Raw genomic sequence first — 112379 nt, 5'->3', positions numbered from 1 at the left:
CGATGGGCGACGACGCGGCGGAGCAGGGCGAGGCCTGGCAGCTGCCCGACGGCGAGTTGTGGCCGGTCGAAGGCGTGCACGGCCCGCAGGCGCAGGTGCTCGGCGCGCTCGACCGCCTGCTGCTGGAACTGGCCGCGCTGCAGCGCGATGCGGGCGAGCCGCGCACCGCCTCGGCCTGGTCCGCGCGGCTGGAGCAACTGCTCGACACGCTGTTCCGCATCGACCCGCGCGATGGCCAGGCGGTCGAAGCCCTGTCGCTGCTGCGCCGCTTCATCCAGGCCACTGCCGCCGAAACCGCTGACTGCGGGCTTGATCCGCTGCTCGACTTCGCGGTGGTGCGCGACGTGCTGCGCGAGCGCCTGGCCGCCGCGCCGGAGCGCCAGCGCTTCCTGCTCGGCGGCGTCACCTTCTGCGGCATGGTCCCGCAGCGCGCGATCCCGTTCCAGGTGGTCGCCGTGCTGGGCTTGAACGACGGCGAGTTCCCACGCAACGCCAGCGACGCCGGGCTCGACCTGATGGCGCGCCACCGTCGCCTGGGCGACCGCGACGTGCGCAGCGACGACCGCTACCTGTTTCTGGAAACGGTGATGGCCGCGCGCGAGGTATTGCACCTGTCCTACCTCGCCGAGGGCGTGCGCGACGGCAAGCCGCGCAACCCGGCCGCGCCGCTGGCCGAGCTGATGCAGTTCCTCGACGAACAGGCGCAGCTGCGCACGGTCGAGCCGGACATCGACGAGCAGCCGCTCGCGCCGGGCGCGACGCGCACGTTCCGCCGGCCGTGGCGGGTGCGCCATCCGCTGCAGCCGTTCGACGCGCGCTACTTCGACGGCAGCGATCCGCGGCTGTGCTGCTACGACGCGGGCTTCGCCGCGATGCGCGCAGGCGGCGAGGCGCCGCGGCCGTTCCTCGACGGGGCGCCCGCGCAGATTGCCGCGACCGAGGCCGCGCCGGTCCCGTTGCATGAAGTGAAGGCCTGGTTCCGCGACCCCGCGCGCCAGGTCCTGGCCGGCCAGCTGCACGTGCGGCTGGATGCGCTCGAGGACGATCGCCTGCAGGCCCGCGAGGCGCTGAGTGACAACGTTCCTGCCTTGGAGCGGGTGTCGCAGCAGCTTTTCTTCGAAGCGGTAGGCAACGACTTCGAGCTGCCGGAGCAAGCGCCCGCATGGTTGCGACTGAGTGGTCTGCTACCGCCGGGGCGCTTGGGCATCGACGCATGGGCGAAGGAACGCGCCAGGGTGCAGACCCTGCTCGCGTGCGCCGCCGACCATCCCCTGTTCGCCGGCGCGCTGCCGACGCGCACGCCGGTGGCGTTGCAGGAGCCTGTGGAGGGGGTGTCGCTTGAAGGGACGCTCGATCGCGTGTGGAGCACCGGCGATGCGCGCTGGCAGTTCGAGGTCTATCCGGGCAAGGCCGAGGACAAGCTCGGCTTCCGCGAGCGGGTGCCGTTCTTCATCGAGTGGGCGCTGCTGCGCCTGGCCACCGAGCCGTCCGTGCCGGTGCGTGCCTGCCTGCTCACCGACGGCGCCGAGCATGCCTGGGAAGCGATGTTCAATGGCTGGGACGAGGCCTGTCGCGCCGCCGACGCGGGTACCGCACAGGCAATGCGCGTCGACCTGGCCGCCCGCGTCGGCGCCCTGCTCGAACTGTGGCGGCAGGCGCAACGCTACCCGGTGCCTTACTTCCCCAGGACGAGCTGGGCCGCGCTGGACGAGCGGCTCGACATGGCCCAGCAGGCCTGGGCCGGCAGCCACGGCCACCCCGGTGAGCGCGACTACGCACCGGGCTATGCCTGGCTGCTCGCCGGTGACGCGGATTTCTCGCCGGACCAGCCCGCGTTCGCCGAGCTGCGGGCCTTCGCCCAGCGGCTGCTGCGCCTGATCAACCTCAACGTCGCGGTGGCCGCATGAACGCCACCGTCATCGAAACCTGGACCGCGCTGGACCTGGCCAGCCCGGGCCGCACGCTGATCGAGGCCAGCGCCGGCACCGGCAAGACCTGGACGATCTCGGTGCTGTACCTGCGACTGCTGCTGGAGCAGGGGCTTTCGCCCGCGCAGATCGTGGTCACCACCTTTACCGACGCCGCCGCGCAGGAACTGCGCGAGCGCCTGCGCGGCCGGCTGGCCTGGGCCGAAGACCAGGCGCTGGCGTGGCCGGTCGAAACACCCGCCGACGCGCCAGCCGACCTCGCCTGGCTGCACGCGCGCTGGCATGCCGATCCGGCACAGGCCGGTCGTGACCGCCTGCGCCTGCGGCTGGCCCTGGCCGATCTGGATCGCGCGCCGGTCACCACGCTGCATGGCCTGTGCAAGCGCATCCTGGACGACTACCCATTCGAAAGCGGCGCCAGCCTGCAGGCCGGCGAACTGGTCTCGGCCGAGGCCTTGCTCGACGAATGGGCCGAGGACCTGTGGCGCCAGCTGCAGCAGGGCGCTGCGCCGCCGCCACCGACGGCGCCCGCCTCGCTGGGCGAGCTGCGTCGGTTGCTCCGGGCCTACCTGCAACCGGGCGTGGCGCTGTGGACGCCGAATGCGGAGGAGCTGGCGCGGCTGCTGCCGGCCGAACGCGCGGACGCGCTCGAGGCGCTGGCCGATCGCACCGACGTGTTCCAGCCGCGCAAGTCGGCACTGCGCAACGCGCTGCGCGCCTTCGCCGGCTGGCTGCGCGAGCGTGGCCAGGAGCTCAAGGACTCCACCCTCAAGAACCTGGCCGCCACGCCGTGGGAAGACCAGCTACAACCGCAGGTATGGGACAACCCCGACCATGCGGGACTGCTTCGCTTCGTCGGCGGCGCCTGCCGCGCGCTCGGCTACGCCCTGCACGCCGACCACGTGCGCGCGTGGCAGGGCTGGTTGGCCCAGGTCGACGCCTGGCGCGCCGAACGCCTGGCCGCACGCGGTCAGCTCACCTTCGATGAACTCATCGCGCGCGTCGGCGATGCGCTGGCGCGCCCGGATGGCGCGCTCGCCGCACGCCTGTTCGCCGAATGGCCGGTCGCGCTGGTGGACGAATTCCAGGACACCGACGCGCAGCAGTACGCCATCCTCGATGCCATCTACCGCGAGCGCGACGGTGCCGCGCGCGGCCGGCTGGTGATGATCGGTGATCCCAAGCAGGCGATCTACCGCTTCCGGGGCGGCGACATCCGCGCCTACCTGGCCGCCGCCGAGACGGCTGACGAAGTGCTGCGGCTGGACGTGAACCAACGTTCCGCCAGCGGGCTGGTCGAGGCGACCAACCAGTTCTACGCGCTGGTCGGCCAGGCACTGGGCCGTGCGGCCGATACGCCGATCCGCTACGAGCCGGTCCACGCCGCCGGTCGCCGCGACCGTGCGCCGCTGACGGTCGATGGCGCGCCCCTTGCGCAGCCGCTGCAACTGCACTTCAACACCGAGCTGCCCGACAGCGCGCCGGCCCGCCGCCGCGCCGCGCTGGAAGCCTGCGCCGCGCAGATCGCCGCGATGCTTGGCGAGGGCCGCCACCGCATCGGCGAGGCGCCGCTGGCACCCGGCGACATCGCCGTGCTGCTGCCTGGCAACGCCGATATCGCCACGCTGCGCACGCTGCTGCAGCGCTACCGCGTGCCTTGCGTCGGCGCCGGCCGCAGCAGCGTGTTCGAGCTGCCGGTGGCGCGCGAGCTGCACCTGCTGCTGCATGCCGTCGAACACGCCAGCGACGAGGGCGCGGTACGCGCGGCGCTGGCGACGCGGCTGTACGGCCTGGATTACACCACGCTCAAGGCGCTGCGCGACGAGCCCGATGCGTGGCTGGTCTACGAGCAGCAGTTCGCCGCCTGGCGCACTCGCTGGCAGCGCGAGGGCGTGCTCGCCGTGGTGCGTGCGCTGATCGAGCGCGCCGCGCCGCGGCTGCTGGCCGGGGACGATGGCGAGCGCGCGCTCACCGACCTGCGTCACCTGGGTGAACTCCTGCAGGCGCAGGCCGAGGCCATGCCCGGTCCGGCACAGTTGCTGGATTGGCTGGCGCGCCAGCGCGACGGCGAGGAGGCCGGCGGTGACGCGGCCGAGGAGCGCCAGCTGCGCATCGAATCCGATGCGCGCCGGGTGCGCCTGATGACCCTGCACGCGAGCAAAGGACTGGAGTTCCCGGTGGTGTTCCTGCCGCTGATGTGGAACCACTGCCGTAACGACAAGGACACCGACGTGGTCATCCATGAGCCGCTTTGCGACCGGCGCGTGGTCGGCTTCGGCAAGGCGGCCAAGGCGCAGTACGACGCCGAGGGCCAGGACGAGCGCTTCCGCGTGCTGTACGTGGCACTGACCCGCGCGATCCACGCCTGCCACGTCTACGCCCTGCCGCCGGACCGCCCCGCCGACGGCAAGCGGCACAAGGACGGCACGGCCAGCGCAGCGCGCAAGGACCCCGAGCGCGCGCCGCTGGACGCGGCGATCGAGCGCCTGCTGCAACGGCAGCAGGCGGGCGAGGACCTCGCCGCACTCGCACCACGACTGGCCTGGTCGACCACCGGCTGGCCGTGGCAGGCCGCGCCGCTGCCGCAGGCACAGGACGACGCGCCCGCGCGCCGCGCCCGCCCGCTGCCGCCGGCCCGGCCGATGGCGCAGGTCTACAGCTTCTCCAACCTCACCCGCGGCGCGCACGCCGGCACGCTGGAAGACCAGGCCGCCAGCGACGAGGCGGCCCTGCCGTCCTCGGACGACGCACTGGCGGACGACGCGCCGCGCGCGGCAGCGCATCCGGAGCTGCTCGCGCTGGCCGGCGTGCGCGGCGCGGACATCGGCAATGCCCTGCACGCGATGTTCGAGCTGCGCACGATCGGCCAGCCGATGGAAACGCAGCATCCGCTGATCGACCGCTGCCTGCGCGAGTTCGGCGTGCGGCTGGACGAGGGCGGGCGCGAGGCCTTCATCGCACGCCTCGCGCGCCGGCTGCAGGCCAACCTCGACACGCCGCTGCTGCCGGGCCTGCGCCTGGGCGCGCTGCCGGCCCACCGGCAACTGGCCGAGATGGAATTCCACTACGCGCTGGACGATGCCTCGATGGCCGCCCTGCGCGAGGCCTGCGCGGCGCTGGGCGAGCCGACGCTGGTGCCCATCGCCGGCAGCGGCCACCTGCGCGGGCGCATGACCGGCAAGATCGACCTGATCCTCGAACACGACGGCCGCTACCTGGTGCTCGACTACAAGAGCAACTACCTGGGCGAGCACGTCGAGGACTACCTGCCCGGTGCGCTGGCTGCGGCGATGGATGCGCATCACTACCGCTTCCAGGCACTGCTCTACACCGTGGCGCTCGACCGCATGCTGCGCCAGCGCCTGCCCGGCTATACGCGCGAGCGGCACCTGGGCGAGGCAATCTACCTGTTCGTGCGCGCGGTGGGCCTGGCGCCTGACGCAGGCGTGTGGCGCCACCGCTTCGACGATGCGCTGATCGAAGCGGTCGACAATGCGCTGGCCGGGCGCGAGCTGGAGGTCGTGGCATGAGCGCCTACCGTTTCCAGCGCGCGCCCGCGGAAATGGCCGATACGCCCTGGCGACCGCTCGATCGTGCGCTGCTGCGCTGGACGCTGGCGCACGGCGGCTCGCCTCAGGTGGCGAGGCTGGCGGCCTGGACCAGCTTCGCCGACGGCGAGGGGGACACCGCGCTGCCACTGGCCGGCGAACAGGCCGGGCGCCACGGCGCGCCGATGCTTTCGCCCGAGGAACGGGCTGCCGTGCGCAGCGACCCGCTGGTGAGCGACGGCGACGCACCCGCGCCGTTCGTGCTCGACGCGCACGACCGCTTCTACCTGTGGCGCAACCACGCCGACGAAGTCGCGGTGGCCCGGCAATTGCGCACGCGCCGCGACGCGGGCAGCCGGGTCGCCGTGGATGAGGCCACGGTGGACGAGCTGTTCGGCGGCGTGCGCAGCGAAGCGGTCGGGCGCCAGCGCGCGGCGGTGGCGCAGGTCGGCGGGCGCAAGCTGTTCGTGCTCACTGGCGGCCCGGGCACCGGCAAGACCACCACGGTGCTGCGCATGCTGCTGATGCTGCAGCATCTCGAGCACGGCAAGGCGCCGACCATCCAGGTCGGGGCGCCCACCGGCAAGGCGGCGCAACGGCTGGTGCAATCGCTGCGGCAGGGCAAGCAGGCGCTGCAGGTCTCGCTGTCCGAAGCGTGGAGGCCACGGCTGGAACGCATCCCGGACAGCGAGGCGCTCACCCTGCACCGCATGCTCGCCTACGATCCGCGCCGCAACCGGTTCGGGCGCGACGCCGCGCGCCCGCTGGCAGCGGACATCGTGGTGGTCGACGAAGCCTCGATGATCGACCTGGCGCTGCTGCGCGCGCTGCTGGAAGCGGTGCGCCCGGATGCGACGCTGGTGCTGGTGGGCGATGCCGACCAGCTCACCTCGGTCGCGGCCGGCTCGGTACTGATGGACGTGGTGGCGGTCATGGAGGCCGAAGGCGCGCCCGATATCGTTCGACTCGAACACAGCTTCCGCGCCGGGCAGCAGCTGGTGCCGGTCAACCGCGCCGTGCGCGCCGGCGATCCGGCTGCGCTACGGGGGACCGTGACGCAGGCTGGCGAGCATGCGCAGTGGGCCCGGGTCGATGACACGACGCAGCTGCGGCGCGAACTGCTCCGCTGGACCGGGGAGCTGGGGCGCCTGCCGATCCGTCCCGTCCTTCCTCCTCACCACGCCGGGCGGGAGGAAGCCGGCGCCGAGCGCAGCACCCTCGCGCTGCAGGCGCTGCACGCCCTGGCGCGGCGCCAGTTGCTGTGCGCGCTGCGCGAGGACGGCTTCGGCGCACTGGCACTCAACGGCTGGATCGAACAGCAGCTCAAGCAGGCCTGGGGTGTGCCGGAGGATCGTGTGTGGTACCCGGGCCGCGCCGTGCTGGTGACGCGCAACGACTACGCCACGCGGCTGTACAACGGCGACGTGGGCCTGTGCCTGGCCGACGCCGACGGCGCGCTGCGGGTGTGGTTCGAAACCACCACGGCCGACGGGCAGCCGGGCGCACGCAGCTTCGCGCCCGGCATGCTGCCGGCGCACGAAGGCGCCTTCGCGATCACCATCCACAAGAGCCAAGGCTCGGAGTACGACCAGGTCGCCGTGCTGCTGCCGCCGGACCCCGAGAGCCGCATCCTTTCGCGGCAGTTGCTCTACACCGGGTTATCCCGGGCGAAGAAGACGGCCTTGCTGTGGTCGTCCGAGGCCGCGCTGGACGCGGCGCTGGCGCGCCCGGTGCGGCGCGCCGGCGGACTGGCCGATCGGCTGGCGGGCGCGGCTCCCGTCGAGGCGCCGCAGCAACTCGCGCTGCTGTAGGAGCGCCCTCGGGCGCGAGCGCCATTCTTGTCGCGCCCAAGGGCGCTCTACTGGGCGGGCTGACGCGCGTGACGAACCCTGTAGGAGCGCACCTGTGCGCGACCGCGGACATCACGGTCGCGCACAGGTGCCTACAGGAGGCCTGCATGGGTCATTCCCGCAGGAACGGCTGCGCGATCTCGCCACCGTCCAGCGCGCTCGCGCTCGTTGCTGTGCTTGGCAGGCACGATCAGGTTCGGTTTCGGCCAGCGCACGATAAACCGCAGCAGCTCGCGCTGCTGTAGGAGCGCCCTCGGGCGCGACCGCCATTCTTGTCGCGCCCAAGGGCGCTCCTACTGGGCGGGCTGACGCACGTGACGAACCCTGTAGGAGCGCACCTGTGCGCGACCGCGGACATCACGGTCGCGCACAGGTGCGCTCCTACAGGAGGCCTGCATGGGTCATTCCTGCAGGAACGTCTGCGCGATCTTGAGCACGGTCTGGTACGGCTCCGGCTCGTTGCGGTTGCTGAGCAGGATCACGGTCAGGTGCTGCTTCGGCCAGCGCACGATCACGTTGCGGAAGCCGATGCTTTCGCCGGAGTGCCACAGCGTGTCGCCGGTGATGCGCCAGCCGTAGCCGTAGTCCGCTTCGTAGGGCTCGCCGGTGACCTTGGCGTACGGGCTGAAGGCGGCCTTGCGCGAGGCGTCGCCGAGCAGGCGGTCGTCGTAGAGCGCGGCGTCCCACCTGGCGAGGTCGTCGATGCTGGAGTAGATCCCGCCATCGCCGCGCGTGGCCGAGGTGACGCTCTGGTCGGTGCGCTGCCAGTGGCCGTCGATCTGGCTGTAGCCATAGGCGCGGTTGGGCACCCTGCTCTTGTCGGGTGTGGGGTCGTCGTGCACGTAGAGCAGGGTGTGATCCATGTGCAGCGGGGTGAAGATGCGCTGCTTCAGGAAGTCCTGCAGCGTCCTGCCTGAGGCTTTCTCCACTACCAGTCCCAGCAGCACATAACCGGAATTGCTGTAGCGGTAGGCGCTGCCCGGCGCGAAGTAACCGCGCGGCGTCGCCGAGAGCAGGCGCAGCACGTCCTGGTCGCTCACCTGGCTGGTCTGCGCCGGCGGGATCAGGTCCTCGTAGTCGATCAGGCCGCCGGTGTGGTCGAGCAGCTGGCGCAGGGTCACCTTGTCGGTCGTGGCCGGCAGCGAGGGCAGCCAGTGGCGGATGGAATCGTCGAGCTTGAGCTTGCCGTCCTCGGCCAGCAGCAGGATGGCCGCCGCGGTGAATTGCTTGGTGACCGAGGCGAGGCGGAAGTTGGTGTCCGGCGTGACTTGCGCGTGCTGCTCGAGGTTGGCCAGGCCGTACCCCTTGCGCACTAGCGGCTTGCCGTCCTTGAGCACGAGCAGGGCGGCGCCGGGGACGTCCCCCTGGTACTTCTGCATCAGGCGGTCGGCGTTCTGCACGGCGTCGGCGGCATGCACCGGGCCGGCGAGGAAGATCGAGGCGAAAAGCAGGGCAAGGCGCATGGTCTTACTCCGTCGTGGAACTCAAGCCCCCTCCTGCGGGAGAGGGGCCGGGCAGGGGGTTCGGCCAGCGAGTGCTCGCTGCGCCTGAACGCTCAGCCGCCCATCGGCACCCTCTTCCGACGGGAGAGGGGTTCGGTCGTATGCCGTGCGGCAGGCATCACTTCACCGGCACGTCGTAGATCGTGTGCGGCGTGGGCTCGTCGGCCCAGGTGTAGTGCCACCACTCCAGCGGATAGTTCTTGAATCCTTCGCGCTCCATCGCCGCGCGCAGGCGCAGCCGGTTGGCGTGTTCCTGTGGCGTGACGTCCGGGGCGTCGGTATGTGCCCGCACGTCGAAGAAGTCGAAGTGCGTGCCCATGTCCAGTTCCTTGCAGCGGTCGCCGCGGGTATCGCACTGCTCCATCGTGAGGTCGGCCGTGCCGCCGCGACTGTGCCCGGAGACCGGCGCGATGTAGTCGCCCAGCAGCACGCGCTTGTCCAGCCGCGGGTAGTGCACGGCCTTGGTGCGCTGGTCGGACAGGTCGTGCGCCCAGCGCACGAAGTGCGCCACGGCGCGCGCCGGGCGGTAGCAATCCCACAGTTTCAGGCGCTGGTGCGTCGCGCGCAGGTCGTGCTCGACCCGGGCCAGCGCTTCGGCGACCGGGCGCTTGAGCAGGCACTTGGGTGCGAGGTAGCCGTCCACCGGCGCGCCGACGAAGTTGTCGTGGCCGGCGTACCTGATGTCCTCGGCGATATCGGGGACGAGTGTGCGGATGTCGACCAGGTCGGCTGCGGCGGCGGTTTGGGCAGGGGAGAGCGTGACGGCGTCCTTGGCGAGCGCGGGTATCGCCAGCGCCAGTGCGCACGCCATGGCGAGCGGGGTTTTCCGGCTCATGGGCAGTCTCCGGTGCGCTGGAAGTGCAGGTCTTCGTAGTCCGAGCTGAAGTCGCCCAGCGGGTCGAGTTTGGCCATGGTGAGGGTGGGCGGCGAGCCGGCGTGCGGGTCGAGCCAGGCGTCGAGGTCCACCGCCGGGTCGTCCCAGTGCACCAGGTAGCGCTGGCCCAGTTGCTTGACGGTGCCGTGCATGTTCGGCGACTTGCGCGAGACCCATTCCACGCGGTCCCCGCGCGGGCACAGCGTGATCTCGCCGAACCATGGATCGCGGTAGCGGCCACGCCAGACGAAGGCGCCCGGCGCCACCGTGGTGGCCGCGGCGGTATCCGGTGGGCGCGCTGCGGCCGGGCGTTCCGCCGCCTCGTGATCGAGCGCGTCGGCGTACCAGTCCACGCCATGGCCGTCATCCGGCGCGGTGAAGTGCTTGGTCAGCACCTCGCCCAGCACGGTGCGTGCGTCCTCGGCCTCGCCATTGATCATGAAGACGAAGCCGCTCCGGCGATCCGGCAATAGCGCCAGCATCGAGTACATGCCGCCGAGCGTGCCGGTGTGCCAGACCACCCACTCCCCGTCGACGTCGGCCATGCGCCAGCCGTAGCCGTAGGCCATCACGTGGGTGTGGTCCCAGGCGCGGCGCTGGTTGGATACGGGGATCAGCATGTGCGGCGACTGCAGCTCCTGGCGCTGGGTGGAGGAGAGCCACTTCAGTTGCGCCGGCGTGGGCACGAGCCAGTTCTTCGCCCAGCTCAGCATGTCGGTGAGGTCGCAGCGGATGCCGCCGGCCGGATCGGAGGTGATCGCCGGGATGGTCGGCCCGTCCTGGCGCATCGGCAGGTTGTGGCCGTCCTTCGGGTAGTGCGGCTGGGCGACGTTGCCTACGGCGTCGCGGCTCCAGCGGCCGACCTGGCAGCGCGACAGGCCCAGCGGCGCGAACACCTCGCGATGCATCAGCGTTTCGTAGGGTGCGCCGCCGGCGGCCGCGGCGACTTCGCCGGCGACCACATAGAGCAGGTTGTCGTACTGGTACTGCGAGCGGAAGCTGTAGCCCGGCTCGATGTAGCGTAGGCCGTGGATGATGTCCGCCCGCGTGAAGGCATTGGGCTCGGGCCACAGCATCAGGTCGCCGCCGCCTTCGGGCAGGCCGCTGGAGTGGGTGAGCAGGTCGGCCACGCGCATGTGTTTGGTGACCCACGGGTCGGCCATGCGGAAGTCGGGCAGGTATTTCGTGACCGGGTCGTCCCAGGCGAGCTTGCCCTGGTCGACCAGGCGGCCGAGCAGCGCGGTGGTCATCGCCTTGCTGTTGGAGGCGATCTTGAACAGCGTTTGCGGGGTGATCGGCTGGCCGGAGCCCGCCACCGTCTCGCCGCGGGTGGCGGTGTAGACGATCCGGCCGTTCTCGATCACGCCCACGGCGATGCCAGGCAGGTGGTAGCGGGCGACGACGGCATCGACGATGGGGTCGTAGGCAGGGTTGGCCGGCCGGGCGGTCGCATGGGCAGCGACGAGCCAGAGCGCGAGGCAGAAGCCGAGGCGCATCCGGCTCCTGCCGCTGCTCGCAGGGAGAGATCGGGAGGGGGTCGCTTGCCCGGAGCGAAAAGCACCCCTCCCCAGCCTTCCCCCGGGTTGCAGGGGAGGGAGAAGGTCAGCGCTGCGCATCGCGCTCCACCTCGCGCCACACGCGCAGCAGGTTGCCGCCCCAGATCTTGGCGATGTCCGCGTCGCTGAAGCCGGCGCGACGCAGCGCAGCGGTGACGTTGCGCGTCTCGCTGGCGTCCTTCCACCCGGTGATGCCGCCGCCGCCGTCGAAGTCGGAGGCAATGCCGACGTGGTCGATGCCGGCGACGTCGGCGATGTGGCGGATCTGCCTGACGTAGTCTTCGACCGTGGGCAGCGGGAACTGCTGCTGGATCTTCGCCATGCCCGCGGCCATCGCCGGCAGGTAGTCGTGCTTGTCGCTGTCGTATTCCTTGTCGCCGGCCTGGTGCGCCACTTCGGCCTGCAGCTTCTTCTCCGCCGCCTCGCGGCCCGGGTCGTGCTTGAGGAATTCCTTGTAGGCCACCGCCTGGATCACGCCGCCCCTGGCCGCGATGGCGCGCAGCAGGTCGTCGGGCAGGTTGCGCGGATGGTCGAGCAGGGCGCGGGCGCCGGAGTGCGAGGCGATCACCGGCGCCGTCGAGGCGACCAGCACGTCGCGCACGCAGGCGTCGGAGGCGTGCGAGACGTCGACCATCATGCCCAGTGCGTTGGCGCGCGCCACCACCTGCCGGCCGAAGTCGGTCATGCCGTGGTCGCCCTTGCTGTTCATTGCCGGCTCGCCGTGCTCGGTATCGGGCATCGAGCTGGTGCATAGGTCGTTGTTGCCTACGTGCACCAGCCCGACATAGCGCGCGCCGCGGTCGTAGGCGGCGTCCAGCCGGTGCAGGTCGTGGCCCAGCGAATAGGCGTTCTCGATGCCGATCATCGCCGAGAGCAGGCCGGCCTTGCGGTTCGCCAGTGCCGCCCCGGGCGAGGTGGCCAGGCGGATGCGGTCCGGGTACATCATCAGCATGCGGCCGATCGCCTCGTACTTTTCCTCGGCCTGGTCGACGGCCTTGGCGTAACCGTCGGCATCGAGCTTGTGCTGCGGCACCCAGATCACGAAGAAGGCGGCATCGAGGCCGCCGTGCCGCATCTTGCCCAGGTCCACCAGCAGCGGCGTGTCGTGGCCGACGTCGAAGCGCGGCTCGCGCATGTAGGTGAACGGGATATCGACGTGGGTGTCGATGGTGATCGGAGGGTCCTGCTGCGCTTGCGCGGGAAGCGCGGCGGCGAGTGGCAGGGCGAACAGGGCAAGGCGGGCAAGTCTACGCATTGGCGGCGGGTGTCCTCATGGCGTGGCCCAATCCTGCGCCGACTGCTCGCCGGCGACCATCTCTTCCAGGGTCTGCCGGCGCCGGATGACCGCGTAGCGGCCATCGTCCAGTAGTACCTCGGCGGCGAGCGGGCGCGAGTTGTAGGTGGAGGCCATCGAGGCGCCGTACGCACCGGTGCCCTGGATGGCGAGCAGGTCGCCCGGTTCGCACGCCGGCAGAACGCGTGCGCGTGCGAAGGTATCGCCGGTTTCGCAGACCGGGCCGACCACGTCGTAGGTGGCGGGCGGTCGCGGCTCCGGCGCGACGGGGACGATGTCGTGCCAGGCGTCGTACAGGCTCGGCCGCTGCAGGTCGTTCATCGCCGCGTCGAGCACCAGGAAGGAGCGCTCGGTGCCCTCCTTGATGCGCAGCACGCGGGTCAGCAGCACGCCGGCCTCGGCGACCAGGTAGCGGCCCGGTTCAAGCAAGAGGCGGCCGTCGAAGCCGGCGAGTGCTTCACGGATCACGCCGGCATAGTCGGCGGCGGTGACCGGCTGGTCGTGCCCGGCGCGGTAGCGCACACCCAGGCCGCCACCGACGTCGATGCTGGCGATCGGGTGGCCGGCCTGCACCAGCTCGCGCCAGAACGCGGCGACGCGGTGCAGCGCCAGCCGGAAGGGCTTGAGGTCGAGGATCTGCGAGCCGATGTGCACGTGCAGGCCATCGAGCCGAACGTGCGCGAGCTGCCGCCGCTCGGCGAACCAGCGGCGCGCCTCGGCGATGCTCACGCCGAACTTGTTCTCGGCCCGTCCGGTGGAGATCTTGGCGTGGGTGAGCGCGTCGACGTCGGGGTTGATGCGCACCGCGGCGTTCGCGACCACGTGCCGCGCGGCGGCGACTCGCTCGATCGCCTGCAGTTCGTCCAGCGACTCGACGTTGAAGCGTGCGATGCCGGCGGCAAGCGAGGCATCGATCTCTTCGGCTGTCTTGCCGACGCCGGAGAACACGATGCGCTCGGCGGCAATGCCGGCGGCCAGCGCCCGCTGCAGTTCGCCGGCCGAGACGATGTCCGCACCCAGTCCGGCGGCGGCCATCAGTTCGAGGATGGCGCGGTTGGAGTTGGCCTTGACCGCGTAGCAGATGGTGGCTTCGAGGCCGCGCAGGGCGGACTGGAGCTCGCCGATGCGCTGGCGGATCGCATGGGCGGAATAGGCGTACAGCGGCGTGCCCACGCGCGATGCCAGCGCGCGCAGGTCGACGCCGTCGAAGGTCGGTTGCGGTTCGGGCACGGTAGCGGTGTCGTCGTGCCGGGGGGGAACGCTCATGGGGTTCATCGGGCGAGGGCCCAAAAAAGACGGCCCGCGATTGACCGCGGGCCGCCAGGCGGGGAGGGGCCTTAGAAGTCCACGGCCACGGTCAGCTGCGCGAAGCGCGGCGACTGGAAGCCGATCGGTTGCATGAAGCTGGCGCTGGTGCCGTTGGAGATGGTGGTCTGCAGGTCCTGGTCCACCTGCACCGTGCGCTGCTGGTTGAGCAGGTTGTACACGGCCAGCTTCACGCGCAGGTTGCCGCCGCCCTGGAAGGGCAGGATGTAGCTGATGCCGGCGTTGAGCGTGTAGGTCCAGGGCAGGCGGCCGTAGGCGCCGCGGGGCGAGCGTTCGTAGACGCGGTCCTCGGAAACGGGCGAGGTGCAGTTTTCCACGCAGATGTAATAGCTGTGGTAGTTCTGCGCGTCATACGGGTTGCCCACGCCGAAGCCGGTGATCGGGCCGCCCGAATGGACGTCCAGGTCGCCGCTGACCTGCCAGTGCGGGGTGATCGCATAGGCGCCGCGCAGCTTCAGCTGGTGGCGGCGATCGTTCGGCAGGTAGCCGTCGCCGCCGAAGTTCACCCACGGATCGTCGAAGTTTTCGGTACGGCCGGTATCGTCGAAGTCGGTGTCCGAGTTGACCGGGCCCTCCGCGTTGCCGCGGTTCCAGGCCAGAACGTACGACGCGTTGAAGGACCACTTCTCGTCCCAGGCACGGTCAAGCTGGAATTCCAGCGACGTGTAGGTGCGCTTGGGCTTCACCCAGCCGCGCTGGCCCAGGTAGTTGCCCTCGGCGTCGTACATCGCCCAGCCTTCCTTGGAGGTATCGACGGTCAGGTAGCCGTCGGCCGTGCCGTCGCAGTTGGTGTCGCCCCAGACGGTGACCTTCTCGCCCGGGTTTGCCATGACCCAGCCCACGTAGCCATCCGGACCGCACTGCGCGGTGGCGCTGATTTCCATGTCGTCGATGGCATTGTGCAGGCGGCGGTAGGTGCCGCTGACGCCCCACGACCAGTTGTTGCCGATCATCTGCTGGAAGCCCAGGATCGCCTCGTCCTGGTAGACCGGATCCATGTCGTGGTCGACTTCCGAGCGCAGGTCGCCCACGGTGCCGTCGCCCTGCGAGGTATCGACCGGGCCGATCTGCGGGCCCAGCCGCGGCACGACGTAGCTGACGCCGTTGAGTTCGCGCGTCTCCCAGCCGTCGAAGGCGTAGAACGTGCGCTCGTCGAGCAGGCCGCCGGCCTGCTTGATGTTGATCACGTTGGCCACCGGCAGGAAATAGCGGCCCAGGTTGCCGAACAGCTTGGTGCTGCCGTCGCCCTTCATGTCCCACGAGAAGCCAAGGCGCGGCGCGATCTGGCGATCCATCTTGATGTAGCTGTTGCCCGCGGCGTCCTGGTTGTCGAAGCTGTCGTTGCGCAGGCCCATGTTGAGCACGAAGTTGGGCGTGATCTGCCAGTTGTCTTCCAGGTAATAGGCCGAGTCGATCGTCTTGAAGGTGCCTTCGATCTCGTAGCGGCGCGCACGGACGTAGTTGGTGTAGCCCGCGGGGATCACCCCGCCGTTGTCGATGGTGTCGCCCGCCGCACCGGCATACACGGTGTAGTAGAGCGCACCGGGGCCGGGGTAGTAGCGGCTGTATTCGGAGGTGTTGACCTCATGGTCGTAGCCGAAGCGCAGCAGGTGGTCGCCAAGTGTCCACTCGAAGTCGGCGCGGCCCTGCTTGCGCTGGTCGTTGCGCTTTTCCACGCGCGTGCTGGTCGAGCAGCCCAGCTGCGGGTCGGGCGGCGGCACGGCGGTGGTGTCGTCGATGGCGACCGGGTTGCATTCGAGGTCCAGCTGCGAGCGGGTGAACGCTTCGCGGTTGTTCTCGCCGTACATCAGCTTCATCGACAGGTCGTTGGTGAGGTAACTGGTCCAGGTCAGCGCCCAGTTCTTGCCGCCGGTGTCGGTGTAGATCTCGTTGGTCTTGGTGCCGCGGGTGTCGGTGTCGTAGTCGTACTCGTAGACGTCGCCGACATTCTTGTTCTTGTCGGAGAAGGCCATCAGCGACAAGGTGTTGTTGTCGGTGATGTTCCAGTCGACCGTGGTGCCCCAGAAGCCCTGGTTCGAATTGTTGTCGGTGATCGCGTTGCCGGCGTCGTTGGTGTTGCGGGGCGTGGCACCGCGGGCCTCGTACATCGCGAAGAAGAACAGTTTGTCCTTCACGATCGGGCCGGACGCCCAGACGTTGGTCTTGATCAGCGAATCGCGGTCGCGGCTGGCGGTGATGTAGCGGGTGCCGTTGGCGTCGTAGTGGTTCTCGGCCACCGAATGCCAGTTGCCCGGCTCCATCGTGATTTCGGTGCCGGCGTGGAACTCGTTGGTGCCCGAGCGTGCCACCGCGTTGACCACGCCGCCGGTGGTGCGCCCGAATTCCACCGAATAGCCGCCGGTCTTGACCTGGAACTGGTCGTAGAAGGCGAACGGCGCTTCGGAGAAGCCGTTGCGGTTGTAGAAGTCGGTGACGTTGAGGCCGTTGACGTAGAACGCGTTCTCGGCGATCGACGAACCGCCGAAGGAGATGCCGCCGAAGCCGGCGTTGCCCTTGACCACGCCCGGCGCGAGCAGCGCGACCGAGGCCACGTTCTGGTCGACCGGCAGGCGCACCAGGTCGGCACGCGAGACGATCGTGGCCGACTCGGTCGAGCTCACGTCGATCACCGGCAGCACCGAGCTGGTGACGTTGATGGTGGACAGGTTGGTCGCGTTCATCGCGCCCAGGTCGACCGTGGTGGTCGTGCCCAGGGCGACGGTGACGTTGCGGGTCGGACCGACCGGCTGGCCGGCGCTGGTCGCGCTGATGGTGTACTGGCCGACCGGCAGGAAGGGCAGGCGGTAGTTGCCTTCGCTGTCGGCGACGACCGAGCGGGTGAAGCCGGTATCCGGGCTGGTCACGGTCACCGTGGCGCCGGCCTGGGTGTGGCCGGCGACGGCGCCGTCGTTGTTGGCTGCGTGGGCCTGCGGCGCGCCGAAGGCGGCCAGCGCCAGTCCGAGCGCCGTGCCGAGCACGGTCCTGCGCATGTTCCAAACCTTGCTGCTCATTTCCCCTACTCCCCTCGACGCCGGGTCGATGTCAGTTGAACTTGTTGGTTACTTGTCGTTGCGTCCGTGCAGGAACTGCCAGTCGAAGTGGTAATCCCACTTGTCGAAATACAGATTGCCGCCGCGCCACTCGACCTCGCCGCGCTGCGAGTCGACGGTTTCCGAACGCGGGAACTGCTTGGCCGGCACGAACGGACGGCTGTAGTCGTCGTTGAAGGCAATGCGATAGGCGTCCAGGCCGCCCAGGTAGAACCAGCGCAGGCGCGGGTCGTCGCCGGGTCCGGGCGCGAGCTGGCCGAAGGTCACGTCCACCGGCACCCAGCCGTACGGGGCGAGGTAGAGCTGTCCCCAGTCGTGGATGTTGTCGTAGTCGCCGTCGGAGAACATCCAGCCGGATTGCCAGCGTGCCGGAATACCGTTCAGGCGCAGCAGGGTGAGCAGCAGCAGGGTCTGTTCGCCGCAGTCGCCGTGGCCGGCGTGCAGGGTGTAGTCGCTGATGTTGCTGATGGTGGAGTACTCGCGCGCGCCGGCCCACGGAATCCGGTCCACCGCGGCAAACAGCTTCTGCGCGACGCGGTAGGGATTGGTTTCGTCGCCCACCACCTTGCGCGAGAACGCACGCAGGTCGTCAGTAAAGACGATGTGCGGCGCGCGCTCTTCGATGAAGGGCTTGAGCGCCGGCGTGATCGTCGCCGGCACGACCTTGTCCGGATCGATCGGGTGGGATTGCGCACGCAGGGTCAGCTCGTAGGTGAGCTTGAACACGGTCGGCTGGCCGGCCTTGGCCGGTGCCTCCAGGTACGCGGTGCGCTGCAGCGTATCCACTGGCGCCACGCGCGCGCCGGTCGGCTGGCTGGCGACGAAACGGATGTCGTCCTGCTGGCCGGGGATCGCACGCGGGTAGGGGATCCAGGCCTTGACCGTCTCGCCGGCCGGGACGGCATCGGCGTCGACGGTGACCGTCTGGGTCACGCGCACGCGCATCGGCAGCACGCCGGCCTTGCCGCTTGCGAGGGCCTCGCGGAAGGCTGCGCGGTGGTGGTCGTTCAGCACCTCGTTGGGGCCGTTGGGCGGCAGCGCCGGCGCCGAACGGCCGCGGCGGTCGCGCGCCTGGTCGCTCAGCAGGAAAAGGTTCGATGGCGCGCGGTTGAAGTAGAGCGTGCGGCCGTCGATCACCATGTGCTCGAGCAGGCCGGCCGCGTCCCATCGCGCGAACTCCGCATCGGTAAGGTCCGGGATCTGCTTGCGTATCCGCGCCTTGGCGTCGTCCGCGGTAAGCGAGAAGTCGAGCAGGATGCGGTGCATGCGCTCGCGCTGGAACGCGAGCGCCTCGCGCGCGTCGGGCGCGAGCCCCGGCTGGGCAAGCGCCCGGTCGATCGCCCGGCGGGCGGCATCGAAATGGCCGTGGTCGATTTGCGCGACGATGGCGGGCGGGCCCGGCGGCGGCAGGCTGGCCAGTGCCGGCATGGCGCAGCAGAGCAGGCCCACCAGCGCGGCGCGCGCCAGTGCACGCCCGCGCACCGGTTCGTGTTTGCCTTGCGTCGCTGGCACCCTCGTCATCGCACAACGCCCCCGCCCGATGGCATCAAGGCCTTGTGTAACACGCTTGCAAAAGGTGGTCAATAATTTATGCTTCGGCTCAATGTATGAGGAATGGCATATTCCTGACACGACGCACGAGGGGTAGCGCGTGATCCACACGGTATGGCCATACCTGGCCGTGATGCTGCTGGCCGCCGGCCTGTTTCCGGCGCTGGAGCGGCGCACCGGCTGGCGCGTGTTCAACGTGCTGCCGCCGATCGTCTTCACCTACCTGCTGGTGACCGCGCTGGCGGTGTCGGGCCTGTGGCAGGTCAACGAGGAGATCCGCACCGCGCAGTCGATGCTGGTCTCGCACATGGTGCCGGCGCTGCTGTTCCTGCTGATGATCAACTGCGACCTGCGCGCGATCTTCAAGCTCGGGCCGCGCGTGCTGGGCGTGTTCGCCTGCACCTCGGTCAGCCTGTTCATCGCCTTCATCACGACCTTCCTGCTCTACAAACGCTGGCTGCCAGGCGATGCATGGCATCCGCTGGCGGCGCTGTCGGGCAGCTGGGTCGGCGGCACGGCGAACATGATCGCGGTGAAACAGGCGATCGGCATGTCCGACCAGCATCTGGCGATGAGCCTGCTGACCGACGCGCTCTGCTATTCGACCTGGGTGGCCGTGCTGTTCGCGGTGGCGCGGCTGGCGCCGGCGTTCAACCGCTGGACGAAGGCCAGGTCGACCGGCGAACTGCAGGTCGCCGAGGCGAAGGCGACCGGGCCGACCACGTCCGATTCGGTGCTGTTGTGGTTGGGGCTTGCGCTGGCGGCGGCGGCACTGGCCGCGTGGTTTGCGACCTTCCTGCCGACTTCGACCATGATCAGCGCGACCACCTGGACCATCCTGCTCGCCACCGGCGCCGGGCTGGTCGTGGCACATACGCCGTTGGCGCGCTACCCGGGCGCGGGCACCATTTCCAGCGCACTGCTGATCAGCGTGGTGGCAGTACTCGCCTCGCAGAGCAATTTCCACGGCATCGGCGCGGCGCCGCTGTACCTGCTCTGCGGCGTGACGGTCATCGCCGTTCATGCGGTCCTGCTGGTCGGCTTCGCCAAGCTGTTCCGCTTCGATCTCTACCTCTGCGGGATTTCCTCGCTGGCGCACATCGGCGGCGTGGCGGCGACGCCGGTGCTGGCGGCGAGCTATTCGCGCGCGCTGGTGCCGGTCGGCATCCTGCTCGCGCTGCTGGGTTACATACTGGGCACCGGCTTCGGCCTGCTGGTGGCGTCGATCATGTCGACGCTGGCGGGATCGTGACAGCCATGAGGACCACGACCATGCGAACTTTTCTCTCTTCGGCGCTGCTGGCCCTGCTGCTGGCGGCTACGCCGCTGCATGCGCGCGACCAGGTTTCGACCTTGCCGGTGCCCCCTTCGGGCGTGCTTGGCGTGGGCGAGGCCCAGCTGACCCCCGCGTTCTGGATCGGCCTGCAGCCGCAGCCGGACAAGGTGATCCTGAGCCGCCAGCAGATCGCGGCGCAGAACGCGGCGCTGTTCGCGCGGGACAAGTCGATGCATGAACTGCGCGCGCTGCCGGCCACCCTCAATGGCGCGCAGGTGCGCGGCTGGATCGAGGATCTTGCCGATGCGCCGTCCAGGCCGCTCTACGACGTCGACGGCAAACCGGTGCCGGCCGCCACGCTGAAGGGCATCGTCGACGCCCGCGCGCTTGATGCCATCCCGGCGAGCCAGAAGACGCGTTACGGCATGGTCGTGCGCCGCGCTGCGCTACGTACGTTCCCGACCACGCTTCGCGTGTTCCGCGAAGCGGGCGATACCGACATCGACCGCTTCCAGGAGACCGCCGAGTTTCCCGGCACCCCGGTGGTGATCGCCCACGCCAGCCGCGACGGCCGCTGGCTGTTCGTGGTGAGCCCGCGCTATGCCGCCTGGACCGAGGCGACCAACATCGCCGAAGGCAGCAAGGAAGCCGTGCTCGGCTACGCCGACAAGACGCCCTACCGCGTCGTCACCGGGGCCAAGGTCTACACCGTCTATACCCGCGAGGCGCCGGCCGTCTCGCAGGTGGAGCTGGACATGGGCACGCGCGTGCCGGTGCTCACCGACTTGGCCGCGGACCAGCCGGTCAACGGCCAGACGCCCTACGCCGCGCACGTGGTCGAGCTGCCGGTGCGCAAGGCCGACGGCTCGCTCGCCTTCAGTCCTGCGCTGATCCAGAAGAACGCCGACACCGCGCCCGACTACCTGCCGCTGACCCCGCGCAACCTGATCACCCAGGCGTTCAAGTTCCTGGGCGAGCGCTACGGCTGGGGTCATGCCTACGACGGGCGGGACTGCTCCGGCTTCGTCTCGGACGTCTATCGCTCGATGGGCGTCGAGATGCCGCGCAACACCTCCAGCCAGGGCGTGAGCCCGGCCTTCGCGAAGCAGGCTTTCGGCACGGACAGCGCGCACGAAGATCGTCTGCAGGCGGCGCAAGCGCTGGAACTGGGCGACCTGGTCTACATCCCCGGCCACGTGATGATGTCCCTGGGCCAGTGGCAAGGGCAGCCGTGGGTGATCCACGACGTGCTGGGCATGAGCTACCACAAGGCCGACGGTTCCACGGCGCACGTCAAGCTCAATGCCGTTTCGGTAACGCCGCTGCTTCCGATGCTCTACGGCAAGGACTCCACCTTCATCGACCACATGACCAGCATCGTACGGATGCGGCCGTAGCGGTCCGTAGGGTGGGCGCGACGCCCGCCAGACGTTCCTGCGACAGGACGGTGGGCTCGAAGCCCACCCTGCGGACACCAACGACAAAGACACCATGAAGATCACAGACATCCAGTTCGGCATGCTGCGGGTGCCCCTGAAGACACCCTTCAAGACCGCGTTGCGCACCGTCAACCAGGTCGAGGACATCGTGGTGATGGTGCACACCGATACCGGCCAGATCGGCTACGGCGAGGCGCCGGCCACCGCGGTGATCACCGGCGACACGCATGGCTCGATCGTGGATGCGATCCGCCACTACATCTCGCCGCGGCTGATCGGCCAGGAGATCGCCAACCTCAACCGGATCACCCACCTGATCCAGGGCTCGATGGAGAAGAACTCCTCCGCCAAGGCGGCCGTGGAGATCGCCATCTACGACCTGTGGGGCCAGCTCTACAGCGCGCCGCTGTACAAGCTGCTGGGCGGTGGCGACCCGGTGATCACCACCGACATCACGATCAGCGTCGACTACATCGACAAGATGGTGGCCGACTCGGTTGCGGCGGTCGATCGCGGCTTCGAGTCGCTGAAGATCAAGGTCGGCAAGGACATTGGCGTCGACATCGAGCGGGTCAAGGCGATCTACGCGGCAGTCGAAGGGCGCGCCTTGCTGCGCCTGGACGCCAACCAGGGCTGGACCGCCAAGCAGGCGGTTTACGCGCTGCAGACACTGGAAGAGGCCGGCATCAAGCTGGAGCTGGTCGAACAGCCGGTCAAGGCGCGCGACCTCGAAGGCATGCGCTACGTCACCGAGCGCGTGCACACGCCGGTGATGGCCGACGAGAGCGTGTTCGGCCCGATGGAAGTGATCGAGCTGATCCGCATGCGCGCGGCCGACATCATCAATATCAAGCTGATGAAGACCGGCGGCATTTCCAATGCGATCAAGATCGCCGACATCGCCCAGTTGCACGGCATCGACTGCATGATCGGCTGCATGCTGGAGACCTCGATCAGCGTGGCGGCGGCCGTGCACGTGGCGGTGGCCCGTGCCGACGCGATCAGCAAGATCGACCTGGATGGCCCCTCGCTGGCCCAGTTCAACCCGGTCGACGGTGGGGTAATCTTCAACGAATCGGAAATCTCCGTGACCGACGCCCCGGGCCTCGGCATCCGCGAGATCAGGGGCCTGGAGAGGATCGCGGACTGATGTCCCCGCTGGTCAAAATCCGTTCGGAGCGCGACCAGATGTCGGCGGTGGAGCGGCGCATCGCCGACTTCATCCTGGAAAACGCGCACCTGCTGCGCGACTACTCCTCGCAGCAATTGGCCAACGCCCTGGGGATCAGCCAGTCCAGCGTGGTCAAGTTCACCCAGAAGCTCGGCTTCAAGGGTTATCCGGACCTGAAATATTCGGTCGGCGAGGCGATCGCGCGCGCCGACAACGGCGATGCGCCAGCCATGGAGCGCGCCGGCAGCGGCGAGGAGGAAGGCCCCGGCGCGCTGTGGCGGCGCAAGTCGGAGGCGGAAGAGGCCACGCGGCTGATCAATCCGCCCGAGGTGATCGACACGATCGCTGCGGCGATCGAGCAGGCCGGGCGCGCCGGCAAGGTGTTCATCATCGGCCTGGGCGAGGACGACATCTACGCGCGCAACTTCGCGCTGCGGTTGTCGCTGCTGGGCATCCTCACCGTGCACAACTTCGACACCGCGCGGATGACCGCGAACGTCTCCGCCGCCGGCGCCGGCGACGTGCTGCTGGTGTTTTCCGAGCACGGCAACCATCCGGCGCTGTGCAAGATCGCGCGCTACTTCCGCGAGCGGCGCGGGCAGGTGATCACCGTCACCCGGCACACCGCCAACCCGCTGCGCACGCTGGCCGACATCCAGCTGCTGGTCAGCGCGCACGACGAGCGGCCCTACATCCAGCCGCTGCTGTATCAATCGGCGCTGCAGCACCTGCTCGACTGCGTGTTCGTGCTGCTGTGCGAGAGCCACGACGACCGCCATGCGCAGTTGCTGGCGAATCTCGAGCGCATCCAGTTGATGCTGGAGCCCTGATGCGTGTGCCTGGCCCCGTAGGGTGGGCTTCAGCCCACCACGCCCTGCTCGCCCGAACCACCATGGTGGGCTGAAGCCCACCCTATGCCGTCCGTTCCGCGTGAGGTATCCATGTCCGTCCGCCTGCCACTCCTGTTGATGCTTGCCCTTGCCGGCACGGGCCATGCACGGGCCGACGAACCGGGCGCCTGGTCCGATGCCCGCCAGATGGTGGTGGTCACCACGCCCGGCTGGAACGTCGACCACGGGACCCTGCGCACCTACGCGCGCACCGCCAACGGCTGGAAGGAAATCGGCGCGCCCGCGCCGGTCACCATCGGCAAGGCCGGCGCCGCCTGGGGGCTGGGGCTGAATGCTCCGCGCCACGACGGTCCGGTCAAGCGCGAGGGCGACCTGCGCAGCCCGGCCGGCGTGTTCGACATCGGCGAGGCGTTCGGCTACGCGGCCAAGGCCGATACCGCCATGCCCTACCGCGCGCTGACTGCCAGCGATTACTGCGTCGATGTCAGCGGCTCGCCGCAGTACAACCGCATCGTCGACGCGAAGGTGGTGGGCGAGAAGGCCGTCGAAGGTTCGACCGAACCGATGCGCCGCGACATCCACGTCCACGGCGACCAGCGCTACGCCCAGGGCTTCGTGATCGAGCACAACCCGCAGCAACGTGCGCGGGGCGGCAGCTGCATCTTCGCCCATCTGTGGAAGTCGCCGGTCGATGCGACCACCGGCTGCACCGCCATGGACCCTTCGCTGATGCATCGCCTGCTGGCCTGGCTGCGTCCGGACGATCATCCGGTGTTCGTGCTGATGCCCACACCTGCGTACGAAAAGCTGCAAGCCGACTGGCGCCTGCCGGCGCTCGGGGATGCCGCCCGATGAGCCCCACCGCGCGCGTGCTGGGCGGCCTGGCGGCCGGCGCCATCCTCGGCCTGGCCCTGGCCGCATGGAACCCGCTGGTCGCCACGCAGGTGGCCGACGTGGTGCAGCCGATCGGCAAGCTCTGGCTGAACGCCTTGCAGATGACCGTGGTGCCGCTGGTGCTGGCGCTGGTGGTGGTGGGCGTCAACACGGCGACCGACGCGGCGGCCTCCGGACGCATCGCGCGGCGGGCGATCGTGGTGTTCATCCTGCTGTTGCTGCTCGGCGCCTTGTTCACCGCGGCCGCCGCGCCGGCGCTGTTCTCGCTGTTCCCGCACAACCCGGCGCTGCGCACCGCGCTGGATCATGCGGTCGTCGGCACGGCCGCCCAGACCGGCCCGGTGAGCTGGTCGGCAGCGCTGGTGGCGATGATCCCCAGCAACGCGATCATGGCCGCCGCGCAGAGCGCGATGCTGCCGCTGGTGGTGTTCGCGCTGTTCCTGGGCTTCGCGCTCACGCGCATCGCGCCGGCGCGGCGGGCGATGCTGGTGGAGTTCTTCCAGGCCATCGCCGACGCCATGATCGTGATCGTGCGCTGGGTGCTGTGGGTGGCGCCGCTGGGCGTGTTCGCGCTGATCCTGGGCGTATGCGCGCGTTCGGGACTGGGCATGCTGAGCGCGCTGGGTGTGTACGTGCTGGCGGAGATCGTCCTGTACCTGGCGGTGACCGCAATGATGTACGTGGTGGCGGTGGTCTGGGGCGGCGAGAAGCTGCGCCGCTTCGCCAGTGCGTTGCTGCCGCCGCAGGCGGTGGCGATCAGCACGCAGTCGTCGCTCGCTTCGCTGCCGGCGATGCTCGAAAGCGCCGAGCAGCGGCTGGGTTACCCCAGGCAGGTCAACTCGCTGGTGCTGCCGATGGCGGTGACCCTGTGCCGCCTGACCAGCCCGGTGCAGTACCTGACCTCGGCCGCGTTCATCGCCTGGGCGTATGGCATCGACCTGTCGGCCACCCAGCTGGTCGCCGGTGCGGTGCTGGCGGTGGTGATCAGCCTGGGCTCGGTGGGCCTGCCAGGCGCGGTCACCTTTATCGCCACCAACCTCCCGGTGGCGCAGTCGATGGGCCTGCCGGTCGGGCCGCTGGGCCTGATGCTGGCGGTCGACACGCTGCCGGACGCCTTCGCCACCCTGGGCAACGTCACCGCCGACGTCGCCGCGACCAGCGTGGTGGCGCGGCAGTCGCATGACGTCGGCTCCTCCCCCTGCGTGCAGGGGGAGGTTGGGAGGGGGTAGCCCCGACCTCGCCGCAAGCCCCGGGGCCCCCCCCCCCCCCCCCCCCCCCCCGGGGGGGGGGGGGGGGTGGGGGGGGCCCCGCCCCGACCTCGCCGCAAGCCCCGAACCCCTCCCCAGCCCTCCCCTGCAAGCAGGGGAGGGAGTCAAAGCAGATGAGCACGCGCATGCAATCGATCGAAACCGACGTGATCGTGATCGGCGCCGGCATGGCCGGTGCCTCGGTGGCCTACTTCCTCGCGCCGCACGCACGCGTGCTGGTGCTCGAGCGCGAGAGCTACGCGGGCATGCATTCGACCGGCCGCTCGGCCGCGCTGTTCAGCGAAACCTACGGCTCGCCGCAGGTGCGCGCGCTGACCCGTGCGACCCGGCCGTTTCTCGCCCGCCCGCCGGAGGGCTTTGCCAGCGCGCCGATCCTGACGCGACGCGGCGCGACCGTGATCGGCACCGCGGCGGATGCCGACCGGGTGCGCGCCGAGTACGAGGCGATCCTGCCGTACACGCGCGACCTCGAACTGCACGACGCCGCCCGCCTGCGCGCGAGCGTGCCGGTGCTGAAGCCGGAAGCGGCGCACATCGGCATGCACGAACCCGGCGCGGCCGACATCGACGTCAACGAACTGCACCAGGGCTTCCTGCGCGGCCTGCGCGCGCGCGGCGGGCAGCTGCGCCTGGACGTCGCCATCCGCGCGATCGAGCGCACCGCGGCCGGCTGGGAAGTCGACGCCGGCGAGACCGTTTACCGCGCACCGCTGCTGCTCGACGCGGCCGGCGCCTGGGCCGACCAGGTCGCACGCCTGGCCGGTGTCGCGCCACTGGGCCTGCAGCCTAAGCGCCGCTCGGCCTTCGTGTTCGAGCCGCCGGCCGGAGTGGACGTGCATCGCTGGCCGTTCATCTGCGACGTTGCCGAGACCTTCTACTTCAAGCCGGACGCCGGCCTGCTGCTCGGCTCGGCCGCCAATGCCGACCCGGTCGACCCGCACGACGTGCAGCCGGAGGAGTACGACATCGCGCTCGGCATCCACAACATCGAGCAGGCCACCACCATGGAGATCCGCCGCCCGACCCGCACCTGGGCCGGCCTGCGCTCCTTCGTCGCCGACGGCGACCTGGTCGGCGGCTTCGCGCCCGACGCACCGGGCTTCTTCTGGGTCGCCGCCCAGGGCGGCTACGGCATCCAGACCAGCGCCGCCATGGGCGAGTCCTGCGCCAGCCTGGCGCTTGGACGGCGGTTGCCCGGGCACCTGGCGGATGCGGGCCTTTCGGCCGCGATGCTCAGTCCGCAGCGGCTGCGCCCTGCTGCTGGAGCGGCGGCTCCGTAACGGCGATCGGCCAGTCGCATTCGAATTCCGCGGGACTCTCCCGCGGCATGCCTGCTGGCCGAAGCGTCGGCCGCCTGGCCCGGCTATCATGCCGATTCGCCCGTAGCCCGCGTGTCCGCCATGCTCCTGATGATCGACAACTACGACAGCTTTACCTTCAACCTCGTCCAGTACCTCGGCGAGCTGGGGCAGGAGGTGAAGGTGGTGCGCAACGATGCGCTGGACGTGGCCGGCATCCGCGCGCTCAGGCCCTCGCACATCATGATTTCGCCCGGGCCCGGTACGCCGGACGACGCGGGCGTGTCGCTCGCGGTGCTGCGCGAACTGGCCGGGGAGATTCCGGTGTTCGGCGTGTGCCTGGGCCACCAGGCGATCGGGCAGGCGTTCGGCGGCAAGGTGATCCGCGCCAAGCAGATCATGCATGGCAAGACCTCGCCGGTACGCCATCGCGGGCAGGGCGTGTTCGCCGGCCTGCCGGATCCGTTCGAGGCCACGCGCTACCACTCGCTGGTGGTCGAGCAGGGCTCGCTGCCGGACTGCCTGGAAGTCACCGCGTGGACCGAACACGCGGACGGCTCGATCGACGAGATCATGGGCCTGCGCCACAAGACGCTGCCGGTCGAGGGCGTGCAGTTCCACCCGGAGTCGATCCTGACGCAGTACGGCCACGACCTGCTGGCCAACTTCCTTGGCCTGCCGCGGCGGAAGCTGGCTGCATGAGTCCGCGCGAGATTTCGATCACGCCGCAGGAGGCGCTCCAGCGCACCATCGAACACCGCGAGATCTTCCACGACGAGATGATCGCGCTGATGCGCCAGATCATGCGCGGCGAGGTCAGTCCGCTGATGACGGCGGCGATCATCACCGGCCTGCGCGTCAAGAAGGAAACCGTGGGCGAAATCACCGGGGCGGCGCGGGTGATGCGCGAGCTCTCCGCCAAGATCCCGTTTTCCGGTGCATCCGCCGACGGCAGCGACCCTGCTGCCGGCAATCAACATCTTGTCGACATCGTCGGCACCGGCGGCGACGGCGCGTCGAGCTTCAACATTTCCACCGCATCGATGTTCGTCGCCGCGGCGGCCGGTGCGCGCGTGGCCAAGCACGGCGGGCGCAGCGTCTCCTCCAAATCCGGCAGCGCGGACGTGCTCGAGGCGCTGGGCGCGGTGATCGACCTGAACCCGGCGCAGGTCGCCCAGTGCATGGAAGAGACCGGCATCGGTTTCATGTTCGCGCCGAACCACCATCCGGCGATGAAGGTGGTCGCGCCGGTGCGCAAGGAAATGGGTGTACGCACGCTGTTCAACATCCTGGGGCCGCTGACCAACCCGGCCGGCGCGCCGAACATCCTGATGGGCGTCTTCCATCCCGACCTGGTCGGCATCCAGGTGCGCGTGCTGCAGGCGCTGGGCGCGCGCCATGCGATGGTGGTGTGGGGCCGTGACGGCATGGACGAGATCTCGCTGGGTGCGGCCACGCTGGTCGGTGAACTGCGCGGCGGCGAGGTGCGCGAGTACGAGATCGAGCCGGAGGACTTCGGCCTGGCCATGGCCTCCAGCCGTAATCTGCGGGTGGAGAGCGTGGACGAATCGCGCGCGATGCTGCTCGATGCGCTCGGCGGCCGCCACGGCGTAGCCCACGACATCGTGTGCCTCAACGCCGGTGCGGCGCTCTACACCTCCGGCGTGGCGGGGGACATCGACGAAGGCATCGCGCTGGCGCGCCACACCATCGCCAGCGGCGCCGCGCGTGCGAAAATGATGCAATTCATCGCCGCGACGCGCAGGCTCGCCATGTAGGAGCGCACCTTTGCGCGACCGGCGCACCGCTCGCCGCTCCGTTGGCTTTTCGCGCACAGGTGCGCCCCTACCTTTCGACGCCATGACCGACATCCTGCAACGTATCCTCGCCCGCAAGGCGGAGGAAATCGCCGAACGCAGCGCCGCGCTGCCGTTGTCCGAGCTCGCCTCGCGCATCGATGACCTGCCGCCCACCCGCGGCTTCGCCGCCGCGATCGAGGACAAGCTCGCCGCCGGCCTGCCGGCGGTGATCGCCGAGGTGAAGAAGGCCAGCCCCAGCAAGGGCGTGATCCGCGCCGACTTCGACCCGGCCGCCATCGCGCGCAGCTATGCCGCCGGCGGCGCCGCCTGCCTGTCGGTGCTGACCGACCGCGACTTCTTCCAGGGCAGCGAGGCGTACCTGCAACAGGCGCGCGAGGCCTGCGCGCTGCCGCTGCTGCGCAAGGACTTCATCGTCGACCCCTACCAGGTGTACGAGGCCCGCGCGATCGGCGCCGACTGCATCCTGCTGATCGCCGCGGCGCTGGACGATGCCGCGCTGCTGGAGCTGTCGCTGCTCGCCGCCGAACTCGACCTGGACGTGCTGTGCGAGGTGCACGACGCGGCGGAACTGGATCGCGCGCTGGCGCTGCCGGTCCCGCTGATCGGCGTGAACAACCGCAACCTGCGCACTTTCGAAACCACGCTGGACACCTCGCTCGCGCTCAAGCCGCGCATGGACGACGACGACCGCGTGCTGGTGGCCGAGTCGGGCATCCATGCGCGCGAGGACGTGGCGCGCCTGCGCGAGGCCGGCATCCACGCGTTCCTGGTCGGCGAGGCGTTCATGCGGGCCGAGGATCCGGGCCAGGCGCTCGAGCGGCTGTTCGCCGCCTGACGCCATGGAAGGGCAGGACACCCCCGCCGCCGACGTGCCGCCGGTCGTGCTGTTCGATTTCGATGGCGTGCTCACCCACGCCGACACCTACGCCTTGTTCGTGCGCGAGCGCTACGCGCGCTCGACCCTGCGCCAGTTGTTCGCGTTGCTGGCCCTGCCGTGGCTGATGCTGCTGTGGCCGCTGACGCGCCGGCTGCAACGCCCGCTGGTGCACATCGCATTGCTGGGGCTGGACGAAAAGCGTTACCGCGCCGCGGTCGACGCGTTCGCCGCCGAACTGGTGCGGCGGCCGGGGCATTTCTGCCGTGATGGCGTGCGGGCGTTGCGCCGCCACCAGGCGGCGGGCGAGCGGGTGATCGTGGTGACCGGCTGCGAGCACACGCTGGTCGAGAGCCTGCTTGCCCAGCTGGGGCTCGCTGGCGTGGAGCTGGTCGCCTCGCGGCTCAAACCCGGTCCGCTCGGCCTGCGCGTCGCGCACCACAACATCGGCGCCGGCAAGCTCAAGGCGCTCACCGCGCATGGCGTGCCTGCCTGGCAGCGTGCGTATGGCGATTCGCTCAACGACCTGCACATGCTCAAGGCTGCAGCCGAACCGGTGCTGGTCAACGGCACGCCGAAGCTGTGCAAGCGGATCGAGCGGGCGCTGGGCCGGTCGCTCGAGCGGGTGGCCTGGCACTGACCAGCGGCACCCGGCCAGGTGCCCGCGGAGGAGCTTGCAAGCCTGCGCCGTCCGAAATACGTTAGTGCTTACGTATCCCTGGACGGCCGCATCGCATGTATCTGGCATCGCTTGGCAAGCTGGCGCTCGGCAGCCGGCTGAAGGCACTCAGCGACCACTTCTACGGCGCGGCGGATCAGGTTTACCGCACGCTCGGCGCGCCAATCGAATCGCGTTGGCTGCCGGTGCTGCGTTACCTGTGGGATACGGGCCCGAGCACGGTGACCGACGTGGCCCAGGCGATCGGCCAGACCCATTCGGCCGTGAGCCAGCTCACCGACAAGCTGGTGCGTGCCGGGATGGTCCACCGCCGGCGTGACCCGGCCGACCGCCGTCGTACCGTGCTGGAACTCACCGACAAGGCGCACACGGCGCTCGGCGGACTCGGGCCGATCTGGTGCGCCGTGCAACGCGGCGTTGGCACCTCGCTGGAAGCGCAGGCGAACCACCTGCTGGACGCCATCGCAGCTTGCGAACGCGCGCTGCAGGAGCGCCCGGTAGCCGACGCCATCCTGGCCGAGCACAAGGCGATCAAGGCGACGCCGCTGGAGATCGTCCCGTACGCGCCGGCGTTACGCGAACACTTCTACCGTTTGAACGCGCAATGGCTGGAGCGCCATTTCCGCATCGAGGATATCGACCGCGCGGTGCTGGGCGAGCCCGAGCGTTACATCCTGCAGCCGGGCGGCGCGATCTATTTCGCCCGCCTGGGCGAGGCGGTCATCGGTACCTGCGCACTGCTGCAGGAATCGCCCGGCGTGTTCGAGCTGACCAAGATGGGCGTGGACGAGACCTTCCGTGGCCTGGGCGCCGGCAAGCGCCTGCTCGAGGCGTGCATCGCGGAGTTCCAGCGGCGCGGCGGCAAGACGCTGTTCCTGGAATCGAACAGCCGCCTGCAGACGGCGTTGCGGATGTACGAAAAGGCCGGCTTCGTGATGCAGCCATCGGTGCGCGCGGGCTCGCACTACGAGCGCGCGGACGTCTACATGATCTACCGGCCCGAAACGACGCGGCAGCCCTGAGGCTGCCGCGTAACCAGTAGGCAGCGGGGGGGAAGCGTCAGCGCGTGCCCTTGACCACGATCGTCTTGCCGGACACGTCGATCATGCCCTGCTCTTCGAGTTGCTTGAGCACGCGGCCGACCATCTCGCGCGAGCAGCCCACGATGCGGCTGACTTCCTGGCGCGAGATGCGGATCTGCGTGCCGTCCGGATGGGTCATGGCGTCGGGCTCCTGGCACAGGTCCAGCAGCGTACGCGAGATGCGGTTGGTGACGTCCATGAAGGCCATGCGGCTGACCTGGCGCGAGGTGCGCAGCAGGCGGTTGGTCAGCTGCGAGCCGATCGCGAAGAGGATCTTCGGGCATTCCTCGCGCAGCGGGCCTTCCATCAGCTGGAACAGACGCTCGTAGCTGATCTCGGCCATCTCGCAAGGGGTGCGGCTGCGCACGATCGACTCGCGCTGCGCCTGCTCGACGAACAGGCCCATCTCGCCGATGAACTGGCCGCGGTTCAAGTAGGCCAGGATCAATTCGCGACCCTGCTCGTCCTCGGTGCAGACCGCGAGCGAGCCTTCGATGATGTAGTAGAGCGTATTGGCTGGATCACCCGGGCGAATGATCGCGGTCTTGCCGGGGTAGCGCCGGCGATGGCACAGGGCCAGGAAGCGCTCCATCGATGCCGGGTCCGGCGCGAAGCTCAGCGGTGCCTGGGATCGTTCGAATGCCTGCTGGAGTTGGTATTTGAGTTGCGCCACGAGAGTATCCGCTGGTGAGCCAAGGCGCTGCCGCCATGGCGTTACCATGCATCACGCGTCTCGCCTGATCAAGAGATGACGCGCTTGCACCCGTGAGTTCTGTTTTCCCGGGTTTTGCCGCATACTTCGAAGTCTTTCGGCCAGGCTGCACGCCAGCCGGAAACTCGGGTCGCGCAGGATGAGGGTCCTGGCGCGTCTTTTTCTTTTCGCGGGGACCCTTGCTGCTAACCCGCCTCATCTGCTGGCCGTATCCCGGCCATGGAGAGTCGCCGTGGTGAAACCGCTCCCGCGCCTGCGCCTGCAGGGCTTCAACAACCTGACCAAGGCTCTGAGCTTCAACATCTACGACATCTGCTACGCGGTGTCCGAAGACCAGCGCCAGCGTTACATCGAATACATCGACGAGCAGTACGACGCCGATCGCCTGACGCAGATCCTCACCGACGTGGCGGAGATCATCGGCGCGAACATCCTCAACATCGCGCGCCAGGACTACGACCCGCAGGGCGCCTCGGTCACCATCCTCATCTCCGAGGAGCCGGTGGTCGAGAAGCTTGGCCGCGACACCATCTCCGGTGCCGTGGTGGCGCACATGGACAAGAGCCACATCACCGTCCACACCTATCCGGAAACGCATCCGCACAACGGTATCGCGACCTTCCGCGCAGACATCGACGTGGCCACCTGCGGCGTGATCTCGCCGCTGAAGGCGCTGAACTACCTGATCGACAGCTTCGAGTCGGACATCGTGGTGTGCGACTACCGCGTGCGCGGCTTCACCCGCGACGTGAAGGGCAAGAAGCACTTCATCGACCACAAGATCAACTCGGTGCAGGACTACCTGGCGCGCCACATCCGCCAGAAGTACGAGATGTTCGACGTCAACGTCTACCAGGAGAACATCTTCCACACGAAGATGCACATCAAGGACTTCGACCTGGACACCTATCTGTTCGAGGCGCACGCGGACGACCTTTCGTTCAAGGAGCGCCAGCGGATCGAGTCGCTGCTCAAGCGCGAGATCGAGGAACTGTTCCACGGCCGCAACCTGATGTAACGAAGACCCCGCCGCGAGGCGGGGTTTTTCGTTGCGCGCACAGCGCGGTGCCTAGGCTGGCCGCATGCGCGCCCTCCTGCTGTTCCTGCTGCTGCTCGCCCTGCTGGCGCTGGTGTGGTCGCGTGGCTGGCGTCCGCCGGACCGCTACAACCCGTGGGCGCCGCTGGACCTGCGTGCGCCGCCGGAGCTGTTCTTCCGCTACAAGCTGGACCGGCTGGCGCACGAGCCACGCGCGTGCAAGGCGGCGCTGGCGCAGGCGGGCGCGCGCTTCACGCCGATGCCCGACCGCCATGCCCCGCGCGGGTGCGGCTGGATCGACGCAGTCCGCCTCCGCGGTACCGGCGTGGCGGCCCTCGCGCCACCGGCGATCGTCACCTGCCCGCTGGCGGCAACGCTGGTGCTGCTCGATCGCCAGGTGCTGCAGCCCGCCGCGGGGCAGCTCTACGGCACCACGGTGCGCCAGGTCGACCACGTCGGCAGCTACGCCTGCCGCAACATCTACGGCCGCGCCGACGCGCCGCTCAGCCGCCACGCGCGGGCCGCGGCGATCGACCTGGCCGGCTTTGAGCTGGCCGACGGCCATCGGCTCGATATCGCCGGCGACTGGCATGCGCAGGGCAAGGCCGGGGCTTTCCTGCGTCGCGTGCACAACCGCGCCTGCGAGGTGGCCGGCCTGGTGCTGGGACCGGACTATAACCGCGAGCACCGCAGCCACTTCCACGTGGAGGCTGGTGGCTGGGGCTACTGCCGGTGACGCTGGCTGCAGGAGCCGCCTGCGGACGAGCTCCCGCTACCGTGCCGATGAAAGCGCATCGCCCTGAGGCACTCCAGCAAAGCAGGTGCCACAGTCAGATGCGGTAGGCGACGCTCTTCATCACCAGCGAGCTCAGGTGCATCAGCCCGGGGATCGGGAAGGGCAGGTCTATGCCGCCCCGTGCACGGGCGTTGTCAGCATGGCGCACTTCGTCGGCCTGCATCTGTGCGAGCACCGCGCGGGAGCGTTCGTCCCGTGGCGGCAGGCGTTGCAGGTGGTCTTCCAGGTGGGCTTCCACCTGGCGTTCGGTTTCCACCACGAAGCCCAGGCTGACCCTGTCGCCGACCAGTGCAGCGGCTGCGCCGATCGCGTAGCTGCCGGCGTACCACAACGGGTTGAGCAGGCTCGGCCGGCTTTCCAGTTCGCGCAGGCGCTGTGCGCACCAGGCGAGGTGGTCGGTTTCCTCGTCGGCGGCGTGCTGGAGGTGCTGGCGCGTCTCCTCGTCGCGCGCGAGCGCGGCCTGGCCGTCGTACAGCGCCTGCGCACAAACCTCGCCGGTGTGGTTGATGCGCATCAGGCCGGCGGCGTGGCGGCGCTCGGCCTCGTCCAGCGTTGCATCCTCCAGCGGTGCCGCGGGCGAGGGGCGCGCGGCTTCCGGCGCACCGGCGACGGTTTCCAGGGCGCGCTCGATGCCTGCCAGCAGGCGGTCGAGCGGGGAGAGCGTGCGAATGTTCATGACGGATGTCCCGGGAGAAGTTGCCGCGCCAGCAGCACCAGCGGATGCAGGGTCGGCACAGCCATGGCCTGCTCGACCAGGCCCGCGGCCAGGTGCAACCGGCAACCGATATTGGACGACAGCAGCGCCTTCGGCGCCAGCGCGCCGATGGCCTCGAGCGTGGGGGCGCGCAAGCCCGCTGCGCGGTCGGGGAACTCGAGCATGTGGCTGCCAGCGGCACCGCAGCAACGCGCCGGGAGCGGCATTACCTCCAGCTCCGGCACGCGCGCGAGCAGCTTCTGCAAGGCCTCGGCGCTGCGCGCCACATTCTGTTGCGTGCACGGCACATGCAGCGCCACGCGTTGCGGGACCGGCCGGAAGTGCAGCTGATCGGCCCGGGCCGCGAGCAAGGCGTAGGGATCTTCTACTGCCACGCCGGGCAGGGCGCTGCGCAGTTGACCGAGGCAACCGGGTGTGACCGTCACCAGGATCGAAGCGCCACTGGTTCGCCAGCTTTCCCGTACGCGCCGCGCCGCGCGCGCGGCCGCCTGCGTGTCACCGCCGTGGGCGTCGAGCGCGCCGCAGCAGAAGGCTGGCAGGCGTGTCACCGGATGACCGGCAGCCTCGAGCAGGGTGACCGCCGCCTGTTGCGCCGGCGCGTCGTCCACACTGCCGACGCATCCGGGGAAAAGCGCCACCCTGGGCAGCGCCGATGCGTGCCGTGCTCGTCCGGCCATGGGCTGAGGCTGCGTGGACGGCTTCAGGGCGGCCAGGGCCAGCGCCGCACGCCAGCGGGAGCGTTCCGGCAGCCCGTGTGCGAGGCGCTCACACCAGCGACGCAGGCCGGGCAACTTGGTCCATCGCAGCAAGGCGGGCCGCTTTGCCACCGCGAGCAGTACGCGTGGTCGCCCTGGTGCAGGCCCGAGCATGGCGCGCGTTTCCACCAGCAGCTCGCCGAAGCGCACCTGGGCGGGGCATACCCGTTCGCAGTTCAGGCAGCCAAGACAGTGGTCGAGAGGCTCGCGCAGCCCGTCCGACACCGGCGCCAGCCCCTTGGCCAAGGCCGCGGCGATGGCGATGCGCCCGCGCGGCGATTCCGCTTCGTTACCATCCAGCGCATAGGTCGGGCACGCCGGCAGACACAGGCCGCACTGCACACACTGGTCGGCCAGCGCGGGGATGCGCTCGGACTTGTTCTCGGGCATGGTCGGCATGCTATCATTGGCAGCTCACAGTCGGCCGACCGGCAGGCTTGCGTGATCGATGATGGCTCCGCTATCATCTCGCGCCTTTGTTCCACCGATTCCGCTAACCGCCCCCGTGGCGGCAGACAGGTATTCTTGAGATGAAAACGTTCAGCGCCAAGCCGGAAAGCGTCAAGCGCGACTGGTACGTGGTCGATGCGACGGGCAAGACGCTCGGCCGTCTGTCCACCGAGATCGCCCGCCGCCTGCGCGGCAAGCACAAGCCGGAATTCACCCCGCACGTCGATACCGGCGACTACATCGTCGTGGTCAACGCCGACAAGGTCGCGGTTACCGGCGCCAAGCTGGACGACAAGATGTACCACCGTTTCACCGGCTACGTCGGCAACCTCAAGACCATGAGTCTGAAGGACATGCTGGCCACGCATCCGGAGCGGGTGATCGAGATCGCCGTCAAGGGCATGCTGCCGAAGAACCCGCTGGGCCGCGCGATGTATCGCAAGCTCAAGGTGTACGGCGGCGCCGAACATCCGCATACCGCCCAGCAGCCGCAGGCGCTGGAGATCTAAGGAAACCCATGGCTATCCAGCAGAATTACGGCACCGGCCGCCGCAAGACCTCCGCCGCCCGCGTGTTCCTGCGCAAGGGCAACGGCGCCATCGAAGTCAACGGCAAGCCGCTCGACCAGTTCTTCGGTCGCGAGACCTCGCGCATGATCGTGCGCCAGCCGCTCGAGCTGACCCAGAGCGCCGACAAGTTCGACATCAAGGTCACCGTCGCCGGCGGCGGCATCACCGGCCAGGCTGGTGCGATCCGCCTGGGCATCGCCCGCGCGCTGATCGAGTACGACGAAACCCTGAAGTCGCCGCTGCGCAAGGCCGGCTTCGTGACCCGCGACGCCCGCGAGGTCGAGCGCAAGAAGGTCGGTCTGCACAAGGCTCGTCGCGCCACCCAGTTCTCGAAGCGCTAACATCCGCTTCGAGGGGCGATGCATCCGGTCAGAGCGCATCGTTCCGAAGGGTTTTGGGAGATCGTCTAACGGTAGGACAACGGACTCTGACTCCGTTTATCTAGGTTCGAATCCTAGTCTCCCAGCCAAACGAAAGAGGCCCGCCATTGGCGGGCCTCTTTTTTGCATGTATGGGGATGGGCGACGGAAAGCCGGCATGTTCGATGGCGGCGGTGGGCGCTGGATGCCGATCCTGCGACGCAGGGCACACCGGGACCTCGCCGCCAGACGTTGTACCGGGCCGGCTTGCGCTACGATGAGCGTCGTCGGCAGGGACTCGATAGGTTGTTGGTTTCACTGGTTTTTCACGCAGTAAATTGTTGTATAGGCGGAATAACATGCCGACGTGGACCGGTCGCGGAATTGGGGCGATTCAGGCCATCCATGCCAAGGGGGTAGGACGATGCTGACAAGGACCTGGGACAACATCTGGCTTCGACAGCTGGCGGTCGCGGCCGGCTACGCAGTGAGCTACCTCCTGCTCCGCGAGATCTCGTTCTCCCACTGGGTGCTGTTCGCGGGCGTGCGCCTGTGCGCGCTCATGCTGATGCCCTATCGCTACTGGCCGGCGCTGCTGGTCGGCGAGTTGCTGCCGCTGGGCTACATCAGCTTCAGTTGCCTTGACCAGTACGGGTGGATGTGGTCGGCCGTCATGCTGGTGCCGCCCATCGGCCTGGCCATGCCGATCGTCCGCTTCTGCAGGGAACAGCGGCGGCTGTTCCCGTCACGCTCGATCACCAGCATCAACGTCCTGCTGCTCTGTTCGCTGCTGGTCTCGGTCGTCTGGACGCTCGCCGACACCACCGCCCTGCTGGTGGCGACGACCAAGCCGCAGTACGACTTCCGTACGGCTGCCGGCTGGTATTTCCTGGGGTCGTATATCGGTATCCTCACCATCGTCCCGCTGGCGTTGGCGGTGCGCGAGGAACTCATGAGCCGGCCGTTCCGCCAGATCCTGGCGGGCCTTTCCGAAAGCCGGCTGGTTCTCGAAACCGTTTCGCTGCTGCTGCCGGCGCTGGCGCTGCTGGTCTGGCTGGCCTCGGGCGTCGCCGGGGATGCGAGCCAGGCCGCCCGCATGGCGATGTTCCTGCCGGTCGCCTGGCTGTCGCTGCGCCATGGCTGGCGCGGGGCTGCGATCGGCGGTACCGCGGCAAGCGTGGCCGTCATCCTGACGATGCCGGTCGTGCGCGACCACGAAACCGTCCAGGCCCAGGCCTTCATTGCCTTCACCATCACCACCATGCTGATGCTCGGCGCGCGGATCGCGGTACTGCACCAGCGCGAGAAGCAGGAGCGCATGGACTCGCGCCTGGCCCTGGCGATGGCGCAGCGGAACGTCTACCTGGGCGAACTGCAGCTGCGGCAGACGTCCTATGCGCTGGAGCAGATGAGCGGGGCGATCCAGGCCTCCTACACCCAGTTGCTCGGCCGGCTGCGCTGCCTGCTGCCGGGGACCGACGAGCGCACCTACTACCGCCAGGCCGCGGTTGCGCAGCACCAGATCTATCGCCTGGCCGATTCGCTGTACCCGCTCTCCTGGCGCGACCGCGGCTTGCCGGCCGCCCTGCGGGAAGGTTCGATCCCGCGCGCGCTGGACGAAGGCGGCATCGTCTACTGGTGCGACATCCAGGGCGACGTCGAACAGCTGTCCACCAGTGTCCATATGGCCCTGTACCGGTTGGCGTCCGAGGCCATTGCGCTTGCCTGTGCCAAGCGCAACATCAGCAAGGTGCGCGTGCGGTTGCGCGGTGGCCACGCCGGTGGCCGGCGCTGGGCGGTGCTGTGCGTCGACAGCGACGTGGACTACGAGCGTTTGGCGCGCGTGCGCTGGGACGACATCCAGTCGGCGCTCGGTGGGAGTGGCATGGGACTGGGTGCGCTCAAGGACCGCGCCGGCATTTTCGAAGGCAAGGTGCACGTGCGCGCCCATGGCACCGGCAACCGGATCAGCCTGATGCTGTTCGATCCCGAGCTCGCCTGATCCTGGCCCCCGAAAGCGTTTCCTCCCGGCCATCCCCGAAAAAAAACCGCCCATGGGGCGGTTTTTTCACTTCCGGTCGCCCGCGGGCTCACGGCGAATGGCTGCTGCACTCCACCGGGTCGTTGCACGGCGCAACCGTCGCGCTGGACGTGGTCGGAGCTGCGGTGAACGTGGTGGTGCCATCGCTCATGGGTACCGCCTGCACCTGGAGGTCGCTGCCCTGGTAGACCGTTTCGGCGTACGAGGTCAACGGCACGGCCGTGCTGCTGGTCGAGGCGGTCTGCTGCGGGGTCGAGAGGCGCTGGGCATCCCGGCCCATGGGCAACACCAGAAACTGCCCATTGATGCTGGCGAAGGCCACCCGAACGTTGCCGTAGAGGTCGTTCACCTGGAAGTACTGCACGCCATTGTTGGCAAACGTGTACACATGCCAATGCGTGCTTGCGCTCACGTCCTGTGCATTCGGCCAGGCTTGACCCAGGCCCGTGCTCGTCGCCGCCACGGCAGAAGCCGAAAAGCCCATGACGACCAGGCCGGCGAGGAGTGCGCGGCGCGGCAGGAATTTGATCATAGCCATGTCCCCTTTGTTGGACTGCTCACTGGTTGAGCAATCGCACTCTACCTTGCAATCGTGATTTTTTCGCGAAGGCGAACGTCGAAACTGGGGGTTGCGTTAAGTTTTCCGGTGCCTGCATGGCGGTCGCCGCTGCCGGCGCATGCGCCATCCGCGGAGGGCCGCCCGATCGCGGCCGGAGGGATACTGCACCACGGTGGCATGCGCTTTGGCCGACGGCCCTAGGGCGACCGGCGGCGGCGCACAAGGCCTCACGGGCAGCCGCCCTTCGGTTCCTGGGCGGGGAAGCGTAAAATCCCCGTTTTGACTCGCGGTATTTCCATGACTTCCCCCTCCGAGAAGCCGGCACCTCCGCCGGGCGTGCGCCTGGAAGGCAGCACGGACGCCTTGCCCCTCTCTCCCGCGCTGGGGGTCAGTCTCGATGCCACGCGCATGCCGCGACGCTCCACGCTGGTCGACCGGCGGGTGCTGCGGATCACTGCGGTGTCGGTGGTGCTCGGCGTGGCGGCGGCTCTCATCGCGCAGGTGCTGACCTCATTGATCGGGCTGGTCACCAACCTGGCCTTCTATGGCCGCGTGTCCACCGCCTTTTCCTCGCCGGCCGGCAATCACCTTGGCGCCTGGGTCATCGTGGTGCCGGTGATCGGTGGCCTGATCGTCGGCGCGATGGCGCGCTGGGGTTCGCGCGCCATCCGTGGCCACGGCATTCCCGAGGCAATGGAGCAGGTCCTCCTCAACGAATCGAAGATCCCGCCGCGGATCACCTTCCTCAAGCCGGTGTCCTCGGCGATCGCCATCGGTACCGGCGGCCCGTTCGGCGCGGAGGGCCCGATCATCGCCACCGGCGGTGCGCTCGGCTCGTTCATCGGGCAGCTCCTGCGCGTCACCGGCGGCGAGCGCAAGGTGCTGTTGGCGGCCGGTGCCGCCGCGGGCATGGCGGCGGTGTTCGCCTCGCCGGTGGCGGCGGTGGTGCTGGCGGTGGAACTGCTGTTGTTCGAACTGCGCCCGCGTTCGCTCATCCCGGTCGCACTCGCCACGGTGGCCGCCACCTCGGTGCGTTATGCGTTCCAGGGCACGGCGCCGGTCTTCGCCATGCCAGCCCTGGCCGAGCCGGGTGCCGTCGCACTGGCGTGCTATGTGGCCGTGGGGGCGGTGCTGGGGTTGATCAGCGTGGGCGTCACGCGGATCGTCTACGGCATCGAGGATGCGTTCGAGCGACTGCCGATCCACTGGATGTGGTGGCCGGCGCTGGGCGGTATCGCCGTGGGCGTGGTCGGTTATTTCGCGCCGCTGACCCTGGGCGTGGGCTACACCAACATCGAGGGCATCGTCAGCGGCGAGTTCACCCTGCACACGCTGTTTTTCCTCTGCGTGATGAAGTTCATTTCCTGGTCGATCTCGCTGGGCAGCGGCACCTCCGGCGGAACGCTGGCGCCACTGTTCACCATCGGCGGCGCGCTTGGCGCACTGATCGGCCTGGGCCTGGCGGCGCTGCTGCCGCAGTTCGGCATCGACCCGCGCATCGCGGCGCTGGTGGGCATGGCTGCGATCTTTGCCGGCGCCTCGCGCGCGCTGCTGACCGCGGTGGTGTTCGCATTCGAGACCACCGGCCAGCCAGCCGGCCTGTTGCCGCTGCTGGGCGGCTGCACCGCGGCCTACCTGATCTCGGCCCTGATGATGCGCAATACCATCATGACCGAGAAGATCGCCCGGCGCGGCGTGCGCGTGCCTTCCGAATACGCGGCCGACTATCTGGACCAGGTGGCGGCCGGCGACGCCTGCTCGCGCGGCGTGGTGACCCTGCGCACCACCCAGACCCTGGGCGAGGTGCGCAACTGGTTGAACGAGGGTTCGCCGGACTCGCAGCACCAAGGCTACCCCGTGGTCGACGAGAACAACCAGGTGCTGGGCGTGTTGACCCGGCGCAGCCTGCTCGATCCGCAGTGGTCGTATTCGCTGGCGCTGGGCGATCTGGTGACCCGGCCACCGATCATGGTCAAGGAAGATCACTCGTTGCGCGAGGCGGCCGACCACATGGTTGCCGAGCAGGTCGGGCGACTGATCGTCGTGAGCAAGGACGCGCCGCATCGCATGGTGGGCATCATCACCCGCGGCGACCTGCTGAGTGCGCACAAGCGCCGTTTGCAGGAGGCTCGGCAGGCCAGCCGGCACCTGCGCTTCGGCAGGAACGGCGTGCGCACGGTCTGAGCGACCGCCCAAGGAACACCCTCCCTCGGGAGGGTTTGGTGGGGTAGGGGTTTCGCCGGCTACGTGTGTCTCGCGGCAAGCCCAACGGCTCTCCCGCCTCCCCTTTGGAGGGCGGCGCTACATCGCCTTGTCGCCGACCAGCACGATGTCGGCGGCCCGCCGCGCAAACAGTCCGACCGTGACCACGCCCGGGATCTGGTTCAGCTCGGCCTCCAGCGACACCGGGTCGGTGATCTGCCAGCCGTGTACGTCGATCACCCAGTTGCCGTTGTCGGTCACCACGCCGTCGCGCCAGACGGGCTGGCCGCCGCGCTTGACGATCTCGCGGCCGACCAGGCTGCGCGCCATCGGAATCACCTCGATGGGCAGCGGGAAGCGGCCAAGCAGGTCCACGCGCTTGCCCGAATCGATGATGCACACGAATTGGGCACTGGCCTCGGCGATGATCTTCTCGCGGGTGAGCGCCGCGCCGCCGCCCTTGATCAGCCGCTTGTGCGGGTCGCACTCGTCGGCGCCGTCGACATAGAGCGAGAGCGGGCCGGTGCTGTTGAGGTCGAGCACCGGGATGCCGTGCCGTTTCAGTTGCGCGGTCGACTGCTCGGAGCTCGACACCGCGCCATGGATGCGGTGCTTGATGCCGGCCAGCGCGTCGATGAAGAAGGCCACGGTCGAGCCGGTGCCGACGCCCACGATGGCGCCATCCTCGACGTAGCGGATGGCAGCCTCGCCAGCGAGACGCTTTTCGTTGCTCATGGAAGTTTCCTTGGGGAGGGCCGCCCGCCGTCGGGCCGGTGATGGATGGGTAGCTATTCGAGCGCCAGGATGAACGCCCAGTCCTGCGCGCCCACCGGCATCACCGACAGCCGGTTGCCCTTGCGCACCAGCGCCATGTCGGCGAGTGCGGGCTGGTTCTTGAGCTCGTCCAGCGTGATCACGCGCTTGAGCTTGCGCACGTACTTGACCTCCACCAGCATCCAGCGCGGGTTGTCGCGCGAGCTGGCGGGATCGAAATACTTGCTCTTGGGATCGAACTGGCTCGGATCGGGATAGGCCTCGCTGGCCACCTCCGCGATGCCGGCAATGCCCGGCTCGGCGCAGTTGGAATGGTAGAAGAACACCTTGTCGCCCTTGCGCATGCCATCGCGCATGAAGTTGCGCGCCTGGTAGTTGCGCACGCCGTCCCAGGGCTCGCGCTTGCGCTGCTTGAGATCATCGATGGAGAAGGTGTCCGGCTCGGACTTCATCAGCCAGTGCGTGTAGGGCCGCTCGCTCATCAGTGGGCCTCCGGGTGGCAATCGATCAGCTCGCGGTCGGTGGCGACATAGTCCAGCGGCACGTCCCAGGGCTCGGCGCGGATGACCGGCAGTTCCTGGAAGTCGTATGCGATGCCCACCAGCAGCGGTTCGGTCGGACGCGCCTGGTCGTTCAGGAAGGCGAAGCTGCGGTCGTACCAGCCGCCGCCATAGCCAAGCCGATGGCCCTGGCGATCAAAGCCGAGCAGCGGCACGAGCACCAGGTCGAGCTGGAACGGCGCGAACCATTCGCGCGGCGCCACCGGCTCGGGGATGCCATAGCGGTTGGGCTCGACATTTTCGCCGGCCGACCAGGGGGCAAAGCGCAGTTCGCGGTCCTGACCCAGCACCGGCAGCAGGAAGCGCTGCCCGCGTGCGGCCAGCGGCGGGATCACCAGGTTGAGCGGCAGCTCGCCGTCGCAGGCCCAGTACCCGGCCACGCGTGCGTCTGTGTGGTACTCGGGAAGCTGTTCGAGGCTGTGCCTGAGGCCCTGCGCGGCGGCGATGCGTTGCGCCGGCGTCAGCGCGCGGCGGCGCGCGGCGAGATGCTCGCGCAGTTCGCGGCGTTGGGCGGTGGCGTCCACGGCGCATCTCCTGGAAGACGGCGCCACCGGCGCCGCTCGCGCCCGGCCGGCGTTGCAGCAACGTCGGCCAGGCGGGGAAAAGGGGTGGCGTCAACCACGATGCCGCTGCCCACCGAACGACCTTGATCCGCTTGGATCAGGTGGGAGGGCTACATGGCCTTAAAGGCTTTCCGCACGCGGCGGACATGCACAACAACCATGTGAAGCCGACCCGGGGCCGTATATAGGAACAAGGCAAATGTAGAGTGTGCTGGCGCACACCGCAGAAAACGCCGGGGACTATCTTACTTGCGCGTCGAGCGCCGCTTCAAGCTTGCGGCGCAATGCAGCGAGGCCGTCAGTCACGCTGCGATCAGCCCCGTCGTGCTGCTTGCGCAGGCCCAGGTATTCGTGGGTGACGCTGATCGCCGCCAGCACCGCCAGCCGGTCGAAACCCGGCGTACGTGCGTTGGCGCGAAGCTCGCGCATCTTCTGGTCGAGAAAGGTGGCCGCGGCGAGCAGGCCGTCGCGTTCCTCGGGGGCGCAGGCGATCAGGAATTCGCGGTCCAGCAGGCGCAGCGCGACCGGCTCGGAGGCAGAGGGAGGCGTGCTGCTCATCAGCCGTTGTTCTCGAGGGCTTTCAACCGTTGGATCATCGCCTCGACGCGCGTGCGTGCCTGGTCGTTGCGCGCCATCAGGCCCGCCCGTTCGTTGGCCAGCTGTTCCTGGCTGTGCCGCAGGCTGCGGTTTTCCTCCTGCAGCCGGCGCACGAGGTCCAGCAGGCGGTCCAGCTGCTGGTTCAGGGTGGCCAATTCCTGCTGGACGGGATCGGGCGTGCTCATGGTGTGAAATATAGCAAGCCTGCCGCGGGAAAAGGTGCGGCACGCCTACAAAGCCCGGGCCGATTAGACTGGGTGACCGATTACCGCGGAGAGCCCCCATGACTGCACCCGATATGCTCGGCTACGACGAGCTGGATGCCGCACTCGTGCGCATGCGCATCGGCGCGGATGCCAGCGAACTGCATGGCTCGCTCTGCGGTTACCTGGCCGGCGGCGGCGCGCTGGACAGGCAGCCGTTGCTGGCGGCGCTGGAGTTCGAGGGCGGCGAGGCGGTCGTGCCGGCGCCGCATGACCAGGCGCTGCTGGAGCGGCTGGCGACCCAGTCCCGCGGCGAGCTGGCCGACCCCGAACTCGGCTTCGAACCCTTGTTACCGGCGGACGACCGCCCGCTGGCCGAACGTGCCGAGGCGCTGGTGGAATGGTGCCGCGGTTTCCTTGGCGGCTTCGGCCTGGCCGGCGCGGGCGCACATGCGAAGTTGTCGGACGAGGCGCAGGAGATCCTGCGCGACCTCACCACCATCGCCAGCTCGGCGTTCGATTTCGGCGACGAGAGCGAGGACGAGGATGCGCTGATCGAGGTGCACGAGTTCGTGCGCATGGGCGCCATGCTGTTGTTCGCCGAATGCCACAGCGCCCAGCGCCCGGCGAACGATACGCTGCATTGAGCATCGCCGTCACCGAATTCGCGCGCCGTCGGCGCCAGCTGATGCGCATGGCCGGCGCCGACGCGGCGCTGCTGGTGGCTGCCGCGCCCGAGCGCATGCGCAACGCCGACGCGGCCTGGCCGTACCGGCAGGATTCGGACTTCCACTACCTCACCGGCTTTCCGGAAGCGGACGCCGTGCTGGCACTGCTCCCCGGGCGGGCGCACGGCGAGGCGGTGCTGTTCTGCCGTGAGCGCGATCCGGCGCACGAGCGCTGGCACGGCGAGGTGGCCGGGACCGAGCGCGCGGTCAGCCACTTCGGGCTGGACGATGCGTTCCCCATCGAGGATATCGACGACATCCTGCCCGGCATGATCGAGGGGCGCGCGCGGGTGTACTGCCACTTCGGGCGCGAACCGGATTTCGATGCACGACTGCTCGGCTGGATGCGGCGCCTGCGCCAGTTGCGCGGCGGTGGCGTGGTGCCGAAGGAGTTCGTGGCGCTGGGGCACCTGCTGCACGACCTCAGGCTCTACAAGTCGCGCGGCGAACTGAAGCTCATGCGCCAGGCCGCTGGCATTGCCGCCGAGGCGCACGTGGCGGCGATGGCGGCTGCGCGGCCGGGGCGCCAGGAGTACGAAGTCGAGGCGGAGCTGTTGCGGGTGATGCGCAGCCGCGGTGCGGTGCCGGCGTTTCCGCCGATCGTCGCCGGTGGCGTCAATGCATGCACCATGCATTACGTGGCCAACCGCGCGCCGCTCAAGGACGGCGACCTGCTGCTGATCGACGCCGGTGCCGAGGTGGACTGCTACGCCTCCGACATCACGCGCACCTTCCCCATCAACGGCCGCTGGTCACGCGAGCAGCGCGCGCTGTACGAAGTGGTACTGGCCGCGCAGCAGGCGGCGATCGACGAGGTCAAGCCAGGTCGCCCGTTCGACGCCGCGCACCACGCGGCGGTGCAGGTGATCGCCGAGGGCCTGTGCGCGCTGGGGTTGATCAAGGGCGCGGCCGATGCGGCGATCGAGAGCGGGGCGTACAAGACCTTCTTCCCCTCCAAGACGGGCCACTGGCTCGGGCTGGACGTGCACGACGTGGGCGACTACCGCGTCGATGGCCACGCGCGCCTGCTCGAGCCGGGCATGGTGGTCACGGTCGAACCGGGCATCTACGTGCCGCCCGACCTGCGCGGTGTAGCCGAGCGCTGGCGCGGCATCGGCGTTCGCATCGAGGACGACGTGGCGGTCAGCGCAGACGGCAACGTGGTGCTCACGGAGGCCGTGCCGAGAGAGCCGGAGGAGCTGATGCGGGTGCTGGAAGGGCGCTGAGCGCTCGCGCGCGAGCCGGTTCGTGCGAGTGAATGCCCGACGGGCCGTGAGCCCTGGCTTGCCAGGCCGCATCCGTCGCTCCCAACCCTTTCCCGAGGGAGAGGGTTCGCTCTGTGCAGACACACGCCCGTTCGCACTGTGTAGCCCGCAGGGGGGAAGTCGAAGCGCTGGACTCGAGACCCACGCCGGCTCTCCCCCTCCGGGAGAGGCTGCCGACAGGCGGGTGAGGGTCCGGGCGGCGCGCGGGGCCCGGACGCACCGAGCCATGTCCCGGGCGAGCGTTCCTGCGGCACCACGCCGCGCGGCAGCCTGTCGCGATGCCGCAGCCATCACGCCGCGCATGTCTATAGTCGACGACGCCCTTTCATCGGGAGTGAAGCATGCCGACTGCCGAGTTCCTCTCGCGCCTGCAGTTCGCGTGGGTGATGTCCTTCCACATCCTGTTTCCCGCCTTCACCATCGGCACGGCGGCATGGCTGGCGTTCATCGAGGGCGTGTGGCTGGTCAAGCGCACGGACCTATGGCGCGACCTGTATTTCTTCTGGCTGAAGATCTTCGCCGTCGCTTTCGGCATGGGCGTGGTGTCAGGCATCGTGATGAGCTTCCAGTTCGGCACCAACTGGGCCGGCTTCTCGATCGTCGCCGGCAACGTCGTCGGGCCGTTGCTCAACTACGAGGTGCTGACCGCGTTCTTCCTGGAGGCCACGTTCCTCGGCGTGATGCTGTTCGGCTGGAAAAAGGTCAGCGATGGCATGCATTTCCTGGCCACCTGCATAGTCTCGCTGGGCACGCTCTTGTCCTCGTTCTGGATCATGTCCGCCAACAGCTGGATGCAGACGCCGGCCGGCTACGAAATCCGCGATGGCGTGTTCTACCCGGCGGACTGGTGGCAGGTGATCTTCAACCCCTCGTTCCTGGTGCGGCTGCCGCACATGGTGCTGGCCGCGTTCATTTCGACCGCCATGGTGGTCGGCGGTGTGTCGGCCGTCTATCTGCTCAAGGGGCGCTTCGTCGACCGCGCCGGGGCGATGCTCAAGCTGGCGCTGGCGTTCCTGGGCGTAGTCATCCCGATCCAGATCGTGATCGGCGACATGGCTGGCCTGAAGGTGCGCGAGTACCAGCCGGCCAAGCTGGCCGCCATCGAGGCGCGCTGGGACACGGCGAGCAGCGTGCCGCTGGCGCTGTTCGCCTGGCCCGACGAACAAGCTGAAACCAATCGCTATGCGGTGGAGGTGCCGCACCTGGGCAGCCTGATCCTCACCCACTCGTGGGATGGCGAGGTCAAGGGCCTGAAGGATTTTCCGCGCGACGAGCGGCCGCCGGTCAAGATCCCGTTTTTCTCCTTTCGCGTCATGGTTGGCCTGGGCCTGATGATGCTGGCGCTGGCGTTGCTCGGCCTGTGGCGCTGGAGGCGCGGCAGCCTGTTGCGCGACCGCTGGTACCTCAAGGCGTGGGTGGTGATGATCCCTTCCGGCTTCGTCGCGCTGCTCACCGGCTGGTGGGTGGCCGAGGTCGGCCGCCAGCCTTGGGTGGTGCAGGGCCTGATGCGTACCTCGCAGGCCGCCACGGTGCTGCCTGCGTCCAGCGTGCTGGCCTCGCTGATCACCTTCGTGGTGGTCTACCTCGGCATTTTCGGCGCGGGCATCTGGTACCTGTTCAAGCTGTTCCGCGACGGTCCGCTGCCGGCGCCGCAGCGCGGGCAGCCGGCCACGCCGGTGCACGGCAGCCACCACCGCACGCCGGCGCGTCCGCTGTCCGCGCCCGACGACCCGATGGGAGACTGACGATGGACTGGGCGACCGTGCTCCCCGTGGTGTGGTTCTTCATCATCGGCTTCGCGGTGATGATGTACGTGTTGCTGGACGGCTTCGTGCTCGGGCTGGGCATCCTGCTGCCGTTCGCCGACGACGAAGACCAGCGCGACCACATGATGAACACCGCCGCGCCGATCTGGGACGGCAACGAGACCTGGCTGGTGCTCGGCGGCGCCGGTCTGATGGCGACCTTTCCCAAGGCCTACGCGATCGTGTTGTCGGCGCTGTACCTGCCGATCCTGGCGATGCTGATCGCGCTGATCTTCCGCGGCGTAGCGTTCGAGTTCCGTTTCAAGGCACATACCTCGCGCTGGCTGTGGGGCGTGGCCTTCAGCGTGGGCTCGGTGGTGACCGCCTTCGCGCAGGGGCTGATCCTGGGTGCACTGGTCGAGGGCATGCCGCTGACCGGCGGCAAGTATGTGCAGGGCGCGTTTGGCTGGTTCAGTCCGTTCGCGGTGATGACCGGGGTGGCGGTGGTGTTCGGCTACGCCTTGCTGGGCGCCACCTGGTTGATTCTCAAGACCGACGGTCGGCTGCAGCGGATCGCGTTCGACCTCACCCGGCCGCTGATGCTGGCGGTGATCGGCTTCATGCTGATGGTCAGCGCGTGGTTGCCGTTCCTGGATTCGCAACTGATGGAACGCTGGTTCACTGGCGCACACATCCTGTGGTTGTCGCCGGTGCCGGTCCTGACGGTGCTCAACGCGGTCCTGTTGTGGCGGGCGGTGCTGAAGAACCGCGAGGTGCAGCCTTTCGTGCTGGCGCTGTGTTTCTTCGCGCTCGGCTTCATCGGGTTGGTGGTGGGCATGTGGCCGAACATCGTGCCGCCCAGCATGAGCATCTGGGAGGCCGCCTCGCCACCGTCGTCACAAGGCTTCGTGCTGGTGGGAGCGGCGTTCCTGATCCCGGCAGTGCTCGCCTACACGGTCTACTCGTACCGTGTCTTCCGGGGCAAGGTGCTGGCTGGCGAGGGCTACCACTGAGCGCGCACCGCTCTTCGTGGGAGCCGCTAGCAGACGATGCCTTTTTCGGACGTGCAAGCAAAGGCATCGCCCACTAGCGGGCCTTGGGCGGTCAGAGGAGGGCGAAGGCGTCGCGGGTGAGATTTTCCGGCTCGCCGTCGGTGCACACCACGTCGTCTTCGATACGGATGCCGCCGTACGGCCGGAACGCATCGACGCGGGCCCAGTCGACATCCTTCGCCGCCGGGTTGGCGCGCAACTCGTCCAGCAGCATGTCGATGAAGTACAGGCCCGGCTCGATGGTCACCACCATGCCGGCCTCGAGCACGCGGGTCATGCGCAGGAACGGGTGGCCTTCCGGACGCGGGATGCTGCCGCCGCGCTCGTTCTGCTGGAAGCCGGCCACGTCGTGCACCGCCAGGCCGATCGGGTGGCCCAGGCCGTGCGGGAAGAACGCCGAGGTCACGCCGCTGGCGACCGCTGCCTCGGCGTCCATGCGGATGATGCCGTGCTCGCGCAGCACGCCGGCCACCAGGTGGTGGGCGTGGATGTGCAGCTCGGGATAGCTCTGGCCGGCGCGCACCTTCGAGGCCAGCTCGCGCTGGGCGACGTCCATGCTGTCGATCAGTGCCTGGAACTCGCCCGCGCCGGCGGCCGCGTAGGAGCGGGTGATGTCGCTGGCGTATCCGGCGCAACTGGCGCCCGCGTCGATCAGGAACGAGCGATGCACGGACGGCGGCTGCCGGTCGAAGTGGGTGTAGTGCAGCACCGCCCCGTGCTCGTTCAGGCCCACGATGCTCGAGTACGGAAGTTCGGCGTCGATCTGCCGTGCGGCGGCAAGGTAGGCCAGGTGGATGCCGAACTCGCTCTCGCCGTTGCGGAACGCCGCCTCGGCCGCGTGGTGCGCGCGCGTGCCGATGCGGCTGGCCTCGCGCATCAGCGCCAGCTCGTAGGGCGTCTTGTAGCTGCGGTGCCAGTGCAGGTAGTTCATCACCGGCTCGGGGTTGTTTGCCTCCACGCCGGCGATGGGCGGGCAGGCCGGTCCGATGACGGCGTTGCGGCCCTGCTTCGGCAGCGCCGCGATGGCGTCGGCGTCGCTGCGCACGACCTGGATGTCGAACTGGTCGACCCAGTAACCGCTCGGGGCGGCCGGCACCACGTGCCAGTAGTCGCGCGGTTGCACGAACACCAGTGTCGGCTTGGCGCCCGGTTCGTACACGATCCAGCTGCCCGGCGCGTCGGTCAGCGGCAGCCAGTGGCGGAAATGCGGATTGGAGACAAACGGGAAGTCCTGGTCGTCCAGGAACTTGTTCAGCGGCTTGCCCGCGGCGATCAGCATCCGGTCGAAGCCGCCCAGCGCGAGCGCCTTGTCCGCGCGTTCGCGCAGGGTGGCCAGGTGCTGGGCGTAGAGCGGGGCGAGGTTCTCGGTCATGCGGCGTCCTTCATCGGGCGGCGGGCGCGAAGGCGGTCCCGCCGGTGGGGAGACTGCCCATGATCGCGCGGTGGGCCGCCGAGGGCCACCCTGGGAGGAAACTCAGCCGGGCATGTCCAGCCAGCGCTGCAGCTGCGCCGATTCCAGGTCGCCGATGGCGATGATGCGGTAGCCGGCCCACACCTGCCCGGGCGTGGCCGCTTCCTCGTGCCACTGCTCCTGCACGCCCACTTCGATCGTCGGCGTCGTATCCGACAGCCCCGGCAACGGGAGCCGCAACTGGTAGATCGCCTCGTTGCGCGGCGGCTCGCTGCCGATCAGCAGCATGCCGCTGGCGGACAGGTTGCCGAGCTGGCCCATGCGCCGGCCGCTGATCGCATCGACCACTTCGGCGGCGATGTTGACCGGCTTGCGATGGGCTCGGCGGCTTTCCTGCGGATTGGGCGTCACGAACGGGCTCCTGGGATCGGGGTGGCCTGGCGCAGGCTGTCGGTCAGCGCGCGCCAGGCACGGTCCAAGTCACTCTCGTTAACGGCCGGCACCTCGCGAACTTTACCCGTGGCGATCGCCTGGTCGAGATCGGCCAGCGTCACCTCCTCGGCGCGCTGCCCCTGGCGCGTCACGAACAGGCCGCGCGCGGCGCGCGGCGAATACCAGGCGAGCTTGCGCCGGACCCGGCTCCCGTCGGCCTGGGCGAATTCGAACCAGCCGCCGGTGTGCCGGCTCAGCCGCTGATGCAGTCGCAGCGCCTCGGCGGAGGGCACCGCTGGCGCCGGGGTCGTTTCGGCCGCTTCGGCAGGTCCGCGCCGCTGTTTCAGGCGCATCGCCAGCCCGGTCAGCCCCGCGGTGTCGCTTTCCTGCATGACGGCGCCCGCGCCGATCAGGCGCTGGGCGATCTCGGCGGCTTCTTCGCCGTGCATGCCGATCTGCTGCAGTCCGGCGACCACCTCGGCCTGCAGGGTATCCAGGTTGCCGGGGGGCAGGCGGCCGAGCAGCTGGTCGGTGATCACCAGCCGGCGGGCGAAGGTTTCGCTCTGCTCGCCGTGGCGCAGCAGGGTCAGCGCCAGCACGTCCGCCCAGGCGTGTTCGAGCAGCGCACGCAGCGCAGCGCGCGGCGGCGCCTTGGCGAGCAGCCCGGCAAGCAGTTCGGCGGCGCGCTGGCGCGCCTGTTCGAGCCGCTCGCGGCCCTGCATGGCCTCGACGTGCCGGCGCTCGGTGACCTGCGCCTTGCGCTGCTGCTGGGCCACCTGGCGTTCGATTTCGGCTGCAAGGTCCGCATGCAGCGCGGCCGTGGGCGGTTCGCGGTCGAGCCGTTCGAGCAGTTGTTCCAGCGGCGCAAGCAGGCCGCTGTCGTTTCCTTCCAGCCAGTCGCGGGACACCTCGATCAACTGGTCGAGCAATTGGCGCGCAGGCTGTTCACGACGCTCGAAAAAGCTCTCGTCTGCCAGGGCGGCGCGCAGCATGGGCAACTGCACGCGGTCGAGCAGGCCGTGGGCGGGGGTCGGCGGCGGGAGCTGGCGTCGCAGCGTGTCGAACAGCCGCGCGACCAGTTCCAGCGTGTCGTCGGCGTCCGGGCCAGGCTGGATGGGAACCGCGTCGAGCGGCTGCCCGGCATTGAGCTGGTCGACCAGCGCCTCGCGCAGGCGTGCAGGGCGCCGGAGCATGTCCGCGTCCACGCGCCGGCGCGACAGCGCGGCGAGCGCGGCATCCAGCTCGCTTGCGCTGGCGAAACGCGCGTGGTCGGACACCGGCCGTGGGCCACGTTGGCGGGTCAGCAGTTCACGCAGGCCGGAGGACCTCGGCGGGGCGTCGGGCGTGGCGGAAACCGGAGCGGGTGCCGCCGGCAGTGGCCGCGGCCGGCGGGGCGGCCGTGGCGCGCGGGGCAGCGGGAACGGCCGCAACCTCGGCAGGATGCCGGCGGCCGCCAGATGGTTGTTGACCACCTCGTGCAGCGGGGTCAGGCCCTGGATCAGCTTGCCCTCCACGGCCTGCAGCAACAGCAGGTGATGCTCGGCCGGCAGCCCGAGCGCCGCGCTGGAATCGCGGAATGCCTTGGCCATTGCCTGCGGGCCCAGCGGCATCGCCTCGCTTTCCAGTGGTGGCGTGCCGATCAGCACCGCGAGGCGGTAGCTCAGCTCCACCAGCAGCGGACCGCCGCGGGCGGCGCTGCGGGCGACCAGCTGGTCCAGCGCGGCAGTCATCTCGTGCTCGATCGGGTCGAGCAGGCTCAGGGTCAGGCGGGCAGGCTGCGCCTTCGTCTCGGCCGGCTGCGTGCCCAGTTCCAGCAGCGCGTGGTCGATGCCGTCGATGAAACGCTGCTCGAACGCACGGCGCTCCTGCACCAGGCGCTGGCGGGTGGCCTGGTAGCGCTGCTGTTCGACATGGCTGCGGGTGCTGGCGGCCTGCTCGTGCAGGGCGCGGTCGAAATCCGCCAGGCACAGCCTCAGCGGCTCGGACAGCCACTCGCGGCAGAGCTGGCGGATCTCGTCGACCAGGCGGCGCGTCTTCGCCGGCCAGTGCGCCGGTGGGGCGACTGTGCTCGAGCGCGACCGGTCCGGTTGTTCGACATCCATGGGAAGCCTTGCCCTACACGATGTCTGCGAGTCTATGCCGATGACGCAGGCGCGTCACGGTGGCCGGTTCAGGCGCGCTGCAGCCAGTGGGCGAGGGTCAGTGCGTCTTCCGGGGCGATCGCGATGATCCGGTAGCCGACCCACATCTGGCCGGCGTTGGCGGCCTGGTGCCACTGCTCCTGCAGGCCGATTTCGATCGCGGCGACGCTGCCCTGGCGTGCGTCGGCCAGTGGCAGGCGCGCCTGGAACACCGCCTCGCTGCGCGGGCGCGCGGGGGAGATCAGCAGGACGCCGCTGGCCGACAGGTTGCACAGGTGACCCAGCGGCCGGGCGCTGATGGTGTCGGTGACCAGTGGCGTGGCGGCCGCGCGCTTGCGCGGCGCGCGGCGCTGGTCGAACGAAATGACCTGGGCGGTCATGCGCGGGCGGTCGGGCGCTGCAGGCTGCCGGTGAGCGCGCGCCAGGCGCGGTCGAACAGGCCATCACGTGGCGCCACCTGTTCGCGGACCCGGCCGGCGGCGATGGCCGAGGCCAGCTCGCGCAGATTCATCTCCGCCACCCGCTGGCCGCGCCGGTTGACGAACAGCGTGTTGCCCGACAGCGGTGAGAACCAGGCCAGCTTGCGCCGTTCGACGGCGCCGGTGTGCGTGTCGATGAACTCGAACCAGCTGCCGAAGGGAAGCTGCCGCAGGCGGTTGTGGATGCGCGCTTCCTGCGGGCCGAGCGGGGGTTCGGGGGGCTGTTGCGGCGTGGCCGGGCGCGCTTCCTGGCCGCGCTGCTCGCCCAGTCGCTGGCGTTGCTTCAGGCGCAGGGCGAGGTCGGTCGCGCTGGGCGGCTCGGCGGCCAGCGCATAGGCGGCCAGCGCGGGCATGTCGGCGACGGCGGGCGCCGCTGCCGGGATCGGTGCGCCGCCCGGTTCGGCCGACCTGGGAGGTTCGCCACTGCCGATCAGGCGCTGGGCCACCTGCTCGGCCTCCTCGGCCTGCATGCCGATCTGCTGCAGGTGATCTTCCACCGCCAGGCGCAGGCGCAGCGGGTCTTCCACCGGCGCGCGGCCGAGCAGCTGGTCGGTCAGCCGCAACCGTTCGGCGAAGGCCTCGCTGTCCTCGCCGTGACGCAGCAGGGCGAGCGCCAGCACGTCGGACCAGGCGCGGTCGAGCAGGGCGCGCAGCAGGCCACGCGGCGTGGTTTCGGCAAAGCGCGCCGCCAGCACCTCGGCCGCACGCTCGCGCGCCTGGTGCAGGCGTTCGCGGCCCTGCATGGCCTCGACCTGGCGCCGTTCGGTCACCTGCGCCTTGCGGCTGAGCTGGGCCAGGTGGTGGCGGATGTCCGCCAGCAGGCTGGTGTACAGGCCGGCGCTGGGCGCCTCGCGCTGCGCGCGGGCGACCAGCCGGCTGAGCTGCGTGGCCAGGTCCGGGTCGATGTCCTTGCCGTCGCCCCAGTCGTTGGTCGCCTCGGCGAGGGTGCCGAGCAGGTGGCGGGCCGGGTGCTCGGCCTGCTCGAAAAAGTCACGATCGCTCATCGCCACGCGCAGGATCGGCACCTGCAGGTCGCCGAGCAGGGCGGACGCGCCGGGTCCGGGGTGCAGTTGCTGGCCAAGCTGTTCGAACAGCCGCGCGACCAGCTCGACCGTGTCGTCCTGCTCCGGGCTCAGACCCGTGCGGGCCGCGCCGGCGGGTTTGCCTGCGTTGAGGTGGGTCAGCAACTCCTCGCGCAGGCGCTGGGCGCTGCGCAGTTCGCGGCTGGCGCGGTCGGTGACCTGCACCAGATGCTGCTGCAGCGCGCCGAGGGCGACCTCCAGTTCGGTGGCGCTGGCAGCGTGGCCGTTGACCACGCGTGCTTCGGCGGCGCGCTGGCGCGACAGCAGTTCGCGCAGGTTCTCCAGCACGGCGATCGGCTCGTGGCCGGCGGCCGGCGCCGGCCTGGCCGGCTCGTTGGTGGGTGCCGGAGCCTTCATCGACGGCGGCGCCGGTGGCGCGTTGGCCGGCCGTGCGCCGGCGAAGGCGCGCAGGTGGGGCAGGATGCCGGCGGCCAGCAGGTGCGCGTTCGCCGCTTCGTAGAGGGCGGGGAGCATGGGCGCCAACTTGCGCTCCAGCGCCTGCACCACCAGCACCTGGTGGTCCGCCGGCAGGTCCAGTGCCGGAATGGCCTGGCGCACTGCGGCCGACAGGCTCTGCGGCGAGGCGGGCAGCGCCTCGCCTTCCAGCGGCGGTGCGCCGACCAGCACGGCCATGCGGTAGGAAAGCTCGGCCAGCACCGGGCCGGTATGGGCCTCGCCGCGGGACGTCAACTGTTCCAGTGCCGCGTTGAGTTCGTGCTCGTCACGCCCAAGCAGGCTCAGCGAGGCGATCGGTGCGGGCCCGTCGGCGTTTTCCCGCACCTCGCCCAGTCGCGCGAAGCTGCCGCCGAGGTGTTCGGTGACCTGCCGCAGGAAGGCGGCGCGATGGCAGCGGATCATCGCCCGGCTGTCGAAGCAGCGTTGCTGTTCGAGATGCCCACGCGAGCGTTCTGCCAGCTGGTAAAGGGTGTCGTCGACGGCATCGAGCGCTTCGCCCAGGGCCGGCGCCAGGCGCGTGTTGCACAGCCCGCGCAATTCGGTCACCAGGCGTTGGACACGCACTGGCAGATGCTGCAGGGTGGCCGGACCGTCCAATCCGGGCAGGGCCGCTGGGTGCTGCCTTTGCTCGACATCCATGACGCGGTTCTCGGATTTTTGACGTTTGGTAGTGTATGCGCCCGAATCCCGGTCCGCCATAGGCCGGAATGCGCGCCGATCAGCCCAGGAACAGCTCGATCAGGTCGTTCAGGAAGCGCTGGCCGAGCGGGGAGGGTTGCAGCCGTCCCGGCGCATCCTGCAGCCAGCCGCGGGCGCGGGCCTGGTCCAGGGCGGGTGCGACGCGTTCCAGGGGAAGCCCGGTCCGCTGGGTGAAGGCGTCCAGCGGCACGCCCTGGTAAAGGCGCAGGGCGTTGAGCATGTACTCGAACGGCAGTTCGGCCGGATCGACCGGGCCGGCGCCCCCGATGCGTGCGGGTCCGCCGGCGGCTTCCAGGTAGGTGCGCGGGTGGCGGCTCTTCCAGCGCCTCAGCACGGTGCCCGCGGCAGCGTCGGTGAGCTTGCCGTGCGCGCCGGCGCCAATGCCCAGGTAGTCGCCGAATTCCCAGTAGTTGAGGTTATGCCGGCATCGTCGGCCGGGCCGCGCATAGGCGGACACCTCGTACTGGCCGTAGCCGGCCTCGGCCAGGCGCGCTTCGCAGGCCTCCTGCATGGCCCAGGCCGCATCGTCGTCGGGCAGCGGCGGCGGGCTGGCGGCAAAGGCGGTGTTGGGTTCGAGCGTGAGCTGGTAGTGGGAAACGTGGGTCGGTGCGAGCGCGAGCGCACGCTCGACGTCGGCCAGCGCGCCTTCGAGCGACTGCTGCGGCAACGCGTACATCAGGTCGAGGTTGAGGTTGGCGTAGCCCGCGTCCTGCGCCGACTTCACCGCCGCTTCGGCTTCGGCCGCGGAATGGATGCGGCCCAGACGCGCGAGCTTGTCGTCGTCGAAGCTCTGGATACCGAAGGAGAGCCGGTTCACCCCGGCGGCCAGGTAGCCGTCGAAGCGGCCGTGTTCGACCGTGCCGGGGTTGGTCTCCAGCGTGATCTCGCAGTCGTCCACGAACGGCAATCGCGCGCGTGCGCCGTCCAGGAAGCGGGCAATGTGCTCGGGTGCGAACAGGCTGGGCGTGCCGCCGCCGAAGAACACGCTGACAACCGGACGGCCTTCGCCGGCCGCGCCGAAGTCGGCCAGGTCGGCGTGCAGGTCCGCCAGCAAGGTATCGACGTAGGCGGCGTACGGTGGCGGCTCGCCGCGCACGCCGTGCGAGTTGAAGTCGCAGTACGGGCACTTCTTCACGCACCAGGGCATGTGCACGTAAAGCGCCAGCGGCGGCGCGATCAACGGCATGGCTAGTGCGGGGCGCCCAGCCGGGCGTGCAGCTTCGCCAGCGCCTGGGCACGGTGGCTCAGGCGGTTCTTCAGCGCCGGCTCGAGTTCCGCCGCCGACACCGTCTGGCCGTCCGGAAGGAACAACGGGTCATAGCCGAAGCCAAGGTTCCCGCGCTCCGCCTCCAGCACGCGGCCGTGCCAGCGGCCCTCCGCGATCAGCGGGGCCGGGTCGTCGGCGTGGCGCAGCAGCACCAGCACACAGATGAAGAAAGCGCCGCGGCGTTCGGCCGGTACGCCTTCGAGCGCGTGCAGCAGCTTGGCGCGGTTGGCGGCCGCGTCCCCATGGCTGCCGGCGTAGCGGGCCGAGTACAGCCCCGGGGCGCCGTCCAGGTGCTCCACGCACAGGCCCGAGTCGTCGGCCAGCGCCGGCAGGCGGGTGATGCGCGCGGCATGGCGCGCCTTCAGCAACGCATTCTCGACGAAGGTGGTGCCGGTTTCCTCGATGTCGAGCACGCCCAGGCTGCCCTGGGTGACGATCTCGAAGCCGCTCCCGGCGAGCAGGTGCTCGAACTCGGCGAGCTTGCCGTGGTTGCCGCTGGCCAGCACCAGACGCCGCATGGATCAGCCCTCCGCCAGCGCGGCGCGCTGCGCAGCGACGAGTTCGGCGATGCCCTTTTCGGCCAGCGCCAGCATGGCGTCCATTTCTTCGCGGCGGAACGCGTGGCCTTCGGCCGTACCCTGCACCTCGATGAAGCCGCCGCCGTCGTTCATCACGACGTTCATGTCGGTATCGCAGGCCGAGTCCTCGGCGTAATCGAGATCCAGCACCGGCACGCCCTGGTAGACGCCGACCGACACGGCCGCGACCGCGCCGATGATCGGGCTGCGCTTGAGGTTCTCGCGCTTCATCAGGAAGTTGACCGCGTCGACCAGCGCCACGTAGGCGCCGGTGATCGCCGCAGTGCGGGTGCCGCCGTCGGCCTGGATCACGTCGCAGTCGAGCGTGATCACGCGCTCTCCCAGCGCCTGGCGGTTGACGCAGGCGCGCAGGCTGCGGCCGATCAGCCGCTGGATCTCCAGTGTGCGCCCGCCCTGCGCGCCGCGTGCGGCCTCGCGCTGGGTGCGCGTGCCGGTGGCGCGCGGCAGCATGCCGTATTCGGCGGTGACCCAGCCCTCGCCCTTGCCGCGCAGCCACGGCGGCACGCGGTCCTCGATGCTGGCGGTGCACAGCACGCGGGTGTCGCCGAAGCTCACCAGCACCGAACCCTCGGCGTGGCGGGTGTAGCGGCGTTGCAGCGTCACCGGACGCAGCTGGTCGCTGGCGCGGCCGCTCGGGCGGGTCATGGTCATGCGGGGGCCTGGATTGGGCAAGGCGGGAGGCGAGAGTTTACCATTGCGGCTTTCCACCCGACCGCAAGGGCTCGACGCATGATCCGCAGCATGACGGCCTACGCCAGCGCCGAAACCTCCGGCCCTGCCGGCACGCTCAGCTGCGAGCTGCGCACCGTCAACCACCGCTACCTGGAGCTGAGCCCGCGCCTGCCCGAGGAACTGCGCGGCTTCGAGTCGGCATTGCGCGAGCGCGTGGCGGCGCGGCTGTCGCGGGGCAAGGTGGATCTCACCGTGCGCCTGCGCGGTGGCGAGGCGCGGGGCGAGTCGCTGGAAGTGGACGAGGTGACGCTCGGTCGCCTGGCCAACCTGAACCGCGAACTGGCGGGGCGCTTTCCCGGCATGCAGGTGCAGCTGACCGAGCTGCTGCGCTTCCCCGGCGTCCTGCGCCAGTCCGAGGTGGATTCGGACGCCCAGCAAGCGGCCCTGTTCGAGGTCCTCGACCGTGCGCTGGACGCGCTCAGCGCCACCCGCGAGCGCGAGGGCGCCCAGTTGGAGGCGATCCTGCGCGACAAGCTCGACGCGATCGAGAAGATCGTCGGCCAGGTACGCCAGTGGATGCCGGAGATCCGCACCGCCTTGCGGGCGCGCCTGGAAGCGCGACTGGCCGACCTCAAGCAGCCGGCCGACCCCGGTCGCCTGGAACAGGAACTGGTGCTGCAGGTCACCCGCAGCGACGTCGACGAGGAGCTCGACCGCCTGGCCACCCATGTCGCCGAAACCCGTCGCGTGCTGGGCCTGAAGGAGCCGGTCGGCCGGCGTCTGGACTTCCTGATGCAGGAGTTCAACCGCGAAGCCAACACGCTCGGCTCCAAATCGGTCGATGCGCGTTCGACCAACGCCGCGGTGGAGCTCAAGGTGCTGATCGAGCAGATGCGCGAGCAGGTGCAGAACATCGAATGAGCGCCACGCAGCCCGGAACCCTGTTCATCGTTGCCGCCCCCTCGGGCGCGGGCAAATCCACGCTCGTCAACGCGCTGCTGGAACGCGAGCCGACCATCTCGCTGTCGATCTCGCACACCACGCGGCCGCCGCGGGTGGGCGAGGAGTACGGGCGCCATTACTACTTCGTCGAGCGCGCGGAGTTCGAACGGCAGATTGCGGCCGGGACGTTCCTCGAGCATGCCGAGGTGCACGGCAACTTCTATGGCACCTCGCTGGCGACGGTGCAGGACCTGCTCGACCAGGGGCGCGACGTCTTGCTGGAGATCGACTGGCAGGGCGCCGCGCAGATCCGTCGCGCGAAGCCCGATTGCGTGAGCGTGTTCATCCTGCCGCCCTCGCGCACCGAACTGGAGCGGCGCCTGCGCGGGCGCGGGTCGGACGCGCCGGAAGTGATCGAGCGACGCCTGCACAACTCGCGCGAGGAGATCGCCCATGCGCACGAGTTCGATTACATCGTGGTCAACGACGGCTTCGACGAAGCGCTGGGCGACCTGCAGGCGATCGTGCGGGCGGTGCGGCATCGCGGCGAGCTGCAGTGGAAGCGGCACGAGGCGCTGATTGCCGAGCTGCTTGCCTGACCTGAAGCTCCCCTCTGGCTCCGGGAGGGCGTGGGAGGGTGAGGATTCGGGCGGCCTGTCGATCCATGGTCGCCACGGTCACTATCCCCGCGAGCCCGTCCCTCGCCCCGGCCCGGGGAGAGGGAGCAAAGGCTGCGGCTTGGCCTGCCTTCACCGCTCGGCTACCTTTAGCCGCTTATGACCGCCCCCGCCGCTCCCTCCGAACCGCTGGTGCGCATCCGTGGCCTGACCACGGTGCTCAACGGCAAGACCATTTTCGATGCGCTGGACATGGACATCCCGCGCGGCAGGGTGACGGCCATCATGGGACCCAGCGGCACCGGGAAAACCACGTTGCTCAAGCACATCACCGGGCAGATGCGCGGCGACGCCGGGCAGGTGATCGTCGACGGCCAGAACGTGCCGGAGCTGTCGCGTGAGAAGCTTTTCGGGTTGCGCGAGAAGATCGGCTACCTGTTCCAGAACTCGGCCCTGTTGACCGATTTCGATGTGTTCGAGAACGTCGCCTTCCCGCTGCGCCAGCATACGAAGCTGCCCGAGGTGCTGATCCGCAACATCGTGCTGACGAAGCTGCAGGCGGTGGGCCTGCGCGGCGCGGCCGGCCTGATGCCGGCCGAGCTCTCCGGCGGCATGTCGCGGCGCGTGGCGCTGGCGCGGGCGATCGTGTTCGACCCGATGCTCATCCTTTACGACGAGCCGTTCGTCGGCCTTGACCCGATCGCGTTGAGCCAGGTGCTCAAGCTGATCCGCACGCTGAACGAAACACTCGGCATCACGAGCGTGCTGGTGGCGCACGAACTGGAGGCAATCAAGCAGGTCGCAGACCTGGTCTACCTGATCGCCAACGGCAAGGTCGTCGCGCAAGGCGATCCGAAGACCATCGCCGACGACGGCTCGCCCTGGACGCGGCAGTTCTTCGGTGGCGACATCGATGGCCCGGTGCCATTCCAGTATCCGGCCGGCGACTACGCGCAGGCCCTCGGTCTGGCAGGAACCAAGGCATGAACGCGCAGTCGCAACGTAATGTCATCACCAACGCGCTGGCACAGATCGGCGAGGCCGGCCTGTTCCTGCTGACTCTGCTGGCGGCAGTCCCGCGCAGCCTGCGCTACACACGCGAGACGGTGCGCCAGCTGTGGTTCGTCGGCGCCATGAGCCTGACCATCATCACCGTCTGCGGCTTGTTCGTGGGCATGGTGCTGGGGCTGCAGCTGTACTACGTACTGTCGATCTTCGGTGGCACCGCGGCAAGCGGCACGGTGGTGGCGATCGCGATCTACCGCGAGCTTGGTCCTGTCCTCACCGCGCTCCTGTTCGCCGGTCGCGCCGGCACGTCGATCACGGCCGAGATCGGCCTGATGCGCGCCACCGACCAGCTCGCCGCCATGGAGATGATGGCGGTCGATCCGATCGCCTACGTAGCGGTGCCGCGCTACCTCGCCGGCCTGATCGCGATGCCGTTGCTGTGCGCGGTGTTCTGCGCGCTGGGCATCTTTGGCGGCCACCTGGTGGGCGTGACCTGGCTGGGCATCGACAACGGCACCTTCTGGTCGAACATGACCGCCACCGTCGACGTCTGGAAGGACGTGGTCAACGGCATCCTGGTCAAGAGCCTGGCGTTCGGTGGCGTCGTTTCGCTTATCGCCGTCTACCAGGGCTACACCACGCCGCCGACCAGCGAAGGCGTGGCCTATGCCACCACCCGTACCGTGGTCGCCTCGTCCATCGCGATCCTCGCGCTGGACTTCGTGCTGACCGCATTCCTGATGTGATTCCTCGAGGACCTGAGCCGTGAGCCAGAGACATTCCTACGCCGTGGGCACCGGCCTGTTCATCGTGCTCGGTTTCGCCGCGCTGGCGTACCTGGCGACGCAGACCACCTCGGTCGCCAACACCCACCAGGGCGCCAGCTACAGCGTCCAGGCCCGCTTTGCCAACATCGGTCAGCTCAAGGAGCGCGCGCCGGTGAAGATCGCGGGCGTGCGCGTCGGCCAAGTCAGCTCCATCGTGCTCGATCCCAAGCAGGAAGTGGCCGATGTGACCTTGTCCATCGACCAGGGCTACAGCCACATTCCGGACGATTCGATCGCCACGATCTTCACCAGCGGCCTGCTCGGCGACCAGTACGTGGGCATCCAGTACGGCAGTTCGAAGAAGGACCTCGCCGACGGCGGCACGCTGGCGCGCACCAAGCCCGCGCAGCAGCTGGAGGAAATGCTCGGCAAGTTCTTCGGCGCCGGCGGCGTGGCCGACAACCTGGGCGGCAGCTACACGGTGAAGGCGCGCTTCAGCAACGTCGGCGCGCTCTCGGTCGGCGCCCCGGTGAAGATGGCCGGCGTGGCGATCGGCAGCGTGGCCGCCGTGCATGCCGACCCGGTCAAGCTGGACGCGGAAGTGGAGCTGTCGATCGACAGGAAATACGACCAGATCCCCGACGATTCGGCCGCCGCGGTGTTCACCAGCGGTTTGATCGGCACCCAGTACGTTGCGATCCAGCCGGGCGGCTCGCCCGAGTTCCTGAAGAACGGCGACGAAATGGTGCTGACCCAGTCGGCCATGCAACTGGAAGACCTGATCGGCAAATTCCTGGTCAACGGCTCGCCCGCCGAAAAGAAGGACGCCGCCAACGAATCCCCCGCCGGCAAGCAGTGAGCCGGTTCCCCACAAGGAGTTTCCCCATGTTGCGCACTCTGGCTTTCGCCATGGCCATCGCGTTCGGTACCGTGGCCGCCTCGCCCGTACTGGCCCAGGATGCGGCCGCCCAGGCGCCGGCGTCCCGGCAGACCCCTGAGCAGGTGGTGCAGGAGATCGCCCGCCAGCTGGACACCACCATCGCCGGGCACCGCGATGAGCTGAAGAACGACAAGGAAAAGTTGATCTCGGTGATCGACGACGTCTTCCTGCCGCACTTCGACATCGACTACGCCTCGATCCTGGTACTCGGCCGCCATGCCCGCGAGGCCACGCCCGAGCAGCGCGAGCGCTTCGCCAAGGCGTTCTACAACTCGATCACCCACCGCTATGCGGAAGGCCTGCTCAACTACACCAAGGGCGCCGTGCAGGTGTTGCCTTTCAGCGGCGACCTCAACGAAAAGCGCACCGTGGTGCGCACGCAGGTGGTGCTGGACGATGGCAAGAAGCTCTCGGTCGACTACGCCTTCCGCAAGAGCAAGGAAGGCGACTGGAAGGCCTACGACGTCATCATCGAAGGCATCTCCTATGTCACCAATTACCGCAACCAGGTCGACGCGGAGATCCGCAAGGTCGGCATCGAGAAGCTGATCGCCAACCTGGAGAACCAGGGCGAGAAGGCGCTCGAGTCGATGGACAAGGAAAGCAAGGCCTCGTGAGCGCGGCGGCTTTCGATCTGCACCGCGGAACGCCGGGCACGCTCGGCGTCAGCGGCGTGCTCAGCTTCGACACCGCCGCCGCGGCCCTGGACGCGATCGGAAAGGCGCTGGGAGACGCAACCGTGTCCCGCCTGGACCTTGCCGGCGTCCAGCGCAGCGACAGCGCGGGACTGGCATGCGTGCTCGCCGCGCAGGCCGAAGCCCGGCGACGGGGTCGTGCGCTGGTCGTGGACAACATGCCTGCGGGCATGCGTGCGCTGGCCCAGGTCTGCGAGGTGGCCGACCTGGTCGGCTGAGACGGCGCGATGCACGAACAAGAAAAAGGGGCCGCAAGGCCCCTTTTCTCGTAGGGTGGGCTTTCAGCCCGCGTTGCCCGATGGGCGGGCCATGCCAAAACCTACGGCTGTTTCTGGTCGTCGCCCGGATGCTTGTTTTCCCACTGGTGCTGCTCGTCCAGCAATTGCTCCGGATCGAAGTTGTCGTCGTTCAGGCCCTGCATCTGCTGGATGACCTCGGCCGGCGGATTGCCGTCGTAGATCTGGTACAGGCGCCGCTGGCGATAGGCGTCGCGCATGAACACGTAAGGATCGTAGGCGGACTCCAGGAAACTCTCGGCATCGATGCCGCGCGAGCGCAGCGTCACCAGGTACATCATCTGCGGCAGGTACTGCTGGCCGTACTTGTAGTCGTGGTTGCGCGCGTAGATCGACAACGGGTCGAAGAAGTAGCTGTCCACCGGCATGCGCCAGACGTCGCGCACCGTGGTCGGGCCGATCAGCGGCAACACCAGGTAGTCGCCATCGGGCACGCCCCAGCGCGCCAGCGTCACGCCGAAGTCGTTGTCCTCCAGCGGGAGGCCGAGCTGGCTGGCCGGGTCGAAGAAGCCACCGAGGCCCAGCGTGAGGTTGACCAGGAAGCGCCCGGTGCTCTGCAGGGCCTGCTTCGGCCGCGCCTGCAGGAGGTCGTTGGCCACCGTGATCGGCATGCGGATGTTGGTGAAGAAGTCGCTGACCGAACGGCGCACCGGCGGGTTGGTGATCTTGCGATAGCCCACCGCCACCGGGCGGATCACCGCCTTGTCCACCGCATTGTTGAACGAGTAGACCTTGCGGTTGAACTTTTCCAGCGGGTCGTCGGTGCGCGGCTTGGCGATGGTGCAGCCGGCCAGCAGGGCCAGGGCAGCCAGCGCCAGCAGGCGGCTGGGCGAGAGACGGGGCAGGGAAAGCATGGGCTGAAGGGATCCGCTACGGGTACCGCAAAAGTGTACCGCCTGGTTTTATATTTTTGCAGTCAGGCGGATCGGCGCCGCTCGCCGGCGATCGAACCGCGCATGATACGCGCATGCCGCATTGCCAGCCAAGCCGCGGCTCCGCTACACTTGCCCGTCTCTAAGTTGCCTTTGTGCCTGAGGATTTATGGCCCGCATTACCGTGGAAGATTGCCTCGAGGTGGTCGACAACCGCTTCGAGCTGGTGCTGATGGCGACCAAGCGCGCCCGCCAGCTGGAGAAGGGCGCCGAGCCGGCGGTCCACCCGGACAACGACAAGCCGACGGTGCTCGCCCTGCGCGAGATCGCCGATCGTCGAATCGACCAGGCCACCATCGACGAGATCGACCGCGCCGAGCGCGAGCGCGCCGAGCGCGAGGCGCTGGAATGGGCCGCAGCCGAGGTCGACGACGATCTTTCCAAGGGCGGCGACGACTGATGCGTCCCGGCGGCTGCCATACGCGCAGTCGCCTTGCCGGCATGGCCGGCAGCTTCGTCATGCGTGGCCGTCACCCGCACGGAAGCACTATCTGAACGGGGATCGCGAACCCATGACGGCGACCACGCCCTCCGTTCCCGTGGACCCGTCCGTGCTGCCCCCCTACGTGCTGGCGCTCAAGGAGCGCGTGGCCTATCTCCCGGAAGCCCAGGTGGCGCGCGTGCTGCGCGCCTACGAGGTGGGTGCGCACGCGCATCGCGGCCAGGCCCGCAAGAGCGGCGAGCCGTACATCACCCACCCGGTCGCCGTCGCCGGCATTTTGGCCGAGCTTGGCCTGGACGCCGAGACGATCATCTCGGCAATCCTTCACGACACCCTCGAGGACACCGAGCTCAGTCGAGCCGAAATTACGGCCGAGTTCGGCGACGCGGTCGCCGATCTGGTGGACGGCGTCACCAAGCTGGACAAGATGCGCTTCTCCAACCGCCAGGAGGCGGACGCGGAGAGTTTCCGCAAGATGCTGCTGGCGATGGCGCGCGACATCCGCGTGATCCTCATCAAGCTGGCCGACCGTCTGCACAACATGCGCACGCTCGGCGCCAAGGAGCCCTCCGCGCGCCGGCGTATCGCGCGCGAAACCCTGGAGATCTACGCGCCGATCGCCCAGCGCCTGGGCATGAACAAGTTCAAGGCCGAGCTGCAGGACCTCGGCTTTCGCGCGCTCTACCCGGACCGCTACCGCGTCATCAGCGAGCGCATCCGCGCAGCGCTGGGCAACCGCCGCGAGGTGATGAGCAAGATCGAGCACGCGCTCGCCGCCCGGCTCGCCACCGAGCACCTGCCGGCCAAGGTGGTCGGGCGCATCAAGTCGGCGTGGAGCATCTACTCGAAGATGCACAACGAGCACAAGAGCTTCGCCCAGCTGATGGACGTGTACGGCTTCCGCGTGGTGGTCGACACGGCAATGAGCTGCTACATGGCCCTGGGCGCGGTGCATTCGCTCTACAGTCCGGTGGACCGGCGCTTCAAGGATTTCATCGCGATTCCCAAGGCGAACGGGTACCAGTCGCTGCACACCGTGTTGCTGGGGCCGTTCGGCGCGCCGATCGAAGTGCAGATCCGCACCGCCGAGATGGATTCGGTCGCCGAGCGCGGCGTGGCCGCGCACTGGGCCTACAAGACCGATTCCGGTCCGGCCAACAGCGCGCAGGCCCGTGCGCGCGAGTGGCTCTCCGCGCTGGCCGACAGCCAGGCGCACACGCCCTCGTCGGCCGAGTTCATCGAGAACGTCAAGATCGACCTGTTCCCGGACGAGGTCTACCTGTTCACCCCGCGCGGCGACATCCTTGCGTTGCCTCGCAATGCCACCGCGCTCGACTTCGCCTACGCCGTGCATACCGACGTGGGCGATCACGCGGTGGCCGCGCGCGTGGACAAGAAACTGTTGCCGCTGCGCACGCGGCTGGAGTCGGGCCAGCTGGTGGAGATCATCACCGCGCCTTCGGCGGTGCCCAACCCGGCCTGGCTCGAATTCGTCGTCACCGGCAAGGCGCGCACCGCGATCCGCCAGTACCTGAAGCACCTGCAGCACGAGGACGCGGTCGACTTCGGCCATCGCATGCTCGACCGCGCACTGGACGCGCTGGGCACCAACATCGACGCGATCCCGGCCAAGGTGCTCGAGCGCTTCCTGGAGGAGGCCAAGCTGCGCCGGCTTGAAGAACTGCTGGCCGACATTGCGCTGGGCAACCGCATGCCGGACCAGGTAGCGCATCACCTGGTTGCGCTACGCGGCGGCGGGCGTCCGACCGAGGCGCCGCACACCCACGAGAACATCCGCATCACCGGCGCCGAGCGCGGCGTGCTCAGTTTCGGCAATTGCTGCCACCCGCTGCCCGGCGACGAGATCATCGGCTACCTGTCCTCCGGCAAGGGCATCGTGGTGCACCGCGTGGAATGCCCCAACGTGGCCGAATTCCGCAAGTCGCCCGCGCGCTGCGTGGGTATCGAATGGGACCGCGACGTGCAGGGCGACTACCGGGCCGAGCTGCGCATCGAAGTCATCAACCGCCCGGGCGTGCTGGCCACGGTCGCCGCCGCCATCGCCGCGGCCGATTCGAACATCGAGAACGTCGAATACGTCGAGCGCGACGCCGCCGCCGCCACCCTTCTGTTCGCGATGGAAGTGAAGAACCGCAAGCATCTGGCAGACGTGATACGGCGCGTCCGACGCACCGGCGTGGTGAGCGGAGCGTATCGCTACCCCCTGTAGAGGGTGCCGGCCTGGCGGCAGGCTTCCGGCTCGCCCCTCGTCCCGCACCCTTCTAGACTGGGCCTTTCCCACACGAGGCCCGCCCATGTCCCGCAGCATCATCCATTCCGAACAGGCCCCCGCCGCGATTGGCCCCTACTCACAGGCCGTGCGCCACGGCAACACGGTGTACTTCTCCGGCCAGACGCCGCTGGATCCAGCCACCGGCACGTTGGTCGAGGGCGACATCAGCACGCAGACGCGACGGGTGTTCGACAACCTGGCCGCGGTCGCCAAGGCGGCCGGCGGCTCGTTCTCGCAGTTCGTGCGGGTGGGCATCTACGTCACCGACCTGGCCAACTTCGCCGCGGTCAACGCGGTGATGGCCGAATATTTCCAGCAGCCCTATCCGGCGCGCTCCACGATCGAGGTCTCGGCGCTGCCCAAGGGCGCGCAGGTGGAGATCGACGCGATCATGGTGCTGGACTGACTGCTGCCCACCCGTCGCGCCGTGGCCTGACCGCCCGGCGCGGCATGTGCCCACACCTTGCTGCTGCATCCCGCCCAGAGGCTGGGCTAGGCTAGCGATTCATGCCCGCCCGCAGCACCAGCATCGCCGTGACACCCGTCGCCGATCCCGGCCTTTCGCCGGTCGGCACGTTGCCGGGCGTCGGTCCTGCACTCGCTGCCACGCTCGCGAAGATCGGGCTGGAGCGGGTGCAGGACCTGTGGTTCCACCTGCCGCTGCGCTACGAGGACAAGACCCGCGTCACCGCCATCGGTGACCTGAAGGCGGGCGAGCGGGCGCAGGTGGTGGGTGCGGTCGAAGCGGTCGAGCGCGGCTTCCGCTACCGGCCGCAGCTGAAGGTCGCCATCGGCGACGACTCGCGGCAGACGCTGCTGCTGCGCTTCTTCCATTTCCATCGCGCGCAGGCCGACCTGCTCAAGCCCGGCGTCAGGCTGCTCTGCTATGGCGAGGTGCGCCACGGGGCGCAGGGCCTGGAAATGGTGCATCCGCAGTACCAGCGCGTGGGCGAAGATCAGGCCGTGGCGGTCGACGAGCGGCTGAGTCCGATCTACCCGACCACCGAGGGCCTGGGCCAGAAGCGGCTGGCTGGCGTGATCGACAAGGCGCTCGCGCTGCTGCCGCCCGATGCAGCCCTGGAGCTCATTCCGCCGCCGCTGTGCCTGGCCCATGGACTGACCTCCCTGCGCGAGGCGCTCCTCTACGTGCACCGCCCGCCGCCGGACGCGCCACTGGCCGACCTGACCAACGGCCGTCATCCCGCCCAGCAGCGGCTCGCCTTCGAGGAGCTGCTGACCCAACACCTGAGCCTCAAGCGCATGCGTGCGGCCGTGCGTCGCCGGCGTGCGCCGGTGCTGGACGGGGACGGCGGACTGCGCGGCCGCTTCGTCGGCAGCCTGCCGTTCCAGCTCACCGGCGCGCAGCAGCGGGTCACGCGCGACGTGCTTGCCGACATCGCGTGCGCCAGGCCCATGCTGCGCCTGGTACAGGGTGATGTCGGCAGTGGCAAGACGGCGGTCGCCGCGCTGGCGGCACTGGCCGCGGTGGAAGCCGGCTGGCAGGTGGCGTTGATGGCGCCCACCGAGCTGCTGGCCGAGCAGCACCTGCGGAACTTCCGCCATTGGCTGGAGCCGCTGGGTGTGCACGTCGAATGGCTGGCCGGCAAGCAGCAGGGCAAGGCGCGCGCGCAGGCGCTGGCGCGTGTCGCCGACGGCGCGCCCGTGGTGATCGGCACCCACGCCCTGATGCAGGAAGGCGTGGCTTTCGCGCGGCTGGGCCTGGTCATCGTCGACGAACAGCACCGCTTTGGCGTGCAGCAGCGGCTCGCGCTGCGCGACAAGGGCCGGGAAGGCGACCTGGTGCCGCACCAGTTGGTGCTCACCGCCACGCCGATCCCGCGCACGCTGGCGATGAGCGCGTACGCGGACCTGGACGTCTCCTCCATCGACGAATTGCCGCCCGGGCGCACGCCGGTGCAGACGGTGGCGGTGTCCAACGCGCGCCGCGTCGAGGTAATCGAGCGCATCCACGCCGCCTGCGCCGAAGGCCGTCAGGCCTACTGGGTGTGCACTCTGATCGAGGAATCGGAACAGCTGCGCGCACAGGCGGCCGAGGTGGCGCACGCGGAACTCGCCGCTGTACTGGAGGGTTGTTCGGTCGGGCTGGTCCACGGGCGCATGAAGCCGAAGGAGAAGCAGGCCGTGATGGACGCCTTCAAGGCGGGCGAGCTGTCCGTGCTGGTAGCAACGACCGTGATCGAGGTGGGCGTGGACGTGCCCAACGCCAGCCTGATGGTGATCGAGAACAGCGAGCGCCTGGGCCTGGCCCAGTTGCACCAGTTGCGCGGGCGTGTGGGCCGTGGCACGGTCGCCTCCAATTGCGTCCTGCTCTACCAGCCCCCGCTGGGCCAGCTCGCGCGCGAGCGCCTCAACGTCATGCGCGAAACCTGCGACGGCTTCCGCATCGCCGAGAAGGACCTCCAGTTGCGCGGTCCCGGCGAGCTGCTGGGCACGCGTCAGACCGGCCAGCTCGCCTTCCGCATCGCGGACCTGGCGCGCGACGCGCATCTGCTGCCGGCGGTCCAGCAGGTCGGCGAGGCGATGTTGCTGCAGCATCCGCGTGATGCCGAGCGGCTGATCGAACGCTGGATCGGTGCCGCCGCGCGCTATGCCCACGCCTGAGCGGTACATATCGAGACGCGCGTTGCTGTTTCTTCGACCGTTGGCGGTCGTAAGCTAGCCGTTTTTTTACGGCGCTCTACGCAATGACCCGACCCCAACTGCTGATCGATACCGACCCTGGCGTGGATGACGCGCTCGCCATCCTGATGGCGCATGCACATGCCGACGTTGCCGGCCTGTCCATCGCGGCGGGCAACGTTGGGCTGGAGCACACGGTGCACAACGCACGCGTGCTGGTGGATCTGCTCGGCGCGGGCACACCGGTGTTTCCTGGCTGCGCCACGCCACTGGTGCGCCTGCCCGAGGAGGACGCGGCCTTCGTGCATGGCCGCGACGGCTTCGGCGACGTGGGTTTCGCGCAGCCGGGAACGGCCGCCGCGGACGAGGCGGCTGCGCTGGCGCTGCTGCGCCTGACCCGCGAGCGGCCCGGCGAGCTGACCCTGGTGGCGCTGGCGCCGCTGACCAACGTGGCGCTGGCACTGCGACTGGATCCGACCCTGCCGCAGCGGGTCAGGCGGCTGGTGGTGATGGGCGGCGCGGTGACCGGGCAGGGCAACACCGGGCGCGTGCCGGCCGAGTTCAACGTCGGTTTCGATCCCGAGGCCGCGCACGTGGTGTTCGAGGCATTCGGGGATTTCGATCTGGTCGACTGGGAGCTGACCCTGCGCCATGCCTTCGACGAGGACGCGTTCGACGGCTGGCTCGCTGCCGGCGACAAGCGCGCGGCGTTCTACCGCAGTATCTGCCAGGTGGCGCGCACCGCGAACCGGGAGCGCGGCCGTCGCGGGATCATCGCCGCCGATGCGTTGGCGATGGCGGTGGCGATCGATCCGTCGGTAGTGGTGCGCAGCGAACGGCGTGCGGTCGCGGTCGAGCTGGATGGTCGACTGACCCGCGGCGCCACGGTGGTGGACTGGACGGGTCGACTGGGCCGCCCGGCCAACGCCAACGTGGTGCTGGAGCTGGACCAGGAACGGTTCGCGGCGATGGTGCGGCGTGCGCTCGGCGCCGGCTGACATTCCCGGCCACACGCCCGTGGGCCGGGAGTCGAGTTGACCCCGCCGTCACCCGCCCGCTACAATGCCGCTCTTTTCACCCGCCGCTTTGAGCCCGTCATGAAGCCCGATATCCATCCCAACTACCGCCCGGTGGTGTTCCAGGACCTGTCGTCCGACTTCGCGTTCCTGACGCGCTCGACGATCGCCACCAAGGAAACCGTCAAGTGGCAGGACGGCAACGAGTACCCGCTGGTCAAGGTGGATATCTCCAGCCAGTCGCATCCGTTCTACACCGGCAAGCAGAAGACCCTCGACGTCGGCGGCCGCGTGGACAAGTTCCGCCGCCGCTACGGCCAGAAGTAAGCGAAGGTCGCTTCACGCCCGCCGCCGCGGCAGTGGCGGGCCTGACATTCCAGGACACGGGGCGGGCCAGCGGCTCGCCCCGTGTCCTTTTGCGTGCCCGTCCGGTCCATCCGCGGGCGGATGTCGGGCCGGCCGATGTGCGATAATGCGTCGGTTGCATCGACCGCTTTCCCCTGCGCGATGCCATTCCCTTGCCGGGCCGCGCTCACCGCGGATGCCCCCGGTACGTCTTTCGAGAAGGAGGTTCCCGTGTCCGATTCCAAGGTCGTCAAGCTCGTCGATGAATCGAGCAACCGCAGCGCCGAGCTGCCCCTGCTGAGCGGCACGCTGGGCCCCTCGTGCATCGACCTGGGCACGTTGTACAAGGACACCGGCCACTTCACCTACGACCCGGGCTTCGGTTCCACCGCCAGCACCAAGAGCGCGATCACCTACATCGACGGCGACAAGGGCGTGCTGCTGTATCGCGGCTACCCGATCGAGCAGTTGGCCGAGAAGTCCACCTTCCTTGAAGTGGCCTACCTGCTGCTCAACGGCGAGCTGCCGAAGAAGGACGAGTTCGCGACCTTCGAGCACCAGATCACGCACCACACGATGATGCACGAGTCCCTGAAGAACTTCTTCCAGGGCTTCCATCACGACGCACATCCGATGGCCATGCTGGCCGCCTCGGTCGCCTCGCTCTCGGCCTTCTACCACGACGACCTCAATGTCGATGACCCGGCCGACCGCAAGCTCGCCGCGATCCGCCTGATCGCCAAGATGCCGACCATCGCCGCGGCCTGCTACCGCTACTCGATTGGCTGGCCGTTCCGTTATCCGCGCAACAACCTCGAGTACGTCGAGCGCTTCCTTCACATGATGTTCGAGGTGCCGAGCGAGCCGCTGCAGTTGAACCCGGTGGCAGCCAAGGCGCTGGACCTGTTGTTCATCCTGCACGCCGACCACGAGCAGAACGCCTCCACTTCGACCGTCCGCCTGGTCGGCTCGACCGGCGCCAACCCTTACGCTTCGATCGCCGCGGGCATCACCGCACTGTGGGGTCCGGCGCACGGCGGCGCCAACGAGGCGGTGCTGGAGATGCTGCAGGAGATCGGCACGCCCGATCGCGTCGACACCGCGGTCAAGCGCGCCAAGGACAAGAACGACAACTTCCGCCTCATGGGCTTCGGCCATCGCGTCTACAAGAACTTCGACCCGCGCGCCAAGATCATCCGCGAGATGTGCCACAAGGTGCTCAACGAGCTGGGCGTCAACGACCCGCTGCTCGACGTGGCGATGAAGCTCGAAGAAGCGGCGCTGAAGGACGAGTACTTCGTCGAGCGCAAGCTTTACCCGAACGTCGACTTCTACTCGGGCATCATCTACAAGGCGCTGGGCATCCCGACCGAAATGTTCACCGTGATGTTCGCCATTGCCCGCACCGCCGGCTGGATCTCGCACTGGATCGAGCAGCACGAAACCCCCGGCTCGCGCATTGGTCGTCCGCGCCAGATCTACACCGGCGCCGACGTGCGTGATTACACTGCGCTCGACAAGCGCTGAGCCTGCGGCCACGCTGACAGGAAACGCCCCGGTCATGCCGGGGCGTTTTCGTTTGCGACGACCTGGCAGCAGTGCACCTGTGCGCGATCGCGGCCGGCCGGTACACGGCCGTCGCGCCGGGACGCAAGGCTTGGTGGGATAGGGGAACGTCCGAATGCGCGTGCGCGGCCATCGATCTAGGGCCGTCCCGCACAGGTGCGCTCCTGCAGGACGTGCCAGGGCTCAGCGGCGGACCGCGGCCAGCATCCGCTCGAACTCGTCCCCGCCCGCCGGTTCGGCCAGCAGTTCTTCCACCGCGCCCAGGGAGGCGCGGCGCATCGGCTTGTCGTCGATCCGGTCCAGCGGCGCCTGGCGAAGGGCATCGCGCGGCATCACCGTGAGATCGAAAGGGAGGCCGTCGGCTGCGAACAGCAGCACCGGGTAGTCGGCCTGATCCTCGCGGCTCACTCGAAGCCGGCGGGTCTGCACTTCGGCCGGCACGCCGTGTTCGCGCAGGAACAACATGACCGCGTCGGGATCGTCGCTGAAGACGTGCAGGCAGACGGCCGAGTGCGCGTCGGCCGTGCCTTCGAGTACCGGCCCTACCAGCCGCGGGTCGAACCGGTCGAGGAAACGCATCGCTTCCACCGCGGCCTCCCGGCGGGCGCTCAGCTGCTGCGGCTGGCTGTCCGCGTCGAACAGGCGCTGGCGCTCGCGCAGGGCATCCTCGATTTCCTGGTTGCGCGGCAGCGCCTGCGCGTCGTGGATGCCCAGCCGCTCCGCGGCCTTGAGCTTGGCGTGGTGGAAGTCACGTATGCCGTGTTCGCTCATCAGCCGGGCGGCTTCCTGGGCTACGCGCAGCCGGTTGCGCTGCTGGCGGTCCTGGGCATGGATGCGATGGTGATCGCCGCGTGCCATATCGCTCCTCCGGTAGGGCCGGACCGGCAGCAAAGCCGATCCGGCGTGAGTGGTGCGTCGCCGCCGTTTGCCGTCAGAAGATATCGTACGGGTGCTGATCGTCCTGGTTCTGCTGCTGCTGCGCCGCTTGTGCGCGCAGCCGGTCGACATCCTCGACCTTGAGGATCTCGCTCATCGCGTTCGGATCGTTGGCTGCGGTGGGCAGGCCGCTCTGCCGGTTGATCTGCACGGTGGCGATCCCCGGCGGCATGGGCAGCGCGTTCGACGGCATGCCCTTCAGCACCGTGCCCATGTACTCCATCCAGATCGGCAGCGCCGCCTGTGCGCCGAATTCACCCACGCCGTTGGCGCGGCCCAGCGAACTGAAGTCGTCGAAACCGACCCATACGGAGGTCGAGACGTCGCCGTTGAAGCCGACGAACCAGGCGTCACGATGGTCGTTGGTCGAACCGGTCTTGCCGGCGAGGTCGTCGCGCCCCAACGCCTTGGCAGCGTAGCCGGTGCCGCGCAGAATCACGTCCTTCATCAGCGAGGTAATCAGGTAGTCGTTGCGCACGTCGATCACCTGCGGCGCGAGCAGCGGCGGGTGCGCACCCTCGCCGTGGGCATCGGCCGGCAGCACGGCATCGCCGACACCGGCGACGGTGCTGGCGCCGGCAGGCACCTGGGCGATCGCGTTGGCCGGATGGCCGGCCATGTCCGCCGGCGGCGGGCCGGGCGGGCGGGTGTCGAGCAGGCGCTCCTGGCAGGTACGGCAGGCGCGGGTCGGGTTGGCTGCATACACCGGCTTGCCGTCGCGCCCATCGATCTCCTTGATGAAGTAAGGCGAGACGAGGTAGCCGCCGTTGGCGAACACGGCGTAGCCGCGGGCCATGCCCATCGGCGAGACCGAGGCGGTGCCCAGCGCCAGCGACAGGTTCTTCGGCAGCGCGTCGAGCGGGAAGCCGAAGCGGGTGATGTAGTCGCGCGCGAAGCGCACGCCGATGGCGTCGAGCAGGCGTACCGACACCAGGTTCTTCGATTGCACCAGCGCCTCGCGCAGGCGCATCGGGCCATCGAACTTGCCGTCGTCGTTCTCCGGCGTCCACAGCCCGTTCGGCTTGGACGGGTCGGGCAGGGCCAGCGGCGCGTCATTGACGATCGACGCAGGCGTGAAGCCGCGTTCGAACGCGGCCGAGTACAGGTACGGCTTGAAGCTGGAACCGGGCTGGCGCGCGGCCATCACAGCGCGGTTGAACTTGCTGCGCAGGAAACTGAAGCCACCCACCAGCGCCTGGACCGAGCCGTCCTCCGGGTTCACCGAGACCAGCGCGCCCTGCACCTTGGGCAGTTGCGCCAGCTCCCAGTCGCCCTTGTCGTTGCGCGCCACGCGCACGATATCGCCGCGCTTTAGCACCTCGTCCACGCTCTTGGGCGAGGGCCCGGTGTGGTTCTCGTTGCGGTAGGGGCGCGCCCAGGCGACCGCGTCCAGGCCCAGCTCGACGGTCTGCCGGCTGGCCAGGTACAGCGTGGCCTTGCTGTTGTCGACAGCGGTGACGATCGCCGGCTGCATGCCGGAAATGTCGGTATAGCCGGACAGCAGGCGGTCCAGGTCGTCGTTGCCCGCATCGGGTGCGAGCGCCTGGTGCGCCTCGGGGCCGCGCCAGCCGTGGCGGCGGTCGTAGGCGACCAGGCCGTCGCGCATGGCCTCGACCGCCGCCTGCTGGCGCGCGCTGGTGACCGTGGTGCGCACGACGTAACCCTCCGTCAGCGCGTCATTGCCCAGCCGGTCGAGCGCCTGCAGGCGCACCATCTCGGCCAGGTAAGGCGCGTCCACCTCGATCGGCTGCTCGTGCGGGAAGGCGTTGTTCGGCTCGTCGACCGCCTGCTCGTACTCGGCCTTGCTGATGTAGCGGTGCTCGAGCATCTGGCCCAGCACCCAGTTGCGGCGTGCCAGCATCCGCTTGGGACTGTTGATCGGGTTGACCAGCGAAGGCAGCTGGAAGGTGGAGGCGATGGTGGCGCACTGGGCGATGGTCAGCTGGTCCAGCGTCTTGCCGTAGTAGTACTCGGCCGCCGCCGCCACGCCGTAGGAGCGGTGGCCCAGGAACATCTTGTTGAGGTAGAGCTCCAGGATCTGGTCCTTGGTCAGCTCGTTCTCCATGCGCAGCGCGATGAAGATCTCGATCAGCTTGCGCGAGTAAAGCTTCTCCGGGCTCAGGAAGAAGTTGCGCGCCACCTGCTGGGTGATGGTCGAGCCGCCCGAACCCTTGTCGCCGCCGGAGATGATCACGTGCCAGCCGGCGCGCGCGATGCCGTGCCAGTCCACGCCCGGATGGTTGTAGAAATCGGCGTCCTCGGCCGCGAGCACCGCGTGCTTGAGCTTGTCCGGCACATTGGCGATGTCGACCGGGATGCGCCGGGTCTCGCCGAAGGTGGCGATCAGTTTGCCGTCGGCGCTGAGCACTCGAAGCGGCACCTGCATGTGGTAGTCCTTGAGCATCGCCACCGAGGGCAGGCGAGGGGAGACCAGCCAGTAGGCGACTCCGACGGCGGCGATGGCCAGCAACAGACCGGTGAAGGCCAGGATCAAGACCCAGCGCAGCAGACGCTTAAAAATTTGCATGGTTTGGAAGAGCGAGACTCAAGTCAAAACACTGTCGAGTATAGATGTTGCACTATCGACCGCCCGCCCGAACCGGGGCTGGATCGCGAAACGGCCCATCAGGGGCGGTGTCAACCAAATGTGCAGGGCATCACGCCATTTTGTTGAGAAAGATGCCGTAGGCCGTTGCCATAGCGTTAATTTTTCGATCTAATGCCTTCGCGCATCCGCCGGTTTCCGGCCCGGGCGCCAGGGGCCAAGGGGGAAAATCGTGGGTCTGTTTACACCCAAGAAGCCGCCGCTGATCGGCGTCGACATCAGTTCGACCGCGGTCAAGCTGCTACAGCTGAGCCAGGCCGGTGGCCGTTATCGCGTGGAGCACTACGCGGTCGAGCCGCTGCCCCCCAACGCCGTGGTCGAGAAGAACATCGTCGAGGTCGAGGCGGTGGGAGAGGCGATCCGCCGCGCGTTGGCGCGATCCGGTTCCAAGCTCAAGCATGCCGCCGCGGCAGTGGCCGGATCGGCCGTCATCACGCGCATCGTGCCGATGTCCGGCGATCTGTCCGAGGAAGACCTCGAGGGCCAGATCCAGGTCGAGGCCAACCAGTACATTCCCTACCCGATCGACGAGGTCAGCCTCGATTTCGAGGTGATGGGGCCGGTGCGCGACAACCCCGACATGAACAACGTCCTGCTGGCCGCCTCGCGCACCGAGAACGTGGACATGCGCGTGGCCGCGCTCGATCTCGGCGGCCTGACCGCCAGGGTGATCGACGTGGAAGCCTTCGCGATGGAAAACGCCTTCGCGATGCTGGTCGACCAGCTCAACGTCGGCCGCGACGCGCTCGTGGCCGTGGTCGACATCGGCGCCACCATGACCACGCTGTCGGTGCTGCGCCACCAGCGCACCATCTATTCGCGCGAACAGGTCTTCGGCGGCAAGCAGCTCACCGACGAGATCATGCGCCGCTACGGCCTTTCCTATGAGGAGGCGGGCCGCGCCAAGCGCAAGGGCGGCCTGCCCGAGTCCTACGAGAGCGAGGCGCTGGAGCCGTTCAAGGAAGCGCTGATCCAGCAGATCAGCCGCCTGCTGCAGTTCTTCTTCGCCGGCAGCGAATACAGCAAGGTCGACCAGGTCGTGCTGGCCGGCGGTTGCGCTTCCATCGAGGGGCTGTGCCCGATGCTGGAGGAACAGCTGGGCGTGCCGTGCATGGTGGCCAATCCGCTGGCGCGCATGTCGCTGGCGCCCAAGGTGCAGGCGCAGTCGCTGGCGCAGGACGCCCCGGCGCTGATGATCGCCGTCGGCCTGGCGCTCAGGAGTTTCGACTGATGGCACACATCAACCTACTTCCCTGGCGTGCCGAACGGCGCAAGCAGCGCGAGCGGGAATTCTTCATGCAGCTGGGCGCGGCCTTCGTGGCCGGGCTGCTGGTCGTGCTGCTGTGGGTGTTCTGGATGGGCATGCGCATCGACAACCAGAACGAGCGCAACGCCTACCTGCAGGGCGAGATCAAGCAACTCGACGAGCGCATCGCCAAGATCAAGGACCTGGAAAAGGTCCGCCAGCGCCTGCTTGCCCGCAAGCAGATCATCGAACAGTTGCAGGCCAACCGTTCGCAGATGGTCCACCTGTTCGACGAACTGGTTAAGACCATTCCGGCCAGCGTGCGCCTCACCAGCATGAAGCAGAACGCCGATTCGATGGTGCTCTACGGCGTGGCGCAGTCCAACGCCAGCGTGGCCGAGTACATGCGCAACCTCGACGCGTCGCCCTGGATGGGCAATGCGGACCTGGACAAGACCCAGATCAAGTACCGCGCCGGGCGCATGCCCTACACGTTCGGCTTGAGCGTCAAGCTCAGCCAGCCGACCGAAGAGGAGGCGGGCAAGACGCCGGTGCTCCTGCAGGGCAACGGCACCCCCGCGAAATCGGGATCTGCGGCCGTCAGTGGGGGGGCTGCCAAATGAAGTTCTTCGACGAACTGCGCAACCTCGACCGCAACAACATCGGCGGCTGGTCGAAGTCGGTCAAGATCTTCTTCACCGTGCTGGTGTTCCTGGTCGTGATGTTCCTGGGCTGGTACCTGCACGTCAGCGACCAGCAGGATTCGCTTGCGAACCTCGCTTCCAAGGAGGAGTCGCTCAAGCAGGAGTTCACCCAGAAGCAGGCCAAGGCGGTCAACCTCGAGGCGCTGCAGCAGCAGCTCGACGAGATGCAGGACATGCTGCGCCAGTTGCTGCGCCAGCTGCCCAGCAAGACCGAGATGCCCGAACTGCTGGTGGATATCTCGCAGACCGCGTTGGCGGCCGGCCTGGAGATCCAGGTGTTCGATCCGGGCAGCGAGAAGCCCAAGGACTTCTACGCCGAGGAGCCGATCGAGCTGAAGATGGTTGGCACCTACCACCAGTTCGGCAACTTCATCAGCGGCGTGGCCTCGCTGCCGCGCGTGGTCATCCTCACCATGCATGACGTGTCGCTGTCCACGCAGCTTCCGATCGGCGCCAATGGCGAGCCGCCGCCTGGCGGGCAACTGGTGCTGCAAGGCACGGTCAAGACCTACCGCTACCTGGAAGACGAGGAAAGCGGCGAAGCCAAGCCCGCCAAGGGCAAGGGCAAGGCGAGGGGGCGCAAATGAGCAGGTTCAACGCGATCAGGCCCGCCCATGTGGCGAGGCTGCTGCTGATGCTCGGCGCCTTGCTGTTGCTGGCCGGCTGCACCCGCGGCATGTCCGACCTGCGCGACTGGGTGGCCCAGGAAAAGAGCAAGAAGGGCGCACCGATCCCGCCGTTGCCGGTGATCAAGACGTTCGAAACCTTCCAGTACACCGACGAAGGCAAGCGCGATCCGTTCAGCGCGAGCACCGCCGAACTGCAGCCGAGCAACGCTTCGAACGGCCCGCGGCCCGACGAGGGGCGCGCCAAGGAGCCGCTCGAAATGTTCGCGCTGGACAGCCTGAAGATGGTGGGCACGGTGGGCACCGGCCCCGGCATCGAAGCGCTCGTGAAGGACCCCGGTGGCGTGATCCATCGCGTCCACGTCAACGAATACATGGGGCAGAACTACGGTCGGGTCACCGACATCGCGGAAGACCATATCGATCTGGTCGAGCTGGTTTCCAATGGCAATGGCGGCTGGATGGAACGTTCGGCCAGCATCGGGCTCGGCGACAAATGAACACAGGGGCTGACGCAATGAGCAACCACATCCAACCTGTCCGGGGCCGAGCCATGCGCCAAGCACGCCGCTGCCTGTTGACGGGCCTGCTGATGGCCGCCGCCGCATGGGCCGGCGATGCCGTGGCGGCCACCAACACGCTCAAGGGGATCAGTTACGACACGCTGCCGGGGGGCAAGGTCGAACTGCACATGAATTTCGCCGGTGGTCCGCCGCCGCAGCCGCGCATCTTCACGACCGGCAACCCGCCGCGTATCGCGGTCGACTTCGCCGACACCACCAACGCGGCGCCGCGTCACCTGGACATCGGCAAGGGCTCGACCTCGGGCGTCTCCGCGGTCTCGGCCGGAGGCCGTACCCGCGTGGTGGTCGAACTGATGCGCGACGCCTCGTACGACACGCGCGTGGACGGCAACGACCTGGTGATGACCGTCAACAACGGCACCGCGGCGCAGACCACCACCACCGCCGCGACGATCGATCCGACCAAGGCGCTGCCCTCGGCCGTCAACGGTCCGTCGGTGTCCGGCATCGACTTCCGCCGCGGCCCCAACGGCGAAGGCCGCGTGCTGGTCGGCTTCAGCGGCGCCGGCGCGGATGTCGACATGCACCGCGAGGGCGACAAGCTGATCGTCAACCTCAGCCACGTGAAGCTGCCGGCCGAGCAGGCCCAGCGCCTGGACGTGCTCGACTTCGCCACGCCGGTGCAGTCGATCACCACCCGCGCAGGCATGGGCGGCGGCGCGCACATGGAAATCGACGTCAAGGGCAACGTGGAGACCTCCTCCTACCAGACCGCCGACCAGTACGTGGTCGAGGTCGCGCCGAAGAAGGACGCCACGGCCGCCGACGGCAAGCTTGCCAAGGGGCAGCCGCCGGCCTACAACGGCACCCGCGTCACTTTCAACTTCCAGGACATCCCGGTGCGGGCCGCGTTGCAGTTCATTGCGGAGATGTCCAAGAAGAATCTGGTCGTCGCCGACAGCGTGGGCGGCAGTGTCACCCTGCGACTGGTCAACGTGCCGTGGGATCAGGCCCTGGACGTGATCCTGCGTGCGAAAGGCCTGGACAAGCGCAGCGACGGCAACGTCATCTGGATCGCCCCGCAGCAGGAACTGGCCAATTACGAGCAGAACCTGGCCGAGGCGCGCCTGAAGGCCGAGGACACGGCCGAACTGGTCACCGATTACGTGCCGATCAGCTACGGCAAGGCCGCCGACATCGCCAAGCTGCTAACGACCGGCAGCAAGAGCGGCGCGGGCGGCGGTGGTGGCGGTGGCACCCGCGGCTTCCTGTCGCCGCGCGGCAGCGTGTCGTACGACGAGCGCACCAACACGCTGCTGCTCAACGAGACGCCCGACAAGATCCGCGAGCTGCGTGAACTGATCGGCGTGCTCGACCGTCCGGTGCAGCAGGTGCTGATCGAGTCGCGCATCGTCGTGGCCACCGATGACTTCACCCGCGAGCTGGGCGTGAAGTGGGGCGTGCAGGCCCTGCACACCACCAGCGGCGGCAACGTGATCACCACCGCGCCGCAGGGCGGCGCCAACGGCGCGGGAAGCCTCGCGATCGAGCGCGCCAACAACAATGCCGGCACCGGCAACGCCTCGGGCGTGACCACCTACCAGACCGGCGCGGGCGGCTTCAACGTGAACCTGCCGGCGGCCAACCCGATGGGCAGCTTCGGCCTGGCGATCCTGGGCGCGAACTACCTGGTCGACCTGGAGCTTTCGGCCGCGCAGACCGAAGGCCGTGGCGAGGTCATCTCCAGCCCGCGTGTGATCACCGCCAACCAGCAAGAGGCCGTGATCCGCCAGGGCCAGCAGATCGGCTACGTGACCTACCAGAACAGCGCTACCGGCGCCGCCGGCAGCGGCACCGCCACGGTGCAGTTCAAGGACGCCGTGCTGGAGCTGCGCGTGACCCCGACGATCACCGCCGACAACCGCGTGTACCTGAAGATCAACGTCAAGAAGGATGCGCTGGCCAAGTTCATCGATGCCCCGGGCAGCGGCCAGGTGCCGCAGATCGACACCCGCGAGATCAACACCTCGGTGCTGGTGGACAACGGCCAGACGGTGGTGCTCGGTGGCATCTACGAGATCACCAAGGCCAACACCATCAGCAAGGTGCCGGGCCTGGGCGACATCCCCGGCCTGGGCGCGCTGTTCCGCAAGACGGTCAAGAACAACAACAAGGCGGAACTGCTCATCTTCGTGACGCCGCGCATCCTGAGCGAAACGCTGCAGTAAGCGCACGACGCATGGAACAAAGGGCGGCCCATGGCCGCCCTTTTTCTTTGGGCCGGCCATGCGGACGCGACCATGCGGACCGGCACACGCGGTGCCTGCACGGGCACGCCTAAACTTCCGGGTGTTGGCGCGGTCTGTACCGCGTTGCCTTTCCTGGATTGCCGATGGACACACCGCAGACCGCCGCCCCCAACCGCCTGCAGCAGGCCTTCGTGCATCTGCGCGAGGAACTGCGGCGCGAGGTGATCGGCCAACCGCACCTGATCGACTGCCTGCTGATCGCGCTGCTGGCCGATGGCCACCTGCTGGTCGAGGGCGCGCCGGGCCTGGCCAAGACCACCGCGGTCAAGGCGCTGGCCGCGCGCATCGAGGCCGATTTCCACCGCGTGCAGTTCACGCCTGACCTGCTGCCGGCCGACCTCACCGGTACCGATGTGTTCCGCCCGCAGGCGGGCAGCTTCGAGTTCGAGCGCGGACCGCTGTTCCACAACATCGTGCTGGCCGACGAGATCAACCGCGCACCAGCCAAGGTGCAGTCGGCGTTGCTTGAAGCCATGGCCGAACGGCAGATCACCGTCGGCCGCAGCACCTGGCGCCTGCCGGATTTGTTCCTGGTGATGGCCACGCAGAACCCGATCGAGCAGGAAGGCACCTTCGCGCTGCCCGAGGCGCAGCTGGACCGCTTCGTGATGCACGTGACGATCGGCTACCCCGACGCGGCGTCGGAGCTGGCGATCCTGAAGCTGGCCCGCGAGCAGGCGCGTCGCGCGCTGCATCCGGCGGCGCCGCCGCGTGCGCTGCTCAGCCAGGCCGACGTGTTCGCCGCCCGCGACGCTGCGCTCGAGGTGCACGTGGCGCCGGCGCTGGAGGAGTACCTCGCACAACTGGTCCTGGCCACCCGCGATGCCGGCCGCTACGGCCAGGAACTGAAGCGCTGGATCGCCTGGGGCGCCAGCCCGCGCGCGACCATCGCGCTGGACCGCTGCGCCCGCGCCCACGCCTGGCTGGCCGGACGCGATTACGCGTTGCCCGAGGACGTGCATGGCGTGGTGCGCGAAGTGCTGCGCCACCGCGTGCTGCTCAGCTACGAGGCCGAGGCCGAGGGCGTGCGCAGCGACCAGGTCATCGATCGCCTGCTGGATCTCGTGCCGCTGCCGTGATGTCCGCCGTGCCCGTGCGCGCCGACGGCGACGGCCGCGCTTCCGTCTCGCTGGCCGAACTGCTTGCGCTGCGCACGCGTGTCGGCCGCGTGCGGCCGTTGCCGCTCGACAGTCGCGCCGCCCACGCCGGCCAGCAGGCCAGCCGTCTCTACGGACGCGGCATGGACTACGCCGAATCGCGCGTCTACCAGCCTGGCGACGACGTGCGCCGGCTCGACTGGCGGCTCACCGCCCGCAGCGGCGAACTGCACACCAAGCTGTTCCAGGAAGAGCGCGAGGGCAGGCTGCTGATCCTGCTCGACACCCACGCGAGCATGCGCTTCGGCACCCGCGTGCGTTTCAAGTCGGTGCAGGCCGCGCGCGCTGCCGCGCTGGCCGCCTGGTATGCGGTGCGTGCCGGCGAGCGGGTCGGCGCGATGGCCTTCGGCAATGGCCGGCACCTGCTCAAGCCGCGTGGTGGTGTGCGCGGCGCGGTTGCCCTGTGCGGCGCACTGGCTGACTGGGATGCCGATGCCGCCACCCCCGGGGATGACGAACCCCTGTCCGAGGCACTCGCTCGCGCCGGCCGCCTGCATGGCGCCAGTCGCGTGCTGCTGATCAGCGACGGCCTGAGCTGCGACGAGGCGGCACGCGGCCGCCTGCGTGAAGTGACGCGGCACGCCCGGGTCGCCGTGCTGGTGGTGGCCGATGCACTCGAGCGCGATCTGCCCCCGCCCGGGCGCTACCCGTTCGAGCATGCCGGCGAACGCCGCGAAGTCAGCCTGGAAGGGATACGGCAGCGTAGCGAGTTCCAGCATGCGCTCGGCGCGGGCCAGGCGCGCCTGGTGGCGCTGGCCCAGTCGTTGGGCGCGCGCTGGCGCAGCATCGACACCGTGGCCGATCCACTGGAATCGCTCACGGCGCTGCTCGGTGCGAGGCCGGGCCGATGATGCGGCTCCTGCCCGCGCCCCAGGGCCCCGCGTTGCGCGACATCCACCTGCCGCCGGCGCCGCCGTGGTGGCCGCCCGCACCGGGATGGTGGCTGCTCGCGGCGCTCGGGCTGGTACTGCTCGGCATCGGTGTGTGGTTGTCGTTGCGCGCGCGGAAGCGGCGGCAGCGCCGCGCCCGCATCCTTGCCGAGGTCGATGCCCTGGCCGCCCGCCACGCGGCGGACGCGCAGGCGTTGGCCGCCGGGTTGCATCAACTGCTGCGCCGCGTGGCGCGCACCGCGGATCCCGCCGCCGCGCGGCTGAGTGGAGAGGCCTGGCGCGCGACGCTGGCACGCGTGCCGGTCGATGCGCCGACGCTGCAGCGCCTGTTCACGCTGGAGCGCGCGATGTACCGGCCGCAACCCTACGACACCCACGCCATGCTCGACGCCGTGCGCCGCTGGCTACGGAGCGCGCTCGCACCCCGGCGCCGGAGGCTGCGCCGTGCCTGAGTTCGCCTGGCCCGACTTTGCCTGGCCGTGGGTGGCGCTGTTGTTGCCGCTCCCCTGGCTGCTGCGCCGCTGGTTGCGCCCGCTGCCGCCCGGACAGGCCTTGCACCTGCCGCATCCTGGCGTGGCGCTGGCGGCGATCGAGCGGCAGCCGGGTCGCGGCGGGGCCAGCTGGTGGCTGGCGCTGGCCTGGTTGTGCCTGGTCGCGGCGGCCGCGCGGCCGCAGTGGGTGGGGCCGCCGCAGGCGCAACAGCGCAGCGGGCGCGCGATGCTGCTGGCGATCGACCTGTCCGGCAGCATGCGCACCGAGGACATGCATCTGGCCGGACAGGACGTCAGCCGCTTCGAGGCCGTCGAGACCATCGCCAGCGACTTCATCGCGCGCCGCGCGGGCGACGAGCTGGGACTGGTGCTGTTCGGCAGTCGCGCCTTCCTGGTCACGCCGCTGACCTACGATCTCGACGCGGTGCGTGCGCAGCTGAAAGGCTCGGCCGTCGGCCTGGCCGGCACCGAGACAGCGATCGGCGACGCCATCGCCGTGGCGGTCAAGCGCCTGGCGGCCCTGCCGCAGCAGGCGCGCGTGCTGGTGCTGCTCACCGATGGCGTCAACAACGCCGGCAACATCGCCCCCGAACAGGCCGCCGCGGCGGCCAAGGCGGCCGGCGTACGCATCTATACCATTGGCGTGGGCGCCACGCAGATGCGCGTGCCGGACTTCTTCGGCATGCGCCTGGTCAACCCGTCCGCCGACCTCGACGAGGCGATGCTGACGACGATCGCCGAAGACACCGGCGGGCGATTCTTCCGCGCCACCGACACGCACCAACTGGCCGCCGCCTACCAGACCATCGACACGCTCGAACCGATGCCCCAGCACGGCCCGGTGTTGCGCCCGCGCCACGAGCTGTTCCGCGTGCCGCTCGGCGCGGCGATGTTGCTGCTTGCGCTGGCCCTTGCCTCCCGCGCGGGTGCCTGGCGGGAGCGCCTGGCATGAGCGAGGCGCTGCACCAGTTCCATTTCCTGCGGCCGCTCTGGCTGTGGCTGCTGCTCGCCCTGCCGCTGCTGGCATGGCTGGCCACGCGAGGACAGGGCGCACGGGCGCAACTGGAAAAGCTGGTCGATCCGGAACTGCTGCCGCACCTGCTCTACGGCCCCACGCAGCGCCGTAGCGTGCCGCCTGCCCTGCTGGCGCTGGGCTGGGTGCTTGCGGTGCTGGCGTTCGCCGGGCCGAGCTGGAGCCGCGTGGCGCAACCACTGTTTGCCGACCGTGCGGCGCAGGTGGTGGCGATCTCGCTGTCCGGGCACATGCTGGCGCGCGACGTGACGCCGAGCCGGCTCGATCGCGCGCGCTACAAGGTGCGCGATCTGTTCAGTGCCAATCGTGGCGGGCTCAACGGCCTGGTCGCCTACGCGGGCGAGGCGTTCGTGGTCGCGCCGCTGACCAGCGACGCCAACAGCCTCAACGACCTGCTCGACGCCCTTTCGCCCGACACCATGCCGGTCGAGGGCGACAATGCCGCCGCTGCGATCGCGCGCGGCACGGAGCTGATCCGCGACGCCAAGGTCGGTGGCGGCTCGCTCGTGCTGGTCACCGATGACGCGGGCACCGATGCCCTGCAGGCCGCCCGCCAGGCCCGCGCCGATGGCGTGCGCGTGTCGGTGCTGGGCGTAGGCACGAGCAAGGGCGGCCCGGTGCCGCTGGCCGAAGGCGGCTTCCTGCGCGATGCCAACGGCGAGGTCGCCATGGCCGCGCGCGACGATGCCGCGCTGGCCGCCCTCGCCGCGGCTGGCGGTGGCCACTACGTTCCGATGCGCGCGGACCACGCCGACATCGACGCGCTGCAGGCCCAGCTGCGCACCGGCGATGCCGATGCCGCCACCGGGCAGGCAAGCGCGCAGTGGGAAGACCGCGGCCCCTGGCTGCTGCTGCCGCTGCTGCCCCTGCTCGCACTGGCCTTCCGCCGCGGCTGGCTGTTGCTGCTGCCGCTGGCGTTGGTGCCGCTGATGGCGCCCACCCGCGCCGAAGCCGGCACCTGGCAGGACCTTTGGCAGCGCCGCGACCAGCAGGCGGCCCAGGCGTTGCGCGAAGGCCAGCCGAAGCAGGCGCTCGCGCTCGCCCGCGATCCGGCGTTGCGTGGCGCGGCCGCCTACCGCACCGGCGACTACGACAAGGCGATCGACGCCCTGCAACCGATCGACACCACGGACGCGCAGTACAACCTCGGCAACGCCCTGGCCAAGGCGGGCCGCTACCAGGACGCGCTGGCCGCCTACGACCGCGCGCTTGCACTCGATCCGGCCAACGCCGACGCCGCCGCCAACCGCAAAGCGGTCGAGGACTGGCTGCGCCGCCAGCCGCCGCCGCAGGATTCGGACGCCGACGCGCAAAACCAGAACGGCGACAAGTCTTCGCATTCGAAGCAGGGCCAGGGCGACGAGCAGTCGAAGAAGGACAGCCATGGCAATCGCCGCGGCGAGCAGCAGGACGGCAAGCAGGACAGCCAGGGCCAGCAGGGGAAGGGCCAGCAACAGCCCAACGCCCAGGGCAACCAGGACGGTGCGCGCAACGGCGAACAGCGTGAACAGCAGGGCGCCACCCGCCCGCTGACCGCGCAGGAACGGGCCGAACAGCAGGCACGCATGGCGCGCGCGGGCGAGGCGCTCAAGCAGCAGATGGATCGTGCGCTGGGCGACAAGGCCAAGGCTCAGGGCAGCGAGCACCAGCTCGGCGCGCTGGACAAGGACGACCCGCAGGCGCGCCTGCCGGCCGAACTGCGCCAGGCGCTGCAGCGCGTGCCGGACGACCCGGGCGCCTTGCTGCGACGCAAGTTCGAACTGGAATACCGCCAGCGCCACGGCGTGGCGAACCCGGAGGACCTGCCGTGAGGCGATGGATCGCGTGGTTCCTGCTCGTCCTGCTGCCGGTGCTGGCGCACGCGGCGCAGGTGCAGGCCTCGCTCGATCGCAGCCAGGTGCAGCTGGGCGAAACGGTCACGCTCAACCTGCGCGTCGAGGGCGGCGGCCTGGCGCAGGCGCCGGACCTGTCCGCGCTGGGCTCCGATTTCGAGGTCCTCGGCCGCTCCAGCAACACCAGCGTGAGCATCGCCAACGGCCAGCGCAGCATGCAGTTCACGATCGGCATTGCACTGCGGCCCACGCATGCCGGCCAGCTGACGATCCCGCCGCTGGACTTTGCCGGCGGGCACACCCAGCCGCTCACGCTGACGGTCACGCCGCCCGATGCCCGCGCCGCGGCCAACAGCGGCAAGGCGGTGTTTCTCGAAGCCGGCGCACAGCCGACCACGGTGCGCGTGGGCCAGCAATTGCTGTTCACCGTGCGGCTGTATTTCGCCGGCAGCCTGAGCAGCGGCTCGCTGGAGGATCCGCGGCTGCCCGGCATCGACGCGCGCCGGCTCGGAGACGACCTGGACTACGACGTGGTACGCGGCGGTCGCGCCTACCACGTGATCGAGCGGCGCTACGCGCTGATTCCGCAGCACGCCGGCACCATGGACATCCCGCCGCTGCAGTTCCAGGGCGAACTGATCGATCCGACCGACCCGGACAGCTTCTTTGCCATGGGCACGCCCGCAACGGCGGCGTCGCCCGCCGTTTCGATCGACGTGCAACCGGTACCGGCCAAGTGGGGCAGCAGCGCCTGGCTGCCGGCGCGCGCGCTGAGTCTGACCCTGGAGGGCATCCCCGCCGACGGCAAGGCGCGTGTCGGCCAACCGCTGGACCTGGCGATGACCCTGCAGGCGACCGGCCTGCCTTACGAGGCCTTGCCTGCGCTGAGCCTGCCGGACCTCAAGGGTGCCACGGTCTATCCCGACAAGCCGGTGACCGGCACCCGCAGCGACGGCCAGTGGCTGATCGGCCGGCGCCAGCAGAACTTCGCCGTGGTCCCCAGCCAGGTCGGCACGCTCACCATTCCGGCGATCACGCTCAAGTGGTGGAACGTGCAGAGCGGCCAGGCCGAGGAAGCGCGCATCGCGGCGCATACGCTGACCGTGCTTCCCGCGGCGGCCGGCTCGGCCGCGCCGGCGGCGAGTGCGCCCGCGCCGGCGAGCTCCGCGCCCGCGACAGTCGCCGTGGCGACACCAGCCACGGCCGGGTCGGGCCGCGCGCCCGCCTGGCGCGTGCTGGTGCTGGTTGCCGTCGCCGTGCTGCTGCTCGGCGGTGCGCTGGCCGCGTGGTGGATCTGGCGTCGGCGCGTGCATCCGGACGCCGGTGCAGTGGTGTCCGCCACCCCGTCCCACCGTGCGCTGCGCCTGGCGTTCCTCGCTGCGGCGCGCGGAAGCGACGCGGCTGCCCAATCGCACGCGCTGCTCGCCTGGGCGCGCGCGGAACGGCCGGGGCTGGCCGGTCTGGGTGCGCTCGGCGAGGCGCTGGCATCGGTCGCCCAGCGCGAGGCGGTCGAAGCGCTGCAGCGGCGCCGCTTCGCCGCGGACGCAAGCGAAGCGGCCCCCGACCTGGCAAGCGCGTTCCGGCAGGGCTTCCAGTGGCGCGAGCCGCCCACCGGCGAGGAACCGCCGCTGCCGCCGCTCTACCCGTTCAAGCTGCGTTGAACACGCGCTGCCACAGTTGCGTCATCGCTCCATTGAGGAAGCACACACGCACGTCCATCGCCGGCGCGGACAGCCGGGCGAGCGTCCTGCGCAGACTGGCGCAGGCGACCTCGGCGGCGAGTTCCGGCGGGTAGCCGTAGGCGCCGCAGCTGATCGCGGGAAAGGCGATCGAGCGCAGGCCATGCTCGCCCGCCAGCTCCAGCGCGTTGCGGTAACAGGCGGCGAGCAGTTCCGGTTCGCCGTGGCCGCCGCCGCGCCAGACCGGTCCCACCGTGTGGATCACGCAGGTGGCCGGGAGGTCGAAGCCCGGGGTGATACGGGCCTCACCGGTCGGGCAGCGCACGTCGGTCGCAGCTTCCGGCAGCGCCCGGCAGGCCTCCAGCAGGCGGGGGCCGGCCGCGCGATGGATCGCGCCGTCGACGCCCCCGCCGCCGAGCAGTTGGCGGTTGGCGGCGTTGACGATGGCATCGACCGCAAGGCGGGTCAGGTCGACAGTAAGCAGGGTAATGGACATGGACAATAGTGTTTCGCGCAGGTCGCGCTTTATGCTCTGGCTTGGGACGGGAGATGCATAACAAGATGAAACCGGAAGACATTCCGTTCGGTTACCTGCTCAGCGACGTCACCTTGCTGTTCCGCAAGCATTTCGATCGGCGTGCTGTGCGCTTCGGGCTGACCCGCGCGCAGTGGCGGGCGATCAAGATGCTGCATCACCGCGAGGAAAACCTGCGCCAGACCGAGCTTGCCGAACTGCTCGAAATGGAACCCATTGCGGTAGGCCGCGTGATCGACCGCCTGCAGGCAGCAGGCTTCGTCGAGCGGCATCCCGATCCGAAGGACCGGCGCGCCTGGCGATTGCACCTGACGCCGCGTGCGCGCGCGGTGATCGACGACATGCAGGACATCGGCCGCGGGCTTCGCAAGGACGCCACCGCCGGCATCAGCGCCGAGGAGCTCAGCCAGGCGTTGGCGGTGATTGGCCGGATCAAGGACAACCTGCAATCGCTGGATCAGGGCGAAAACGGCGCCGACTAGGCCCTATGGCAGGGGGACTGGCTGCCGGGTTCGCCGAAAATGGCTGCGACAGGTAAACCCCTGGCCGGCTGCCGCGTTGTGGCAGGTTCGCCCGAAGGTAACGACCTGCCCGCGCGCTGACCGCACGGGGCCCGAATCGAACGCTCGCATGTCCCCGAAAAAAATCCTGCTCCTCCTGGCCGTCCTCGTGCTCGTCGCCGCCGGCGTGCGTGTCGCCTGGCGAGCGGATTCGGCCGCGCCAGCCGATGCGAAACCGGCGGCCCGTGCCGTACCGGTCCAGGTGGCGGTGGCCCGGCAGGGCGACCTGGACCTTTCGCTGACGCTGGTCGGCCGCGCCGAGGCGTGGTCCAGCGTGACCGTGCGTTCGCAGGTTTCCGGCCAGCTCGAATCGCTCGCCTTCCAGCCGGGCAGCCGGGTGAAGAGGGGCCAGCTGCTGGCCAGGCTCGACACCCGCCTGCTGCAGGCACAGCTGGACCAGGCGCGCGGTCTGGTCGCACGTGACCAGGCGCAACTTAAGAAGGCCCAGGCCGACCGAAAGCGCTACGCCGACATGCTGGGCAAGGGCTACGTATCCAAGGCCGATTTCGACACCTATCAGGCCAACCTCGCCGTGGCGCAGGCCACGCTGCAGGGCGACCGCGCCGCGCAGGAACTGGCCCAGGCCAACCTCGACTTCGCCAGGATCGTCGCGCCGTTCGACGGCGTCACCGGCGCGCCGCTGGTCTGGCCCGGCGCGCAGGTCAGCGCGCAGACCACCGACATCGTGGTGCTCAACCAGGTGCAGCCGATCCGGGTCGCGTTCAGCCTGCCGGAGGCGAGCCTTGGCGCCGTGCGTGAGGCGCTGGCGCGTGGGCCGGTCACCGTGCACGCGACCGTACCCGGCCAGTCGACTTCGCTCGCTGGCACGCTGCAGTTCATCGACAACGCCGTGGACAACACCACCGGCACCATCCTGCTCAAGGCGCGCTTCGAGAACCCCGACATGCGCCTGACGCCGGGGCAGTTCGCGCAGGTCAGGCTGCCCACCACGCGTATCCGCAATGCGGTGTCGGTGCCGGTGACTGCGCTGCAGAGTTCCTCGCGCGGCCGCTTCGTCTTCGTGGTCGGGCCGGACGATACCGTCGCGCAACGCTACGTCACCACCGGGCCGGCGGCGGGCGGGCAGCAGGTCATCGCCACCGGGCTGAAGGCCGGCGAGCGGGTGGTGACCGAAGGGCAGATGCTGCTGGTCGACGGGACGAAAGTCCGTGTGGCCTCGTAGCCACGTCGCTCCCTCTCCCCCGTGTTTCATGAAGGATGGGGGAGAGAGCCGGGGTGAGGGGCCGGGGCTCGCGGGGATGTGGCGGCTGTCCCGATTCAAAAAGCCATACCCCTGCGAACCAACAACCGCTATCGCAAGAGCCTCCCCTCACCCCACCCCTCTCCCCGCAGGGGAGAGGGAGCTGTGTGTCGCCACTGATTTGATTACCCCATGAACATCCCCCAGCTCTGCATCCGCCGCCCGGTGATGACCACGCTGCTGATGGCCGCGCTGCTGGTGTTCGGCATCGTGGCCTACCCGCGGCTGCCGGTGAACGAGCTGCCGAACGTCGACTTCCCGACCATCAGCATCAGCGCCAGCCTGCCCGGCGCCTCGCCGGAGACGATGGCCTCGGCGGTCGCCACGCCGCTGGAAGGCAAGCTCTCGACCATCGCCGGCATCGAATCGATGAGCTCGACCAGCGCGCTGGGGTCGACCTCGATCACGCTGACTTTCGAGCTGGACCGCAACATCGATGCCGCTGCGCAGGACGTGCAGGCGGCGATCTCCTCGGCCCAGCGCCAGCTGCCCAGGGAGATGACCACGCCGCCGACGTTCCGCAAGGTCAACCCCGCCGACGCGGCGATCCTGTACCTGGCAATGAGCTCCTCCACGCTGCCGCTCACCCAGGTGGACGAGTACGCCGAGACCGAGCTTGCGCAGCAGCTTTCGATGGTCGACGGCGTGGCGCAGGTGAACGTGTACGGCTCGCAGAAGTACGCCGTGCGCATCAGCCTGGATCCCGACAGGCTCGCCGCCAGCGGGATCGGCATCGACCAGGTGCAGGCGGCGGTGGCCAATGCCAACGTCAACAGGGCCACGGGATCCCTCTACGGGCAGCGCCAGCAGCTGCCGATCCGAAGCGACGGCCAGCTCGAACGCGCGGCCGCCTACAACGACGTGGTGGTGGCCTACCGCAACGGCGCGCCGGTGCGCGTGGGCGATGTAGGCGAGGCGCGCGACAGCGTGCAGGACGACCAGAAGGCGAGCTGGTTCAACGGCGAGCGTGCCATCGTGCTCGCGATCCAGCGCCAGCCCGGCGCCAACACGGTCGAGACGGTCGACCGCATCAAGAAGGTGTTGCCAGGTTTCGAAGCTGGCCTGCCGCCCTCGGTGAAACTGCAGGTGCTGTACGACCGCTCGCAGTCGATCCGCGCCTCGGTCGACGACGTGCAGTTCACCCTGGTGCTCGCCGGCGTGCTGGTCGTGCTGGTGATCTACCTGTTCCTGGGCAACCTGTCGGCCACGCTGATTCCCGCGGTGGCGCTGCCGATCTCGGTGATCGGCACGTTCGGAGTCATGTATGCGCTCGGCTACAGCCTGGACAACCTCTCGCTGCTGGCGCTCACGCTCGCGGTCGGCTTCGTGGTCGACGATGCGATCGTGATGCTGGAAAACATCGTGCGCCACATCGAGGCCGGCGAGGCGCCCTACGACGCCGCGGTCAGGGGCGCTGGCGAGATCGGCTTCACCATCTTCTCGATGACGCTTTCGCTGATCGCGGTGTTCATCCCGGTCATGTTCATGGGCGGCATCGTGGGGCGGCTGTTCCACGAGTTCGCGGTGGTGATCAGCGTGGCGATCCTGATCTCCGGCGTGGTGGCAATCACGTTGACGCCGATGCTGTGCAGCCGCTTCGTCCGGGCGCACGACCATGAGGCCAGGAACTGGCTGGTCGGCGGCTTCGACCGGGGCTTCAACGCCGTCCACCGGCGCTACCTGGGCAGCCTGCGCTGGTGCATGGACCGCCCGCGGCTGGTGCTGGCCGCCTTCGTGGCGAGCCTCGTCGTCACCGCGCTGCTGTTCGTGGTCGCGCCGAAGGATTTCATCCCCGCCGGCGACAGCGGCCAGCTGCGCGTCAACACCGAAGGGCCGGAGGACATCTCCTACGACGCCATGGTCGCGCGCCAGCGGGAACTGGCCGACATCGTGGCGAAGGATCCGAACCTCGCCGGCTACATGTCCAGCGTCGGCGCGGGCGGCTCGCGCGCCACCGTCAACAACGGCTCGATCCTGCTGCTGCTCAAGCCGGCCAGCCAGCGTGCGCTCGACGTCGACGGCGTGATGGAAGAGCTGCGCCGCAAGTTCGCCGAAGTGCCGGGCATCCGCACCTACATCCAGAACCCGCCGGCCATCCGCGTGGGTGGCCGGCAGAGCAAATCCGAGTACCAGTACACGCTGCAGTCGATCGACATCGATGCCCTGTACGACTGGTCGGCCAAGGTCACCCACGCCTTCGCCGCGCTACCGGGGTTCCAGGACGTCACCAACGACCTGGACCTCAACAGCCCCTCGATCGTGGTCCGGGTCAATCGCGACAAGCTCGCCCCGCTCGGTCTCACCATGGCGCAGGTGCAGGACGCGCTCGGCGCCGCCTTCGGCGAGAACCAGGTCTCCACCATCTACGGCGCGGCCAGCCAGTACTGGGTGATCCTGCAGGTCAAGCGCGCGCTGCAGGACGACCCGGCCGTGCTCTCGCGCCTGTACGTCACCTCCGACACCGGCAAGGCGGTGCCACTGGATACGGTGGCCAGCTTCGCGCGCAAGCCGCAGGTGCTCACCGTCAACCACCAGGGCCAGCTGCCGGCGGTGACCGTGTCGTTCAACCTGGCGCCCGGCGTGAGCCTGAGCGAGGCGGTCGGCGCCATCGAAGCGTCCATGGGAAAAATCGGCCTGCCGGCCACCATCAGCGGTTCGATCCAGGGCACCGCGCAGGCCTTCGCCGATTCGATGCAGGGCATGGGCCTGTTGCTGTTGCTCGCGGTGTTCGTGATCTACCTGGTGCTGGGCATCCTGTACGAGAGTTTCATCCATCCGCTGACGATCCTTTCCGGCCTCCCGGCGGCGGCGGTCGGCGCGCTGCTCACGCTGGTGCTGTTCGGCGCATCGCTGGACCTGTTCGCGTTCGTCGGCATCGTGATGCTGATCGGCATCGTCAAGAAGAACGCGATCATGCTGATCGATTTCGCGCTGGAGCGGCAGCGCGAGGAAGGCATGGCGCCCTCACAAGCCATCTTCGACGCCTGCCGCGTACGCTTCCGGCCGATCATGATGACCACCATGGCCGCCTTCGCCGGCACGCTACCGATCGCCGTCGGCGTCGGCGCCGGCGCCGACGTGCGCCGCCCGCTGGGGCTGGCGGTGGTCGGTGGCCTGGTCGTCTCGCAGGTGCTGACGCTGTACCTGACCCCGGTGATCTACCTTTACCTGGACCGCCTGCAGCAGCGCTTCGCGCGCAAGCCCGCGCCGCTGCCGGATTGAAGCGATCCTGCAGGACCGGCGACCCCGCGTCAGCCGCCTGAGGCTGTGCAGTCTCTGCCGACCGGCATCCAAGCACGCGGGGTGCTGTTGGGCTAGGGTGGAAGACCGATCAGGAGATTTCTCTCATGCCTCGTATCGCCATCGCCTCGCTGATGATCCTCTTCGCCCTTGCCGGCGCCGGTTGCGCGACGCGCGCGAGCGAACCGGGCATGCTCGACGATGCCGCGTTGGCCGCCTATGCGGCCAAGCCCTTCGACAAGCGGGCGATGATGGGAACAACCGCCGAACTCGGCCGCAACCACGGGGTTTCCGTGGTGGCCGAGTTTCCGTGTGCGGACGTCTGTCCGCAGTACACCGTGCGGATCATCCACTACCGTTTGCCCGAAGGCAGCGACTGCACCGCTGCCGGTGGCGTGGAGAAGACCGTCGCGGTACCGGTCGCGATCGCGGTGCTGCCCCGGACCTTCTGCGTACCGAAGGTGCTGGTGGAAAGCGGGGCCTACTACACCCGTTAGCGGCAGGCCGCACAGGGTGGGCCCAAGCCCGCCCTGTGCGCTGCCACGCGGATGGTCAGTCGCCCGCGCCGTCGTCGGCGAAGGCGCCGGGGGCGGAGCCGAAGTCGCCGTCGGCCTGGGCGGCCATGTACGAGAACGCTGCGTATACGGCCACGTTCTGCGCCAGGTCCTTCGGGTCGATCTTGTCGAAGGTGTCGTTGGCGGTGTGGTGCCAGTCGAAGTAATAGGTGCCGTCCTGGGTCAGCGACAGCGCGGCCATGCCCTTGCCGTGCATCTGCGACAGGTCCGAGCCGCCGCCGCCAGGGCGCTTGGCGTCATAGGCCACGCCGATCGGCGCGAGCACCTTGGCGATCTGCTCGATGGCACCGCGCGCCTCGGGCTTGACGCTCGCGCTCATGCGCCACACTCGGCCCGAGCCGAAATCCGACTCGGTGCCGAGCTGGAATTTGCGCACCTCGCCCGCGTGTTTCTCCGCGTACGCACGGCCGCCCCACAAGCCCATTTCCTCGTTGGCGAAGGCGATCACGCGGATGGTGCGGTCCGGCCGCTGCGGCAGATCGTGGATCAGCTTGGCGGCACCCATGGCGATGGCCACGCCCGCGGCGTCGTCGATCGCGCCGGTACCCAGGTCCCAGGAATCGAGGTGGCCGCCGATGGCGACGACCTGGTCGGGATACTTCGCGCCGGTGATCTCGCCGATCACGTTGGCGCCGGTGTATTCGCCCTCGATGCCGCAGTCGAGATCCAGCTTCACCGTGACCGGCTTGCCGTAGGCGAGCACGCGCTCGAGCTGGTCGGCATCGGGGTTGGACAGCGCGGCGGCCGGAATCTTCCTGGCCGGGTCGCGGAAGCCGGTGACGCCGGCGTGCGGCGTGCGGCTCTGCGGATCGGTGCCGGCCGAGCGCAGCAGGAAGCCTGCCGCGCCCTTGGCCTGGGCGATCACCGGGCCCTGCGTGCGGATTGCCGAGCCCATGCCGTAGTCATGGCCGTCCTTGTGCCGCTGCATGCGGAAGCCGATATAGACGATCTTGCCCCTGATGGCGGACGGATCGGCCGCCTTGAGCGCGTCGAGGCTGTCGAACTTCACCACCTGAGCGGTGAGGCCGCCCTTGGGCGTGCCCGGCGAATAGCCCAGCGCGGTCAGCACCAGCGACTGCGGAAAGGGCGAGACGATCGCGCCGCTCTCGCTGTGGCGCACCCACTTCGGATAGGTGACCGGCTCGGTGTAGACCTTGTCGAAGCCCAGCTCCCTGAACTTGGCGATCGCCCAGTCCACGCCGCGCTTGTCCGCCGGGCTGCCGGCCAGCCGCTGGCCGACCTCGGTGGTGAGCGATTCGGCGATGCGATACGCGGTGTCGTCGTGCATCGCCTTGTCGCGCAGCTGTATGGCCGTCTTCACGGCCGCGGCCGGGATGGAGGTATCGGCGGCACTGGCCACGCCACTGGCCAGCAGCAGGCTGGCGGCGAGCAAGGTGAGGGAAAAACGGCGCATCGGGTGAACTCCGCTGGGGATGAACAACCCATTATTGGGGGCTCGCCCGGGTAAGGCGTAGGCCAGAAGTCAGGGGGCCGGGCAACGGATGGTGTCGCGACTGCGTGCAGCCACCCTTGCCCGTGTCCCGGCCCGTTTGCGATCTATCGCCGTTCCTTCAGCAGGTCGCGAATTTCGGTCAGCAGCGCCACGTCCGCCGGCGGCTCGACCGGCTTGGCCGCCTCATCGGCCTGTTGCTGCTTGTGGCTGAGGCGATTGATCGCCTTGACCAGCAGGAACACCGCAAAGGCAATGATCAGGAAGGTGATGATCGTATTGACGAAGGCGCCGTAGTTGATCGCCACTTCGGCGGTCTTGCTGGCGGGGTCGGCCGGCTTCAATACCCACTTGAGGCGCGAGAAGTCGACGCCCCCGGTGACCAGTCCGATCGGCGGCATGATCACATCGTTGACCAGCGACGTGACGATCTTGCCGAACGCGCCGCCGATCACCACGCCCACGGCCAAGTCAACGACGTTGCCACGCATGGCGAATGTCTTGAATTCCTGCAGCATGCCCATCCCAGTGCCTCCGGTTGCGGTTGCGGTTGTGGTGTACGGGCTCCTGGCCCGTCGGTGATCAGGCGATCCTTCCGTCCAGCACGGCGATGCCTTCAAGTTCGGCATGAAAACGGTCGCCGCGGTGGAGCGCCGCGACACCGGCCGGCGTGCCGGTGAACAGCAGGTCGCCCGGCTTGAGCTCGAACAGCCTGGACAACGCCGCGATGATCGCCGGTACGTCGTGGATCATGTCCGCAAGCGTGGCCTGCTGGCGCAGCACGTCGTTCACTTCCAGGCTCAGCCGTGTCTGCGGGCCAGGCCGGCCGTGTTCGGCCGGACGCAGCGCCGAGACCGGCGCGGAATGGTCGAACGCCTTGGCCACGTCCCAGGGGTGGCCCTTGGCCTTGGCCTGCGCCTGCAGGTCACGCCGGGTGAGGTCCAACCCCACGCCGTAGCCGAACACCAGCGTCTGGGCCAGATCGGGCGTGAGGTCGCGCCCGCCGCCGGCCAGCGCCACCACCATCTCCACCTCGTGGTGCAGTTCGGCGGTGGCGCTGGGATAGGGCACGTCGGCACCGTCGGTGACCACCGCATCGGCCGGTTTGCAGAAGAACATCGGCTGTTCGCGGTCGACCGTGGCGCCCATCTCGCGCGCGTGGTCGGCGAAGTTGCGGCCGATGCAGAAGATCCGGCGTACCGGGAAGCGGTCGTCGCTGCCGAGCACCGGCAGGCTGGGGACGGCGGGCAGGGGGATGGCGTAGCGCATCGCGCGAGCCTAGCAGACCGCACCGTCGCCCGGACGCCAAGGCACGCGCCACGGCCGGGCGCCTTCAGGCCAGTCCCGGGCCCGCGTGACACCTGTCATTGCCGATGGCTGATGGCGCAACCTGCCGCCCGGCGCCGGTTTGCCGCATCTTTCGTCTTCGCGCAGGGGACGATGGAAAACCAAGGCATGGACAACGGGGAACTGCTCAGGCAGCTGAAGATCGACCGCGGCCACCGTGAAGCGGTGAGCACCGCGCCCGTGCGCTGGCCGTGGATCGCCGGCGCGGCGGCGCTGGTGCTGCTGGCGGTGGGCATCGGTGGCTGGTGGATGCTCGCCAACCGGCCGCTGGCGGTGCAGACGGTCACGGCCGCGGCGCCCGGCGGCGCCGAGGCAGGGGCGGTGCTGCAGGCCACCGGTTACGTCACTGCACGGCGCCAGGCGACCGTCTCGGCGCAGATCACCGGCACGCTCACCGACGTGCTGATCGAGGAAGGCGACCACGTCACCAAGGGCCAGGTGCTGGCGCGGCTGGAGGACAGCGCCTACCGCGCCAACCTCGACGCCGCCCAGGCCGGCGCCCGCGCGGCGCAGGCGCAGGTGGGCCAGCTCCAGGTACAGCTGATCCAGGCCCGGCACGATGCGGCCCGGCAGGACGCGCTGGTCGGCCGCGGTCTCGTGGCGAAGCAGGCGGCCGAGCAGGCGCACACCCAGGTCGACGCGCTCGCCGCCCAGCTCGACGCGCAGCGCCGCCAGGCCGAGGCCGCGCAGGCGCAGGCGCAGGTGGCCCAGGTGGACTTCGACTACACCGTGGTGCGCGCGCCGTTCGACGGCGTGGTCACCGACAAGGCCGCGCAGGTCGGCGAGATCATCTCGCCGCTGTCGGCCGGCGGCGGCTTCACCCGCACCGGCGTGGGCACGATCGTCGATATGGATTCCCTCGAGGTCGATGTCGACGTCAACGAGGCCTACATCGGCCGCGTCAAGCCGCACATGCCCGCCGAGGCGGTGCTGGACGCCTACCCGGACTGGCGCATCCCGGCGCACGTGATCGCCATCGTCCCCGCCGCCGACCGCGGCAAGGCGACGGTGAAGGTGCGCGTGGCGCTGGAGAACAAGGACCAGCGCATCGTGCCGGACATGGGCGTACGGGTGTCGTTCCTGGAAGCGCGGCCCAAGGCCACCGCGCAGGCGCCACGCGGCGTGCTGGTGCCCGCGGCGGCGATCGCGCAGCGCGACGGGCACGAGGTGGTGTTCGTGGTGCAGGGCGAGCGCGTGCAGCAGCGGCCCGTGCAATCACAGGCACGCGGCGACCAGCGCCTGGTGTCCGAAGGCGTGCAGCCCGGCGAGACGGTGGTGGTGTCGCCGCCGGCCGAACTGCGCGACGGCACGGCGGTACGTGTCGAGAACAAGCAGTCCTGAACGTCGAATGCAGTGGCGGGCGCCCGCTGGCGGACGCGCGCGAAGGCTCGAGCAAACCATTACGGCTGACCGGAGAAAGCCCATGGGCAACCTGATCGAAACCCGCGACCTGGCCAAGGTCTACACGCGCGGCAAGCAGAAGGTCGAAGTGCTTCACCACATCGACCTGGACATCGCCGAGGGCGACTTCCTCGCCCTGATGGGCCCCTCGGGCTCGGGCAAGACGACCTTGCTGAACCTGATCGGCGGGCTGGATACGCCCTCCGCCGGCGTCATCAGCGTCGGCGGCCAGCGCATCGACCAGCTAGGCGCCGGTGCGCTTGCCAAGTGGCGTGCGGCCAACGTCGGCTTCGTGTTCCAGTTCTACAACCTGATGCCGATGCTCTCGGCGCAGCGCAACGTCGAGCTGCCGCTGCTGCTGACCAGGCTGTCCTCGGCCGAGCGGCGCCAGCGCGCCTCGATCGCGCTGCAGCTGGTGGGCCTGGCCGAGCGTGCCTCGCACAAGCCCAGCGAGCTGTCCGGTGGCCAGCAGCAGCGCGTGGCAATCGCCCGCGCGATCGTGTCCGATCCCACCTTGCTGGTGTGCGACGAGCCGACCGGCGACCTCGACCGCCAGTCCGCCGAGGACGTGCTGGGCCTGCTGCGCACGCTCAACCGCGAGCACGGCAAGACCATCGTGATGGTCACCCACGACCCCAAGGCCGCCGAGTACGCCAACCACACGCTGCACCTGGACAAGGGCACGCTGGTCGAGCAGGCGTTGGCCTGAGGAGGCTCGCATGAAATACCTGCACCTGATCTGGGCCGCGCTGTGGCGGCGCAAGACGCGCACGATCCTCACGCTGGTATCGATCCTGGCGGCGTTCCTGCTGTTCGGCATGCTCGACGGCGTGCGCACCAGCTTCGCCAACGCGGGCAAGAGCGCCGCCGGCGCCGAGCGCCTGCAGACCGGCTCGAAGCTTTCCTTCATCGAGACCCTGCCGCAGTCGCTGCAGGCGCGCATGGAGCAAGTGCCGGGCGTGAAGATGGTGGCCTACGCCAACTGGTTCGGCGGCGCCTACCAGGACCCGCACAACCAGATCTTCACCTTCGCGGTGAGCGACAACTACGTGGACATGTACCCGGAGGTCGCGGTTTCGCCGGCCGAACGCAAGGCCTTTGAACAGACCCGCACCGGCGTGCTGGTCGGTGACCTGCTGGCGAAGAAGTACCACTGGAAGGTCGGCGACAAGCTGCCGTTGCAGTCGAACATCTTTCCCAATCGCGACGGCAGCAAGAACTGGAGCTTCGACATCGTCGGCGTGATGCACTCGGCCAAGCCGGACGACAAGCAGATGCTCCAGGGCGGCATCCTGATGCACTGGAAGTACTTCGACGAGTCCAACCCGTACAACCGTGGCCGGGTGGGCTGGTACGTCACCCGCGTGAACGACGCCAGCCAGTCGGACCGCGTGGCCAACGCGATCGACGCGCTGTCGGCCAACTCGGACCACGAAACCCGGACGATGACCGAGCAGGCCGCGTTCGCGCAGTACATCAAGCAGATGGCCGACGTCGGCTTCATCGTCATCTCGATCATGGGCGCGGTGTTCTTCACCCTGCTGCTGCTGACCGGCAACACGATGGCGCAGGCGGTACGCGAGCGCACCTCGGAACTGGCCGTGCTCAAGACGATCGGCTTCTCCAGTACGAGCGTGCTGGGCCTGGTGCTGGCCGAGTCGGTGGCGCTGGTGCTGCTGGGCGGCGTGCTGGGCCTGGGCCTGGCCGCGCTGCTCGGTCCGGTGCTCAGCGCCGGCAGCGGCGGGATGGTCAGCATGCCGCCGGTGCCGGCGAGCAGTTGGGCGATCGGCGTCGCGCTGATGCTGGCGATCGGCCTGCTGGTCGGCGTGCTGCCCGCGATGCGTGCGATGCGCCTGAACATCGTCGATGCACTGGCCGGGCGCTAAGGAGAAACCCATGAAATCGTTTCTGCGTGGAATCCTGCTCGCCCTCGTGGTGGTGGCGAGCATCGTGGCCTGGGCCGCGCTGCCCTGGCCCGTGTTGCTGGCGCTGGCGGTGCTGTTCCTCCTGTGGATGCAACTGACCCGCGCCGGCCGGCAGGCCGGTTCGGCCACCAGCGTGGGCGTGAGCACGCTGCCCCAGCGCATCGGCTCGTCCTCGGTGGTGGTGGTCGGCATCGCCGGCGTGGTGGCGGTGCTGGTGTCGCTGCTGGCGATGGGCGTGGGCTACAGCGAGGCGCTCAGCAACAGCGGCAGCGCCGATACCGCCATCGTGATGCGCGGTGGTTCGGCCTCGGAAGTCTCCTCGGTACTCGAACACGATGCCATCGTCGCCATCGCCGAGGCGCCGGGCATTGCGCGCGACAAGGCCGGCAAGCCGATCGCCTCGCCCGAGCTGGTGGTCGCGGCCAACCTGCCGCTCAGCGACGGCAGCGGCGACGAGGGCAGCGTGCAGTTGCGCGGCGTGGGCGACCAGGCCTGGGCAGTGCGCCCCGAGGTGAAGATCATCGCCGGGCGCACGTTCAAGCCGGGCCTGCGCGAGCTGGTGGCCGGCAAGGGCGCGCAGCGCCAGTTCGCGGGGCTGGCGCCGGGAAGCCAGATCAAGCTGGGCAGCCAGATGTGGACGGTGACCGGCATCTTCGCCTCCGGCAACGCCACCGATTCGGAATTGTGGAGCGATGCCGACGTGGTCGCTTCGGCGTACCGGCGCGGCAGCAGCCGCACCTCGGTGTTCGCCCGGCTGACCGGCGCCAACGCCTTCGACGGATTCAAGGCTGCGTTCAAGGGCGACCCGCGCCTGCAGGTGGACGTGGAGACCACCCTCGACTACTTCAGCAAGCAGTCCGAGCAGACCAGCCAGGCGATCAGGATCATCGGCATCGTGGTGGGCGTGATCATGGCGATCGGCGCGGTGTTCGGCGCGCTCAACACCATGTTCGCCGCGGTCGCCGGCCGCGCCCGCGAGATCGCCACGCTGCGCGCGATCGGGTTCCGCGGCACGCCGGTGGTGGTCGCGGTGATGCTCGAAACCATGCTGCTTGCGCTGGTCGGCGGCGTGCTCGGCGGGTTGCTGGCGTGGCTGGCGTTCAACGGCTTCGCCGCCTCGACGCTCGCCGCGGGTACCACCGCGCAGATGAGCTTCCAGTTGCACGTGACGCCGGCCCTGCTCTGGACGGGGATCAAATGGGCGCTGGCGATCGGCTTCATCGGTGGCCTGTTCCCGGCCGTGCGCGCGGCACGGCTGCCGGTGACTACGGCCCTGCGCGAGTCCTGAGCCCAAAAACGTAGGGTGGGCTTCAGCCCACCATCCCCTCTCGCGAACGGGTGGATGGTGGCCACCCTGCATGCCTGCCGTCACCCGGGCATCAGCGGCGGAACGTAGGCCAGCGTCAGTCCCAGCGCCCACAGCAGGCCCAGCACCAGCGGCACATGCACCAGCAGCTGGATGAAGGTGAAACCGACCACGTCGCGCGCCTTCAGCCCGAGTACGCCCAGCAGCGGCAGCATCCAGAACGGGTTGACCAGGTTGGGCAGCGCCTCGGCGGCGTTGTAGACCTGCACCGCCCAGCCCAGGTGCACGTGCAGGTCGCGGGCCGCCTGCATCACGTAGGGCGCCTCGACCAGCCACTTGCCGCCCCCCGAGGGCACGAAGAAGCCCAGCACCGCCGAGTAGCTGCCCATCACCAGCGGAAAGCTGTCGGTGCTCGCCACGCGCACGAACACGCTGGCCAGGCGGTGTGCCAGCGTGGCGCCGTCGGCGCCGGGCGCGTGGGTGAGCAGGGCGGCGATGCCGCCGTAGAGCGGGAACTGGATCAGCACGCCGGCGGTACTGGGCACCGCGCGCGCCACCGCATCCAGAAAGCTGCGCGGGCGCCAGTGCAGCAGCAGGCCAACGGTGAGGAACAGCAGGTTGTAGGTGTTCAGGTCGGCGATCGCCACGGCCGCCGGCAGGCTGGCGAAGCGCCGCAGCAGCCAGCCCAGCCCCAGCACGCCGACCAGCAGCGAGAGCAGCGGGCTGTACTCGAGCCATTCGCCCGGCCGCGTGCGTGGCGGCAGCACGGGCAGCGCGTCCGCATCGGCCACGCCGCAATCGCGGGCGCTGCGCACACCTTCGCCGGTCGGCGTGGTGAACCAGCACACCAGCAGCGACACGGCGATCAGCACCGCGGTGAGCAGCAGCGACTGCCACAGGAAGATCGTCTGGGTGAACGGCAAGACCCCGGTGATCGCCAGCAATCCCGGCGGCATGCTGGCGGGGTTGGCCTGCAGCTGCGCGGCGGACGAGGAAAGACCCATCGCCCACACCGCGCCCAGTCCAAGGTAGGCCGCGGCGCCGGCGGCGCGGTAGTCCATCGCCAGGTCGTCGCGGCGCGCCAGCGCGCGCACCAGCAGCCCGCCGAAGACCAGCGAGAAACCCCACGACAGCAGCGAGGCGAGCATGCTGACCAGCGCCACGTAGCACACGGCGCCGCGGCCGCTTTTCGGCACGCGCGCCAGCGCATCGATCAGCCGCGCCACGATCGGCGCGCTCGCCACCACGTAACCGCCGATCACCACGAACGCCATCTGCATGGTGAACGGGATCAGGCTCCAGAAGCCGTCGCCGAAGGCCTGCACGGTCGTCGCGGGCGTGGCGCCGAAACCCAGCGCGAGCAGCGCAGCCAGTACCAGGCCGAGTGCGGCGAACACCCAGGCGTCGGGAAACCAGCGTTCCGACCAGGCCGCACTGCGCAACGCCGCGCCTGCGAGCAGACCTTGCTGCGAGGAGTCCATGCCGTGCTCCGTTGCCTTCGCCAGCCGGCATGGTGGCACGGAGGAATCCCCTGTAGGAGCGCCCTTGGGCGCGACCGCATGGCATCCCGGTCGCGCCCAAGGGCGCTCCTACATGGGCTTCGCCTAGCGTGTGGGCTTCTTCGCCAGCGTGATCACGCCAACGCCCACCAGGATGATCGCCATTCCGCCCAGGTCGTACGGCCCCACGTGCTCGCCGGCCAGCAGCACGCCGAACAGCACCGCCACCGGCGGGTTGACGTAGGCGTAGCTGGTCGCCAGCGCCGGACGCGCGTGCTTGAGTACGTAGAGATACGCGCTGAAGGCGATGATCGAACCGAACAGCGCCAGGTACACCAGGGCCGCCGTGGCGCGCACGGTGGGATGGGCCGGCAGGTGTTCGCCGGTGCCTAAGCCGACCAGCAGCAGCGCGACGCTGGCGCAGAGCATCTGCGCGGCGGTGTTCATCGGACCGGGCGGCATGTCCTGGCGTTTGCTCCAGGCCGAGCCGAAGGCCCAGCTCATCGCCGCCACGATCAGCGCGAGTGCGCCCAGCCGCGAACCCGAAAGCCCGCTGCCCAGGTTCAGCACGACCACGCCGGCGAAGCCGATCAGCAGGCCGACCGTCTCGCGGCGGCTCGGCCACTGGCCGTACATGCCGGAGAACACGGCAGCGAACAACGGCATGCTCGCCACCGCCACCGCGGCGATGCCCGAACTCACGCTCTGTTCGGCGTAGCACACCAGGCCGTTGCCACCGAGCAGCAGCAGCACGCCGGTCACCGCTGCATTGCGCCATTGCCGCCGCGTCGGCGGGCGCACGCCGCGCAGGCGCAGGAAGCCGTACATCGCCAGGCCGGCGCCGAGGAAGCGCACGCCGGCGAGCAGGAAGGGCGGGTAGCTCTCCAGCGCGTAGCGGATGCCCAGGTAGGTCGAGCCCCAGACCACGTACAGCGCGAGCAGGCCGAGCGGGATCAGCAGGCGTGGCTCCTCCAGCGTGCGGGCGGGAGCGGCGGAGGTGTCTTCGATGGCGGACATGGGCGGGGCCGTGCGTAGGGAGGGGAATCAGCGGGCCAGGTGGGTGCCGATCCACCACAGATGGCCTTCGGGGTCGCGCAGTCCGGCGGTGCGGTCGCCGTAGGGCTGGTCGGTTGGCGGGGACACGCTGTCCGCGCCGGCGGCCAGGCCTGCGGCATGGCAGGCGTCCACGTCCGGCACGTAGACGTGGGTGGAGCAGCGTACGGGTTGGCGTCCGTCGGGGCGCTCGCCGAGCATCACCACCGAATCGTCGATACGCACTTCGGCGTGCATGACCGAGCCGTCCTCGCGCGCCTTGCGATAAAGCTCCTGCGCACCGAAGGTCGCCTGCAGGAAGGCCAGCATGGCGTGCGCGTCAGCCACCAGCAGGTAGGGCGAGACCGCGTTGTGGCCGGCGGGCTTGTGCATGGGCATCGGCAGATCCGTTGGGGACGAGGGCAAGCGCCGGCAGCCGGCAAGGCCGGCGTCGTTGGGTGGGTGTTGCCCGAAGCGCGCACGATAGCGGGAGCGCTACCGGCGCGGTAGCGCGCAGTTCTCAAACCAGCCTTGAGCGAGGGTCAAGACACGCGGCGGCGCTCCGGTGCGGCGCCCCGGCTGCGCTCGCGCGCCAGCAGTTCGCGCTTGCGTTCCACGCCCCAGCGCCAGCCGCCCAGCGAGCCGTCCTCGCGCACCACGCGGTGGCAGGGCACGATCAGCGCCAGGCGGTTGTTGCCGCAGGCGTTGCCGATCGCGCGGGCGGCGTTGGGATCGCCCAACTCCGTGGCGAGCGCGCGGTAGCTGCGCGTCTGGCCGGCGGGGATGCGGGTGAGCGCCTCCCACACGCGCCACTGGAACGCGGTCGCCGCGATGTCCAGCGGCGGCATGGCGGGCGCGGCGGCGTCGCTCCAGCCCAGTTCGCTGGCGATGCGCGCGATCACCGCGTCCAGCCATTCCTCGCGTCCGGCATCGACGCGCTCGCGCGTGGCGTGGGGGAATTCGTCGGCAAGGCCGCGCTCAAGCGTCGCGTCGTCATCGCCCAGGTTGACCGCGCAGATGCCGCGCGTGGTGGTAGCCACCAGTAGCCGGCCCAGCGGCGTGCCGGTGGTGGTGTAGCGAATGCTGGCCCCGGCGCCGCCAGCGCGGTAACTGGCCGGGGTCATGCCGAGCAGGCGGTTGCTGTGTTCGTAGACGCGGCTGCCGGAGCCGAAGCCGGCCTCGTAGACCGCATCGGTCACGGCCGAGCCCTCGCGCAGGGCCGCCTTGAACTGGCCGAAGCGCCGTGAGCGGTGGTACTCGGCCGGACTCATGCCGAAGCGCCGGCGGAAGGCGCGCTGCAGGTAGGTCGGGCTCAGCGCGACCGCACTGGCCAGGGCGTCCAGGCTGAGCGCGGTATCGGCCTCGTCGAGCAGCCGGCGGGCCTGTTCAAGCGGTTCGATGGCGGACATGGCGGCGTTCCGGTTTCCAGATGACGCCAGTCTGGCGGGACGGCCGCGGGGCGGCCATCCGCTTCTTGCACGTCAACGCGCGACCGGGCGACCCTCGTGCAACACCACGAAATCGCCTTCGAGCACCTGCGGACGCGAACCGGGGGCGGGCGCCGAACGGCCGACGGCACGCGCGCGGTTCCACTGGCGCAGCGCCAGCCACAGCCCGCCGCCGACCAGCAGGACGCCAGCGACGACCAGGCCGAACACCAGCATCACGCCCAGCACGGCGACCCCCACGACCAGCGACAGGGCGCGCGCGAGCGGGTGGCGGGGACGGGAAGACGGCAGCTGGAACAGGCGCATGTTAAAAATCCGTGTGGTAAAATCAACGACTTACGTGCGCAACGATGGGGCTTTCACGCCCCCGAGGCAAGTGCCGATGGACCTACCCACAGGGGCGCTTTGCCGCCTCGATCACATTCCCGACGGCACTGCCGCGGCCGTCGACGCGGTGCTGCCCGACGGGCCGGAGAACCTGATCGTGCTGCGCGACGGCGAGGAGGCGCGCGCCTGGGTCAACGTCTGCCCGCACGCCGGGCGCCGGCTGGACTGGGCGCCGGGCCAGTTCCTGATCAGCCGCGGCACGCTGATCTGTGCCGTGCACGGAGCGAGCTTCCGGACCGGGGACGGCTTCTGCGTGGGCGGGCCGTGCCGCGGGCAGTCGTTGCGCGCGGTGCCGGTGAGGGTGGAGCGCGGGGTGGTCTGGCTGGCCGACGATTGAGCGCCTCTCCGCTCGGGGAGAGAGGTGGGCCGGCCGGCGCTCGCGGGAATGCTCCCGGCATGAGTGAGGGGCTGCGGTTGTCGTTCGTGCGGCGGCTCGGCGACTTGGCTCGCCTGCTGCGGGCTTCCGATCGCCTGCCGGCGCCCGGATCACTTTCCTCGAAAAAAAAGTAACGGGAGGAATGGCCTGCCAGTCCCGCTGAAGACAAGAGCGAGGCAGCAAGCGTGCGAGGTTGTGTAAGTTCGCCTCGCGCTGCTCCTCTCCCTCCGGGAGAGGTTGGGGTGGGCGGCCGGAGCTCGCGGGAATGGCCGCAGAAGCGCTGCCTTGCCAGTCGTTCTTGCGCAGTCTCTCCGCGACCTGGCTCGCCTGCGGCGGCCAACAGAAAAAGCCCGGCTTGCGCCGGGCCTCTTCTGGTTCCATGCCGGCGGGCCTTCCCTGGCCCGCCAGCCAAACCTTGCGTCAGGGGTTGTTGACGCGATCGACCGAGCCGGCGGTCTGGTAGATCAGGCCGGACAGCGGCAGCAACTGGCTCAGGAAGCGGTTCCACTTGGTGATGCCGGCCGCGCCGACCCACACCACGTCGCCCGGCTTCACGCGGAAGTTGTCCGCCAGGGCATAGGACGCCGGCGAGCGTGCGTTGAGGTGGAACACCTGCGCGGGCGTCTGGGTGAGCTTCTCCGAACCGCGGATCACGTACACGGCATTGCCCGAGGAAGTGATCGGGCTCAGGCCGCCGGCACGACCCAGCGCCTGGGTGAGGGTCAACGCGGTGGTCTTGAAGGTGATGGCCTGCGGACGGATCACCTCGCCCACGACGTAGACCTCCTTGTTGTCGTTGAACGGCAGGAACAGCCGGTCACCGGGCTTGAGATAGATCTGACCCTGGGCGCTCTGGTTGAGTTCGGTCAGGTCGATCGGATAGGTCTTGCCGTCACGGGTCAGCGTGAACCCGGAAAGGTCCGCCTCCTGCGTGTTGATGCCCGCCACGCCGATCGCCTGGGACAGCGTGACCGGCACCGAGTTGAGCACCTGGGCGTCGGTGTGCTGGAAGGCGCCCTCCAGGGTGACCCGATGGCTGCCGTAGCCGACCACGTTGACGTCCACCTGCGGCTCGCGCACGAAGCTGCTCAGCTTCTTGGTCAGCGCCTGGCGCAGTTCCTCGACGGTGAGCCCGGCCGCCTTGATGGTGCCGGCGTAGGGATAGAACAGCGTGCCGTCAGGGCGCACCAGGCGGCCGTTGGCCACGGTCTGCTGCTGCGAGCCCGCGGGCGAGGTCAGCTCCGGGTGGTCCCACACGGTGATGTACAGCGTGTCACCGGCGCCGATGCGGTAGTCCTCGGGCTGGTAGGACAGCAGTTCCTGCGGAACCGTGCTGGCTTGCGCCTCGCTGCTCTCCACCAGCTCGGGCGTGATCTGCACCAGCTGCATGTGGCTGTCCTCGCGTTGCAGCGCACCCTCGTCCATGCGCTGGCCGGGAACGATCGCGCAGCCGTTCAGCGCGAAGGCGAAGAGAAGGAGGGCTACTGCGGGTAGCGTTTTCATAATGCGTCCTTTCTGCTGGGCCATGCGGGAGATAATCGTGACGGTTTAATGAAGGAGGTCGTCCGAACGCTCGCGTAATGGCAGGTTGTGGCTAATGGCTTGGGTTAATGCGAGTTGGTGTATCTGTGCTTATTGACGATGCCGGGCGGCAGTGCCCCGCCGGGCACCGCCGACGGGGCCTGAGCGTTTCGTCCACCGATGCGGTCCAGTGGAGCGACGGGGTGGACGCCGGCCCTCGCCGACGGCTGGCCGGCCGATGCCGGGATCCCGTGGGTGGCGCGCGAAGCCTTGGAGGCCAAGGCCTGGCCGACCACGAGCAAACCGGCAAGCGGAAGCACGAGCTTCAACATGTGCATGGGTTGGGCCCCCCGAGGATTGGAACGGTTGCCAAGCGGGCTCGACGATCTAACGCGATCATTCGTGAATGTCACGAGAAAGCGGGTTCTTCAAGTTGGCGTTATGCCGGGGCCAGCCCGCGTGAAGAAAAGATGCAGCGTTGGACGCATTTTCTTCACGTATATGAAGGGAGTGTCCAACATGATTTTTTCACGGAACAGGAGTTTAGACTGCCCGCTCTCTCGACCGGTTCGGCGTCCATCGCGCACCCGGCCGGCAGGGGCATCGACAGGGGCCACATGGCCTTGGGTACTCGGGAGTGTGGAGCGTGTTCAAGAACATCCTCGTGGTCTGCGTCGGCAACGTTTGCCGCAGCCCGGTAGCGGAATTCCTGTTCCGCCGCGAACTGGGCGAGCGCGACATCCACGTCAGCAGCGCCGGCCTGGGGGCGCTGGTGGGACGGCCGATCGACCAGCACGCCGCCGAGCTGCTCGAGGACGAGGGCATCGATGCCAGCGAACACCGTGCACGCCAGCTCGAGCCCTCGATGCTGCGCGAGGCGGACCTGGTCCTGGCGATGGAGCGCCGGCACCTCAATTCCGTGGTGAAGCTCGCCCCGGAGGCGAGCGGCAAGGTTTTCCTTTTAGACAAATGGCACGCGGGCAGCGACGTGCCGGATCCGTTTCGACGTTCGCGCAGTGTGTTCGAGCAAGTACACGCCTCAATCGAACGTGGCGTCGGCAGTTGGCTGCGCTACCTGTGAATCCTCCAGCCTAGGAATCGGGCTATGACCACCAAACAGACCTTCCCGTCCTCACCGCGTCGCGATGACGACATCGACCTGCACGCGCTGCTTGGCACGCTGCTCGACCACAAGTGGTTGATCATCGGCGTCACTGCCGTGTTCTTCGTGATCAGCGTGGTGTACGCCACCTTGACCACGCCGATCTACGAGGCCACTGCCACCGTCCAGGTGGAGCAGAAAGTCCCCACCCTGCCGGGCCTGGACGATCTGTCGCAGACGCTGGGCGCCAGCTCCTCGCAGGCCACTACCGAGATCGCGTTGATCACTTCGCGCACGGTCATCGGGCAGGCGGTGAACAACCTCAAGCTGGACGTCACCGCCCAGCCCGAGCGCTTCCCGGTGATCGGCGACTACATGGCGCGCAGCTACAAGCCACAGATGCCCGGTGACGTGGCGCCACCGTTCATGGGCATGGACAGCTACGACTGGGGCGGCGCCGAACTGGACATCTTCCAGCTCGACGTGCCCTCGGCGCTGCTGGACAAGCAGCTTCACCTGGTCGCCGGCGAGCACGGTACCTACACGCTGACCGACGCCGGGGACAACGTGCTGCTGACCGGCCGCGTGGGCGAGTCGGCCACCGGCAACGGGATCACCATGCAGGTGCAGGCACTGCACGCCAACCCGGGCACCGTGTTCGACGTGGCGCGCCATTCGCACCTGGGCACGATCACCGGCCTGCAGGGCGCCATCAACGCGACCGAGCAGGGCAAGGACTCGGGCATCATCGTGCTCACCTACGACAACACCGATCCGGTGCTGGCGACGCAGTTGCTCGACCAGATCAGCGCGCTGTATGTGCAGCAGAACGTGGAGCGCAACTCCGCCGAAGCGGCCAACAGCCTGAAGTTCGTCAAGGAGCAGCTGCCCAAGGTCAAGATGGACCTGGAGAAGGCGACCGCCGCGCTGAACGCGTTCCAGATGCGCGCGCATTCGGTCGACATCAGCCTGCAGACCAAGGGCCTGCTCGACCAGACGGTGGCGCTGGATACGCAGATCGAGAACCTGCGCATGCAGATGGCCGACGTCGAGCGCAAGTACACCTCCAACCATCCGACCTACCAGGCCCTGGCCGCGCAGATCGGGCAGTTGCAGGCCAAGAAGAACGCCCTGGAGAAGCAGGTCGGCCACCTGCCCGATACACAGCAGGAACTGCTGCGCCTGACCCGTGACGTGCAGGTCAGCAACGAGACCTACACCAACCTGCTCAACCAGGCCCAGCAGCTCGACATCGCCCGCGCCGGTACCGTCGGCAACGTGCGCGTGGTCGATCGCGCCGCGACCAACACCAACCGTCCGGTGTGGCCGCCGAAGACCATCCTGGTGCTGGCCGGCACGGCGCTGGGTGGCCTGCTCGCGCTTGCCTTCATTTTCATCCGCCAGCTGCTCAACCGCGGCGTCGAAGACCTGGCCGCCATCGAGCACGTCGGTCTGCCGGTCTACGCCTGCGTGCCGCTGTCGGCGGCCGAGCGCGAGATCACCGATCGCAATGGCCGCGTGCGACGAGGCGCGTACGCCCAGCACCTGCTGGCGCAAAGTGCGCCGGACGACCTCGCGGTCGAGGCGCTGCGCAGCCTGCGCACCAGCCTGCACTTCGCCCGCCTGGAAGCGAAGAACAACCTGCTGATGATCTCCAGCCCGGGCCCGGGCGCCGGCAAGACCTTCGTCGGTTCGAACCTCGCGGCGGTGATCGCGCAGGCCGGCCAGCGCGTGCTGCTGATCGATGCGGACATGCGCAAGGGCGCGCTGCACACCGTGGTCGGCGGTCGCCCGGAGCAGGGCCTGTCCGAACTCATCTCCGGCCAGATCGGCCTATCCGAGGCCGTGCGCACGGTGGAGGGGGCGAACAACCTCTACTTCATCGCGCGCGGCAAGGTCCCGCCGAATCCGTCCGAGCTGCTGATGCATTCGCACTTCACCGCGCTGCTGGAGAAGCTCAAGCCGCGCTTCGACCTGATCATCATCGACACCCCGCCGATCCTGGCGGTGACCGATGCGGCGGTGATCGGCCACCACGTGGGCACCAGCCTGATGGTCGTGCGCTTCGGCGTGAACCAGGCGCGCGAGATCGCGCTGGCCAAGCAGCGCTTCGAGCAGAACGGCGTGCCGGTCAAGGGCGCGATCTTCAACGCGGTCGAGAAGCGCAGCGCGGGCTACTACGCCTACGCGTACTACGAGTACGCCGGCGCCAAGGCCTGATCACGCATTCGCTATCGCAATAAGGAACGACACATGACACTGAAAGTCACCCTGTTCGGCACCGGCTACGTGGGCCTGGTCACCGGCACCTGTCTCGCGGAGATGGGCAACCACGTCCTGTGCGTGGACGTCGACGCGGGCAAGGTCTCGCGGCTCAAGAACGGCGAGGTGCCGATCTACGAGCCGGGCCTCTCGCCGATGGTCAAGCGCAACCACGAGAGTGGCCGGCTGGACTTCACCACCGACGCGGCGCAGGGCATCGACCACGGCGACGTGATCTTCATCGCCGTGGGCACGCCGCCGGACGAGGATGGCAGCGCCGACCTGCGCTACGTGCTCGAAGTGGCGCGCAGCATCGGCCAGCACCTGAACCGCTACGCGGTGGTGGTGAACAAGTCGACCGTGCCGGTGGGCACCGCCGACAAGGTGCGCGCGACCATCGCCCAGGCGCTGGCTGAGCGCGGCGCGGTGATCCCCTTCGACGTGGTCTCCAACCCCGAGTTCCTCAAGGAAGGCGACGCGGTGGAAGACTGCCTGCGCCCGGATCGCATCGTGATCGGCAGCTCCAGCGAGCGCGCCACCGCCGTGCTGCGCAAGCTCTACGCGCCGTTCA

Annotated in this window: 99 protein-coding genes, 1 tRNA gene and 1 other RNA gene (1 of these 101 running past the window's edge); 63 read left to right on the top strand and 38 right to left on the bottom strand. The window is 69.0% G+C overall.

Features of this window, described 5'->3' with window-relative positions:
* The 3 genes in view from recC to recD are tightly spaced (each overlapping or abutting the next) and all read left to right on the top strand, a layout consistent with a single transcriptional unit that may run on beyond the window.
* Positions 1-1907, top strand: the 3' portion of a protein-coding gene (gene recC / locus ACFWZU_RS10865) for an exodeoxyribonuclease V subunit gamma (RefSeq protein ID WP_439701529.1). It extends 1555 nt beyond the left edge of the window; only the last 1907 of its 3462 coding nucleotides appear in the window; its start codon lies beyond the left edge, outside the window; it ends in the stop codon at positions 1905-1907.
* Positions 1904-5458: a UvrD-helicase domain-containing protein gene (locus tag ACFWZU_RS10860; protein ID WP_439701528.1), complete on the top strand. Its 3555-nt coding sequence runs from the start codon at positions 1904-1906 to the stop codon at positions 5456-5458. Before recC ends, ACFWZU_RS10860 begins: the two co-directional genes overlap by 4 nt.
* Entirely contained in the window at positions 5455-7287 is a 1833-nt protein-coding gene (gene recD, locus ACFWZU_RS10855) for an exodeoxyribonuclease V subunit alpha (RefSeq protein WP_439701527.1), read from the top strand. Before ACFWZU_RS10860 ends, recD begins: the two co-directional genes overlap by 4 nt.
* A gap of 440 nt (positions 7288-7727) precedes the next feature.
* Here the strand turns inward: recD and ACFWZU_RS10850 are convergent, their stop codons facing one another.
* The 7 genes from ACFWZU_RS10850 to ACFWZU_RS10820 form a co-directional block, all read right to left on the bottom strand.
* Positions 7728-8789, bottom strand: coding sequence for a serine hydrolase domain-containing protein (locus tag ACFWZU_RS10850; RefSeq protein ID WP_439701526.1), 1062 nt, complete (start codon positions 8787-8789; stop codon positions 7728-7730).
* 157 nt (positions 8790-8946) lie between these two features.
* Entirely contained in the window at positions 8947-9663 is a 717-nt protein-coding gene (locus tag ACFWZU_RS10845) for a M15 family metallopeptidase (protein ID WP_439701525.1), read from the bottom strand.
* Entirely contained in the window at positions 9660-11198 is a 1539-nt protein-coding gene (locus tag ACFWZU_RS10840) for a serine hydrolase (RefSeq protein ID WP_439701524.1), read from the bottom strand. The genes ACFWZU_RS10845 and ACFWZU_RS10840 overlap by 4 nt, the downstream gene beginning before the upstream one ends.
* Before the next feature lie 106 nt (positions 11199-11304).
* On the bottom strand, positions 11305-12513 hold the full coding sequence (locus tag ACFWZU_RS10835) for a dipeptidase (protein ID WP_439701523.1): 1209 nt from the start codon (positions 12511-12513) through the stop codon (positions 11305-11307).
* A gap of 15 nt (positions 12514-12528) precedes the next feature.
* Positions 12529-13818 (bottom strand): diaminopimelate decarboxylase, encoded by a 1290-nt coding sequence (gene lysA / locus ACFWZU_RS10830; RefSeq protein ID WP_439701522.1) that lies wholly within the window; start codon positions 13816-13818, stop codon positions 12529-12531.
* A gap of 71 nt (positions 13819-13889) precedes the next feature.
* Positions 13890-16889 carry a TonB-dependent receptor gene (locus ACFWZU_RS10825; RefSeq protein WP_439701521.1) on the bottom strand — a complete coding sequence of 1000 codons (3000 nt, stop codon included), beginning with the start codon at positions 16887-16889 and terminating at the stop codon, positions 13890-13892.
* Between the two features lie 48 nt (positions 16890-16937).
* Positions 16938-18449 (bottom strand): transglutaminase-like domain-containing protein, encoded by a 1512-nt coding sequence (locus tag ACFWZU_RS10820; RefSeq protein ID WP_439701520.1) that lies wholly within the window; start codon positions 18447-18449, stop codon positions 16938-16940.
* Between the two features lie 130 nt (positions 18450-18579).
* Here ACFWZU_RS10820 and ACFWZU_RS10815 point away from each other — a divergent pair, with 130 nt between their 5' ends.
* The 12 genes from ACFWZU_RS10815 (at position 18580) to ACFWZU_RS10760 (ending at position 31071) form a co-directional block, all read left to right on the top strand.
* Complete coding sequence (locus ACFWZU_RS10815) at positions 18580-19731, top strand: DUF819 family protein (protein WP_439701519.1); 1152 nt, start codon at positions 18580-18582, stop codon at positions 19729-19731.
* Positions 19732-19751: 20 nt separating this feature from the next.
* A complete protein-coding gene (locus ACFWZU_RS10810) occupies positions 19752-21152 on the top strand; it encodes a C40 family peptidase (protein WP_439701518.1) in 1401 nt (466 codons plus the stop codon).
* A 94-nt stretch (positions 21153-21246) separates the two neighbouring features.
* Complete coding sequence (locus ACFWZU_RS10805) at positions 21247-22344, top strand: dipeptide epimerase (RefSeq protein ID WP_439701517.1); 1098 nt, start codon at positions 21247-21249, stop codon at positions 22342-22344.
* Positions 22344-23195, top strand: a complete 852-nt coding sequence (locus ACFWZU_RS10800) for a MurR/RpiR family transcriptional regulator (protein WP_439701516.1) — start codon at positions 22344-22346, stop codon at positions 23193-23195. Before ACFWZU_RS10805 ends, ACFWZU_RS10800 begins: the two co-directional genes overlap by 1 nt.
* 111 nt (positions 23196-23306) lie before the next feature.
* On the top strand, positions 23307-24071 hold the full coding sequence (locus ACFWZU_RS10795) for a L,D-transpeptidase family protein (protein ID WP_439701515.1): 765 nt from the start codon (positions 23307-23309) through the stop codon (positions 24069-24071).
* Positions 24068-25339, top strand: coding sequence for a dicarboxylate/amino acid:cation symporter (locus tag ACFWZU_RS10790; RefSeq protein WP_439701514.1), 1272 nt, complete (start codon positions 24068-24070; stop codon positions 25337-25339). The genes ACFWZU_RS10795 and ACFWZU_RS10790 overlap by 4 nt, the downstream gene beginning before the upstream one ends.
* A 152-nt stretch (positions 25340-25491) precedes the next feature.
* The gene (locus tag ACFWZU_RS10785) at positions 25492-26658 is read left to right on the top strand and encodes an NAD(P)/FAD-dependent oxidoreductase (protein ID WP_439701513.1); all 1167 of its coding nucleotides are present in this window, start codon (positions 25492-25494) and stop codon (positions 26656-26658) included.
* A 120-nt stretch (positions 26659-26778) separates the two neighbouring features.
* A complete protein-coding gene (locus ACFWZU_RS10780) occupies positions 26779-27378 on the top strand; it encodes an anthranilate synthase component II (RefSeq protein ID WP_439701635.1) in 600 nt (199 codons plus the stop codon).
* The gene (gene trpD / locus ACFWZU_RS10775) at positions 27375-28454 is read left to right on the top strand and encodes an anthranilate phosphoribosyltransferase (protein WP_439701512.1); all 1080 of its coding nucleotides are present in this window, start codon (positions 27375-27377) and stop codon (positions 28452-28454) included. Before ACFWZU_RS10780 ends, trpD begins: the two co-directional genes overlap by 4 nt.
* Positions 28455-28536: 82 nt before the next feature.
* Positions 28537-29331 (top strand): indole-3-glycerol phosphate synthase TrpC, encoded by a 795-nt coding sequence (trpC, locus tag ACFWZU_RS10770; RefSeq protein ID WP_439701511.1) that lies wholly within the window; start codon positions 28537-28539, stop codon positions 29329-29331.
* 4 nt (positions 29332-29335) lie between these two features.
* Complete coding sequence (locus ACFWZU_RS10765) at positions 29336-30010, top strand: HAD-IB family phosphatase (RefSeq protein WP_439701510.1); 675 nt, start codon at positions 29336-29338, stop codon at positions 30008-30010.
* Positions 30011-30105: 95 nt separating this feature from the next.
* Positions 30106-31071, top strand: a complete 966-nt coding sequence (locus ACFWZU_RS10760; protein WP_439701509.1) for a bifunctional helix-turn-helix transcriptional regulator/GNAT family N-acetyltransferase — start codon at positions 30106-30108, stop codon at positions 31069-31071.
* Positions 31072-31108: 37 nt separating this feature from the next.
* Here ACFWZU_RS10760 and crp read toward each other — a convergent pair whose 3' ends face one another.
* Positions 31109-31804: a cAMP-activated global transcriptional regulator CRP gene (gene crp / locus ACFWZU_RS10755; RefSeq protein WP_342451875.1), complete on the bottom strand. Its 696-nt coding sequence runs from the start codon at positions 31802-31804 to the stop codon at positions 31109-31111.
* Positions 31805-32075: 271 nt separating this feature from the next.
* Between crp and speD the strand changes: the two genes are divergently transcribed.
* Together speD and ACFWZU_RS10745 are read left to right on the top strand one after the other, a co-directional pair.
* Positions 32076-32861 carry an adenosylmethionine decarboxylase gene (speD, locus tag ACFWZU_RS10750; protein ID WP_091334588.1) on the top strand — a complete coding sequence of 262 codons (786 nt, stop codon included), beginning with the start codon at positions 32076-32078 and terminating at the stop codon, positions 32859-32861.
* Positions 32862-32925: 64 nt separating this feature from the next.
* A complete protein-coding gene (locus ACFWZU_RS10745) occupies positions 32926-33615 on the top strand; it encodes an extensin-like domain-containing protein (RefSeq protein ID WP_439701508.1) in 690 nt (229 codons plus the stop codon).
* A gap of 94 nt (positions 33616-33709) precedes the next feature.
* Here the strand turns inward: ACFWZU_RS10745 and coq7 are convergent, their stop codons facing one another.
* Both coq7 and ACFWZU_RS10735 read right to left on the bottom strand, forming a co-directional pair.
* On the bottom strand, positions 33710-34351 hold the full coding sequence (gene coq7, locus ACFWZU_RS10740) for a 2-polyprenyl-3-methyl-6-methoxy-1,4-benzoquinone monooxygenase (protein WP_439701507.1): 642 nt from the start codon (positions 34349-34351) through the stop codon (positions 33710-33712).
* Entirely contained in the window at positions 34348-35535 is a 1188-nt protein-coding gene (locus ACFWZU_RS10735; protein ID WP_439701506.1) for a (Fe-S)-binding protein, read from the bottom strand. Before ACFWZU_RS10735 ends, coq7 begins: the two co-directional genes overlap by 4 nt.
* A 140-nt stretch (positions 35536-35675) precedes the next feature.
* Between ACFWZU_RS10735 and rplM the strand changes: the two genes are divergently transcribed.
* The 4 genes from rplM (at position 35676) to ACFWZU_RS10715 (ending at position 38525) form a co-directional block, all read left to right on the top strand.
* Positions 35676-36104 (top strand): 50S ribosomal protein L13, encoded by a 429-nt coding sequence (gene rplM, locus ACFWZU_RS10730; RefSeq protein ID WP_439701505.1) that lies wholly within the window; start codon positions 35676-35678, stop codon positions 36102-36104.
* A gap of 8 nt (positions 36105-36112) precedes the next feature.
* A complete protein-coding gene (gene rpsI, locus ACFWZU_RS10725) occupies positions 36113-36505 on the top strand; it encodes a 30S ribosomal protein S9 (RefSeq protein ID WP_231350512.1) in 393 nt (130 codons plus the stop codon).
* A 54-nt stretch (positions 36506-36559) separates the two neighbouring features.
* Positions 36560-36633, top strand: a tRNA-Gln gene (locus tag ACFWZU_RS10720).
* A 314-nt stretch (positions 36634-36947) separates the two neighbouring features.
* Positions 36948-38525 carry an MASE1 domain-containing protein gene (locus ACFWZU_RS10715; protein ID WP_439701504.1) on the top strand — a complete coding sequence of 526 codons (1578 nt, stop codon included), beginning with the start codon at positions 36948-36950 and terminating at the stop codon, positions 38523-38525.
* Positions 38526-38613: 88 nt separating this feature from the next.
* Here the strand turns inward: ACFWZU_RS10715 and ACFWZU_RS10710 are convergent, their stop codons facing one another.
* The gene (locus ACFWZU_RS10710) at positions 38614-39096 is read right to left on the bottom strand and encodes a hypothetical protein (RefSeq protein WP_439701503.1); all 483 of its coding nucleotides are present in this window, start codon (positions 39094-39096) and stop codon (positions 38614-38616) included.
* Positions 39097-39420: 324 nt separating this feature from the next.
* On the opposite strand from ACFWZU_RS10710, the gene ACFWZU_RS10705 reads away from it, so the two are divergent.
* Entirely contained in the window at positions 39421-41307 is a 1887-nt protein-coding gene (locus tag ACFWZU_RS10705; RefSeq protein WP_439701502.1) for a chloride channel protein, read from the top strand.
* A 117-nt stretch (positions 41308-41424) separates the two neighbouring features.
* Here the strand turns inward: ACFWZU_RS10705 and rpiA are convergent, their stop codons facing one another.
* The 6 genes from rpiA to ACFWZU_RS10675 form a co-directional block, all read right to left on the bottom strand.
* On the bottom strand, positions 41425-42060 hold the full coding sequence (gene rpiA, locus ACFWZU_RS10700; protein ID WP_439701501.1) for a ribose-5-phosphate isomerase RpiA: 636 nt from the start codon (positions 42058-42060) through the stop codon (positions 41425-41427).
* Positions 42061-42113: 53 nt separating this feature from the next.
* Positions 42114-42581: an EVE domain-containing protein gene (locus ACFWZU_RS10695; protein ID WP_439701500.1), complete on the bottom strand. Its 468-nt coding sequence runs from the start codon at positions 42579-42581 to the stop codon at positions 42114-42116.
* Positions 42581-43183, bottom strand: coding sequence for a 5-formyltetrahydrofolate cyclo-ligase (locus ACFWZU_RS10690; protein WP_439701499.1), 603 nt, complete (start codon positions 43181-43183; stop codon positions 42581-42583). The genes ACFWZU_RS10695 and ACFWZU_RS10690 overlap by 1 nt, the downstream gene beginning before the upstream one ends.
* A gap of 87 nt (positions 43184-43270) precedes the next feature.
* A non-coding RNA gene (gene ssrS / locus ACFWZU_RS10685) (6S RNA) lies at positions 43271-43455 on the bottom strand.
* A 7-nt stretch (positions 43456-43462) separates the two neighbouring features.
* Entirely contained in the window at positions 43463-43780 is a 318-nt protein-coding gene (locus ACFWZU_RS10680) for a cell division protein ZapA (protein ID WP_439701498.1), read from the bottom strand.
* Positions 43780-44004 (bottom strand): TIGR02449 family protein, encoded by a 225-nt coding sequence (locus tag ACFWZU_RS10675; RefSeq protein ID WP_209617550.1) that lies wholly within the window; start codon positions 44002-44004, stop codon positions 43780-43782. The genes ACFWZU_RS10680 and ACFWZU_RS10675 overlap by 1 nt, the downstream gene beginning before the upstream one ends.
* Positions 44005-44102: 98 nt before the next feature.
* On the opposite strand from ACFWZU_RS10675, the gene ACFWZU_RS10670 reads away from it, so the two are divergent.
* The 4 genes from ACFWZU_RS10670 (at position 44103) to cydB (ending at position 48773) form a co-directional block, all read left to right on the top strand.
* Entirely contained in the window at positions 44103-44669 is a 567-nt protein-coding gene (locus ACFWZU_RS10670; RefSeq protein WP_439701497.1) for a UPF0149 family protein, read from the top strand.
* Positions 44627-45976, top strand: a complete 1350-nt coding sequence (locus tag ACFWZU_RS10665) for an aminopeptidase P N-terminal domain-containing protein (protein ID WP_439701496.1) — start codon at positions 44627-44629, stop codon at positions 45974-45976. Before ACFWZU_RS10670 ends, ACFWZU_RS10665 begins: the two co-directional genes overlap by 43 nt.
* A 380-nt stretch (positions 45977-46356) precedes the next feature.
* A complete protein-coding gene (locus tag ACFWZU_RS10660; RefSeq protein ID WP_439701495.1) occupies positions 46357-47760 on the top strand; it encodes a cytochrome ubiquinol oxidase subunit I in 1404 nt (467 codons plus the stop codon).
* Between the two features lie 2 nt (positions 47761-47762).
* Positions 47763-48773 carry a cytochrome d ubiquinol oxidase subunit II gene (gene cydB / locus ACFWZU_RS10655; RefSeq protein ID WP_439701494.1) on the top strand — a complete coding sequence of 337 codons (1011 nt, stop codon included), beginning with the start codon at positions 47763-47765 and terminating at the stop codon, positions 48771-48773.
* A 91-nt stretch (positions 48774-48864) separates the two neighbouring features.
* Here cydB and pepQ read toward each other — a convergent pair whose 3' ends face one another.
* The 8 genes from pepQ to rph form a co-directional block, all read right to left on the bottom strand.
* Positions 48865-50184, bottom strand: coding sequence for a Xaa-Pro dipeptidase (gene pepQ / locus ACFWZU_RS10650; protein WP_439701493.1), 1320 nt, complete (start codon positions 50182-50184; stop codon positions 48865-48867).
* Positions 50185-50286: 102 nt separating this feature from the next.
* Positions 50287-50634 (bottom strand): PilZ domain-containing protein, encoded by a 348-nt coding sequence (locus tag ACFWZU_RS10645; RefSeq protein ID WP_439701492.1) that lies wholly within the window; start codon positions 50632-50634, stop codon positions 50287-50289.
* Complete coding sequence (locus ACFWZU_RS10640; RefSeq protein WP_439701491.1) at positions 50631-52757, bottom strand: DUF1631 family protein; 2127 nt, start codon at positions 52755-52757, stop codon at positions 50631-50633. Before ACFWZU_RS10640 ends, ACFWZU_RS10645 begins: the two co-directional genes overlap by 4 nt.
* A 68-nt stretch (positions 52758-52825) precedes the next feature.
* The gene (locus ACFWZU_RS10635; protein ID WP_439701490.1) at positions 52826-53176 is read right to left on the bottom strand and encodes a PilZ domain-containing protein; all 351 of its coding nucleotides are present in this window, start codon (positions 53174-53176) and stop codon (positions 52826-52828) included.
* Positions 53173-55377 carry a DUF1631 family protein gene (locus tag ACFWZU_RS10630; RefSeq protein WP_439701489.1) on the bottom strand — a complete coding sequence of 735 codons (2205 nt, stop codon included), beginning with the start codon at positions 55375-55377 and terminating at the stop codon, positions 53173-53175. Before ACFWZU_RS10630 ends, ACFWZU_RS10635 begins: the two co-directional genes overlap by 4 nt.
* A gap of 154 nt (positions 55378-55531) precedes the next feature.
* The gene (hemW, locus tag ACFWZU_RS10625; protein WP_439701488.1) at positions 55532-56698 is read right to left on the bottom strand and encodes a radical SAM family heme chaperone HemW; all 1167 of its coding nucleotides are present in this window, start codon (positions 56696-56698) and stop codon (positions 55532-55534) included.
* 2 nt (positions 56699-56700) lie between these two features.
* The gene (rdgB, locus tag ACFWZU_RS10620) at positions 56701-57297 is read right to left on the bottom strand and encodes an RdgB/HAM1 family non-canonical purine NTP pyrophosphatase (RefSeq protein ID WP_439701487.1); all 597 of its coding nucleotides are present in this window, start codon (positions 57295-57297) and stop codon (positions 56701-56703) included.
* A 3-nt stretch (positions 57298-57300) separates the two neighbouring features.
* Positions 57301-58029 (bottom strand): ribonuclease PH, encoded by a 729-nt coding sequence (gene rph, locus ACFWZU_RS10615; protein WP_439701486.1) that lies wholly within the window; start codon positions 58027-58029, stop codon positions 57301-57303.
* Positions 58030-58107: 78 nt separating this feature from the next.
* Between rph and ACFWZU_RS10610 the strand changes: the two genes are divergently transcribed.
* From ACFWZU_RS10610 to ACFWZU_RS10580, 7 genes are all read left to right on the top strand, one after another.
* A complete protein-coding gene (locus ACFWZU_RS10610) occupies positions 58108-58971 on the top strand; it encodes a YicC/YloC family endoribonuclease (protein WP_439701485.1) in 864 nt (287 codons plus the stop codon).
* Entirely contained in the window at positions 58968-59591 is a 624-nt protein-coding gene (gene gmk, locus ACFWZU_RS10605; protein ID WP_439701484.1) for a guanylate kinase, read from the top strand. The genes ACFWZU_RS10610 and gmk overlap by 4 nt, the downstream gene beginning before the upstream one ends.
* Positions 59592-59768: 177 nt before the next feature.
* A complete protein-coding gene (locus ACFWZU_RS10600) occupies positions 59769-60596 on the top strand; it encodes an ABC transporter ATP-binding protein (protein WP_439701483.1) in 828 nt (275 codons plus the stop codon).
* Entirely contained in the window at positions 60593-61363 is a 771-nt protein-coding gene (gene mlaE / locus ACFWZU_RS10595) for a lipid asymmetry maintenance ABC transporter permease subunit MlaE (protein ID WP_439701482.1), read from the top strand. The genes ACFWZU_RS10600 and mlaE overlap by 4 nt, the downstream gene beginning before the upstream one ends.
* A gap of 19 nt (positions 61364-61382) precedes the next feature.
* Complete coding sequence (mlaD, locus tag ACFWZU_RS10590) at positions 61383-62243, top strand: outer membrane lipid asymmetry maintenance protein MlaD (RefSeq protein WP_439701481.1); 861 nt, start codon at positions 61383-61385, stop codon at positions 62241-62243.
* A gap of 26 nt (positions 62244-62269) precedes the next feature.
* Positions 62270-62941, top strand: coding sequence for an MlaC/ttg2D family ABC transporter substrate-binding protein (locus tag ACFWZU_RS10585; protein WP_439701480.1), 672 nt, complete (start codon positions 62270-62272; stop codon positions 62939-62941).
* The gene (locus ACFWZU_RS10580; protein WP_439701479.1) at positions 62938-63237 is read left to right on the top strand and encodes an STAS domain-containing protein; all 300 of its coding nucleotides are present in this window, start codon (positions 62938-62940) and stop codon (positions 63235-63237) included. Before ACFWZU_RS10585 ends, ACFWZU_RS10580 begins: the two co-directional genes overlap by 4 nt.
* A 101-nt stretch (positions 63238-63338) precedes the next feature.
* On the opposite strand, the gene ACFWZU_RS10575 is transcribed toward ACFWZU_RS10580, so the two are convergent.
* Positions 63339-64169, bottom strand: coding sequence for an MlaA family lipoprotein (locus tag ACFWZU_RS10575; RefSeq protein ID WP_439701478.1), 831 nt, complete (start codon positions 64167-64169; stop codon positions 63339-63341).
* 187 nt (positions 64170-64356) lie between these two features.
* On the opposite strand from ACFWZU_RS10575, the gene rpoZ reads away from it, so the two are divergent.
* The 7 genes from rpoZ to ACFWZU_RS10540 all read left to right on the top strand — a co-directional run bounded on the left by rpoZ (position 64357) and on the right by ACFWZU_RS10540 (position 72510).
* Positions 64357-64647, top strand: coding sequence for a DNA-directed RNA polymerase subunit omega (gene rpoZ, locus ACFWZU_RS10570; protein WP_231350551.1), 291 nt, complete (start codon positions 64357-64359; stop codon positions 64645-64647).
* Between the two features lie 112 nt (positions 64648-64759).
* Positions 64760-66919, top strand: a complete 2160-nt coding sequence (locus ACFWZU_RS10565; RefSeq protein ID WP_439701477.1) for a RelA/SpoT family protein — start codon at positions 64760-64762, stop codon at positions 66917-66919.
* An 85-nt stretch (positions 66920-67004) separates the two neighbouring features.
* On the top strand, positions 67005-67388 hold the full coding sequence (locus ACFWZU_RS10560; RefSeq protein ID WP_439701476.1) for a RidA family protein: 384 nt from the start codon (positions 67005-67007) through the stop codon (positions 67386-67388).
* Between the two features lie 101 nt (positions 67389-67489).
* Positions 67490-69604, top strand: coding sequence for an ATP-dependent DNA helicase RecG (gene recG, locus ACFWZU_RS10555; RefSeq protein ID WP_439701475.1), 2115 nt, complete (start codon positions 67490-67492; stop codon positions 69602-69604).
* A gap of 83 nt (positions 69605-69687) precedes the next feature.
* Positions 69688-70620 (top strand): nucleoside hydrolase, encoded by a 933-nt coding sequence (locus tag ACFWZU_RS10550; protein WP_439701474.1) that lies wholly within the window; start codon positions 69688-69690, stop codon positions 70618-70620.
* A 99-nt stretch (positions 70621-70719) separates the two neighbouring features.
* Complete coding sequence (locus ACFWZU_RS10545; RefSeq protein ID WP_439701473.1) at positions 70720-70965, top strand: type B 50S ribosomal protein L31; 246 nt, start codon at positions 70720-70722, stop codon at positions 70963-70965.
* Between the two features lie 249 nt (positions 70966-71214).
* A complete protein-coding gene (locus tag ACFWZU_RS10540) occupies positions 71215-72510 on the top strand; it encodes a citrate synthase (RefSeq protein ID WP_439701472.1) in 1296 nt (431 codons plus the stop codon).
* A 222-nt stretch (positions 72511-72732) separates the two neighbouring features.
* On the opposite strand, the gene ACFWZU_RS10535 is transcribed toward ACFWZU_RS10540, so the two are convergent.
* Together ACFWZU_RS10535 and ACFWZU_RS10530 are read right to left on the bottom strand one after the other, a co-directional pair.
* Positions 72733-73407: a hypothetical protein gene (locus ACFWZU_RS10535; RefSeq protein ID WP_439701471.1), complete on the bottom strand. Its 675-nt coding sequence runs from the start codon at positions 73405-73407 to the stop codon at positions 72733-72735.
* Between the two features lie 73 nt (positions 73408-73480).
* A complete protein-coding gene (locus ACFWZU_RS10530; protein ID WP_439701470.1) occupies positions 73481-76012 on the bottom strand; it encodes a penicillin-binding protein 1A in 2532 nt (843 codons plus the stop codon).
* 250 nt (positions 76013-76262) lie between these two features.
* Between ACFWZU_RS10530 and ACFWZU_RS10525 the strand changes: the two genes are divergently transcribed.
* The 11 genes from ACFWZU_RS10525 to ACFWZU_RS10475 all read left to right on the top strand — a co-directional run bounded on the left by ACFWZU_RS10525 (position 76263) and on the right by ACFWZU_RS10475 (position 88563).
* A complete protein-coding gene (locus tag ACFWZU_RS10525; protein WP_439701469.1) occupies positions 76263-77321 on the top strand; it encodes a pilus assembly protein PilM in 1059 nt (352 codons plus the stop codon).
* Entirely contained in the window at positions 77321-77959 is a 639-nt protein-coding gene (locus ACFWZU_RS10520) for a PilN domain-containing protein (protein WP_439701468.1), read from the top strand. Before ACFWZU_RS10525 ends, ACFWZU_RS10520 begins: the two co-directional genes overlap by 1 nt.
* Positions 77956-78627: a type 4a pilus biogenesis protein PilO gene (locus tag ACFWZU_RS10515; protein ID WP_439701467.1), complete on the top strand. Its 672-nt coding sequence runs from the start codon at positions 77956-77958 to the stop codon at positions 78625-78627. Before ACFWZU_RS10520 ends, ACFWZU_RS10515 begins: the two co-directional genes overlap by 4 nt.
* Positions 78624-79166, top strand: a complete 543-nt coding sequence (locus ACFWZU_RS10510; protein ID WP_439701466.1) for a pilus assembly protein PilP — start codon at positions 78624-78626, stop codon at positions 79164-79166. The genes ACFWZU_RS10515 and ACFWZU_RS10510 overlap by 4 nt, the downstream gene beginning before the upstream one ends.
* Positions 79167-79219: 53 nt before the next feature.
* Positions 79220-81418 carry a type IV pilus secretin PilQ gene (gene pilQ, locus ACFWZU_RS10505; RefSeq protein WP_439701465.1) on the top strand — a complete coding sequence of 733 codons (2199 nt, stop codon included), beginning with the start codon at positions 79220-79222 and terminating at the stop codon, positions 81416-81418.
* 164 nt (positions 81419-81582) lie between these two features.
* Positions 81583-82578 (top strand): AAA family ATPase, encoded by a 996-nt coding sequence (locus ACFWZU_RS10500; RefSeq protein WP_439701464.1) that lies wholly within the window; start codon positions 81583-81585, stop codon positions 82576-82578.
* A complete protein-coding gene (locus ACFWZU_RS10495) occupies positions 82578-83507 on the top strand; it encodes a DUF58 domain-containing protein (RefSeq protein WP_439701463.1) in 930 nt (309 codons plus the stop codon). Before ACFWZU_RS10500 ends, ACFWZU_RS10495 begins: the two co-directional genes overlap by 1 nt.
* The gene (locus tag ACFWZU_RS10490; RefSeq protein ID WP_439701462.1) at positions 83504-83998 is read left to right on the top strand and encodes a DUF4381 family protein; all 495 of its coding nucleotides are present in this window, start codon (positions 83504-83506) and stop codon (positions 83996-83998) included. The genes ACFWZU_RS10495 and ACFWZU_RS10490 overlap by 4 nt, the downstream gene beginning before the upstream one ends.
* Positions 83991-84989 carry a VWA domain-containing protein gene (locus ACFWZU_RS10485; RefSeq protein ID WP_439701461.1) on the top strand — a complete coding sequence of 333 codons (999 nt, stop codon included), beginning with the start codon at positions 83991-83993 and terminating at the stop codon, positions 84987-84989. Before ACFWZU_RS10490 ends, ACFWZU_RS10485 begins: the two co-directional genes overlap by 8 nt.
* On the top strand, positions 84986-86881 hold the full coding sequence (locus ACFWZU_RS10480) for a VWA domain-containing protein (RefSeq protein ID WP_439701460.1): 1896 nt from the start codon (positions 84986-84988) through the stop codon (positions 86879-86881). The genes ACFWZU_RS10485 and ACFWZU_RS10480 overlap by 4 nt, the downstream gene beginning before the upstream one ends.
* Complete coding sequence (locus tag ACFWZU_RS10475; RefSeq protein ID WP_439701459.1) at positions 86878-88563, top strand: BatD family protein; 1686 nt, start codon at positions 86878-86880, stop codon at positions 88561-88563. Before ACFWZU_RS10480 ends, ACFWZU_RS10475 begins: the two co-directional genes overlap by 4 nt.
* On the opposite strand, the gene ACFWZU_RS10470 is transcribed toward ACFWZU_RS10475, so the two are convergent.
* Positions 88550-89077, bottom strand: a complete 528-nt coding sequence (locus tag ACFWZU_RS10470) for an O-acetyl-ADP-ribose deacetylase (protein ID WP_439701458.1) — start codon at positions 89075-89077, stop codon at positions 88550-88552. The two genes, ACFWZU_RS10475 and ACFWZU_RS10470, sit on opposite strands and share 14 nt — an antisense overlap.
* Positions 89078-89142: 65 nt before the next feature.
* On the opposite strand from ACFWZU_RS10470, the gene ACFWZU_RS10465 reads away from it, so the two are divergent.
* The 4 genes from ACFWZU_RS10465 (at position 89143) to ACFWZU_RS10450 (ending at position 94674) form a co-directional block, all read left to right on the top strand.
* Positions 89143-89598 carry a MarR family winged helix-turn-helix transcriptional regulator gene (locus ACFWZU_RS10465; protein ID WP_439701457.1) on the top strand — a complete coding sequence of 152 codons (456 nt, stop codon included), beginning with the start codon at positions 89143-89145 and terminating at the stop codon, positions 89596-89598.
* 148 nt (positions 89599-89746) lie between these two features.
* A complete protein-coding gene (locus ACFWZU_RS10460) occupies positions 89747-90859 on the top strand; it encodes an efflux RND transporter periplasmic adaptor subunit (protein WP_439701456.1) in 1113 nt (370 codons plus the stop codon).
* 210 nt (positions 90860-91069) lie between these two features.
* Entirely contained in the window at positions 91070-94159 is a 3090-nt protein-coding gene (locus tag ACFWZU_RS10455) for an efflux RND transporter permease subunit (RefSeq protein ID WP_439701455.1), read from the top strand.
* A gap of 125 nt (positions 94160-94284) precedes the next feature.
* Entirely contained in the window at positions 94285-94674 is a 390-nt protein-coding gene (locus tag ACFWZU_RS10450) for a hypothetical protein (protein WP_439701454.1), read from the top strand.
* Between the two features lie 55 nt (positions 94675-94729).
* On the opposite strand, the gene ACFWZU_RS10445 is transcribed toward ACFWZU_RS10450, so the two are convergent.
* From ACFWZU_RS10445 to ACFWZU_RS10435, 3 genes are all read right to left on the bottom strand, one after another.
* Positions 94730-96166, bottom strand: a complete 1437-nt coding sequence (locus tag ACFWZU_RS10445) for a M20/M25/M40 family metallo-hydrolase (RefSeq protein ID WP_439701453.1) — start codon at positions 96164-96166, stop codon at positions 94730-94732.
* A gap of 143 nt (positions 96167-96309) precedes the next feature.
* Entirely contained in the window at positions 96310-96726 is a 417-nt protein-coding gene (gene mscL, locus ACFWZU_RS10440) for a large-conductance mechanosensitive channel protein MscL (RefSeq protein ID WP_439701452.1), read from the bottom strand.
* A 58-nt stretch (positions 96727-96784) separates the two neighbouring features.
* Positions 96785-97471 carry a fumarylacetoacetate hydrolase family protein gene (locus tag ACFWZU_RS10435; RefSeq protein WP_439701451.1) on the bottom strand — a complete coding sequence of 229 codons (687 nt, stop codon included), beginning with the start codon at positions 97469-97471 and terminating at the stop codon, positions 96785-96787.
* Between the two features lie 186 nt (positions 97472-97657).
* Between ACFWZU_RS10435 and ACFWZU_RS10430 the strand changes: the two genes are divergently transcribed.
* The 4 genes from ACFWZU_RS10430 to ACFWZU_RS10415 all read left to right on the top strand — a co-directional run bounded on the left by ACFWZU_RS10430 (position 97658) and on the right by ACFWZU_RS10415 (position 102163).
* Positions 97658-98890 (top strand): efflux RND transporter periplasmic adaptor subunit, encoded by a 1233-nt coding sequence (locus tag ACFWZU_RS10430; RefSeq protein ID WP_439701634.1) that lies wholly within the window; start codon positions 97658-97660, stop codon positions 98888-98890.
* Between the two features lie 82 nt (positions 98891-98972).
* Entirely contained in the window at positions 98973-99659 is a 687-nt protein-coding gene (locus ACFWZU_RS10425; RefSeq protein WP_439701450.1) for an ABC transporter ATP-binding protein, read from the top strand.
* 10 nt (positions 99660-99669) lie between these two features.
* Complete coding sequence (locus ACFWZU_RS10420; protein WP_439701449.1) at positions 99670-100836, top strand: ABC transporter permease; 1167 nt, start codon at positions 99670-99672, stop codon at positions 100834-100836.
* A gap of 10 nt (positions 100837-100846) precedes the next feature.
* Complete coding sequence (locus ACFWZU_RS10415; RefSeq protein WP_439701448.1) at positions 100847-102163, top strand: ABC transporter permease; 1317 nt, start codon at positions 100847-100849, stop codon at positions 102161-102163.
* Positions 102164-102243: 80 nt separating this feature from the next.
* On the opposite strand, the gene ACFWZU_RS10410 is transcribed toward ACFWZU_RS10415, so the two are convergent.
* The 5 genes from ACFWZU_RS10410 to ACFWZU_RS10390 form a co-directional block, all read right to left on the bottom strand.
* On the bottom strand, positions 102244-103662 hold the full coding sequence (locus ACFWZU_RS10410; RefSeq protein ID WP_439701447.1) for a short-chain fatty acid transporter: 1419 nt from the start codon (positions 103660-103662) through the stop codon (positions 102244-102246).
* 123 nt (positions 103663-103785) lie between these two features.
* Positions 103786-104697: a drug/metabolite exporter YedA gene (yedA, locus tag ACFWZU_RS10405; RefSeq protein WP_439701446.1), complete on the bottom strand. Its 912-nt coding sequence runs from the start codon at positions 104695-104697 to the stop codon at positions 103786-103788.
* A gap of 27 nt (positions 104698-104724) precedes the next feature.
* Positions 104725-105111: a VOC family protein gene (locus ACFWZU_RS10400; RefSeq protein WP_439701445.1), complete on the bottom strand. Its 387-nt coding sequence runs from the start codon at positions 105109-105111 to the stop codon at positions 104725-104727.
* A 143-nt stretch (positions 105112-105254) separates the two neighbouring features.
* Complete coding sequence (locus ACFWZU_RS10395) at positions 105255-106121, bottom strand: methylated-DNA--[protein]-cysteine S-methyltransferase (RefSeq protein ID WP_439701444.1); 867 nt, start codon at positions 106119-106121, stop codon at positions 105255-105257.
* Between the two features lie 72 nt (positions 106122-106193).
* A complete protein-coding gene (locus tag ACFWZU_RS10390; protein WP_439701443.1) occupies positions 106194-106466 on the bottom strand; it encodes a hypothetical protein in 273 nt (90 codons plus the stop codon).
* Positions 106467-106542: 76 nt separating this feature from the next.
* On the opposite strand from ACFWZU_RS10390, the gene ACFWZU_RS10385 reads away from it, so the two are divergent.
* Entirely contained in the window at positions 106543-106884 is a 342-nt protein-coding gene (locus ACFWZU_RS10385) for a Rieske (2Fe-2S) protein (RefSeq protein WP_439701442.1), read from the top strand.
* A gap of 459 nt (positions 106885-107343) precedes the next feature.
* On the opposite strand, the gene ACFWZU_RS10380 is transcribed toward ACFWZU_RS10385, so the two are convergent.
* The gene (locus ACFWZU_RS10380; RefSeq protein WP_439701441.1) at positions 107344-108426 is read right to left on the bottom strand and encodes a polysaccharide biosynthesis/export family protein; all 1083 of its coding nucleotides are present in this window, start codon (positions 108424-108426) and stop codon (positions 107344-107346) included.
* Between the two features lie 664 nt (positions 108427-109090).
* Between ACFWZU_RS10380 and ACFWZU_RS10375 the strand changes: the two genes are divergently transcribed.
* The 3 genes from ACFWZU_RS10375 to ACFWZU_RS10365 form a co-directional block, all read left to right on the top strand.
* Entirely contained in the window at positions 109091-109525 is a 435-nt protein-coding gene (locus tag ACFWZU_RS10375) for a low molecular weight protein-tyrosine-phosphatase (protein WP_439701440.1), read from the top strand.
* Positions 109526-109549: 24 nt separating this feature from the next.
* Positions 109550-111766, top strand: coding sequence for a polysaccharide biosynthesis tyrosine autokinase (locus ACFWZU_RS10370; protein WP_439701439.1), 2217 nt, complete (start codon positions 109550-109552; stop codon positions 111764-111766).
* Positions 111767-111805: 39 nt separating this feature from the next.
* Positions 111806-112379 (top strand): nucleotide sugar dehydrogenase (locus ACFWZU_RS10365; RefSeq protein WP_439701633.1); only part of this gene is annotated, 574 nt, incomplete at its 3' end.

This window comes from Frateuria sp. GZRR33, from assembly GCF_051900425.1.
Lineage (GTDB): Bacteria > Pseudomonadota > Gammaproteobacteria > Xanthomonadales > Rhodanobacteraceae > Frateuria_A.
The sequence above is the reverse complement of the archived record's forward strand: the minus strand, read 5'-3'. Positions and strand labels throughout refer to the sequence as shown.

Excerpts from the sequence above, each read along its gene's own strand:
- ACFWZU_RS10860 (WP_439701528.1), top strand. The coding sequence starts at position 1,904 with ATGAACGCCACCGTCATCGAAACCTGGACCGCGCTGGACCTGGCCAGC.
- recD (WP_439701527.1), top strand. The coding sequence starts at position 5,455 with ATGAGCGCCTACCGTTTCCAGCGCGCGCCCGCGGAAATGGCCGATACG.
- ACFWZU_RS10850 (WP_439701526.1), bottom strand. The coding sequence starts at position 8,789 with ATGCGCCTTGCCCTGCTTTTCGCCTCGATCTTCCTCGCCGGCCCGGTG.
- ACFWZU_RS10845 (WP_439701525.1), bottom strand. The coding sequence starts at position 9,663 with ATGAGCCGGAAAACCCCGCTCGCCATGGCGTGCGCACTGGCGCTGGCG.
- ACFWZU_RS10840 (WP_439701524.1), bottom strand. The coding sequence starts at position 11,198 with ATGCGCCTCGGCTTCTGCCTCGCGCTCTGGCTCGTCGCTGCCCATGCG.
- ACFWZU_RS10835 (WP_439701523.1), bottom strand. The coding sequence starts at position 12,513 with ATGCGTAGACTTGCCCGCCTTGCCCTGTTCGCCCTGCCACTCGCCGCC.
- lysA (WP_439701522.1), bottom strand. The coding sequence starts at position 13,818 with ATGAGCGTTCCCCCCCGGCACGACGACACCGCTACCGTGCCCGAACCG.
- ACFWZU_RS10825 (WP_439701521.1), bottom strand. The coding sequence starts at position 16,889 with ATGAGCAGCAAGGTTTGGAACATGCGCAGGACCGTGCTCGGCACGGCG.
- ACFWZU_RS10820 (WP_439701520.1), bottom strand. The coding sequence starts at position 18,449 with ATGACGAGGGTGCCAGCGACGCAAGGCAAACACGAACCGGTGCGCGGG.
- ACFWZU_RS10810 (WP_439701518.1), top strand. The coding sequence starts at position 19,752 with ATGCGAACTTTTCTCTCTTCGGCGCTGCTGGCCCTGCTGCTGGCGGCT.
- ACFWZU_RS10805 (WP_439701517.1), top strand. The coding sequence starts at position 21,247 with ATGAAGATCACAGACATCCAGTTCGGCATGCTGCGGGTGCCCCTGAAG.
- ACFWZU_RS10800 (WP_439701516.1), top strand. The coding sequence starts at position 22,344 with ATGTCCCCGCTGGTCAAAATCCGTTCGGAGCGCGACCAGATGTCGGCG.
- ACFWZU_RS10795 (WP_439701515.1), top strand. The coding sequence starts at position 23,307 with ATGTCCGTCCGCCTGCCACTCCTGTTGATGCTTGCCCTTGCCGGCACG.
- ACFWZU_RS10790 (WP_439701514.1), top strand. The coding sequence starts at position 24,068 with ATGAGCCCCACCGCGCGCGTGCTGGGCGGCCTGGCGGCCGGCGCCATC.
- ACFWZU_RS10785 (WP_439701513.1), top strand. The coding sequence starts at position 25,492 with ATGAGCACGCGCATGCAATCGATCGAAACCGACGTGATCGTGATCGGC.
- ACFWZU_RS10780 (WP_439701635.1), top strand. The coding sequence starts at position 26,779 with ATGCTCCTGATGATCGACAACTACGACAGCTTTACCTTCAACCTCGTC.
- trpD (WP_439701512.1), top strand. The coding sequence starts at position 27,375 with ATGAGTCCGCGCGAGATTTCGATCACGCCGCAGGAGGCGCTCCAGCGC.
- trpC (WP_439701511.1), top strand. The coding sequence starts at position 28,537 with ATGACCGACATCCTGCAACGTATCCTCGCCCGCAAGGCGGAGGAAATC.
- ACFWZU_RS10765 (WP_439701510.1), top strand. The coding sequence starts at position 29,336 with ATGGAAGGGCAGGACACCCCCGCCGCCGACGTGCCGCCGGTCGTGCTG.
- ACFWZU_RS10760 (WP_439701509.1), top strand. The coding sequence starts at position 30,106 with ATGTATCTGGCATCGCTTGGCAAGCTGGCGCTCGGCAGCCGGCTGAAG.
- ACFWZU_RS10745 (WP_439701508.1), top strand. The coding sequence starts at position 32,926 with ATGCGCGCCCTCCTGCTGTTCCTGCTGCTGCTCGCCCTGCTGGCGCTG.
- coq7 (WP_439701507.1), bottom strand. The coding sequence starts at position 34,351 with ATGAACATTCGCACGCTCTCCCCGCTCGACCGCCTGCTGGCAGGCATC.
- ACFWZU_RS10735 (WP_439701506.1), bottom strand. The coding sequence starts at position 35,535 with ATGCCCGAGAACAAGTCCGAGCGCATCCCCGCGCTGGCCGACCAGTGT.
- rplM (WP_439701505.1), top strand. The coding sequence starts at position 35,676 with ATGAAAACGTTCAGCGCCAAGCCGGAAAGCGTCAAGCGCGACTGGTAC.
- rpsI (WP_231350512.1), top strand. The coding sequence starts at position 36,113 with ATGGCTATCCAGCAGAATTACGGCACCGGCCGCCGCAAGACCTCCGCC.
- ACFWZU_RS10715 (WP_439701504.1), top strand. The coding sequence starts at position 36,948 with ATGCTGACAAGGACCTGGGACAACATCTGGCTTCGACAGCTGGCGGTC.
- ACFWZU_RS10710 (WP_439701503.1), bottom strand. The coding sequence starts at position 39,096 with ATGATCAAATTCCTGCCGCGCCGCGCACTCCTCGCCGGCCTGGTCGTC.
- ACFWZU_RS10705 (WP_439701502.1), top strand. The coding sequence starts at position 39,421 with ATGACTTCCCCCTCCGAGAAGCCGGCACCTCCGCCGGGCGTGCGCCTG.
- rpiA (WP_439701501.1), bottom strand. The coding sequence starts at position 42,060 with ATGAGCAACGAAAAGCGTCTCGCTGGCGAGGCTGCCATCCGCTACGTC.
- ACFWZU_RS10695 (WP_439701500.1), bottom strand. The coding sequence starts at position 42,581 with ATGAGCGAGCGGCCCTACACGCACTGGCTGATGAAGTCCGAGCCGGAC.
- ACFWZU_RS10680 (WP_439701498.1), bottom strand. The coding sequence starts at position 43,780 with ATGAGCAGCACGCCTCCCTCTGCCTCCGAGCCGGTCGCGCTGCGCCTG.
- ACFWZU_RS10675 (WP_209617550.1), bottom strand. The coding sequence starts at position 44,004 with ATGAGCACGCCCGATCCCGTCCAGCAGGAATTGGCCACCCTGAACCAG.
- ACFWZU_RS10670 (WP_439701497.1), top strand. The coding sequence starts at position 44,103 with ATGACTGCACCCGATATGCTCGGCTACGACGAGCTGGATGCCGCACTC.
- ACFWZU_RS10665 (WP_439701496.1), top strand. The coding sequence starts at position 44,627 with ATGCCACAGCGCCCAGCGCCCGGCGAACGATACGCTGCATTGAGCATC.
- ACFWZU_RS10660 (WP_439701495.1), top strand. The coding sequence starts at position 46,357 with ATGCCGACTGCCGAGTTCCTCTCGCGCCTGCAGTTCGCGTGGGTGATG.
- cydB (WP_439701494.1), top strand. The coding sequence starts at position 47,763 with ATGGACTGGGCGACCGTGCTCCCCGTGGTGTGGTTCTTCATCATCGGC.
- pepQ (WP_439701493.1), bottom strand. The coding sequence starts at position 50,184 with ATGACCGAGAACCTCGCCCCGCTCTACGCCCAGCACCTGGCCACCCTG.
- ACFWZU_RS10640 (WP_439701491.1), bottom strand. The coding sequence starts at position 52,757 with ATGGATGTCGAACAACCGGACCGGTCGCGCTCGAGCACAGTCGCCCCA.
- ACFWZU_RS10635 (WP_439701490.1), bottom strand. The coding sequence starts at position 53,176 with ATGACCGCCCAGGTCATTTCGTTCGACCAGCGCCGCGCGCCGCGCAAG.
- hemW (WP_439701488.1), bottom strand. The coding sequence starts at position 56,698 with ATGCCGTTGATCGCGCCGCCGCTGGCGCTTTACGTGCACATGCCCTGG.
- rdgB (WP_439701487.1), bottom strand. The coding sequence starts at position 57,297 with ATGCGGCGTCTGGTGCTGGCCAGCGGCAACCACGGCAAGCTCGCCGAG.
- rph (WP_439701486.1), bottom strand. The coding sequence starts at position 58,029 with ATGACCATGACCCGCCCGAGCGGCCGCGCCAGCGACCAGCTGCGTCCG.
- ACFWZU_RS10610 (WP_439701485.1), top strand. The coding sequence starts at position 58,108 with ATGATCCGCAGCATGACGGCCTACGCCAGCGCCGAAACCTCCGGCCCT.
- gmk (WP_439701484.1), top strand. The coding sequence starts at position 58,968 with ATGAGCGCCACGCAGCCCGGAACCCTGTTCATCGTTGCCGCCCCCTCG.
- ACFWZU_RS10600 (WP_439701483.1), top strand. The coding sequence starts at position 59,769 with ATGACCGCCCCCGCCGCTCCCTCCGAACCGCTGGTGCGCATCCGTGGC.
- mlaE (WP_439701482.1), top strand. The coding sequence starts at position 60,593 with ATGAACGCGCAGTCGCAACGTAATGTCATCACCAACGCGCTGGCACAG.
- ACFWZU_RS10585 (WP_439701480.1), top strand. The coding sequence starts at position 62,270 with ATGTTGCGCACTCTGGCTTTCGCCATGGCCATCGCGTTCGGTACCGTG.
- ACFWZU_RS10575 (WP_439701478.1), bottom strand. The coding sequence starts at position 64,169 with ATGCTTTCCCTGCCCCGTCTCTCGCCCAGCCGCCTGCTGGCGCTGGCT.
- rpoZ (WP_231350551.1), top strand. The coding sequence starts at position 64,357 with ATGGCCCGCATTACCGTGGAAGATTGCCTCGAGGTGGTCGACAACCGC.
- ACFWZU_RS10565 (WP_439701477.1), top strand. The coding sequence starts at position 64,760 with ATGACGGCGACCACGCCCTCCGTTCCCGTGGACCCGTCCGTGCTGCCC.
- ACFWZU_RS10560 (WP_439701476.1), top strand. The coding sequence starts at position 67,005 with ATGTCCCGCAGCATCATCCATTCCGAACAGGCCCCCGCCGCGATTGGC.
- recG (WP_439701475.1), top strand. The coding sequence starts at position 67,490 with ATGCCCGCCCGCAGCACCAGCATCGCCGTGACACCCGTCGCCGATCCC.
- ACFWZU_RS10550 (WP_439701474.1), top strand. The coding sequence starts at position 69,688 with ATGACCCGACCCCAACTGCTGATCGATACCGACCCTGGCGTGGATGAC.
- ACFWZU_RS10545 (WP_439701473.1), top strand. The coding sequence starts at position 70,720 with ATGAAGCCCGATATCCATCCCAACTACCGCCCGGTGGTGTTCCAGGAC.
- ACFWZU_RS10535 (WP_439701471.1), bottom strand. The coding sequence starts at position 73,407 with ATGGCACGCGGCGATCACCATCGCATCCATGCCCAGGACCGCCAGCAG.
- ACFWZU_RS10530 (WP_439701470.1), bottom strand. The coding sequence starts at position 76,012 with ATGCAAATTTTTAAGCGTCTGCTGCGCTGGGTCTTGATCCTGGCCTTC.
- ACFWZU_RS10520 (WP_439701468.1), top strand. The coding sequence starts at position 77,321 with ATGGCACACATCAACCTACTTCCCTGGCGTGCCGAACGGCGCAAGCAG.
- ACFWZU_RS10515 (WP_439701467.1), top strand. The coding sequence starts at position 77,956 with ATGAAGTTCTTCGACGAACTGCGCAACCTCGACCGCAACAACATCGGC.
- ACFWZU_RS10510 (WP_439701466.1), top strand. The coding sequence starts at position 78,624 with ATGAGCAGGTTCAACGCGATCAGGCCCGCCCATGTGGCGAGGCTGCTG.
- pilQ (WP_439701465.1), top strand. The coding sequence starts at position 79,220 with ATGCGCCAAGCACGCCGCTGCCTGTTGACGGGCCTGCTGATGGCCGCC.
- ACFWZU_RS10500 (WP_439701464.1), top strand. The coding sequence starts at position 81,583 with ATGGACACACCGCAGACCGCCGCCCCCAACCGCCTGCAGCAGGCCTTC.
- ACFWZU_RS10495 (WP_439701463.1), top strand. The coding sequence starts at position 82,578 with ATGTCCGCCGTGCCCGTGCGCGCCGACGGCGACGGCCGCGCTTCCGTC.
- ACFWZU_RS10490 (WP_439701462.1), top strand. The coding sequence starts at position 83,504 with ATGATGCGGCTCCTGCCCGCGCCCCAGGGCCCCGCGTTGCGCGACATC.
- ACFWZU_RS10480 (WP_439701460.1), top strand. The coding sequence starts at position 84,986 with ATGAGCGAGGCGCTGCACCAGTTCCATTTCCTGCGGCCGCTCTGGCTG.
- ACFWZU_RS10470 (WP_439701458.1), bottom strand. The coding sequence starts at position 89,077 with ATGTCCATTACCCTGCTTACTGTCGACCTGACCCGCCTTGCGGTCGAT.
- ACFWZU_RS10465 (WP_439701457.1), top strand. The coding sequence starts at position 89,143 with ATGAAACCGGAAGACATTCCGTTCGGTTACCTGCTCAGCGACGTCACC.
- ACFWZU_RS10460 (WP_439701456.1), top strand. The coding sequence starts at position 89,747 with ATGTCCCCGAAAAAAATCCTGCTCCTCCTGGCCGTCCTCGTGCTCGTC.
- ACFWZU_RS10455 (WP_439701455.1), top strand. The coding sequence starts at position 91,070 with ATGAACATCCCCCAGCTCTGCATCCGCCGCCCGGTGATGACCACGCTG.
- ACFWZU_RS10450 (WP_439701454.1), top strand. The coding sequence starts at position 94,285 with ATGCCTCGTATCGCCATCGCCTCGCTGATGATCCTCTTCGCCCTTGCC.
- ACFWZU_RS10445 (WP_439701453.1), bottom strand. The coding sequence starts at position 96,166 with ATGCGCCGTTTTTCCCTCACCTTGCTCGCCGCCAGCCTGCTGCTGGCC.
- mscL (WP_439701452.1), bottom strand. The coding sequence starts at position 96,726 with ATGGGCATGCTGCAGGAATTCAAGACATTCGCCATGCGTGGCAACGTC.
- ACFWZU_RS10435 (WP_439701451.1), bottom strand. The coding sequence starts at position 97,471 with ATGCGCTACGCCATCCCCCTGCCCGCCGTCCCCAGCCTGCCGGTGCTC.
- ACFWZU_RS10430 (WP_439701634.1), top strand. The coding sequence starts at position 97,658 with ATGGACAACGGGGAACTGCTCAGGCAGCTGAAGATCGACCGCGGCCAC.
- ACFWZU_RS10425 (WP_439701450.1), top strand. The coding sequence starts at position 98,973 with ATGGGCAACCTGATCGAAACCCGCGACCTGGCCAAGGTCTACACGCGC.
- ACFWZU_RS10420 (WP_439701449.1), top strand. The coding sequence starts at position 99,670 with ATGAAATACCTGCACCTGATCTGGGCCGCGCTGTGGCGGCGCAAGACG.
- ACFWZU_RS10415 (WP_439701448.1), top strand. The coding sequence starts at position 100,847 with ATGAAATCGTTTCTGCGTGGAATCCTGCTCGCCCTCGTGGTGGTGGCG.
- ACFWZU_RS10410 (WP_439701447.1), bottom strand. The coding sequence starts at position 103,662 with ATGGACTCCTCGCAGCAAGGTCTGCTCGCAGGCGCGGCGTTGCGCAGT.
- yedA (WP_439701446.1), bottom strand. The coding sequence starts at position 104,697 with ATGTCCGCCATCGAAGACACCTCCGCCGCTCCCGCCCGCACGCTGGAG.
- ACFWZU_RS10400 (WP_439701445.1), bottom strand. The coding sequence starts at position 105,111 with ATGCCCATGCACAAGCCCGCCGGCCACAACGCGGTCTCGCCCTACCTG.
- ACFWZU_RS10395 (WP_439701444.1), bottom strand. The coding sequence starts at position 106,121 with ATGTCCGCCATCGAACCGCTTGAACAGGCCCGCCGGCTGCTCGACGAG.
- ACFWZU_RS10390 (WP_439701443.1), bottom strand. The coding sequence starts at position 106,466 with ATGCGCCTGTTCCAGCTGCCGTCTTCCCGTCCCCGCCACCCGCTCGCG.
- ACFWZU_RS10385 (WP_439701442.1), top strand. The coding sequence starts at position 106,543 with ATGGACCTACCCACAGGGGCGCTTTGCCGCCTCGATCACATTCCCGAC.
- ACFWZU_RS10380 (WP_439701441.1), bottom strand. The coding sequence starts at position 108,426 with ATGAAAACGCTACCCGCAGTAGCCCTCCTTCTCTTCGCCTTCGCGCTG.
- ACFWZU_RS10370 (WP_439701439.1), top strand. The coding sequence starts at position 109,550 with ATGACCACCAAACAGACCTTCCCGTCCTCACCGCGTCGCGATGACGAC.